Source organism: Macrococcus sp. PK (assembly GCF_022501545.1).
In the GTDB taxonomy this organism is placed as follows: Bacteria; Bacillota; Bacilli; order Staphylococcales; family Staphylococcaceae; genus Macrococcoides; species Macrococcoides epidermidis.
The window spans coordinates 57,672-173,014 of record NZ_JAEPRF010000004.1; the positions used below are offsets into that span (position 1 = coordinate 57,672).

The following is a 115,343-nucleotide window of genomic DNA, read 5'->3' on the forward strand; positions in this document are numbered from 1 at the left end:
CAATAACCGGACGACTCATTGGGAGAATAATTCTCCAGAATATTTGAAAGTCATTACAGCCATCTAACATCGCAGCTTCCTTCACACTATTCGGTATTTCTAAAAAGAATGTGCGCATAATCAATATATTCCACACACTATATAAAGATGGAATAATATAGACCCAAATTGTATTTGTTAAGTGCAATTGGTTTAACACAAGATAAAGCGGAATGATTCCGCCACTAAATAGCATTGTAAAGAATATAAAGAATGTGATTGTCTTTCTAAATGGCAATGTTCTTGAACTTAATGCAAAAGCTGCCATGGCAGTGAGCAGTACACTCAAGACGGTCCCAACAACCGTCTTGAATAGACTGATCCAAAGTGCATTTACTATCTTACCTTGTTTAAATATTTCGATATAATTATCAAGTGTGAACATTCTTGGCCAAAAATAAATACCACCCTTTTGCGCATCATTACCATTATTTAACGATAAAGCTAGTATATTAAGAAATGGTAATACTATACTTAACGTTAGTCCGATTAAAATGATCATTGTAACAATTTTAATAACAAGCCAAGACTTATCTTTGCCTACTGGCATGGTACAACCTCCTAAAAGCTAAATACTAGAAGCGAACTTTTTCACCTTTTTTTATTTCATCTTCAACTAATTTTATAAAATCTTCAATGCCCGCATCTTTAACGCGTTGAGATGCTTCATCTAAAATTTTCTTTGATTCATTATCAGATTTTGCATAATAAGCACGTTGTAGTGCTTCATCATATTCATTTAAAGCTGTCTCTAAATCTTCTGAACGCTCAAAACGTGGTAAGAATGACTTTACAGTTAATCCATCAATAACTTCTGCATTTTTCAGTTTCTCATCATATCCCCACATATCAGCTATCTTTTGACCTGTATTTTGCGTATTCTTACGTGCACTTGCACCATATTCAGCTTCACCAAAGTCTGCTTTACGATCGATATCAGTGTATCCTAAATGTTCTGCCCAATAAGCACCTGCTCCGCGGAATCCACGTTTCTTTGCTTTATCTGGATTGTTTGCAATTTCATCTAAAACTTCTTTTTTAACAACCGGGTTACCTTTTTTGTCTAATGTGTAATCGCGACCTTCAATACCGTATTGTGAGATTAACTTTCCTTCACGACTTGCTAAGAAATCAGCAAATTTAACAATTTCTTCTGGATTTTTAGTAGTCTTAGGAATTGCCCATCCTGCATACCCAGATTTATATGGTAATGACATCTTGTATGGTCTATCAATAAAGTTTAATGGTCCAACAGGGATGTATTTCATGTTTTGATTTTCTGTTACATAGTTGTGTAAATCAGAAACAATTCCGAATGAACCATTTACAATACCTTCTTTTGCTTTATTTTCAGGTAAAGTGTAAAACTCAGGATGCATTAACTTCTCATCCATTAATTTTTTAACATATTTCACACGTTCCATACTTTGTTCAGTTTGCGCTTCGTGTTTAATCTTTCCATCTTTATCTTTTAAGAATTTTTCATCAGCTGGACCAGTCCATACTAAATCATTATAAAAAGCAGTACGATCACTTCCACCCCAAGCTGTTGGTCCAATTGGTGTTATTGATTTTCCATTCTCATCTTTAAATTTTCCATCTTGAATTTTCTTTGCAAGTTCATACATATCTTTTGAAGTTTTAATAGACTTAGGATCTATTTTAAGTTTCTCTATAATATCTTTTCTTACATATGGGCCACCAATTGTCTTTACTTCAGGACTTGCTGCATTTCTCGGAATACTCATATGTACTAAGTAAGTCCCATCTAAGTCTTTACGGAACATGATGTTGTCTTTTGTATCTTTTGGTAAATAATCATCTTCAAAATATTTTTTATATACTTTTGAATCTTTTAACATGTCAGTTAAGTCTGTTAATTGACCTTGCTTAGCAGCTTTCATTAAAACTTTCATTTCTGGACGACCACTATCATTTAAATAATATGCAATAAAGTCTGGCAAATCTCCTGCTGCAAGGCCAGCTGTTAAAGCGTCAGTTGAGTCACTACCTGGAGCTGTCTGTAATTCTAATTCAATTCCTGTCTTCTTTTTTATTAATGCTTGTACTTCTTTGTTTTGTAGTGGAGAAACATCTCCTTCACTTTGAAATACTAAACCTTTAATCTTACGATCTGCTATCCATGTATCCGGTTTACCTTTTTTATCCGCCTCTTTACTCTCTTTTTCCTCTGTTTTGCCACATGCAGTTGTAAATAGTAATAAAAAAGATACCATTAATAATATAATTTTTCTCATTTCAATACTCCTTTTACCATAATGATGTTTTGAATTTTTTTGATGAAATATAATTCACAAATAATACGAGAATTAAACCTATGACACCTTGAATTAAACCTATTGCTGTAGCATAACCAAAATCACCTTGCTGAATACCTGTACGGATAACAAATGTATCGATAATTTCAGCGACTTTAGCATTACCTGGTGTTTGCAACAAATAAATTTGATCAAAGCCTGCAGATAAAATGTTACCTAGCGATAAAATAAACAATACAATGATCGTCGGAAAAATTGATGGAATAATAATGTGAATAATTTGATTTAGTCGATTTGCACCATCCATTGCTGCTGCTTCAAATAACTGAGGATTAATACCCATTATTGCAGCAAAGTATATAATGGAACTCCATCCTATATCCTTCCATAAATATGTAGAAAACATAATTGCGTGAAAATAGTCTGGATCCATCATGAAGAAATGGTCTCCCTCACCTCCTGAAAATTTTATAATTTCATTTAGCAGTCCTGTGTCGGGCGCTAATATATTCCTAGCAATCCCCACAACTACTACCCATGATAAGAAGTGAGGAATATAAGAAATACTTTGAAAAAAACCTCTTAATTTATTGTTTTGAATTTCGTTAAACATAAGTGCTAGTAGGATTGGAAAAGGTAAAGCTAAAAACAATTTCATACCACTAATAATAAGTGTGTTAATAATAATTTGAGTGCTTCTTGAATCACCAAAAAATCGCTCGAAATATTTGAAACCAATCCAACCTTCTCCCCATATACCAGAATTAAAAGTAAACTCACGAAATGCTAATATCATTCCAGTCATAGGGATATAACTAAAAACGAAAAAGAAAATTACACATGGCAATAACATTAAATATAAATATCTATGTTTCCATAAATTTTGCCATGTCGCTTTTGTACCAGATTGTGTTTTAATCATCTTTTGTTTTTTTGCCATTCATAGTGCCTCCATTAAAAATAGGATTGCCTATAGCAACTAATTTATCTTCCACATATTTTTCAATAATAATCCATTCCAAATTATCGAAATCAGTATCACTATCAAATACGAGATATCCATTTTGAACATTTACGTTTAAATATCCAAAATTAGAGTCCACTTTAACTTGTGCTTCATCAGCAACTATTTCAAATTGGTAGTGGCGGATATCTACTGCTAATCCATATGGCAGATATTTGTTAGTACTGATTTCAAAACCATATTGTAATTCTGATTGTCCTGATTTTATAGCCTGGATAATATCCTTATAGTTACTATTCTTTTTCCCAAATACTTTTAAGTGTGGAACTAGTCCGGTATAGCCTTCATTATGCCAGTCACGTCCACAGGTCATAACAACAGATGGATTTTCGTTTAATAACGCTTTATAGAACTTGAGCGCTTTATAATTTGATGTAGTATGCGGGTTATCTCCATTCCAGATTTCAATTGCATCAAATAAATTATGTGTTGCGTTATCATATTCATACCTGCAGCCTGTACATATCGGTGAACCTGTATCAAATGGATGAGCCATGATAAGCAGTGTTTCTTCTGATTTTAACTCGATTAAATATTCAAAGATATTCTCTTTTGTTATGCGAGTAAAGTCATGGTTTTTATATCTATCTGGATTTCCCAGACATAAGAAATGACCATCAAACGTTGTATATTCAATGCCTGGAATAATTAGTTGATCATGATTCATTTTTTGTGCATCATAATAACTCGTTAATGTATTATGATCTGTTATTCCAATTACATCTAACATTCGCTTGTTAGCACACTTTAATAATTCATCAACTGTAAAAGAAGCATCGCTATGATTCGTATGACTATGCAGTTCAGCTTTATACGAAACGATGTCGTTAGAACATTGCATACCACGTACTGAAATACTTAGTGTGACTTTTTCTGAAACAATTGCATGACAACTCATTATTATTTCTAGTAAGCCTGATTGAAAATTAACTGAATTAAATCCAACTGAAGAATCTTCACCTAAAATTATCTCCATTTGATCAAAACTATGATTTGCTCCAATAAACTCATTGTTGTAACGAATACTTGGAGTAATTAAATTTCTTAAACTATGTGTTGTCGTATATGGATCAATACTTCCTAAAGAAATTGCTTCATTAATTGCCACATCCACTAATTCACTACTCTCTTCTACAACTGGTCCGTAACAATAATTAATTACTATAGACTCATAATCATCTTTTAAATCTATTTGAATTGGCAGATGTGTCTTGTTATTTAACTGACTTAATTGAAATTCTGCTTCAAACAGCTTCTTCATTTGATGTCTCCTTGTCAATTCTTAATCCAGTATGTTCATTAAAGAACAATAATGCTTCATATGGGATAAAAATCGATAGTTTCTGATTTCTGTCAAACACTGACTTTGCATCAAAAACTAATTTAAATTCCATATTATCTTTATGACAAGTAACAATTTTTTCAGCACCTGTCATTTCAACTACATCCACAACAACATCTTTCAAAGTTATTCCGTCAGCTTGACCATTCCATACTTCTGCATTTTCCGGACGAAAACCCATTGTAATCTTTGACTCATTATTATTTAATTTAAAAGGTAAGTAGAATTTTTCTCCTGCAATTAGATAATCGTTATCAACTTTATCAACATCAACAAAATTCATATTTGGAGATCCTATAAAACTTGCTACAAAACGATTTGCCGGATTATTATAAATATCTTCAGGAGTGCCAATTTGTTGAATTACACCATCTTTCATAACAACTATTCTTGAAGCCATCGTCATCGCTTCCGTCTGATCATGTGTGACATATATTGTTGTAGCGCCCACACGCTCATGTAATCTGATTATTTCTGTACGCATTTGTGTACGCAGTTTAGCATCCAGATTTGATAAAGGTTCATCCATTAAAAACAATTTGGCATCTCTGACAATTGCTCGACCTAGTGCAACACGTTGACGTTGTCCTCCAGATAAGGCCATTGGTTTACGTTTCAGTAAGTGGTCAATCTCTAATATTTTGGCGATATTTACGACCTTGTCATGATATTCAGATTTTTTGATTTTTCTCATTTTTAATCCGAATGTCATATTTTGGTAAACTGTCATATGAGGATATAATGCATAGTTTTGAAATACCATGGCTATTTCTCTGTCTTTTGGGTGCAAATCATTGATAACTTTGTCATCAATTTTGATGCTGCCAGATGTGATACTCTCCAACCCTGCAATCATTCTTAGCGTTGTTGACTTCCCACATCCTGATGGACCAACGAATACGATAAATTCTTTCTCCTCAATGTTAAGATTAAAATCGTTAACTGCAATAACATCCTTATCGAATGTTTTGTTCAAATGTTCAATTTGAATCATATTTCCACCTCGTTGTATGTATTAACAATACAAAATATATCAAAGAAGTTTTAATTTATATTTAAACTAATGTAAATAAATCATTTTTGTTATACTTTTGTTTTTTACAAATCAAAAGTGTTTTAAGCTAAAACAAACGTTTTTTACGCAAAATAAAAAGCCCAGAAAAAATTCTGAGCTTTTACATATTTGTATTAACTGAATAAATTTATTGTCATAATAATGATTGGTACTGAAAATACATCAATTAAAAATGCACCTACAACAGGTACGATTAAAAATGCTCTTTGTGAAGGGCCGAATAATTTTGTAACAGAGTCCATATTGGCCATGGCGTTAGGTGTTGCACCTAATCCGTGACCTAAGAAACCAGCTACCATCACTGCACTGTCATACCATCAACTCCAGCTGCTCCTTTGTTTGCCTTAACTCTTTTTATTGCCTCATTGAGATTTTCATCATTTACAACAAGCTCCATCAGAGATAGAGAGATACTATACATTTCTTTCATTTCGTCTAGAATCAACTAAACACTTTTATCATTAACTTTATTTCACGATGAGTGTAAATTGTCATTAACTATTTTTTACAAAAAAACACCTAGATAAACTAGGTGCAAGAATACTTATTTCTTTATCGGCGTCTTATACATATACTTCAAATTACCTTTGTAGCTATCGAACACTACGTATAAATCATAACCATACTTTGATTTATCATATTTTAGAATATGTTCTACAATGTGTTTACGTGAAAGTTTAGAACTTACCGGTTTACCGTATGCGCGTTTAATTGCGTAATATGATACCCCGTCTTTAGGTGCGTAAATAAGTTTAGTCGCAACAATCTTTGAACCTTTTCTCGCTCCTTGATAAGCAGCATTATTACCAGCATCAAACTCACCAATCGTCGTATTGAACGTACGAGATACACGGTAATCATTATTTACCTTACCTAAAATATCTCCAGCTTTATGGCCACGAACTATATTTTCTTTACTGTTCACATATTCTTTTATAAATTGTTTCGATGTAAATCAATTTTTGCTGTATCTTCTTTCGGTTTAGAATATACTTCCTTGCTTGGTTTACCGCTTTGAATCCAATCTTTATAGGTCATTAACCCGTACGCATCATCTTCGATCATTCCATCTCCGCCGACTAAAGTTAGCATGATTGAAATTTCTTTTTTATCTATCCAAGGTTTATATAAGTAATCTCTTGAAATAGTATATTCTTTATAAGCGTTATAGTATTTCTTATTTTTCGCCTCGTTCAATCTTTTTACGGCCAATCCACTTAAAGATTCATTATAGTCAATTGATGTATTTGAAGGTTTAGTAATTTTAATATTTTCATCATCAACAGGCATATAATAGTTACCTTTAAGTACTAAATAGTTATAACCTCGTACTAATTTATGTTTAGTAATCGTTACTTTAGTTCCAGCTTTAATTGTTTTGATATTTTGTTTTGAATTGTACAGAGAATTTCTAATCATAACTTTTGTGTCTTTCAACATCACTGCAGAATAATCTTTATTCCCTACTTTTAATTCTGATGGTTTTGATGGTGTAACCTGGGCGTGAGCAGGTAAAGTGGGTAACAACAAACTTAAAGTTAATGCACTAATAGCAATTTTTTTCATTTCATTTTCCTCCAATGCGATTCACCTAAATCATACTATCATTTACAGAAAACAACAATCTATTTCGAATATTAATTATGCATAAGTTGACGTAGTGTTTCATACTCAGCGTCCTCCAAATGCACACCATTCACACCGACCACTTTACTCGATACTAGATTTGCAAAATCAATGGCTTCATGTAGTGTTTTCTCGGCGCTTAATGCTGCCATTACGCCACCAGTATGACTATCTCCAGCGCCTATTGTATCAACGACTGCAGCTTTATATCCTGTTACACTGTGCAGCTTACCATCATAATAAATTGCACCCTCTGCACCAGTCGTCACAATGACTGTATTATGTGTCCAGTCATACATTTTTTGTACCGCTTCTTCTATATTTTCTATCCCGGTTAATTCTTTTATTTCCTGTTCATTTAAATAAATGATTGGAGACAACGCATAAAGTGCTTCCATCTTCCTCTGTTCAATTAATTTACCTCGAGGACCCGGACAGAAGATAATCTGACCTGAAACTTCTTTCAACATTTCTATAATCTTATCGCCATCTGTTTCTTCAATCTCCAATCCACACACATAAATATAATCAAATGAAGTCATATCTAAATCCGTTACCCATTCTGGATTAAATGAATACTCCACGCCGTGATGGGACAAGAATGTTCTATCACCATTTTCTTCAACGAAACAATAACAACATCCATTCGCACCACCTAGATGTATTTCACTTTGTATACCTAGACGATTCAATTCTTTCTTCACAAAATCACCATACATACCTGTTCCTACTGGTGATATAAAAGTATAATCTACACCCATCTGATGCAATACATTCACAACGTTAAACGCACACCCACCTACTGCCATCATCTGCTTTTTAATATGTTCATCACCTTGACTCGTCGGTAATCTATCCATGTAAATCATAATATCAGCAACAGTTGATCCAATCACTAAACACTTCATAAGCACACCTACCTTTATTAAATTCATTTTATATCAGTTTCATCAATTAATCATAAAATTTTCTAGAAAAAATATACCATTTTCTTCAACTTTCCTAATTTGTGGTTTATAATAAGTATATTGAACAAAAGGGGTGGCGACATGATATCGTGGTATATTAAACACAATAAAAAATTTTATATTACGAGTATGGTTGGTCTTATCATTGTAGCTTGTGCATTTATCTTTATATACTATCCGAAGTATACTTTATTCGCGGTATATGCATTTACAATGATGCTATTGATTTGCTATGCAGATACGATTACACAAATTAAAAGATACCTGGAAACCAACAAAGCTAAAGAATGGCTCGTTGCACAGTGGTATTTAAAGGACTGCATTACATACAGCATTGTATTATCTATTATTATTGGTCTCGGCTATATTGTAATCCATCTCTCACCACCAAACATTCCAGGAAGCAATATGCACTACACGACTATAATTATGTTTATTTTGTATGTCCTATTTAAATGGCTGCGCTACTACGAGTTACGTCGTGAAATGAAAGAAGAAAAGACGATTTGAAGCAATATTTAGTAAAATATTATATTTACTTCTCTATTTTCACCGCATTTTTGTTATATCTATTTTTAACGGGTAATGGTCATCTTCATCCACTAGAAATTATTTTTATTTCATTATTAATGTTTGGTTATCTCCTATTCATTTGGCCGGAAGCAAAAATTAAATACGATGATTTTGATAATGAAAGTCAAAAATATTCATATCGATTAAAGTATCAAAAAGTCAGTTTAGTTTTCGCAGTTTGCTTGTTGTTAATAAACCTCTTTTCAAGTATCTATTTATATTTCCAGCACTATGATATATTTCTAATGATTCTTATAGGCTTTATTTGGAGTGTATTTACGATTGGGATGATTTAGAACAAATATGAAATTAAAAACAGACTACGCAGCGTTTATTGAACGACAAAACACCAGTGAAAGATAATCATTTACTTTCACTGGTGTTTTTTATTTTCATTTTATCTCATGTCTATAAGGCATGCCACCTTGTGCACCTAATCCTCCCACTGAAAGAGCAGCTGCCTGATTCGCAAATTGTACAGCATCATTCAATGACATACCTTCACTTATGCCTACAGCAAGTGCACCGTTGAATGTATCACCTGCACCTGTCGTATCTATAACTTCTGCTTTCATAGCTGGAATATTAATCAACTCACTATCGAAATACGTCGCTCCTTGTTCTCCAAGCGTCACGATCATTTGTTTTGGGTATTTTTCAATCACATCGTTAAATTCCTCACCAAACATCGCCTTTACTTCAGTTTCATTCGGTGTAAAGTACGTCACTTTCTTCAGTAATTCAGGATTGATTTCAATGAACGGAGCTGGATTATAGATTGTCGTTATCTTCTTTTTATAACTTTCTTCAATAACGTATTCAATGATGGATTTCGGAATTTCATTTTGTAGTAGTATAATACTATCTTGATCCATACTATTTAGTGCTTCATCTACTAATTCAATTGAAACTTCACTATTTGCACTAGGTACAACAATAATTGAATTATCATTATCCGCTAATGTAATATGCGCAGTGCCACTTGCACAGTCATCAATCTTCTCTATATATTCAACGTTAACTTTATTCGCTTTCATATTCGTTACAATCATCTCACCGAAATTATCATCCCCAACACAACCTACCATATAAACATTTGCACCAAGGCGTGCAGCACTGACAGCTTGATTTGCACCTTTACCACCCTCTGTCATAAAGAAAGCATCTCCTAGGATTGTTTCACCTTTCTTTGGTAACCTGTTTGCCTGCACAACTAAATCTACAGACATACTTCCGATAACATATATCATATACTCACCTCTTAAAATTATCATAACGAAATACATAGAAAATAACACGTTACATACATAATTTATTTGTTATACTATCAAAAATGAGGTGATTAAATGGATACAGTGATATTAAGAGAAGAAGATAAAGCAACGCTGAGAAAATATAATATAGATCCGGAAAAGTTTGAAGAAGATTTTGAAGATATTTTTAGAATGATCGGCTATGAATATGATGAGCTATTATTTAGTGAATTTGGCTATGAATTCGATCCTGATGAGATAGAACAAATCCCCAGAATTGCAGCAATGAAAAAAGATTTCCTACAAATTTACGACCATATTGCGAAGGATGAAGGCTATTTGAATTATAACCATCATTACGTATCATCTTATAGTGATGTATCGTGCGAAATAAAGTTAAAAGACGGGACGATCATCAAAGGCAAAAGTACAGATACGCATTGGGAGGATAAAGAAATCAATATAGAGGTAAAACATCTATTCAGAAAACAAATCGTGAAAATCAATCTAGATGAAATAGAATACATCAACATAAAAAACAGCACAATTTAAATGTGCTGTTTTTTGTGTGCTATGCTTTTTTCCAAACAGATCCTTTTAAATACATGATAGTCCATTGATCGCCACCGTATTTTTTATCGATGTTACGCCATTTCTTCAATGTTTTTAAATCATTTGCTTTGATTAAAGCAATGCGGTCAACAACGACGTTCGTTAATTTTGTATGATCTTTGTTATATCGTTCGCTTGAAATGATTTTTATATTTTTATAAAAATCTACATATCCCATTTCTGAATGGATACCGATACGGATAGAATACAGCGGTTTACCATAAACTTGATGAATCTTCTTACGAGACACTGCTTTAATATTATCTGCATTCACCTGCGTAATCGTTCGTTTCATAAATGGTACGTTCTCCTGGAAGTTTGTAAATGCTAATGCATTTGGTGAACGTACTGAATCATAACCCGGTTTGTTACCCACTAAGAAGTCTTCATAGTGAACACCTTTTTTATTCTTATAGTAACTCACCTTTTGCCCAGCTTTTAACCCATTGATTGTCAATTTACCGCTCTTTGCTTTGTTCGCAAAAGCTTCTGTTGCGATATTGATCTTCTTAGGTGTCGCTGCTTCTGCTTGTACATTTACTGATGTTAATACTAATCCAGCTGCAAGTCCTGTTACGAGTAATTTTTTCATCATCAATCACTCCTTTAGGTATTATTATTATCAACTAAATTATAACATAAGTGTTTTTTAGAGTACATTTATACGAAATCTTCTATAATTTGGCACAATTAAATTTAGAAAAAGAACCGTATCGTAGATGATACGGTTCTTGATTGCCTTGATATTCATTAGGACCAGGTTGTGAGTCTTGTACACACCAAATGATCGTCCAGACAAAAAATACGAGAGAAGTAGTAACAATAATCAAATTAATTACAAGATAGATACCCATTAAATCTGTATCGCCACCAGAGTATTTAGTAAAAGAAATAACATAATATAAAATATTCGGTACACCAATTCATAAAATAGCCCATTTACCACTCTTACCTATGTCATGCAAACGACGTACAAGCAAAAAAATGTTAGGTATTAACAAGATTAAACTAATCAAACATAGAAATACAATCATTACAGCAATTGAAATAGTAGTAAATGCAAAAGCCTCATGATTACCATCAGTTGAAGATGTGTCTATCGCAAATAACCCTGATATCATAATAAAAAGATAAATCACTACACTAATAATATAAAATAAGACTTGTGTGAATACCTGTACCCAAAATTCTTTTCTTCGTGAACGTCCACTAAAATCAAATGCTCTCGTCCAAAATAACTTCGTTGCTTCCCAAAAAGACATTGATCTATTTTGCACAAGCCCTCCGTAGTGTGTAATTTGTTACTTTAATTATAAAAAATTTTTATGCTTTGTATAACAAAAGCACAGGAGAATCATTAATAATTACTCTCCCGCGCTAAAGATTTTGTACCAATTCGATCCTTCATTTTATTTATGAATTTTTCCTTTCCCTAAGTTTAAAGCTATAGCAGGGATTCAGAAAGTTTTTATCTATTCTTTCGGCTATGGATTAAGGTAATCATCTTTATACTCAAGTGCTCTTGTATCATATTTACCAAGTCGTTGATATACCTTTTCAGCAGCTGCTTTGACATCAGGATAATCTGCAAACGCACCTGGAGCAGCCCCTCTAATCATCAAATTCCACGCAACAGTTTGTGACTCTTTGTCAGAGGGATTTTGTTCAAAATTATCTAAACATTTATTTGCTATTGCAATTGTAAGTAATCTTTCTTCTTTTTCGTTCTCTGCTACTGTTGGTCCTCCGTATTCACATGACACTTCACTATTAGTTTCCTTAGCTTCGTTTGCACTCGGAGCATCATCATCACTTACGATCAATTCTCCAGTCATTTGATATGTTTCTGGTTGTTGTTCCATTGCGATAAAATTATCATTCTTATCAAAGTGGAGAATAAGCTGGAATCCGTTTGAATGATTATTGTTATAAACTAATGAAATCACTTCTCCATCATCACTTTTCCAAACTTCAGTAGCAACACCATATTTAGCAAGAATCTCTTCACGTGTAACTGGCGTTGATGAATTGATATAAATCTGAGAAACTTTATAATCTGTATTTTCTATCGCAATATCACCAAAACGCTCATGATTACTACCGACTCTACTCTTACCATCATGAGTTGGTTTACCATACATCTTTTCAACTTCAGCGACATCCATACCTTGCGTTATACCTGCAAACTCTTCGATACGGTTTTGTCTCGTGTATGCATTGATAAACGCATCAGACAAAATATCAATATGACCATCTTTATCCATATAAGGATACTTACCACTCAAGTTTTTCTCTTCCGTAGAATCTTTTTTCTCTACTACTTTTTTTGTCTCTTTCGCTTTTTCTTCAGTGCTTACTTCTTTCTTCTCTTCAGTAGATGCAGATGTTTCAGTCTCTACTTTTGATGCACCTTTTTCTTTCGTTTCTTCTTCATCGCCACATGCCGCCATCAACATTGCTGTCATAGATAATAGTAATAACTTTTTCATAGTAAGCCCCTTTAAAATTTATTCATTACTTCTATTATCTACTAATTTTGTGTATGAATAAATATTATTTTTAATAATTTACTTATTTTTAATATAAAAAATCCGCATATGTAATTACATATACGGAGAATTATACTACATAATTATTTTAACTCGTCTTCAGTCATCCATTTATGATCTTTAACAGTCTTACCTGTTTTTGTATCTTTATAATCCACAACATAGACATCTGTCTTATGAACATCATCAATTGTTGCATCTGCACCCTTCATACCATCCATATGATTAGCAGTCATCTCAGCTTTATCGCCTTTTTTCAAGCCGGACTTCGGTGCATCTTTTAACTCTTCGTTTACCACCCATTTATGATGACTTACTTTTTTATCACCATTCTTCGGTTGATAACTCACTTCATACACATGTGTTGTATAAACCTCTTTTACAACACCCTCTGCATCCTTCATGCCCGGCATATGACCTTCAGTTAATGTGACTTTGTCACCTTTTTTATATTTCGGATTCTCTGCAACTTTCATGTTAGATGGCGTAGCTTCACTATTGTGATTCATATGTGCATGCTCGTTATGTTTCGCTTCTTCATTTGCACCACAACCACTTAACAAAATACCTGCACTCGCAACTACTGCAATTATTCTTCTCATATGTTTCACTCCTTCAAGTTTATTAATGCTACCTCATTATATACCCTATAGGGGTATAAATCAAATAAAAGAAAACTCAGTGCATCACATATATACACTGAGTTGATTGAAATATTAAAAAAATACCTGAATATCTATTTTTAGAATCTTAAGTATTGATTGCATCTATAATGCATTTATTTATATTTTTTTACGTATTTTTTATCATAACGGTTAAAATTATTCTTAGTAGTTTTTTCAATAAAATAAATTTCATTACCTCTATAGTTTACGACCTCTAAGTATTTATCTTTTTTGTTGAGGTCATAATAATATTTATTAAAATCTTGGCCATGTGATATAAATACGTAATTTGGTTTCCCCCACGCTTTAATAAACTTTGATTTACTTGTATCACGCACAATAACAGAAACAAACCACACTTTTGACTTGGAAGTAACAGGTTCGGATTGATCATTATCATAAAATACACCGACATCACCATATTCATATATTGGTTTTCGCAAAAAGTAATTAAATACTTTTTTATCTTTGCCTAATTTCTTTTCAACTTGAGTAAGAGCCATACCAGGTTTAATACCTGCATACGATATGCTACTATGGTTCGCATACGATTTAATAAAACTCTTTGAAAGTGGATTTACTTTAACTTTCTTTATCGATGCTTCACTTTCGTAATTACCAACAGAAAATACTGAAGTTCCTAAAATTGTAGTAGCTAATCCTAGTTTAATCAATTTATTCATAATAAGCCTCCTGGAATTTACTTTGAATTCAATTCATTATGGCACGATTTCTTGTGTAAATATATTTATTTCTTGTCATTTCACAAAACTCGCATTATAATCTACGTTTTTTATTTACTAATTTATATCATTTTTTATTTATTTTTAATTATTTTTTGATATAAAAAAGAGACTCTAGCCAAAGCCAGAATCTCTATGTGACACCTATTTATGTAAATAAAATATTACTTCTTAATCTCTTCTTTAATAATATACTTCACATTACCTTTAAAACTATCTAAACCGACATGCACTTTATAACCATAGTCTGATTTATCATAAGATAAGATGTGCTCTAATACCGTTTTATTTGAGAATGCTGTTTCTTTCGGTTGACCGTATTTATTGATAATCTGATCATACGTCACAGTTTTACTTGGTACATAAATTAATTTATTTACTTTACCAGTTTTCTCATCCACAGAGAAACCTGCGTTTCTTCCATACTGGAATACACCTACGTATGTTACCATGACATCACTAACTTTATAATCTTTATTAACATCAGTCGCTTTTTCTCCAACTTTATGACCACGAACAATATTATTTTTATTATTAATAAAGTCACTTATAAATTGATCCGATAAAATATCAACCTTCGCTGTATCTTTCGGCTGTGGGTTCAATTTAATTCTAGGCATTTTACGCTTAACCCATTCAGCATAAGTGATTAGGTCACGACCCTCACCGGTAATAGATACATTTTGACCGACTAAGCTTAGTACCATCATGTTTTCTTTGCCGTTCATCCAGTTTTGATAATCTTTATCTAATACTGTTAAGAAAGATTTATATTGTTTCGCATATTTTTTCTTAGCACTTTGTTTCAGTAAATATTTCGCACGGTTTGTTAAATGTGCTTTATCATAATCAATATTTGACTTTAATGCCTCATTGATTTCAATCAAACTATCGTCTGCAGGAATATAACGATTACCTTTGAGCACTAAGAAATTATAACCTTTAACTAACTTATGCTTTGTAACAACAACTTTCGTACCAGCTTTTAATTGTGTCTTCTGTTTACTTGCTGGTAAGTTATAAGTTTCACGGTTAAAAGCTACAGTATCCTTTAATATCGTTGCGTTATAATCCTGGTTACCAACCTTTAATTCAGAAACTTTCGTTGCCGCCTGAGCATTCGCTGTTGGTAATAACATTCCTAAAGCTAGTAAAGCTAATCCAGTCTTTTTCATAATTTACCTCTTTTACAGTTTTTTCTTTTAGTTTAATTGTTTTAAATAGGAAATACAATCTAATTAAAATAATATTGATTAATATTTTTTGATCTAATTTCTATTTAATATTATCTAAATCAAAAAGTCCAGAACAAATTCTGGACTTTAAGGAATATTAATCTTCAGCTAAATCATTAAAATTGTAACTATCTAAAGCATATGAAAAATAAGTTGGCTTGTTAAAGTATGATTTAATATAACTCCTAAACAACTTAAAATCATGATTATTCATCTTATAAAATGTAACAGTAGTAAGATAAGCATAACGATTACCATAATCCTTTTCATATGTAAAAATGACGTTTTTATACACATGAGCATATTCCGTTCCATTTCTTACAGTATATAAAGGCTTTCCATATATCTTCTTCATTTTGTTCATCTCATATTTTGATTTATCTTCTATACGATTATCAAAAATTCTTGTAATGCGAGGATTATCGGTTTCATCGTATCTATCTGCAATCGCTAAATCCCACTCACTATTATATAATTTTGCTTGTCCATCCTCTGCTTCTTCATACTTCGAATTGTTTAAATATGTTTCTAATCTTCCACCTAACTTGAAACCATCAAATACATATGTTCCTGCTTTGACTTTTTTCACTACCGCAGAATTATAATAATTCGGTTTAGATTTACTAGACTTTGCGCTTGCTTCTCCTGCAGTAATTCCCGATGTTAAAATAATAGATCCAGCAATGATTATTTTCGCTAATTTCTTCATAATGCATCCCCTTTTATGTAAATGTACTCTTATCTACTAATAAAAATATACCTATAAATTTTAGTATGGTAAAGGATAATTTATACAATAAATAAAATTTTTATACAATTTTCTGTTAATTATAAATTATATTTTTGTGATTTTTGTTAATAAATACTTGATTGTAAATTTCAATTTAAATCATTACAATATTATCAAGAAAGCAAGGTGATAATATGGAACCAAAATTTATTGCGTACCGCGAGAAAGATCGTGACTTTTTAAATGAGCATGATATTTATGACTTAAAAGATTTAATCGGAGAAGACTTATATTTAGCTAAAAGAACACTGGATTATAACTTTGAACATATACTCGAAGAACAATTTGGCTATGAATATGACTTAGAAGCTTTACTTAAAATAGATTGGGTGAATCATCTTTATACAAATATCAAACGTATCCAACATAATATCGATATCGATCATAGCGTAGACGAGAATCATATTTCGCTCTGGCATCATGGAGACAGTCTTGTAAAAGTCACTGTAGCACATAACAAAGAATTCATCGGTCGCATGCATAATTTTAATGAAGAAGATCCGGCATATCCATGGCTAACATTGAAATTAATAAATGGAAAATTAGAAGTGATAGATTATAACAAGATTACAAAAGTCGTGAAAACAAGTGTATCAAAAAAGATCAAAAAACCTCACATAGCAATAAAAATTATTAATGCTATACGAGGTTTTCGTAAATTATAAATTAATTAACCATAAATTAATTTTGTGCTATATTTTATTTCGCAACGTCTTTTGTACCTATTTTTAAGATTCTATGTACTGGTTCTTCTACTACCAATACATACGCTGGAGTTGTTGAGATAAGTTCTCCATCAATAAATCTTTGATTATACGCTTTTTCACGAATACCATTCTTACCTTCACGTACTACAACTTGTTTATCTCTCTCTAATGTCGGGTCATTTTGGTAGATTGTTTGGTATGCCAATGTTTCTCTTACTTTCAATAATTCTGTTTTTTCTACCGGCTTTGTACCGACTTTAACGATTTTACTGATTGGCTCTGTTATCACGCGTACATATGCTGGCGTTGTTGATATTACTTTTCCATCAACCATTCTTTGGTTATAAGCTTTTTCTCGTACACCATTCTTACCTTCACGCACTACAACCTGTTTCCCTTTTTCTAAAGTTGCATCATTTTCATATTTCGTTTCAAACGCGAGTGGCTCATTTACTTTCAATAATTCTGTTTTTTCTACAGGTTTTGTGCCGACTTTAACGATTTTACTAATCGGCTCTGTTATTACGCGTACGTAGGCTGGTGTTGTTGATACTACTTTCCCATCAACGATTCTTTGGTTATAAGCTTTTTCTCGTACACCATTCTTACCTTCACGCACTACAACCTGTTTCCCTTTTTCTAAAGTTGCATCATTTTCATATTTCGTTTCAAACGCGAGTGGCTCATTTACTTTCAATAATTCTGTTTTTTCTACAGGTTTTGTGCCGACTTTAACGATTTTACTAATCGGCTCTGTTATTACGCGTACGTAGGCTGGTGTTGTTGATACTACTTTCCCATCAACGATTCTTTGGTTATAAGCTTTTTCTCGTACACCATTCTTACCTTCACGTACTACAACTTCTTTTCCTTTTTCTAATGTTGGATCTTGTTCAGATTTTGTGTCAAATGCAAGTGGCTCAGTTACTTTTAGCAATTCTGTTTTTTCTACAGGTTTTGTGCCGACTTTAATGATTTTACTAATCGGCTCTGTTATAACGCGTACGTAGGCTGGTGTTGTTGAAACTACCTTTCCATCTACGATTCTTTGATTATAAGCTTTTTCTCGTACGCCTTCTTTTCCTTCACGTACTACAACTTCTTTCCCTTTTTCTAATGTTGGATCTTGTTCAGATTTTGTGTCAAATGCTAATGGCTCTGTCACTTTCAGCAACTCGTTTTTTTCTACCGGAGTTGTAGAAGTTGGTGGAGTAGTAGCCACATTATCTGATGCTTTTTTTGTACCTACTAATACAACTTTATTTACAGGGTTAACTTTCTTTTTAATTTTAACGAATGTAGATTTTATTACTTTACCTTTACTCAAGGTTTGTTTGTAAACAACTATTTTATAGCCTTTTTTTCCTTCTACTTTTACTTGTTTCTCTCCAGCGTTTAATGCATCAGATTTCTCTTCAATGGTTTTATAATTTAAATTAGTCTTTTTATTAACAATTTTATATGTCACCTTACTTTTTGCAGCGTAAACTGAATCATCTTGAACTACACTTTGTACACCTGACATTAATACTGTTAAAGTTAAAGCGCCTGCCATCAATTTCTTCATAATTAACCTCCAGAATGTATTTATTTCCATTTTATTATTCCATATTTTTTGTTGTAAATATATTCATTTTAGGAGAAAAAGTAAATTGATATAATATTCTTGGTTTATTTTTAATTATTTGCAGTAAATATTTGTTATGTCTACAAATTTATAAGTTAACGAACTAGATATATCATAATCAATGCTATACGTTTTAATAAAAAATTTCGATCGTATTTCATTAAAAAAGGCTGCACTTATATAAGTGCAACCCATTACCTAACTTTTAAATTTAAATGATAGTGATAAATGATGTTTATTTCAAAGTTCATTTAATGATTATGAAACTTTAATCGATTTTGCCTTTCCTTTATTACCAGCTTTATCTACTAAATATACTGTTAAAATTGTTTTTTGTTTCTGTGCTGATATTTTAACTTTATAATTACCTTTGCTATCTACCACACTATATCCAATTTTATTTTTACCATTATATACGTATACTTTTGAACTCTTCTCACCTTTACCAGTAACCACTTTAGATTTATAAGTTACTTTATTTACTATAGGATATGTAGGAGCTGTTTTGTCTGCAATAGTATAAGTTACAGTACTACTTTTTTTCTTTTTATAGTTAGTATAGAACGAAATTTTAGTACCAGCTGTTTGTTTAGCAATTTTCATAGTGAATTTTCCATTCTTAACTTTTGCACTACCTATAACTTTTTTATTTACTAAAGCATAAACTGTACTGTATGATTTTGCTTTTCCAGTAATTATTGAAGTATTGTCACCAATATATTTATTTGAAATAACAGGTTTTGAAACAACTATCGACTGAGGTTTCTCGATTGTCGGTTTTTCTGTACTTACAACTTCAGTTGTCGGAACTTCTGTAGTAGGAACTTGTACAGATGGTTTTTCTGTTGTCGGTTGCTCTGTCGTTGGACGTTCTGTCGTTGGTTTTTCCGTTGTTGGCTTTTCTGTTGTTGGTTTTTCTGTTGTTGGTTTTTCTGTACTTACAATTTCCGCAGGTTTATTAAAATCGTCGTATGATTTTACGATAATATTGATTTCATTTAAATCACCCATAAAAATATTACTCCATGTAAAACCTGAACTTACATTTACTGAATCGAAGTAATACTTTGATTTATCAACATTACTCATTGCTGATCTGATTCTTGCATCTATTGTATTCGTATCAATATATTCATCAGAGTATAATACTTTATCTTTATATGTAACTGTAATTTTATTTGAAGCACGTTTAATATTTGAATTATCATAAATAATTCCATCAGGTAAAAAGTTAGGTTTAATTTTTATCGGCGTACTACTGATTGAATCTTTTAAGTAAACAACATATTGATTTGTGGTTTTAGAAACTATATTTCCTAAGAAATTTGATGTTGCTGTAGTAGAAGATGTAATTTGTTTTTTCTCAATTTCAAAATGTGCATTATTATCTGTATTGAGTTTTTTAACAAAATCATTTAAACGACTATCAAATACATTCCCTTTGAATGTTGTCTTCGTTAGTTCTTGTCCAGATATACTATCTTTAAAAGTGATATTATTAACAACATCGTTCGAAAAATCATCGTGCACAACTTCCGCATTTATTTTCATTGATGGATTTGATACTACTAATGAAGATAAAATCACAGAACTTAATAAAACTTTACTTAATTTCTTCATCCCACTATCCCCTTAAAATTGAATTAATTATTTTACATTAATAATCATAGCACCAAAAATAATCTAGGCATACTATTATTTAGTAGGTTTAGCTGTTATTTTATATGTTATGTGTGAATGCATAACATAACCAAGAATGCTTAGTAGAATGTGGATCAAATTTTTATCACCTAATTCTTATTTAAAGCCTTTATCCATCTTATTGCCTTGTGGATCTATTTTCACTACTCCTGAATTTTCTAACTTATATGTAGCTACTTTTTCTAAATCTTGATTTCTTAAATTAAGCGTGAACTCCCCTGTATTTTCATTTACTCTTACATCATCCGATATCAGCCCTAAATCTTCAAAATACTCAACACCTTCAAATGCTAATACCTCATTAATCATATTTTGCTTAGCTGTTAACATTGCAGTTGCACTTTCATGTAAATCAAACTCTGATTTTGTTGCTTCATTTTGCATAGGATTTAAATCCGTAATTTCAATGTTTTCAGCCAATTCTTTTAGTGCAGAGTTATTCTTATACTTTTCATACAAATCTTTTGTACTGACTAAGACTCCATTTGATGAATCGTGAATATCAATAAGATTAATATCATTCTGCGTACCGGCAACAAAAATTTCTTCATCACTAACTCCTACAACAGATTTAAACATCCCCTTACTCGGATATACAGTATAAAACTTCATGTTGTTAGCATCACTTGGACCCTGTTCTTCTCTTAATAATATTCTATAAACCCGTTTAGCTTCTTCACCCTGTGGGCCTTGCTTTAGGTATTTTCCAGTGAGTAGCTCTTCAGCATTTAAACTATAATTTTCAATACCATCAGCAAAGAAAGCTAAGGCGATCTTAGTTTTTTCATCTAAATTTATATCATCTTCAGCATCTATTGCCTTATCTTCATCTTTCACTGCACTATCACTATTTTCTGTTGATTCCACTTTTTCTTCAGTTTCTGTACTGTTATCTGTAACTTCTTTCTTTTCAACACTAGACTTCTCTTCTGTTTTTTCAACTTTCGGTTTAGTATCTTCATTTTTTTTAGCTTCATCAGCTGATTCATTTGAACAACCTGCTAATAGAATAAAAGTACTCACTGCAATACTCACGATTTTCTTCATGTCTATACTCCTATAGTTTAATTTGTATTTAAATGTAATACACGTTTATATATAAAATTATATCAATTAAAGTAAAAATGTTACATATTATATTATTATTAATTAAATTTTTTTATAGAAAAAAGCCCAGATTTTTTATCTGGACTTTGAATCGCTTATTATGGTCTCAGCTTAATGATATATATAATAACTACATTCATCTTTAAAAATATATTTGAGTCTATTCAATTATTTCATCGTTGATTTTGAGCTTTCAAAATATAACCATAATAATATCAATTATCTACCCCTATAATTCTCACCAAATATCGCAATACCATTTACTAACCCTTCACCGTTGTCGTAAACTTCTACATAGAAGCCATTCGTCTTATTATTATCAAAACGCATGTGATGCTCATCTTCAAAATCAGGTGAAGAATCCCATTGTCCTGCAAGACTCACGAATTCAGGATATTGATCCGTCGGTTGCATAATATAGCTAAATACTTTGCCATCTTTAATCGATACTTCAAAGTTATCGTATACATAAGTATGGCTACCGCTTCTTCCCGATTTCTCTTCTACTGTGTCACCTAACTGTTCAATTAAATCTCCCGCATCGTCACCGACTTTATAACCTAATATTTCAAAATTATTGGTACAAAATTGATATCCAAATTTAAATGTCGTAATATCCGGAAGATTATAATGCGCTATACCATCTACCATGTCGATATTGGCATCATCTACAACATTTTCAGAACTACTTGCATCTCCTGAAGAATCACTAGAACTTTCTGAGTAGTCATCTGAATATACTCCTACTTCCTGAACGATACCGTTGCTATCACTTATCGCTTTCGTAACATATCCATCATCAGGTTGAACGTCATATATCGTTACGATTTGATCGCCGTCATTCTCTTCAGTATATTTGCTTCCCCAGAACTCACGTAATTGTTCAATATTGATTTTATCTCCACTAATATCCATAGCAACCTTCGTTACTATGTCTCCATCTTCATCAACCGAGTATTTACCAATTTCTTTACTGCCATTTCCGATTAATTCAGTAACTGCAGACGCATCGCTACCTACTTTTACATTCTCAATACTAAAGAAGTTACTGATCAATCCTTCTGCAACATTACGATGCATTACATTTAATGTTAAATCTGTATCACTAACTGTATAACTTGAACGTAATGCTTCGATATATTGTTCTTTAGTCAACTTTCGTACGCCTGAGTATTCTCCTCTGCCGATTTCAACTTCCGTATAGGTACCATCTGGATTTTCATAATACTTTAAGAATATGCCACCAACCCAAAAACCAGTATGCTTAGGTGTTCCCCATACTGGCTCTAAATCTTCCATGGGAATTAATGTACCATTTTGATTAAAGTAAATTGTTGATATTTTTTCATTATCACTTGGTACACCTTCTGAACCATCACCAAAAATAATTTCTATGTTAGGATATTCTTTAAATACGACACCATGATTTTTGTAATAAAGATTCTTAATTTCAAAATCACCCATTGCAGCTTTAACTTCTTTAAAAGTTAAACCTTTAACTAATCCTTTATATCCAATCTGGTTATTACTTTCAAACTCATTTTTAAAATCGTCTGAGAGTGTATCTATATTCTTTAATGCTTCTGTATCAATCGAACTCTTAATGTCATCTTGTTTTTCTTCAGTTGCTGTTGATGTCTTATTATCAGTTTTATTTGCAGATTTTTTATCAGTTGATTGTTCTTCTGTTTTAACCGTTTCTTCTTTTTTCTCTGTATTACACGCAGCTAATAATAAGGTTGGAATAATCATAGCACCAATTGTTAAGTTTCTTTTCATCATAATATACGCTCCCATTATATAGTAATTTATTAAATTATAGGTATTATTCTATATCTTAAGTATATCATTAGATTAATATAAATTAATTAAATATTTAATATACTTATTTAATTTATATACAAAAAAACCCTCCCAATAAAGGAAGGTCTACTCTCTTATAAACTTCGCATCACGCTCTCCTAATTCATCCGATACATAGCGCTCTACTTTCATACGTAAATCATATTTCTCTCGCAGCTCTGTTATTTCTGCCATCATTTCAGAAGCATGATGTTTATCAATTGCTTCTTGATTCTCCCAGCTATCGATTAATAAGATTGTTTCAGGATCATCAACTGGTATAAAATATTCATAACGCGTATTCCCTGGTTGTGCTTTAATTCTGTCTACTATCCCTGTACGCTTCATTTCCTCAGCAAACTTTCGTGCATTGCCGTTAATTCCTGTATAATAAATATTTACTGTAATCACATTATCACTCCTTTTATTTATCTTATCAGATATTAAACCTCATCTTAAAGATAATAGAACTGCATTTTTTCGTGAAATCATCATAATAATATATAACTATATTTGTTAGTAAAATAAATTTTTTAATATTAAGTGCTTAAGAAATTTATTACAGGTTATATATAAATTGAATATAATTTTTGGGAGGTTTCGACATGTGGACAATGAAAGATTATCCTAATAGCTGGAAGAACTTTGATGAACTCGAGCGTAAGAAAGCCATCGATATCGGTAACGCAATGTTGAAACAAGGTTACAAAGAAGAAGATTTAATCCCTATCGCCACGAAACAAGCTCAAGACTGGTATAAAGATGCGACAAAAGACGAACTGGATGAATTAAAAAATAAAAAGATCACTCAGCATAAAAAAGACGATTCAGTGAATGTTGATTTAATGGATAATGATGTTGAAGTGTATTACGAAGATGAATCATGGAAAGTGAAGACAAAAGGTTCTAAACGTGCATCTCAAACATTCGATACGAAAAAAGAGGCAGTTGCCCGTGCTAAAGAAATTGCTGAGAATAAAGGTAGTAAAGTAATTGAGCATAAGAAAAATGAATAGAAAATGGAACTGCGTTACTTACACTTTTCGTAAGTAACGCAGTTTTCATTTATAAAAATAATACCCATTCCATCTTTTCTTAACATGCACACCTTTTTCACGAAGAAACTTAATTTTCTCTTTGCCTTCAATTTCACGTTCCATTTTGAAATCATTAATGATTCTAATCATCTGGCCGTTCTCATAATCGGATAGCGCTGGATGATCGCGATGCCATTTCACATATTTTCTGCGATACGGATCTTGCTTCGTGACGGGATAGTTCAAATCAAGTAATGTATTCACAAGTAAGCGGTTATTATTAAATGGCATTTCATGTATCACTTGATTATTGTCCCCGATAAAATAAGTCGTAAAATAAGTATTACGGATATACTGAATATTTTCTTTTCTTATAAATACATCATCTTTTATGATGTATATATCTTATTTTATTATAAGCGAGTGAAAAATGTAATATTTTTTAAAAATCGTATAAAAAATAGCTCAGAATTATCTGAGCTAAAACGTATGCTTATTGAGGGATAACACCGATTTCCATAGATGTTATATATCCTTTGCTATTAAATGAAGCTAAATAATTCGCATTATTCGTTTTATATTTAACATAACCACTCTTATCCTGATTTGCATACTTACTTACAATCTTATTTGCTTCATGGGCTCTTAAAAATGCTGATTTCTTCACAAAACCTGGCTTAATTTCAAATCTCATATGTCCAACTCTATTTTTACTATCCTTTAAGAACATCACATCATACTTCTTGAACGGTGTTCCTCCTAAACCAACTTTTGCTTTTGGATTGATATTATAGCCATTCATTTTCACATTGTCGTACTTCAATGCTTTCACAAAGTATTGATCAAGTACAAACTTGCCATTATTGTAGACGTAACCATTGTAAGTATAATGTGGCTTGACGTACTTTTCAGATTTCGTTACCGCTTCAGCATCTGATGAAATTGTACCTACACCTAACAACGTTGACAGAAATATAGTTCCTATAGTCTTCCCAAACTTCTTCATCATCATCCCCCCTGATTCATTTGTATCGTTTGGCTGAGTTTTACAATGAGTAAAATTACTCTTTTGTTAATTTTAACATTTTAGTAGGTTTAATTACAGTAATAACCAAATTACGTGCATTAATAGATAGTAATCTTATGATTGACTTGAATCATTTAAATTAATATAAGAATATTTCTCTTTGACAACTGAAAATCTATCAGTGTAATTTTCTAATAATTCTTAATAATTTAATTGACGGAATATTCTTTTAATAATAAGATAATTTAAGTACTGTTTAATTTCATGCACAAAATAGGGGAGAAATGTATGGAGAAAAAATTAGAAAAGAAAGTTTTAGGGGCGAGTTTAATCGGATCTTCAATCGAATGGTTTGATTTCTTCTTATACGCCTCTGTCGCGAGTCTCATATTTAGTAAGCAGTTTTTCGTAACAGATGATCCAACCGTTTCAAATTTAATCGCATATTTCGGTTTAGCGTTATCATTCTTTATTCGACCGTTCGGTGGTATCTTCTTCGCCCATATTGGGGATAAGATGGGACGTAAGAAGACACTGGTTATGACACTTTTATTAATGGGGTTAGCAACTGTTGCTATCGGTTTCATACCGAACTACGAAACAATCGGCATCGCTGCACCGATTCTTCTATTACTTTGTCGTTTAATTCAAGGTTTAGGAATCGGTGGAGAATGGGGAGGCGCATTATTACTGGCAACAGAATATGCTCCAGCTGAAAGGCGTGGTTATTTCGGTAGTGTTCCGCAAATGGGCGTAACAATCGGAATGGTGTTAGGCTCACTAACATTCTACGTAATGACAGCAGTAACTACTGAAGAACAATTCAATTCATTTGGATGGCGTATTCCGTTTATCTTAAGTGGTGTATTAGTATTCTTCGGTTTATGGATTCGTAAAGGTTTAGATGAAACACCTGACTTTAAAGAAGTTCAGGAAAGCGGGAAAGCACCAAATGTACCTTTATTCCATACTTTGAAATATCACTGGAAAGAAGTATTGATTACAAGCGGTGCGAAATTTGTTGAAACAGAACCTTTCTATATCTTCGGAACATTTATTGTAGGATATGCTACTGAAAAACTTGGCTTAAAGTTTGAAAATATTATGCTGATCGTTATGGCATCAGCCGTATTAACGACAATTCTTATCCCACTATACGGGAAGCTGAGTGACAGAGTTGGACGTAAGAAACTTTATTTAATCTGAGCATTCGCAATGTTTCTTTACATGTTCCCATACTTCTGGCTATTAGAACATAAATCAACTGGCGCGGTATTTATCGCAACAGTAATCGGATTAAGTATTATCTGGTCTCCGATTACTGCAGTGTTAGGAACAATGTTCTCAGAAGTCTTTAATAAAGAAGTACGTTATACTGGTGTTACTTTAGGTTACCAAATTGGTGCTGCACTAGCCGGTGGAACTGCACCGATGATTGCAGAATACTTGATGGGCAAATTTAATGGTTCTTACGTACCAGTTGCCATCTACATCATGATCATTGCAGTCATATCTATTATTTCTGTATTATCAATTAAGAATAAGAAAGCTGAAGATTTAGTGCACACTTCAATCAATTAGGAGGAAGTTATGCAATTCTATAGTGATGAAACAATCGAACAAGTCTACAAAATGCGTCATGCCATCGCGGATGTGAAAGCAATACTTAATGATTTAAATGACAACAAAATAATCATGAAAGAACGAACAGTACTCGAAGTACCAGGCACACAAAATACAATGTTGTATATGCCATGTATCAATACGAAAAATAATTACTCTATTCTAAAGACGATTTCAATATTTCCGGAAAATAAATCAAAGCCGGTATCGCAAGGTGTTACATTACTTAGTGATTTAACAGACGGAACGCATATCGCAAATCTTGAAAGCAGCTACTTAACACGCCTGAGAACAGGTGCGATGAGTGCCATTGCTACGGATAAGTTAGCTAAGCAAGATGCTGAAGTGCTATGCGTTATCGGAACTGGTGGAATGGCTTTCGAACAAGTATTAGGTGTTCTTGAAGTAAGAAATATTAAGACGATTAATCTCTATAATAGAACATATGAGAAAGCGAAAGACTTTAAACAACGACTCGAAGACTTTGGTGTTACAAGTGACATTCAAGTGTTCGAGAATGTAACAGAAGCTGTTAAAAATGCCAATATTATTAACTGTGCCACACGCTCAGAAGAAAGTGTCTTTGACCATAAAGACCTTCAATCAAGCGTACACATTAATGGTGTCGGATCATACTTACCTGAAATGCGAGAAATCGATACAGCATCAATCAAGCACGCAGACACAATTGTCCTGGATGATTTACATGGTGCACAGCATGAAGCAGGAGAATTTATCCAGGCTGAACAAGACGGGCATTTCGATTTCAACCAGGCAACGTTATTAAAAGATTTAACTGATAAAAATGAAACAGAAGGCGTAACAATATTTAAATCAGTTGGCGCCGCATATTATGACCTGGCAGTAACAGCTGGGGCATATGAATTGCTCAATGCATAATAAAATCCGACAGTGCCACGCACTGTCGGATTTGTATTTAGAAAAAAATTACTCACTTTCCTCATACATCATATACAGACCCTTCATCTTGTTCTTAAAGGAATTCACATATTCAATCGGTTCTAATATCTTTACGCGTGGGAATACACGATAACAAAGAAAATAAACATCCTCTTCTGTCATATTCACAGCAACTTTATAATTCCCGTTTGGTAATCTTAAATACTCACGTTTAATCACAGGATTCTCTTCCTTAAACGTCTGAAAATATGAAGCATCAATTTCTAAAATAAGCTTCGACTTCGTATCAAAGTCTCTTTCCGCTTCTTTATTACCATATTGCTTCACCTGTATGATATCAATCACCTTTAAGGTCTTCACTTCATCTTTATAGAAATAATGTAAATAGAAATGATAATACTGGTATGAAATACGGATCGGCGTGATACCACGTTCAGTGACCTCATTACCATCCTCATCATAATAAGTCACACTCATCTTAACGTGATTATTTATCATCTCCTGAATCTCCAGCAGATGTGGCGGGAACACTTCCTGATCCATTTCAAAATCTCTCATAAAAGCATGGATATAATGCTGTTTAATATTATGTGTCTTATAAGTACTCTTAACAAATTCTATCGTTTCTTTAGACAAGTATGGCGTTAAGCTTTTAATCTGAATCAACATACTCAGAAGTGCCGCAGTGTGATCATCAACCTGAGGAGATACTAACGTATACGCACCCTTGTGTCTTAAATAATCAATCTTGCTTAACTCAGCATGCTCATCTAACTCACGTTCACTTGCATTAATAAATTGCTCTAAAGCTTTTACATAACGTAATACTGAACGTTCTCCCCTGCCATATCGTTGTTTTAAATACTCTAAAGAAACGTATTTATTATTGTTCAGCAAGAAATATAAATCTAGCATTGCTGATGACTTATTATCAAAATGCTGGCTCATCCCAGTTACCTCATAAAATGTATTTTTCTATATTATATGATATTTAATATAATTGAACATCATGACAATTTTTGTCCGATTCAGAGCAAAATAAAAACGAGTAAAATAAAATTACTCGTTTTACTAATATTTAAGCTAATGATTTTGATTTCACTTTTTCAAACTCTTCTTCTGAAATTATACCTTTTCTTTTAGTTCAAAAGCTTTTTCCAGACTCATAAAATCAGTTTGTTGATTCTCAGGTTGAATATAATTTTTAACTGAATTTAATTTAAAATACGCAAGTATCGCTAAAATTCCACCTAAGAGGCTAGTTACTAAAAATATTAAACCAAAGATTAAAATCCCGTTTGATTTTGTAGCAAATTTCTCATCAGAAAAACCTTTTGATCGTATTAGTAAAATACCGCCTATTATATCGAGCCATGACCATAGTAAACCTACCATCGTAAAACTCCAGATAATACCCGCAATAATCGCAACAACACCAGCAGCCATCGCTAAAGTTTTTGCGTTATCTATCTCTTTTCTAACTATTTGTCTATCCATTATAATTAACTCCTTAAATTATTAGTAACTTGCCCACTCTGAAGATGTTATATATTCATTCATCTTATTGCCATCTGATCCAGCATCATTTGCTGCATAATAATACCATTTTTCTAAATCAGCATTATTTTTATTATGGAAAATCACAGCACTCTCAAGTTTAGGTGACTCGTTATACCCAACTCTATATGTATAAAAGAAAGTTATATTCTTATACACATCAACAATTTTTGAGTCATCATTTTCATAAGAAGCTACAGTTGTCTGCGTACGTAATGGTTTCCCATAAACTTTTAACATCTTTGTTCTTGGTATAATCCTTTTTTTGTCAATATTTTTATCAACTATTCTTGTAATCTTTTTATTTTTTAAGCTAACTTTCTTGGAAGACTGAAAATCTGCAAAAGCCGCATCATAATTTGATTCATAATACCAAACATTATTTGCTTGCAGCCAAAATAAACGCCCATCCTCATTATAATATCTTTTATTATTATAATACTTTGCTACTTTCTCCCCAATTATAAATCCATCCATAGACAGCTTTCCAGCTTTAGCTTTCTTTGCAACACTTGGATTTGAATAATCAATATTCGCTTTTGCTGCTTCCGCTTCATTTACACCTACTAATCCACTTACTAACAAACTTGCTGCAACACTCGAAACTAATAATTTTTTCATCGTCATTCTCCTCTACAGTTAATCAATACAATTTCATCATAACAACCTAATAAGTCAGTTTCTGTCGGTTTCGAGGTATTATATGGTTCTCTTTATTATGAGAATCTCAATAATAATTCCTTGAGATTTATAACATTATTTCCATTCACTCTTAGGTAAAATTGTGGGACCACCCGAAAAGACTCCATGTCTAAGATCCACACGCTTCCAACTATTAATTTCTTTCATAGTATTGCTATCAGTGACCTGAACATTATAAAGTTTGTACTTTGATTTATACTTAGCAGTGTCTTTTCCAGTGTATCTAATATATTGAAATCTAATATTTTTATAGTAATCAACTTGTAAATTAACAGATCCATCAAAAACTTTTCTTCCGCTAATTGACGTCAAAGGTTTACCATAATACTTTCGAATAGTAGACGGAGTATATTCTTGATCCTTTTCTGTATGAATCGTTATTTGTGTTATATATCTTTTATTAATTGGATTATGCGAAGTAAAATGCGCATAGCCAGAAGCATATTTATTACTGGCAATCGTATATACATATTTTTGATCTATATAGTTACTTAATTTAAGTAAACTATAGCCCTTTTTCCCTTTATAATACCCTATAGATTTACCAATTTGGATTCCACCAATATTCAATTTACCTGCTTTAATATTATTAATCGTAGACTTACTTAATAATGGGTACGATGTATTTTCTACAGCTTGTGCTTCATTATTTGTTGTAAAACCTACTAACATCGACCCTGCAAGAATAACTGTTAACATTTTTTTCATTGCCATTCACCTCTATGTATTTTGTTTAAGTATTATGTACTTAATAAATTATATATTCATTTTCAGACAAATTTTGTCTTACTGAATTAACTTTTTACCACAAAAAAAGCCCAGATTTTCATCTGGACTTCAGTCTTTACTTCCATTCACTTTTCTTAATTGCTGGATAGTATTCTTTGGTCTTAAGTACTTTGCTGAATTTCTTAATCTCAGCAGTTGTTTTAAAGTTATTTAAATGTACACTAATCAGTTTCTTATCAAACTTCGTATATACAAACGTTGCAAACTTATAATGGTCCTGAACAATATCAATTCCACCCATATTCGATCTGCTCGTAACTGATAGAACAGGTTTCTTATAGACCTTACGGATCGCATTCATATTTGTATTGTAATAATTTGATAATACAATACGTTTCACTTTACGATTTCCAAAAGAAATATGCTCTTGTAAGTCTGAGAATCCTGTTGCACCAACTGTACTTACTTCATCTATTAATCTTGTCGGTGGATTTGGTGGTGAATAACCTCCATGAGTCGATTGCATTAATGTATATGCTTTCTTAAAACGATATTCTTTCAGTTTCTTACCTATCTTAATACCGTTTGGTGCTAACGTACTGTTTTTAATCTTATCCGCAACTGACTTTGATGTTAAATTATATTTCGTTGCTGCACTTGCTTCATTAAAAGAACAACATGACAATAATAACCCAGCAGCAAGTGTCGATACTAAAACTTTTTTCATCTGTTAACCCCCTTTGTTTATTTTGTTACTTAACTATAATGTAGTATGTAATCCATCTTTTGGCAAACACTTTTTGAAATTTATTTGGGAATATTTATATGTCTCAGACAGTGACTATCATTGCTCCTTTCCATCTTTAAAGCCTTTATATCCTTTGAAGAAGGTATGACCTTCTTCATAATAAAATGCTCCGCCCCATCCGCCGATACTAATCTTCTTACATTTAGGTTCTTTAGCCCATGTTTTTTCATCGCATGAAAAGATATATGTATTCTTGTCCGTCGCAACATTTATCTCATATATATATGAATCTTTCGGACGGTTAAAACGTGACATCATTGGTTCAATCGCATAAATTGTCTCATCACGTGCAATCTTTTTATAATCCGGGCTATTGATTGTCTTTACAACCATCTCTCCCAATCGTTTGGAATCTTCTTGAGTAGGGTTAGACCAATAGTTTCCGATTTCATTATAAATCAATATTGTAAGTAGTGGCAGTAGTACGATTACCATTAAAGCTGTATAAATCGTTTGTAGCTTTAATCTTTCTTTAATCAAAAAATGCAGTAACTTGGCGAATACTAAAATGAGCATGCTACATATTAAAATACCTACCATAATTAGAATATATCCCATATTATCCCTCCTAATCTTACGCTCATCATATCATGGAGTTATAATATTAGAATCGGCTTTCGATGATTATTAAGGTAATTTTAAGAAAAACAGAAACTCCGAACGGAATTTCTGTTTTTTTATCTACTCAATGACACATATTTTTATAATTATTTTTTGACATACTTTTTGATCACACTTGTATACTTTTGTTGCAATGCTTTATTAGTCGTCGGTTTAAACTTTACAGTTGGACCATACTGTCCATAAGTCCCTTTATCAGTCAGTTCACCAAATCCTGTTGCCGGGTGAATATATAACCCGCTCGTGTTATTTGTCGTTCCTTTAATTTCATAAACTTTACCATTATCAGCCATCATATATTTAAAAGCAGATGTATTTGGCTTATACAGTTCATGTAGTCCACCAAAACCTGTAATCTTTTCATAATGATTTCTTTCAATACCATATTGACCTGACTTTGGTGTATACATAATAAAACCACCTACATCATGTAACGGAAATCCGTAATATCCTGGGTAATTGTTATCTTGTGTCTGTACTGACCCTTGATCAGTGATTGCATACCAGTCTCCGTAACCTGCTGAACCATGAGAGAAATAGTAATCTGAAACTGCTTTCTTATGTTTCTTTGCATAAGCTGCTAAATATCTATACATTTCTTTATTGATTTTATTTTTATCTTCAGTAGTAAACTTCTTTAAACTCTTTTGCTTAACTTTTGTGTTTGTTTTAGTTACCTTAAATTTTATAACTTTACTCTTCACACCATTTTTCACTGTAAATACAGTTAAAACCTGACCTTTTTTCGGGGCACTAATTGGTATATGAAAGTATCCATATTTACTTGTTTTTGTGCTTCCTAGTTTTACATTACCTCGATAAACATATGCCGTTGCATATTCATCACCAGAACCATTAACGAAACCTGTTGCTGTTGTAATTTGATACATTAAATATGGTGCATTTGCTGTTTTGGCTTCTGTAACATGTACCGGACTTGCTAATAATCCAACAGATAATAATGCTGCAATACCTTTTTTAACCATATATGCCACCTCATTCATAATATTTATTATAAAAATTATAAATGGTAGCGCTTAATTATTCTAGAAAATTTTATAAAATAATCAAATTTAATATGTATGTGTCACATAGTAAAAAACACCCTCCAATATAATTGAAGGGTGTTCATCTATATAATCTCATAATAATCTAATTAATGTATCCTCCACTCCAGGGCGGCTACGATTACACGTAGCTTATGGTCGCAATCATACGAAGGCGGGTCACGCTTGCTGAAGAATTACGAGTGATAAAAATATTATAGCATATTTTATTACGTTAATCTTCTATAACAATCAATTAAAATGGTAGATCTTCATCCATTTCTTCCTCTAAATCACGTAAAAATTTTTGAAATAAATGATTATCAGCATATTTTTCCTGAATTAAATCATATTTAAATGACACATCAACGTATTCTTCAACTTCACCGAAAGACGTTGCAAGATTTACAAGCAACATTTCAATATTCTCTAAACGTTTTTCAATACGCTCCTGATTTTATAAAATTTGATTCAACTTTTTTTCAGTCATATGAACACTTCATTCATGTATTTATGTTAGTTTAACATAACGTTTATAAATTAATCACTTATCACTTATATCTATAAATATAAATTGTTTTCAAGAAAATAAACATAATTTTACTAGCATACTCAAATAGATAAATAATTCCATAATGTAAAAAAATGTATTATAATAAAATAGAAATAACATTATAGGGTTTAAAAAACGCCAGAAAAGAGGGATTTATAATGAAGAAAGCGATATTAAGTTTAGGGATTGCAACAACTTTACTGATGACTATGAACGGTGTGCAAACCGTTGATGCTAAGACAACAACTGCTAAATCAGTTAAGCCGTATTACAAATGGAACGGTTACACTGGAGATAGCTATCAATTTGTAACAGATAAACATTTCATTAATGCTGTGAAACAAAGTAATGTAACAATTAATGGATGGAAAGTAACAACACAGCTCGGGAAAACAAACCTAAAACCAGTAATTAAGGCGTATCATGATTTTAAGTATAAGAAAAAGTTTGATAAGAAATATTTAGTGAAAAAACACGATACTGTTGCATTTAAAAAAGACGGAAAAATTATCGGCATATATTTACCAGTTAAAAAAGGTAAAATTTCAATACAGACAATTGAGAAAGCATACCTTGGTCAGGTAGCTACAAAAACTCAATCAGACGACTCACAAATTACAGGCTTAGCTGTGCCTACAAAGTACGGCGAAATATCATTCTCTTTCGATCAAAAAGGCAAAGTGACGGATATCTTCCTCTTTGCTAGTAACAGTGATAAAGTAGATTATTAAATAGATTCAGCGAAAAACCATTAATTCTTCTCCTCCTTTTACCTGTATAATGACTTGTGTACGAGTGGATTATATTTTATAAAAAACGCTGCAAGTTCGGTTAGATATACTAACCTCGCTTGCAGCGTTTCTTGTTCATCGATACATTAAATATAAGTGGATTTCAATTATTTAATCAGACTTGCGGCATATTTCAAAGTCTAGATATATATTAAAATCCCGAAAACTTATAAATCGTTTTATATTCTTTCTCACCATCAATTAAAGGTGGATGATTTGAATTTACACTATTCGGCTCAAATTGTGTTTCTAAACACACACCAGCATGTTTGTTATAAACCGTACCATTCTTGCCACGTACATCATCCAAACCATTTCCCGTATAAAGCTGAATACATGGACTGTTCGTATAAACATCCATCTGTATACCAGTAACATCCCCAATAATCGTTGCAGCTTTCTGATGAATATAACTACTATTTAAAATAAAGTTATCATCATATTCATCCGTCTTATCTTCTGAGATCTTTCTCAATTCTGTGAAGTCCATATTCGTATCCGTCACTTCTAACTGTTTACCAGTAGGAATACTTTCATCATTTAATTCACTGTATTTATCACTATTCAGCCATAACTTGTGATGTAGTACGTCACCACTATCATGACCATTTAAATTAAAATAACTATGGTTCGTCGGATTAAATACAGTTAATCTGTCACTTTGACCTTTATAAGTCACTTCTAACGCATTATCGCCAGTAAGTGCGTATATTACTTCCATCTTTAATTCCCCAGGAAATCCTTGATCTAAGTGAGGACTAAGTAATGAAAAAGTGATGCTATGTTCATTATGAGATACAACGTCCCATATTCTAGTATGAAACCCGCTGGAACCACTATGAAGATTATTATCACCTTCATTTGATTCTAATTGATACTTGTGTCCTTCTAAAATAAACTCACTCTCTTCTATTCTGTTGGCATTACGACCAATTACAGCACCAAAATAAGTTGAATCATTTTCGAAGTAATCCTGCTCTTTATCAAATCCAAGAACAATATCTATTTCTTTTTTATTATATTGAACTAAAATTCTTTTCATAATTGCGCCGAGATTTGTTAATTCAATTGTTATTTGGTTATTTGAAATTGTGTAAGTTTTGTATCCTTGATTATTCAATGTATTCACACCTTAATTTTAATATTTTAATATGCTAATATAAGATAAATATTATTATTTTATCGTTTACCCTTTTGGGAGGCTCATAAGTAAGTTTTAACAATAAAAAGTATGCCATCAGCTATCATTTTAAGTTGTTGATAACACTATTAATTATGAATGAGGAGAAGAGAACAGTATATGCGAAAAATACTATTACCTACACTTACACTAACTATTTTGTTATCTGGATGTAGTTCTGATAAAGAAAAAGAGCATAATAAAGATTCAAAGGGAAATATTAATATATCTGAAAAGAAAATTACTAAGAAAAAAGAAACGACTGAAAAGTCTACAACAGAAAAACCAACGACTGAATCATCTACTACAGAAATTACAACGAGCGAAATTGTTACTACAGAAGCCATTAGTACTGAAGCAACATCTACAGAAATACAATCCACTCAAACTGCTAAAATAGATGTTAATAATGTTCAATCACAGCAACAATTAGAAGCAATTATTTACAGTAATAATTATAGTGAAAGAGAAAAGACTTTAGCTTACCAATCAGCTGTTGATAAAGGATTAATTCCTATGGCACCAGCGACCGAATTATATGCTGCTGAGCGTTACAGAGATTCTGTGAACATGCAAAATGGCATGTCTGAAAAGGATATTATGAGACAAAAGTATGAATCCTGGATTGAAGCTGGAATCTTCACTGAAGAACAAATGGAAGAGGAACTCGCTAAGTTTGATTATTAATACAAATAATAATAAACAAAACACCCTCCAATCTAATTGAAGGGTGTTTATCTATATTATCGCATAATTATATAATTAATGTATCCTCCACTCCAGGGCGGCTACGATTACACGTAGCTTATGGTCGCAATCATACGATTGCGGGTCACGCTTGCTGAAGAATTACGAGTGATACTTAATTATTATATCATCAATATTGATTATCTCACAATAAAAACTAATAACAAATATTAAATTCACACTTTTCATTCGGAAATAATAAACAGAATTGAATTCTATCAGAAATCAGTTTCATTGTTTCAACATTTCTTCCAAACTCTTTAACACACTTGTTGGATGAATCTAATCTCTCTCCATTGCCATACCTAAATAACAAATTATTAAATACATCTGCCACTTGTACTAAATCCGATTGCTTAGAATCCACATATTGCACCTTTACTTGACTAATATCAGTTGTTGCAATCAATTCAGTTTCTAAATAGTATTGTAAATCTTTTAATCGATCTACATTTTTGTTGCGATTATCTAATATAAGATGAATTTGTTCAAATCCTTTTACACAATTTACTTTAAGGAAGCGTCCAATTAAAAAATTAAATGTGATATGCGGCTTTTCACGTAATATTTTTCGTAAATGATGATTATCAGCTACGATATAATGAAAAGTAATATCTGTCTTCTCTACTAACTGCTCTAAAATATACCCTTTCATATCTGCATTCATTTCAGAACCTTTTATCTCTTTAGTATAATCACGATTACTATTTTTATGTTTAATGTAATGCATCTTTGACTTTCGAAATACCCGTTTAACTTTGTCTTTTTCGTTGGTTGAAATCATTCCAATATAAAAGTATTTAAGATGTGCATCATTACACAACGTAATCGTACCTGATTCATCACCATAAAAAGTAATCTGCATCGATTCACCACCCACAAAATACCAAACGTATGTTCGTATAAATTATATATCATGTCATTATTTAATGCAAGTTTAATAAATACCAATTTATTAGTTGTTAAGTATCTTTGCATTTTAGACACTTTCCAAGCTTCGTTTGCTATGTAATTGATTTTATATTCTATGTACACACTATGATATATATATGTATAAAAAAATAAGTGCTAGATTATATATAATCTAGTACTTATTTTATCAAGAATTACTTATAAACTAATATTGTTCAGAACTTCATCCTCATTGAACTTACTAGATTGATTTGTATATTCTTTTGAATCAACTTTATAGAATTTAATGCCTGATTTCATATTTTTAACGTTGATGATTAAAATATCATCTTTCACTTCATACGTAGCATCAATCTTTTCACCTTGATCTGTTTTTAGGACCATTTTCTTATCTTTCATGTCAATTTTACCATTTAATTTAAACATACTCGTATCAACCTTTGGCGCAAACAAACCACTTGATGCAATTTCAGCTGCTTTATTCATAGTTGTAAATGTCATCGTTGCTGTTTCTTCAGAAATATTAAGATCTACCTGCCCGATTTCTTTATCAAAAGCGGCATATTCTCCTGATACATCTTTAGAACATGCTGTTAATACGAATACCATCACTAATACTGTTACGATTGAGAATAATTTTTTCATTTGAATTACCATCCTTTTTAATTTTTATTTTGTATTTCATTGTTACTAAAATCCGAAATATTCGTCACCTTTTCCGCTCCACTCATACCATATATTCAACCCATAATCATCTGGTTGTTGTGGTATCGTTTTGTAGTCCCAACTTTCTTTGCCATCATACACGAGACGTTCTAACCACCAATTCTTACCGACAATTACGAGATGTTCATTTACTTCAGCGATACCATAACCATTATCATATTCACGGTCTGCCATCTTAATAAAATCATCCACAGCAATTTTTTTATTTTTATCGCCAATCCAAATCACATTATCCAAAGTTTTATTATGCCTTCTAAGCATTTCCTGAGTTTCTTGTAATAGGTTCATCATATATTTCCTCCCATAAATTAAGATTATTTATTTAATATACATCAGCAACATGTCAATAATTGTCGTTTCAATACGCTATATTGCTTCGTTTTTTATTTCTACAGTCATTTGTATATTGTTACCATCTGATGTCACATGTACCTTATCTCCCTTTACTAAAATATCATTTATCAATAACTCAGATAGTTGATCCTGAATAGACTTTGTAATGCCTCGTTTGATTGGACGGGCACCGTTTATCGGATCATAATATTTATCAGCGATAAATTGAATGGCTGCATCATCAAAGTGCACTGAATATCCTGCTTTATTAATATTTTTTGCTTCTTTTTCAATCATTAAAGCGGTAATCTCAAAGATTTCTTTCTTACTGAAAGGTTTAAATGCTATCAATTCATCAATTCGATTGATAAATTCAGGTCTGAAAAATTCCTGTACCGCTTCAATCGTTTGTTGTTTTACAAGTGCGTAATCGAGTTCAGAGTGTTGAACATTACCAAATCCCATCGGTTTTTCATTTCGAATTGAACTGGCTCCAAGATTCGATGTTAAGATAATAAGCGTATCTTTGAAGTCAATTGTATTTCCTAGGCTATCTGTTAAGCGTCCGTCATCAAATACTTGTAGTAATGTATCAAATACTTTTTGATGCGCTTTTTCTACTTCGTCAAACAAAAGAATAGCCTTAGGATTTTTCTTAACAGCATTCGTAAGCAATCCACTTTTTCCGTATCCGATAAAACCTGGTGGTGCGCCAATTAATTTAGATACTTCATGTGACATTTGATATTCAGACATATCAAAACGAATCAGTGAATCACTGTCACCATAAAGCATTTCTGCAAGTACTTTTGCTGTTTCTGTCTTACCTACACCAGTCGTACCTAAAAACATAAATACGCCAGCAGGTTTAGTGTGATCTCTAAATCCTGTCTTACTTCGAATCACCGCTTTAGCAACTGCTTCGACTGCCTCTGACTGACCAATTATTTTAGCTTTCATATTTTCGATAAGGTTTTTCAAATTGTTAAATTCTTGTTGTTGTCTCGTTTGCTTATCAAGGAGATCAATCGTATTAACGGTCGTCACAGACTTATATTCGATTGCTTTCTTCAAGTGTTCTTTTGTAACCTGAAGATTATAGTCAACTCGTGTATCATCATTACGCACCTGATTATACTTTTGTTGTAACAATTGCATACGATTTCTAATTTCATCCTCAGCTTCTTCGTTATAGTCAATTTGTTTAGCAGCGGCTAACTCATCTTTTAATGCAGAATACTGTTCATAATACGCTCTATCAATTTCAGTTTGAGTTTGGTTCTCAAGTTTACAAATTGTACTCGCATTATCAATAAGTGTGAATACACTATCGGGCATCCTTTCATGTTCTAAATATTTATGTGCTAAGTAAATACTCGTCTCAATAACATCTAACGGAATATTTAGCTTATGGAAATTTTCATAAGTAGAAATAGCATTTGCAACAATCATTTCAGTATCTTCTAAAGAAGGTTCATCAACCTGAACTTGTTCGAATCGTCTTGCAAAGGCAGTATCTTCAGCAATATAACTGCTCCATTCCTGAGGTGTCGTAGCACCGATAATTCTAAAATCACCTCGTGCCATTATAGGTTTCAGTGCATTCACTAAAGTTTTATCTCGACCGAGCATATGGATTTCGTCAATAAATAAGATCACATCTTTCTCGCGTTTCATTTCTTCAATGAATTTCAAAATCATATCAGAATGATAGGATAAACCTTGACGGCTATGAATATCATTCATACTGAGCTGCAGTATCCTCATATGTGCTAATGATGGAATTTCTTCATGCGCAATTTTTATCGCAAGTCCTTCAGCAATCGCTGATTTCCCAACACCACCTGGTCCAATAAGTGCGACATTATTTTTATTGCGGCGTGCTAGTACCAATTCAATTTGAGCAATTTCTTCGTCACGTCCTATCACTTTAGAGAGCTCATTGTTCTTTGCCTTCTTAGTGATATCTACTGCGATTTCATCCAATAAAGAAAAGTCAGGGTTGGTAAGTTTATTTCTCCAGCGATTATTATCTGTCTCATCAAACTTTTTCCTTTCAGCTTTACCACCATCATGGGTGAATCTATGAAATCCTGGAGATACTCTAATCTCATCACCGAGTCTTAAACCGTGATAAGTTCTGTCATTCTCAACTACTAATTTGTTTAATAAATGATATGCATTACAATTTGAATTTTGAACCATCCCAATTAACAACCATTCTGTATCAATACCATGATCTGGTGCGAGCTGAATTCTCATTTCTTCAGCAAACTCCATAGCTTTCATTACATCAATAGAAATAAATCGATGGATATTATTGATTTGGCAATGTGCAGATTTTTCCTTAACAAATTGTATTGGTGCATTCAAGATTTCAGTGCGATGCTTTCTTCTACTGTCAAAGTCATTCGACATATGCTCTGTAGCCTTTTCACGTTTATCAATCCAAACGGCATCATCAATCGCTTGACTTACCTTCGATTTAACAATCGAATAGCCGCCTAGTGTATGACCCGCCCCAGTGTCAGGCACAGATAAAATCACACTTAATACATCTTGGGTTTCAATTATTTCTTTGTCATCCATATCATTAAGTAATTGAAGGGCTTGGTGACATTGACGTGTAAATTTATATTTTCTTTTTTCAATCAAGTTATTTGAAATTGTCATAATTTAAAACCTCCAGATATTTTGTAATACAAGAATAATACACCCAAATATTTACATTAAACTGTAAAAATGCATAATAAAATAAGCAAGCGTTCGCTTACGTCAATTTATATCTTATTATGATGCATTATCAAACAGATGTTCTTCTAAAAATTTTTCAAAGTATAAGTTCTGAATAACAAAATGCTTTTTGGCTTCACGGTTTGTGTGGACCAGACCAGCAATTTTAGTCTGTATCTTAGATGACGGTAAATTAATCGTGATGTCTTTTATCATTTGATGCGTAATCTTTTTATCCGTGGAACCAGATAACTGATGGAAATAATCAATTTGACTTAAAGCTTCTTTTGAAAAGTTGAACCAGCCCACAAAAAAGTCTGCTTCCACTTCATCATTTAATTCTATGATAGAATAATTATACGGAAGAATCGCGCCATCACTTTGGTTTGAAGCGATTACACACTCGCCAGATGCAAGATTAATTATGATGTCTCCTTCTTTGATAATTCGAACTTTAGCGTTCTTCTTAATCGCAATGCGCTCGATATCACTTAAATTAACCGCATGCTTTCCTGCATCAAACGAAAACAGTTTGTGGTCATAAACCGGGACATCCTGAATATTGCCATAATCAATAATTCTGGAAATAATCGATCCACCATACACGTTCAGTATGTCATCTAATCTCATAACAATGCACATCCTTTTTAATATTTTATCGTCTTATCCGTTTATGTATATAATGTATCACGGACTTCCATAGAAGTAAATAGGTTGACTGAACGTTTTTTGTTTACTATATTTTTTTGTACATTATAAATAATACATGGTATATGCATATAAAAACAGGAATCAATTTTGATTCCTGCTCACTATAACTCTAAATCCTTCTTTAACTTATTGATATCCTCTAACAATTTATCAATCTTTTGATCAACTACATTTAACTCCATCTTCATGCTATCTATATTAATCACACTTTGCTCTTCTACTGGTGTAACATAATTTGAAATTTTAAGCTTATCACCTTCAAAATTTAAAACTGAACTAATATCTACCATGTTACTATAACCAGCTATTATTTCTTTATTTCTAAATACTTCAGTGATTTTATCAATATGATGTGTTTCAAGTCGGGATGAACGTTCACTAGGCGTATACTCACGAGATGTATCTATAAACATGATTTTATAATCTTCGCTTAAATTTTCTTTCTTACTTAATATAATGATATTACGATGATATCCTCTGTCAAAAAATAATTGTTTTGGTAGTTCAATCATCGCATCGATCAATTGTTCTTTTATTAGCCTATCTACCACTTCAGCATTAGAATATATTCTACCGAGCATTATCTTAGGTAAAATAACAATAGCTGTTCCATGCACTTCAAGTGATTCGATAATGTGATACAAGAACTCTTGACGTACATCATTTTTAAGATTTGAATCATTCAAACGAATAATATTATTTTGAGTTGAAAATTCATCTTCATAATCAAATTTATCAAAATCAGGCATGTAACTTACTATACCTGAAAATTTCTGCTCTTTTCTATCAATAAATTCTAAAAAGTTCGCCTTCTTCAATGAAATGTTAGGAATATTATGAACCATTGCATTAATTCTTGAAAGATTATAAAATTTTTGAAGCCATTCCTGCCCATAAATATTATCAACATTTAGACTTGTCGCCGCTTTAACCAGTAAACTACCCTCATAAACATTAGGATCATATAACTCTTTTAAGTCTGTCGTATTAATGTCTAACAAATTAGCAACTAAAGTGTGAATGTTATTTGGAACTAAACTGTTCGTATTATTAAATACATAACTTTTGTCCATCACATCAGAAATTAAATCATACATTACACCGATATCTTCAAAACTCACATCGCTAATATCAATTGAATCTAAATCCAGAAAGATCTTTTGGAACAATTCATTTCTATCTTTAAGCCTTCTACCTAAACTACGATCACTAAAATCAATATGCGAAAAAATCTTACTAAATAATTCTCTCTTATCCCAATCCCCTGCATCAAGCGTAGATTCTTCTAGTTTAATTAACGCCTTTTCAAATAACAATATTTCAAATTCGGAATTTTTAGCAGCTGCTAAGAACTGATCATATAAATCTTCAGGCTCAATAAAGTAGCCATTTGAATCATATAAGAATTTTTCCAATGCTTCATACTGACTATCATCATCCCATAACGCTTCATATGAAATATTTATTTCGTTACTTTCCTTATATTCATTCACCATTTGTATCGTTTTGTCAGATACGAATTTGTAAAAGATAATAATTTGTATATAATTTTTCAGCACATACTGATAATTATCTTTATCACCAAAAACATCCTGAAGCTTATGCCTCATCGTTTCTTTGTTCATCGTCACTATTTTTCACCTCTAAAAATACTTTTTGACCTATAATTTTACTCATTAATTCTGTCTTCTTTCTTGTTTGAGAAGATAACTCGATAAGCGATTTGTATAACAATCCAGCCTTTTTTTGATCTTCAATATCAGGCAATTCAATTTTCAATTCATTAAACATTCTTACAGTGATTCTTCTTAGATTATGTTTGCTTGAAGCATTGTTAGATTTAATTTGTTGTGCGAATTGTGGAGATTCGTTAATCCAAAATACGAGAAAATCTTTATCAATTAACTGTGTATTTAACGTTAACTTACTATAATTATATGGCAATGCATATCCAGCATGCTCTGGCATAACAATCGCCGCCTCAGATGTTGCCATGTTCAATATAATATCTTCAGACTCCGTAGTTATCAGCTTTGTCTTTTTGTTCGCCATTATAAATTTTTCAGGCTTATTTTCTGTATAAAACATTGCTTTATCGTCTAGAAATGTTTCATTGCCATATAAATGATATTTATTATCCCCGTCATCATTTCTAATCCTATTCGTTGGAATACCCGGCGTTATATTAACTAGCCCTTCCATTCTCATAAAAAAACACTTCCTTTAAATTAACTCATTCTATTAATCATTTGTATTATAACATTTATACAACTGTGCATCTTCATAATATATTATTAAATTTTGAAAATAAAAAAAAGAACCCAGAGTTGGATTCTTTTAAAAAAGCATATTTTATTTATTCTTAAACATAGAAATTGTTAGGCATCTCCTAAATCAAGTTTAGAAAATCCGAAAACTTCTTTTTCAATCTCCATCATTCTCCAGCCATTCCAATTTGTTAATACACGATAAATCCATTTATTACCGCTCATTCTCATGTATTCAAACTCTTTATAGCCTTGATCTCTTAAATATCTTTCTACTTCTACATTTGCACTCATTTCAAACACTCCTTTAATTATTTTATAATTTTTTATTAATAATCTCACAATTAAATGAACAATCTTTATTTTGTACATTCAAAAGTAGATTTTAATCAATAAGTAAAAATATAGCGCATGAACATATTTAATATGTCTTAAAATATACTTCAAAAAAATTATAATATAAAACATAAAGAATTTTGCTAGTAATATACATTTATTACATTTATAGATAGAGTAAGTATTTTACCTTGAAAGATATTTTTACATTCATTTCATGATTGAAATTATTCTTCTACTTTCATTAAATTATCAAAATCTTTTAATATACTTTCCCCTCGTTCAATAAAATCATTTTTTGTATATCTAGCTGCATAATGAGGAAAATCATAAATAATAGACTCTTTAAAAACAACCTTCAATTCTTTTTTAACCATTTCATCAAACTTACCCATCAATACAAATACAGGATCTTTTGTTATACCAATTACAGTTCTTAATTCATATGCCAAACCTTCTACATTCCTTTTAATAAAATCATAATCAATTTTTTCTTTAAATTTAACCATATTTTTGCTTGGAATTCCATAAGCATCCCAATTATCATCACCTACAGGAAACTTATATAAGTCTGTCAGGTATCCACCTTCAAAATATGTATTTTTAAAAACTGGATATAATGCTTTTTTTGCATAATTTCCACCATATTGATTGTTCATATAATTTAATTTTTTCATATATTCATGAACCAGCTCATCATTTCCATTTTCAACTAGCTCTTCAATCTCGGGTGTAGTTCCAAAATTTTTCCCTAAAAATACTACATCACAATGTAATTTCTCGCCTAATTTTTTCGTTAAAAATTCTTCTTCACTTTCAGCAATAATTTCAGTTGCACCCGTCTTACTGTTGTGTTCATTTGACCAATAAGCAAAACTGGCTACATGAGAATATTTTTCTTTAAGTCTCTTGTATTGTTCCCAACTTAAATAATCATGTTTCATATTTACTTACCCCCTATAAGATATAACTTCATTTAAAGCATATCATGACTATTAGTCAAAATTTGACGTTTTAGAATGATTTTTTGAATCATCGTTAATTTTTTCTTTGAATGAATCTATTTTTGATTCTTTCTATATTTGTTTTCTTTTCTTCAATCGTTTTAATTCATTTTCTTTCCTGCTTCATAATATTTTTTAACTATTCTTGAATCACAATTATATTGTCGACCAAGCTCAGTGTAATTTGGTTTAATACCTTTTATAATGTAGAAAAGCACTCTTTCATAAATGTCATGTCTTAATTAAATGACCTCCAATCGAAGATTGAGTTAGGACATAATTATATAATTTTGAAAAGAAAAAATGTAGAAAAATAGCATTTTCATTCACTATTTTTCTACACTTTATAACCGTCATTTACAAATGTATTGACAAAATTAATTGTCATCACATTTGTTATATAAAATTTTTTATTTTTGAAGCAACTAATTCTGTGGCTGGTTCCCCAATTGCTTTTTTATAATTGAACCCCAATAATTGCATAGTCTTTAAAGTATCTTTTTGAATTAATTCTATAAAACTTTCTAAATCAGTATTATTTTCATCATTAGATGATTGTTCATTTAGCAAATTAATAATCCTTCTGATAGTATTTTGTAAATGTTCAATATCTTCGTCACTAATGTTAATTCTTTCATACTCACTTTTGTACATATTCGCAATTGAAAGAATTTGTTGATTTTCAGAAATTAAATTATTAATTAATTCTTCATATTCATTAATTCTTTCTTGTTCATCTTCTTTGACTTTTATTGATTTTAATTTTGAATATGTGGCATGAACCAATCCAGATTCACCTAAATTTTTTAATATTATACTTGCTGAATTGATATTTTCAATGTCCATCGCTATTTCTCCTTTCTAATTCCTTTAAATGGTTTTCCATCAGACTTTACATCCATGAATTGACCTGTTTTTTTTATCTCTTTTGACATACCTCATTGTTTTTGTATTTTTTGTTTGTGATCTATTTTTTACTGCACCTTTTCTACCTTTACCTTTGGATCCATTTTTAGCCATATTTTCAACTCCTTCAACACAAGAACTTACGTTCTTATTTTAACATAAAAAATACCGATAAAAGATCTTATGTTCTATCATAAATTATATAAAAAAGACAAGCTTAATTAAACTTGACTAAGATGGTCTATAAAATTATTTTCATTTAATTTTATTTCTTCTTTATACCTTTGATATTATTCTACTTCACACGAAATCATTAATCATAATTTAATAACCTCAAATGAGATATTATGTTAATGTTGAACTGCACATCAACATTCTCGTTTTTCTACATTAATCTATTTTTATCAATAATAATTCTGCTTCATCAATCTATGGATATGAACCGCTAAATAAGTCAATTCATCATGACTTATTTCTTTGTCATATGTTTGGCTTATATAATTTTTAATAATAATTGCACCCTTCATAGCTTCTGGATACGATGTTTCAATTTGCTTATATAAAATATCATCATCTGCTTCTAGCATTTTATCTGCAAAAAACCTTTCTACAAAAAATTTAACGTGTGTAATGAATCTCGTATAATGAATACTTTCAGTCTTAGTATCTAATTTAAGTGTATATTTCACAAGATTAACAATACTGCCTACTAGTTTAGCTTGTTTCATAGCATTCTTATTATCAATATTCTGTCCATTAGCATTAATAATATGGAATGCAATGTTAGCCGCTTCTTCTAACGGTAACTCTATATTTAAAGTTTTATTAATCTTTTCTACAGCAAATTCACCAACACTAAATTCTGTACTATAGTAACTTTTAATCTCCCAAAATACTCTATTCGTTATATTGATGTTTTTGTGATATCTTTCTACCGCAAAATTGATATGATCCATTAAATTAAAGTGCAAACTATTGTTCAAATCAGCATTCAATTTTTCTTCGGCAAAACGGATAATATCTTGAGTTAAATCAACTATTTCAGGTGAAATTTCATCAAGTAATGTTATAAACTCTTTTACTCTACTGTTTTCAACAGGCATAAAGGTTTGATCTGCAATATCTTCTTCAATTAATTGTCCTGTCTTCTTTCCAAATCCGATACCTTTACCGAATAAGATATATTCTTTTTTCTCTTCGTTTTCTACAAGAACGACACTCGTGTTCAGAACTTTTTTAATTTTTATCAATTGCATCACCCAAATTTCTGTTTATTCTAAGTCAGCTCCATTTGACTCTATCACTTTTTTATACCAATAGAATGAATCTTTTTTACTTCTTTCTAATGTACCATTACCTTCATCATCCTGGTCAACATAGATGAAGCCATAACGTTTTGACATTTGTGAAGTACCTGCACTGATTAAATCAATACATCCCCAACTTGTGTATCCGAATAAATCTACACCCTCATCAATCGCTTCTTTCATCGCTTTAAAATGAGCTTTGAAATAATCAATTCTATATTGATCATGAATAGAACCGTCAGCTTCCACTTTATCTTTAGCACCCATACCATTTTCAACAATAATCATTGGAATTCCATATCGATCATACAATTCTAATAATGATATTTTAAGTCCAAGCGGGTCAATTTGCCAACCCCAATCTGTTGATTGTAAATATGGATTTTTCACTCCTATTACTGTATTACCAGCAGATTTCTCTAAACTATTATCCATTGAATCAGTTAGAGACATATAATAACTAAATGATAAATAATCCACTGTATAGTCTTTTAAAATTTGTAAATCTTGTTCTTTCATTTTTATATTAATATTTTTACGTTCAAACATATTTAGAATAAGTGGTGGATATTCACCTTTAACTTGAATGTCTGTGAAGAAGTAGTTTAATGTATTTTTCTTAAATGTTGCTTCAACATCCTCTGGCTTACATGTGTTAGGGTATGTTGTTAATTTAGTTAACATACATCCCATTTTTGCATTTGGTGAAACTCCTCTTAAGTATTGAGTTGCTAAAGACGAAGCTACAAATTGATGATGTAAAGCTTGATATACGATTTCCTCTTCTTTACCTGGAGGACATTTCTCAGGAATAATTCCTGCAGTTTTGAAAGGATGACGTTCAACACTATCAATTTCATTAAAAGATAACCAATACTTTACTAAATCTTTATAACGATTGATAACTACTTTACTAAAATGGACAATGTAGTCCATTACTTTTCTATCTTCCCATCCATTATACTTCACAGCTAAATGTAAAGGCATTTCATAATGTGACAATGTAACGATAGGCTCGATATCTAAGCGTTTCATTTCTGTTAATAAATCTTCGTAAAACTTTAACCCTTTTTCATTTGGTTCTTGTTCTTCACCAGTAGGAAATATACGTGACCAAGCAATTGATACTCTTAATGTTTTAAATCCCATTTCTTTAAACAGTGCTAAGTCTTCCTTATATCTATGGTAAAAATCAATACCACGACGTTTTGGATAATCTTTATCTGATGGATCCTCCATTGCTTTTTGGATTTTATCTAATGTTACATCAACATGTCCTTCATAATCATCTAAAGCAAGATTTGATTTGTAAGTATCAACATCAGCCACTGACATCCCTTTACCATCAATATTCCAAGCACCTTCTACTTGATTGGCAGCTGTTGCGCCACCCCACATAAAATTCTCTGGAAAAGTATTTTTAATCATTATTATTCTCCCTTTCTGATAATAGTCATAGTGTTATAATTAAGATTACTTGCGTCATTGACCTCATTTAATTGCACATTGTAAATATCTTTATTCGTAACAATATTAATAACTGTTGGATCAAAACCTGCCTGTTTAATAGCTTCTATATCAAATTGAATTAATGCATCGCCTTTTTTCACGTAATCGTCAATCTTAACTAATGGTTTAAAATGTTTACCTTGTAATTGAACTGTATCCAATCCAATATGGAATAACATTTCTGCACCATTTTCTAATTTTAATCCTAAAGCATGATGCGTATCGAAAAGCATCATTACACGTCCATCTGCTGGTGCGTAAAGCATACCTTCAGTTGGATACACACCGAAACCTTCTCCCATTACTTTTGATGAGAATACACTGTCTTTCACATTTTCAAGAGGAACATATTGACCTTTTACTGGATTAGCAACTACAACATCTAATACTTCGTTTAAATCGTTTGATTGTGTAACTGTATGTTCTTTTTCTTCTTTAATTTCTTCCACTACTTTATCTTTAAATAATACTAACGTTACGATAAATGATACTAAGAATGACACAACTAAACCAACAATTGCATAAATAATGTTCTTTGGATTGCTTTCAGATACATACATTGTCATACTTGCAACACCAGGTCCTACTAAAACGAATGCCTCAACTGCCATTAAACCAATCGCTGCACCACCAATTAAAGCCCCAACGATAACACCTGATAATACTTTTTTATTTTGTAATGTAACCCCGTATAATGCTGGTTCAGTAATACCGAATAAAGCTGAAATACCAACTGAAATTGATGTAGCTTTCATTTTTGGATCCTTTGTTCTTAATGCTACCGCGAAACAAGCACCACTTTCAGAGATATTATGTGCTAGAGAAGCTGGTAAGTATAATACTTCTTTACCCGTGTTTCCCATTGCAGCAATTGCATATGGTAACATTGCTTTGTGCATTCCAGTAGCAACCATGAATGGTAAAATCGCTGCAAGTAATGCTACTGCAATCCAACCAGCATATTTAAATACGGTTAAGATTACTGCTGCAAAACCTTGACCAAAGTTAAAACCTAATGGTCCTAATATTAATAAAGCAATTGGCACTGTAATTGCCATAGACATTAATGGTACAAAGAAAATACGAATCGGTTTCGGTGTAACTTTCGTCCAAAATCTTTCTAAGTAAGCATATAAGATAACAGTAAGAATCGCTGGGAATACTTGATATGCATAAGCAATATTTTGAATGCCAAATCCGAATAATTCTCCACCCTTAGTCAACATCTCTGTCATTGGTGGTAACAATAACGCCCCGACAATCGACATGGCAACTAAAGGATTAACTTTCAATTTAGTAGCAGTAGTATAAGCTACTAAGATTGGTAAGAAGTAAAGTGGTGCATCACCAATCATCATGAAAATTTTGTAGTTTTGACTCTCTGGATTCATCCAACCTAATACTGAAAATAACATTAATAATGACTTAAGAACCCCACCACCAGCGATAGCTGGTACTAACGGTTGGAATACACCAATTAAGAAATCCATGAAGAGACTACCAAGACTTTGCTTTTTACCTGAAGTTAAAGCAGTATTACTTGAAACATCACCTAATAATTTCTGCACCTCATCATAAACTTCAACAATCTCATTGCCAATAACAACCTGTATCTGACCTGACCACTTAACAGCCATAACGCCTTCAATAGCTTCTAAAGCAGGAACATTGGCTTTGTTCTTATCTACCAAAGAAAATCTTAAACGCGTTGAACAATGTTCGAAATGTGAAACGTTCTCTTTACCACCAATGTGTTTTACAACATCTTCTGCAACTTGCTTGTAATTCATGACTTTTCCTCCTTAAGATCATGAGACAAATAAAAAAGGACCCAAAACGACAAATTTACATTTGTACGTTCTAGATCCTGCCTGCGTTACCAGTCACATGTCTATGTGCTATTTGATTAAGTTCAGTATATCACAAATATTATGAAAGCGCAAACATTATTTTATAGGATATTTCTCACCGTTCTTTTTAATCTTCATTCTAATAATGTCTTCTATGTCAAATCCCATTTCTTCTGCTAATTGTATGCCATATATAAAAACATCCGCTAATTCTTCTGCAATGTTATCTCTATTTTTTTCTACCGCTTCTTCACTTGATAACCATTGAAAGTTTTCCAGAAGCTCTGATGCTTCCAAGCTTAACGATAGAGATAAATCTTTAGGATTATGGTATTGATTCCAATTTCTTTCTTCTCTAAACTTATTAATTAAGTCAATGATTTCCTGATTCAATCGGAAGACCCCCATTCAGTAATACTTTTCTAAGTTCCTCATTACTTGCATAAATATATAATCCTTTTACTCCACGTTTTAAAAGCACATTCATCGAATTTAATATAATCTGCTCTTTCATTTTTAATAATTCTTCTTTAGTTCTAATCTCTTCAGAAGATTGTCTGAATGCTTCAGTATCTCTATACTTTGAAACATCAATTTTTAAACAATGATTCTCTTTATCATAACCGATAGATGGACCAAGTATTACTCCAACATAATTCAAATCAAATCCTTGTATCGTATATATTGATCCAACTTCTTTAATTGTCTGTGGCTCTTCAGCCCAAGTGCTTTTATAATCAGTCCTGTTCCAGGCTAATGAAAAGTCAGGCTCATCCACAAAGTAATCATTTCCATCTTTTTTATGTACGTAATCAAATGTTGACACAACACGCGATAATTTATATTCTTCATTCTTCTTAACAATTGCTTCATGCATTCGAGCTGCGTTTTCAAAAATTTTAAATTCAAAATCATCATTATTTGAATATGGTAATTTTCTTATCTCTTTATTTACAAATGCATCTAACCAATTTATCACACCTTGATCAGCTTGCATTCTAAATTGACTATCTAATACAAACTCCTCACTATTTGTACCTTTTAATATTTTCTTTAATATATTTTCAGACCATGAAGATTTAATTTTTAAATACTGCCTTTCATCATATACGATTATAGTTACCTTGCTATGCTTGATGATTTCTTCTAACTGATTATTTTCTTTAAATGAATTAAAACTATCCGGTCGTGTTAATAACAAATGAGCTTCATCTACTAAAGTTATATCTGCTTCTATCTTCCCTGATTTACTTTTATTTATAAATGGAGTTGGTTTTAAAAAGTTGTTTTTCTTTAAATTAGGTAAACTTTCAGATATTGTTTCATATGTTTTTAACATTTCATTATGATTTACTAATAAGTAGTTTTTAGAGTTAAATAGATTGTTTTCTAATGTATCTTCTAAATAAAGAAAATCTTTATTTTTAGATAGATCCTGAAGAGTATTAAATGTCGAACTTAAAACAACGCTTTTACCAGTCCCAGCATCACCTTTAATTAAAAATACAGCTTTTTTGTCATCATTAATGTGATTATTACAAAACTCAATAATTTTAGTTTTTAAATCCATCTGAGCTTCAGACAGTTCCTTAAATGGTGAAAGCTTAAACACATCTCGATTACGAATATCCTCTATTGTATGCTTCACAATACCATCTTTTCTTAATTTATCCCATATGTCTTCAAAAATCACAGAATGATAATATGACTTTTCATAGTAGTTATGTGTCATTTGCTGAGCAGTCTGACTCTTGTTTTGTAACTTATATTTTTCATCAGCGATAAAATGATTAATAAGGTTAGTCTCTATATCATAGGTTGCAGACTGATTGAATTTATCATGTCCTATTAAAATCATTTTATCTAATTTCTTTCTATCTTTATTCGTTAAATGATTTTTCATTCTACTTTTTACTTGAACAGTCTGACCAATGTAAGCTTCAGGATTATCTGAATTATTATTTAATATGTATACAATTGGATATCCATTCAAAATAGGATCTTTAATATTTGGTAAAACATCTCTATCAAAATCGTGACAACTAATTTTCAGATTTTCCATAGCTTTTCTCCTTACTATTATTACATTAAATTAGCGACAATTAAATAAAAAGTCAACGATGCTATTGCTTCAAATATATTTATATCATATATCACAATAATAACATTCTATTTTCAATTAATTTCCGATATTTATTGTCTTAATAATAGATCATATACTAATAAAACATCATCAAACTAAATATTGTTTGATGATGCTATATTAGTATTACTAGATTCTCGACTCTAAACTATCAATCTTTACTACCTCTGTAACTTTTTCAAGTTTATCTCCATTTTCAAAGTATCCACTAACGATACATTCACCTTTATTTAAAGTTGATAATTTATTTTCCCATAAACGTTTCGTATGAATATCAGTAGATAGCATTTTACTTATGATTGGTATTTGATCTTCAGGTGCTGCAAAATGGATTTGCATTGCAGCATTATATAGTGCAGAAGTATCTCCACCAGCATTTTTAATTGAACTAATTGATTGTGTTGCTAACCATGAAGACCAACCAAACTTACGTCCTTCTCTTAAAATCTTATTCGTTGGTGATGAATCTCTATGATTTAAGTTCTGCATTTCATCAAGCAATACAGGTATTGGTTTATTTTTATTTCCTTCTCTTTGAGAATAATTGTATAAATCCCATAATAAGAATTCTGTAATTACTTTTTGTACGTCCTGTGCGAATCCTTTTAATTGTACTATGTTAACTTTTCCACCGAAATTAAATACATTCGACCAATCAAACGATTCTTCATTGTAAGTAAACGGATCTTTATTTAACAATGTATTAATTCGTCCCATTAAACTTTGTGCTTGTGTACCTTCAAGCATCGATAAGTCATTCTTTAATTTCGTAAAAGTATAATTTTCATCGTGAATTCTCAAACCTTCTATAATCGTTTCTTTTAACAAGTTATTTTGTTGAATTCCTAACGAGAATACAAAGTCGATAATTTGTACAACTCTATCAGCTACGTCATCATCCTTTTCAGGGAACAACATACCACCTAAATCTATTTGTTCTCGTTTAAATGGATTAATCGGTAACTTACTTGCAAATACGAAACGGTTATTGATCTTATCTCCAAGTTCTTCAACAAATGTTGGTTCTAATTGGTTCGGTAAGAATCCATCAGTATAGTCGATGATTAAGCTATCTAAATTTTGTTTAGCGAATTCATATAATAAGCACTGCATGAAGTATGTTTTACCTTGTCCTGATTTACCCGTAATTAATAAATGGCGGTTTGGTAATAATTTATTACCATATTCCCAATACATTTTCTTAGTCGAACCTGCAATTGTGCCAATTGGTATTCTTACGTTTGGATCGATAAATTTATTTGGATTTAGGTTTGCTTCAGTTATCGGACTATTAACTTCATCATGTTTGTCATTTAATTCATCATTTAAGTTTGGTGAGCTTGGATCATCAGTTGTTATTAAATCATTATCTGTTAACGACTCCGTACTAACGATATATTCTTTGTAAGGTTTTATTTCTTGTTCTTTTATATCATTTTTAACTTCGTCGTCATGATGCTTAGAATTATGAACTTCTGGGACTTCCACTGGATAATTGTCATTCTTATCTTCAGTATTTTTACCGCCAAACATCCTGTTTCTAGTAGCTCTTATACGAGACATGAAGTCATCATCATCTTTTGGTTCTTCTCTTGGAGTTTCTTTTAGTTCTACTTTTAATTCTTCTTCTGGTTCTACTTCTGATTCTTCCTTAGCTTCTACCACATATACTTCTTGTGTTTCTGCAACCTTATCAATATTATTTTCAACATTGTATTCAATAATTTTTTCAGTTGGCGGTGTTTGTCTATCTACTTCAATCATTTCATCTTCTATTTCTTCTTGTTCATCAGGTATTTCTTTTTCTACTGTTTTAACGATTCCTTTTGGATAATCGCTAGCTTCTATAAAGATTTTTAAATCTACACCTTTTTTATTTGTTAATATTTCATCTTTGATATTATAGTATTCTTTTTCAGCATCGACATAACCATCAAATTCTGAAAATACAACTTCTAACTGATTCGTCGCTTTATTTTTAATGACTTTTCGATATACTTGTCCCTGTCTAAAGGAGAATATTATCCCTTCAGCAAGAGAATAATTTATTTCATTTGAGAATTGAACATCTTCATTTAATATCCAAGATTTATTCTCAAACATCTGTAAATATTTATCTGATTTAAGTAAACCATTATCAATAAATTTCTTAAGATTTGCAAAATATATATTTAAGAAGAACGTTCTATAGAAATGTTGAGTGAATGAATCTTTATTATCTTGAACTAAATGTCTGTCTAACAAATTAAATAGATGTGTAATTTGTTCTGATGCTTTTTTCATTACTGAACTATCGTTAATGCCAATTTTCACTTCTACTGGTAAAAAGTGAACCTTCACATTCATTGTCTCATCTATTTCTAAACCTAAATATAATAAGTCATCAGAGATACTACCTTTATGTTCTAGTACTTTTGTTGAGAATATATCTGAACTCATATCTAAACCTTGTTGTCGACTTACACGTAATATTTCTTCTAAAGATACTGGAATCCATACTACTTTTGTTTGTTCAAGCATAACTAATAGATTTTTATATGCTGAGATAATACTTAGCTTTTCTCTCACTGTATGATCTACATTTAATGATTTATTATTTCTGCTTCCAACAATTTTTAATAACCATTCTCCATTCAGTATATTAAACGATCTAATTACATTCTCTATACTACCTACATTGTAACTTGGATGAATTTTAGATAAGAACTCAATTAATACATTTTCATAAATATCTGTATCATCAGTCACTGTTATTGATTCATAATTTTGAGAAGATGTTTGATCATTATAGTGTATAACATATAAATCATATGCACTATCATTGAAATAACTTAAATCTACAGAAGGATCAATAAAAGTTACCCAATTGGTTTTATCAAAGATATGTTTAATATTTTGCTGGTCTAAACTTGTCACATTATTAACGATAGATTCGTTATGTTGATATGGATTTAAATGATTATTTCTAGCGTTGGCTGCTAAGCTATTAAATAAAACTGAAGTTTTAATCAAACTATTTTTGTTCGAAATCCCCATTAATCCAAAACCAGTACTATATTCATTACCTATTTTTGTGTAACTCATATTTGATAATAAACCATTTTCATTGACTGAACATGTTAATTGATTCGTATCATTTATACTAAATCTTGGCTCTTGATTAAAATTATAAAAAGTAATATGGTATAACGTTTCTTCATTAGTTTTATAAACGTTAATTTTATCTTTTAACGCTGCTAAAATATCATCTAATTCGAATTTTCTTACTAATTTAGGCTTAATTTTAATATTAAACAACTCACTCAAATGCTCCATATTAATCGTATTATAAAATTCTTGAATGAGATAATCAGAAATTTGTTCATCAAAATATACATCAATCGGATTAACGTAGTTCAGATGTGCAGCTTTTTCAAACTCTTCCAATAGATGCGTGATTATTCCGTTGAATAATACTTTTGTATTCGACAGATTAATAAGTCGAACTTTTAGAGCAAATTGATAATTAACTTCAAATAAATATTTGAAGTGTTTCTTAAAATCACTTATTCTTGAAGTCACTATAAAACTCGTTAATTCAGAACTTAATTTATTTGTTTTCTTATATGGTTTATATGTTAACCATCTTGGTGCTTGCTCATCATATTCTGAGAAGTAATAATCATTTCCTATAATATAAAAAGGTAAGAGACTCGCTGCATTATACTTTTTCAAAATTCGCTCATGCAATTCTTCATTACCTATTTTTTTTGTTTTTTCAATTTCATATCTTAATAACAATGGATGTAATGGTGTCATATAAAGACCTTCTTGACTTTGAATCATACCAATACGATGAATATTTTTCACTTCATTTTCAATGATGATTTTATTATCTGGTAACCCTTCAATTTTTGATTCGACTAATTCACAATACTTTGTCGCTGCATTGATGATTTCTTTATCGAAATACATCACACTCGGTAAAGTATTCTTAGATTTTATTGTATTGCATAGATTTAAATATGCAGATTTTATTTCTTCACTTAACTCTAAATTTTCTTCTAAAAATTCATTTCCTACAATCTGTCCAGCAAAATAACAATTTTCGATCATAGTACTTTCATATTCAAGCGTTTTCTTAAAGTCAGCATGTAAATAATATTCTTCGTTACCTTGTGTAAGTGTCTTTCCGTTCAATAACATAGATTTTTGTTTTGCATATATATTTCTTAATATAAGGGTTGCACTAGCAGGAAAAGGCTTATTTGATAGTACACTTAAAGTTAATTGATGTGTTACTCCATCAATCACAAAGTACATATTAATATCATCAATGTCTTGTCTTACTAAAGTGTTAAAATCAAATAAGTGCTTTTTATCTTTTTCAATATAATAAACTGAATCTAATGCGCTGACATTTTCAATTTGCTGATTATCTCCATTACCAAATGTAATAATATTATCCTCAGAAGCCATAATCCATTCCAACATTTTCTCTTTTGCATTAAATCTAAAGATGTATGACGTTCTAAATGATTCTATTACTTTTGATTCGAAGTTTACAATAAGTACTTTAAATTTAAATGCATGTGGATTCTCATTATTATGTTTATATGTAAATTCTAAGTAATACGTATTCGTTGGTGACAATTGACTTGTCATCACTTTTAATTTATCTCTTCCAACATGTCCAAAATCTAACTGCACTTTCTCTTTACTTTCAAGATCATAGAACTTAGAACTTCTTGAAACAATGTGTTTTTCATGTATTGAATCCGTAGTATCAAACGGTATGATTATATCTTGTAAAGGCTTTCCATCATTAAATATTATGATATTTCGCTCTCTCTGCTTTGATTTTGTTTTTCCTGATGGTTTATCCCAGACTTCATTCAATTTAAATTGGTCTTGAAATTTAGTATCTAGAAATTCAATTTTTATCTTTTTCAAACCAATCATTTTATCTCTAGCTTTAATTACATTTTCAAAATCTGTATCTTGCCATTTCTTTTCGTGACTTAAACTTTTAACAGTACTATCACCAGCAAAATTATCTTCGATTCTCTCTTTTGCATTACCTCGATCATGATAACCAGAAATTTCTTCAAACATCTGTTTATTCTCTTTTAATCTATTTTTCATCTCATTGCCGCTAAACGAACTTAAACTATTATCTTTAAATAAACCTAATTGATAGTAATCTTCATCCGTAATTTCACCTTGCTCTAAAATACTAAATACAGATTCAAAGTCCATTAAAGTATAGTTAGCAAACTCATCATCAAAGTTATTTTCTACAATAAAATCTAATACACTCTTTTCTTCAAATGATAACTTTTTCATTGTATCTACTTGATGTCTATCTTCTAGAATATCTTTTAAGTTTCTCTTTAATTGATTTGTATGAAATGGTGAACCCTGTTTACTTAGACTTGAAGCACCATTTGTAATGCTATCAAGATTTTCTTTCACAACAAAGACTACAGCTGTATTTTTCCATTCTGCTTTTTGTAGAGATACTTTGTTCCTGATTGTAACTAAAAAATCATGTGTTACATCTTTTTTGGCAAATACTAAAATAGTATTGATGCCATTTACACTATAAGCAACTGTATTGTAATTAAATTCTAGACTCGTAAATTTGGAAATCTTATCATTGTTAATTTTACTTACTTCATTTTCAAGGTTCTTTATCTCTTGGTCACTATTCAGTATCAAATAGTATCTATTACCTGCTATTAATTGTGTTCTATCCAAGTATTCTAGTAACTGATTCGCTAAAAATTTATAATATTGATTTGACATATATAGCTTCCCCACTATCACTTTTCTTATCTAATATATTCATCTTATCGAATAATTCTACGATTTTTTCTTTACTATAACGGTCTAGGTAAACTCCTCTTCTTTCAAACTGGTTGAACAATTCTTTTATAATCATCTTATCTTCTTTTATACAAATCGCAGTCAAAAGAATAATAAATTCATTTTTCAAAGTTAATACTTTTCCTAGTTTCCCTCTGTTTTTCAAGAAATATTTATTCCCTATCTCTTCAATTGACTTGAAGTATCGACTCATTGTTTCTTTAGAAAGATCTTCTAATAACCATTTTTTTAATAACTTAATAAGTGATTCTGTATCTTGTGAGAGATCCTCTCTCTTATTAATATTGGTTTTGTATAATGACATAAAGATATACAATTCATTATTAAATTGAGATGCTTTTTCACCTTCAAAGTTCAACATTTCAGTAATTGAGTAGAAATTGTCATCATCAACTAATAAGTTGAGATACCCTACTAAACGTTCATCAATTAATAAATTATTGTGTATTTCTTTTACTATATTATATCCGTGCTTGTTCGTTTCACGCGTGCCGGTTATGTTTTCATTCTCTAAAGTATAATAAAGTGGAAATATTCCTTTCATTTCAGTTTTATTAATTCTGTCAGCTGAAATTGCATTTTGTATGATGTACTGGAAATAATAAAATGAAAAAAACAGATTAATATTTTTAAGAGCAAAGTCTTTATATCTTAGTAAATGATGCAAATCTTCGTTTGCATGTGGGAAAAGATTTCGTGATATTGCTTTAAATTTATTTTTAGATTGCTCTTTAGGTAAATCTCCTAAAGATTCTAATAGTATTTTTTCAATAAGATTAGACGGTTCTTTGTCTCCAATAAATTTTTTCCAGGTTTCATCTGATTGTAATTGAAACAATTCTATTAAGAATCCTCCTAAATCAACCTCACCTTTACTCTCATTACCTTCTGATAATGTTTTATAGTTTAATAAATAAGGATGTTTTAAAGAATCCAAATGACTATAATCGAAAATTGCATTAATTAATTTTTCTTTTTCTACATCATTGATAGAATCATCTTCTACTTCAACTTCATCAACTATTGAACTAATATCATAATCTGCTAAACTGTAACTTTCCTTATAACCTAAACTACCTCTTGCAATAACACCTAAAACAGGATCAAAACCATTAGTAAATTTTGCTCTTTCAGGTTCCCTTGTGTGAAATGGAAAAATTTTATATGGTGACAAACCTTTAAACATCGCTTTACCTGATGTTATTTTTAATTCTTCTGCAAGTATCGTTGCTAAGTTACTCATTATTTTACACTCCCAATTTCATATCCAAAATTTACATCTTTAATAATGTACGTTTCATTACTATTAGGTAAATGAATAATTGTAGAATCTAAAGATTGTATTTCATTTAAAATATCCTCAATAAATTTAGAGAACATGACAGCCTCTTCTTTATCTGTTTCCTTCAAAATATAACCTTTATCAATTTTTTCTAAAAGATTAAATAGGTTATAATCAATATTTAATTCATACTGTTTATTATTAATTTCAATTTTTACATCAATCGTCATATTATGTGACGGTTCAATTGATCTGATTTTTGGATTAATATTTAAACCAAGCATTAACTTCGAAGTCGGTTTGATACTATCGCTATAAATATAGTTTTCTTTTGGACTGCCATTCCATGCATTAATCGCTTTATGTACCTTGTTATAAACTTCTTTCTTCGTTTTATTACTCTGACTAATCGAGTCATATACACGAATAAAGTTAATATAATTTTCTGTACCATATTTAGAAAAATCATATAGGAAATGCAGTCTGATAATCATTTCAAACTTCCTTTTATGTTGATCTAAACCTTTTATAAGTAATATTATTGGTTCGATTTCTTGATAATATTCTTCTCCTAATATGTTCATACATTGCTTTTCAAAATCTATCGCATTATATAGGTCAATGTTCAATCTATCAAGCAATGTACTTTGTGTTAAGAGAGAATCCTGCGCTGCTATAGACTTTAACACTTGCGATCGTTCAATGTTTTCGAATAATAAAGTTGGTAAGTATGAATTATTATTCTTTGCATTATCTTCTGGAACAATAATATCGTATAAAAAGTTTAGAACAGATCGTGTCGTTAAAATCCTTTTATTTTCTATTTGAATTTTTATTAATAAGAAACGAATTGTTGCTTGTACTCTTGGATTTAATAATAATCGGTAGTTTATATAAATAGGCTCATCTCTTTTAAATCCATCATCATTGATAAAAGCTTTATAGAATGGGTTTTCATCATCTTTTGAGAACACTTTATAAAGAATATTATTATAAAATTCACTCTCTATACTGCCATCTTTAACTGCGTAAACTTTTTCTTTTAAGAATGAAATAAAGCTAATATCGTTTTGGCTATACTTTATATCATTCATGCCTTCACTACTGAATATTTTACTTTGATCAATCATAAAAATAAGCTGATTTAATATGTTATTGTTGGTAATATAAGTTAATAGATTGTGGAGCATACCAATATTTATTGCTACGATTAATTTATTATATTTCCCATTAAAATAATCAGCTAATTTATTACTTAACGTTTCCACTGCAGTTTTATGTGGGTTATCGCTTTCTGTAGCATCATTGTAAATTTCAACATCGTTAAATAATTCAGGTTTAGAATCATTTAAATAAGAAATTAAATGAGATTTACCATCACCCACTGAACCCACTAGAAATATAAGTTCTTTTTCTTTATATCGCATCGATTCTAATTCATCTTCTAATATATTTTGAATATTACGTTCAACATGCATATATTTATTAAATGCATTAAACTCTTCTGAGTTAATAATAGATTCTTTAGATGTTGAACTTAATAGTTGAATAGTATTTAGGAAATTATGATTTTGATTATCAGCTTTTCCTTTTTTATAATTACTTAAGTAGTTTGCTTTATCTATTAAATTTTCATAATCTTTTATCGCATCAAATTTTTGTATTTCACTTATTATCCCTTTGATTTCACGTAATGCTTCATATTCAGTATTACTAATCTCTTTTTTCAGTTTTAAAGTCATTAATTCACTGTTGTATTTTAATAAATTTATAAATTTTATTCCTGTAAATCGTATACTAAATCCATATGCATTTAATAAACTTCTAAGTACAATTACTGCTTCACTTCGTTTATTCAAGATACGTCACCTCTATTATCAAATTGTCTACATATTACATACAATTATACACATTAGTAATAATATTTTCTTGTAAAGAATTAAATCTCTTTAAAAATTTAAATTAAATAAACATGTCTTAGTGTTAATTACTATACTGAAATGTTAAACACACTGAGTAAAATATAATTTTATAATAGGTTATGTAGATACGAATAATATGTATATATACAACTACTAAGGGATAAATAAAACCCAAGAGATTATTAAATGATCTCTCGGGTTTTATTTTTTACCTTTAATTAAAATATTATTTCTATTTATACTGCACTTCTGTCACATGCCATGCACCTTTATAGTACTGACCTATTGCAATTAAATGACCGTAAGTATTTGTTCTTGTTTTCACTTTAATTTCTTTATTGCCAACATACGTAGTATCCATTTTACCATTCACAGTTTGATCTGCTTTTCCAACTAAGCTTTCAATCTTACTAAAAGTTAGACCACGTTTATCATAATCAAATATCATCTGATTAAGCCCTGGTGACGAAGCACAATCTTTAGATTGATATCTTAAATGCACTGATCCGAACGCATATTCCTGAAATACATCTGTTCCTTTTGGCGTCATAATCGTTCGATCTTCAAGTGCCTGTCCTATTGCTTTCGTTGCAGCAGCCGGTGTCATATTCAACTTCGCACCTTTTAACGCAAACGTTCCTTTAGCCATGTTTTTAATATCCGAATTCGTAATTGTATACTCGCCATTATGGGCTATTTTCGTCTTTTTATTATTCTTTGCCATAGTATTTTCATCAATTACAGGTTCATTTTTTGTCATTAGATCCATAGAATTGAGTAACCATGATTTACCTGATTTCTTATACTTTAAGTAGTAGTTATTGTAATTCACATCTTTATCATTTACACCAGTTGTAATATCTTCAGGTTTGCCATACTTTGCTTGCAATTGTTTTATATCAAATCTATTTTCTTTCGGAAAGTTATATGTAATGCCAATCACTTTCACTGTATTTGTCTTCGCGTAGCGGTCGTTAGAGAATAAAGAAAGTGTCAATTGATTGTATTTCAAAGTAACCATCTTCCCAAATTGATTCTGCTGTATCATTTCCATCTTTGGTTTACCTAAAGCTTTCTTCACTGCTGAATAAGTCATATCTAATTTAATACTACCAAAGCTGTATTGCCCTGACTTTATTGCATTAATCGTCTTACGCTCTAACATATTTGGTGATTTAACTTGTAGTTTGCTTGCTGTGTAACATGGCTTAACTTCTCCCTGTGCATCTGCGATATTGACCTGACCCACAAGACCTGCTAACAATACTGCTGATAATAACGCTTTCTTCATCCCAACAACCTCCTTGTATTTATTTACAATTATAGCATTATATTTATAAATAAATACAAACTTCTTATATATCTGCCCACTTCTTCTGTAGCTTTCTATTTAAGTATGTCATCGCAAACAGATTCTTTTCTTTATCAAACCATAACCACGCATGTCCATATCGATATGTGTACGTATCAAATTCTCCTTCATCATCCCAATCGAAAGAATTTTTCTTTTTCTTATCAGGTTTTCCCCATGCTTTTCTAATATCTTTCGCTTTTATATCATAAAATTGGTCTAAATGATTATAATCAATCGTGATTAACTTTAATTTATTCTTCTTCCATTTAGGTTTTCCAGCAAAGCTAAAACTTATCACTTCGGGGTATGCTTTCGCGTCATATATTTTACTACCAGGGTAATCAGAGCTTGGCTTATCATTCAGTGCATCACCTAATCTGTCCTTGATCTGTTTATACGACATCGTAAGCTTCGCACCATTATAATGAAATTTCCCTTTCTTTAATCGTTTAATTGTCTTTTTGTCTAAAATATCCGGCATCGTTATCACGGGAAACACCTCTTTATATTTATTTTTTTCTATAACTCCTCAAACACTTCTATCGTCTTATCAATCGGTTTCACATAATTGGTTGTACTAAATATCAAATTATTGCAAAAGTCCATAAGTTCCGCCCATAATAAGTCGTGGTATTAAAATGTTTCAGCTGCCATAATTTGCTGAGTTACAACACCAGTTATATTTCTCTTATGCCCTTTACCTATAAGTATTTCATTCGCATTATCCATATATCGTTCTATCTTGCCTGGCGCTATGCCACAACTCATAAGTATTTTAAAGATTCTATCACGAATTACATGATCCAGATATTTCTTGCTTTCAGCATTCACATCCTGAATTACAATTGTAAGTAATGTTAAATCATTTACAAGAATCAATATCTTCTTACGATTCACCGTATAATAATTTGCGTGCCATGAATAAATTGGGTTCTCATTGCAGTATGCTTTTGATGCTTCAATGTCTTTAACTTTCGGTATTGCACTAAATAACGGCATTGATTTCGCTGTTGGGTTGATTATCATAATATTTTCCTCCGTATATTAATTTAACAAAAATATTCATCCAAAAACGTCTCACCTTTCACACCTTTAGGTGATAAATAAAGTTTCCCAAACTCATCAAGCAATCCATGAAATTCCTGCGCATGTTCTGGTGTAAAGTCTGCTGGTAATTCAACTGCTTCCTGCAATGCTTTATAACTATCACTTCCAGCGTGACCTAATAATTTAAACAAACGACGTGTATACGTATCAGGAATAAACACGACCTTATCAAACACATAGACGAGCAATACATCTGCGGTCTCTGGTCCGATGCCTGGTAAGGCTAATAACTCACTACGTAGTCTTTCAACATACATTGCGTCAATCGCTTTAAAGTCATAATCATGTTCTTTTAGCCACTGAAAGATACTAAGCACTGCTCTTGATTTATTCTTATAGAACCCGCTTGGTTGAATACAAGTTTGTAACGTTTCCAAATCTAACGCCAATATTTTATCCGGATCAAACTGCGTCTTCTCTCGTAAATTATTTAAAGAACGCTCTACATTTCGCCAGTTTGTGTTCTGCACAAGAATCGCACCAACAATAATCTCATACGGATTATCAGCCGGCCACCATCCCTGTGGTCCGAGATTGTCATACAATTTATCATATAACTCCTGAATCGTTAATTTCATTCCGCTCACTCCCAATGTCTTCAAATATTATCTTTCTTTATTCCCCTGTACCTATTCTCCAATCCTTATTTGCTGTATACTGTAATTAAAATATATTATGAAATTTAAAGGTTTAAAATAGAAAGGATTTTATTAATGACTAAGAATAGTAAATTGCTATTTTATATTAATATTTTTGTTATTACGTTTCTATCAGTGAATATTTTTAAACATTATACTGCTGATGCGCCGCTTGAGGATTATCTCATCTACATCCTCATTGCACTGAATTTATTTGCTATTATTGTTAAAGATTTAGTAGAACTATTCTACAACGGATCTACGCGCAAGGTTTTACTGATTAGCGATTGTTTAATGATGTTCAGTTATTTATTTGTCGGTATTTTAAGTATGGTTGGTATTATGATTTCAACGTCTACATTTGGCCGTATACTTTATATTGCGTTTCTTATTATTAGTATTTTATTCATAACGATTACGTTATACAAATTAACATTATCAGACAAAAGAAAACACCGTGAAAAATAATTCACGGTGTTTCTTATTATCTATACACATCGATATAATCTACGTAATACGTCTTACCAACTTTCTCTAAGTTAACGTCAAGGTGCTTATATTCAAGTGTCTTTGTATAAATCATTTTCCCTGGCTTTTCATCATCTTCATAACTATCTGTATAGCTGTCTGACGGTTTACCTAATGCTGCACGCATTTCTTTCTCTGTAACTTTCAGTTTACTATAATCGAATGATAAGTAATCCGAGATATACTTTCCGTCGCATTTATCTGCGGTATATTCCAGCTCAATCCAGTCTTTATAGCCATAACTTTGTGTTAAAGTATGTGTATCTTCTTCATTCGTATAGTCATCTGAATTAGAATTGCCAACTGCTTTCTTAATTGTAGCCGGTGATGCACCAAACTTTAATCCTTTATAATTAAACTTACCATTATTTAATGCTTTAAGTTCTGCTGTCGTAAGTTTCTTTGGTTTCAAATTTTTAAGTTTATTTCCTACTAAGTTATCTTTACTGACTACTGAATCTGATTGATATAATGAAGGTTTCATCATATGCACCATGATAGCTAATTTACCTTTAGAAATTGGTGAATATTGTACACTCAAGTAATTGAATATATCAATCTTTTCTCCTTCTATTTCAACGTTTGATTGTTTAGCTGGTCCAACGACTGACTCAATGTCTCGTTTCAGTATACGCTGTTCTTCTTCAAGTATTATCGATATTGCACTTAACTTCAATGTATCATCACTTACAAATCGTTTCGGGCTATAGAATGTTAACGTATAGTCTCCGTACATTAAGTAACCGGTAGTTCCTGTTTTATCTTTCGTGACTATAAATGATTCTGGTTTACCTAACTTTGATTTTACATATTTCATCGTGTTACCAATTTTAACACCTTTAAATGTGTACTTCCCAGCATTGATTGCTTTTAAATCTTTTTCATTATGGATAGATATCGCGTCGTACATCTTACCTGGTATGCTACAAAGTGATTTAGATTTCGCATCTACTTGTGGTGCGTATATTAATGATGATGCAATTAATACGCCTGCTATCAGTTTCTTCATGGTGGTCTCCTCATAAATTTATTTACTTAAATGTATATTAATTGTATATCATTTACAAGATAAATTTATTAATATTTATTATAGGTTCTCTTTTATGACTTTAAATCTTTTAATTTAATTTGGTTAATCTTTAAAAACAATGCGTCCAATTCTTCAGGTTGTAAATCAATTGATTCGTGCTTCGCCCATGCAATAATTGATAGTATACTGGAACTGAACATAAAGAATACAAGACTTTCAGGTATAGATTGTTCGTATTCAATTTTATCGATGTTCTTTTCTAAGTCTTCTTTAAACAGCTTTACAAAATCATTAATAACTGTCTCTCTAAATTGTTGGTCCTCTTCCTGCTTTCGATCGATTTCTTCAAATTTCTTCAAGAACACTAAACTTAGGGATTGAAATGGTGATTTCACTCTTCGCTCAAAAGGAATTTTCTCATATTCTCCAGCTATTTGATGCACCCAGTGGCTTAGCAAATCGTATTTATCATAAAAGTGTTTATAGAATGTTGTTCGATGTACCATAGCTGTATCACATATCATATTGACTGATATTGAGGTAAAGGTATGTTTTTTTAAAAGATTACCTAACGCATCAATCAACATTTTTTTCGTTCTTCTCACTCTCAAATCATTCTCATTCATATACAATTCTCCTATTCTGTAGATTATCTATACAGTACAAATTTTTTATCTCTTTTCCTATATCGTAATCCTTAGTATTATAATTCACACAAACAACACAATATATTTAAACTATATTGTAGATTAAATAGGAGGTCAAATTATGGCAAATTTCTTAAACAAACTAGGGCGTTTTATGGCAACGCATAAATTAGCAGGTGTATTTATCTGGGTGCTCATCATCGCATCTATTCTTACACCTATCGCTATAGATTCGCCAACTTTCTCTAACGAGATTAAGATGGATGGTATCAAATCACTTGATACGAATGAAAAGATTGAAGATAAGTACGGTATAGATAGTAGTAAAGCAACGATACGTATTGTCTTAAAATCAAATGAAGATGGTGAAATTACAAACAAAAATAATGTAACTGCGGTTACAAAGATGTTGGAAGATATTAAAAAAAATGATAAACATGTCGATAAAGTTTCTAATCCTTATGAGATGAAACTTATTAACAAAGATCAATCTGCCACATATGCAGATGTCACCTATGATACTGAACCAATTAATTTAAATAAAAAGTCTATCGATAAAGTTAAAGACGAAGTAAAGGAATTAAAAGAAGATACTACCTTACAGATTGAATTAACAGGTAGTGGGATGAATGCAGAAGATGAATTGGGTGTAACTAGTGAAGTCATTGGCATTAGTGTTGCATTTATTATATTAATGATTACTTTCGCTTCTCTAATCGCTGCAGGTATGCCAATTATTAGTGCTCTCATCGGTTTAATTTCAAGTGTTGGGATTATCGGTTTACTTACGCATATCTTTGAAATTCCCAATATCACAATGACACTAGCTGTAATGATTGGTCTCGCTCTTGGTATCGATTATGCATTATTTATTTTATATCGCTATCGTGAAATCAAGAAACATGAAAGAGATCATGTCAAAGCTATCGGACTTGCATTAGGAACTGCTGGCGGTGCTGTCGTCTTCGCTGGTATTACAGTCATGATCGCTGTATGTGGTCTATCGCTTGTAGGTATTAAGTTTTTATCAGTAATGGGGCTTGCTTCAGCATTAAGTGTTTTATTTGCAGTATTAACTTCTTTAACTTTAGTACCAACGCTAATCAGTGTATTTCATAAGCAAATAGAACCAAAAGCAACTGTTAGGAAAGAGAAACATTATGATACTTTCTGGTCAAAATTTGTTTTAGGTAAACCATGGATTGCAGCACTCTTAGGCTTAGTTTTTCTAAGTGGATTAATTATTCCTGTAAATGATATGCGTTTAGGTATACCTGATGACGGAATGAAGTCTGAAGATAGTACACAAAGAAAAGCTTATCATATCATTTCAGATGAATTCGGTGAAGGTTATAACGGGGTTATTCCAATGTTAATAAAAACTACTGCCGATAAAGACAATCCTAAAGTACTTCAAAGTAATGTTAAGCAAGTTATTAATGATATTAATGATATGGATCATGTGGATGTTGTATCTCCACCACAGATGGCAAAAGATAATAACTACGCATTGATTACTATTGTTCCTGAAAAAGGACCGAATGCAAAATCAACGAATGAGCTTGCAAAAGATTTACGTGATTATAATAAAGATGCAAAAGACAAATTTGATTATCAAACAGAAATATCTGGCCAGACTGTCATTAACATTGATATGTCTAAGAAACTAAATGATGCAATCCCTTTATTTGCAGGTGTTATAATATGTTTAGCTTTCGTATTACTTATGATCGTGTTTAGATCATTATTAATCCCATTAATTGCAGTTACCGGATTTTTATTATCACTTTTAGCTACACTTGGTTTTACTACATTAGTAATGCAGCAAGGTGTCATGAGTGAATTATTTGGTATAGATGCAAATGGGCCATTACTAGCTTTCTTACCAGTTATCACGATTGGATTATTATTCGGATTAGCTATGGATTATGAAGTATTCTTAATGTCGCGTGTACACGAAGAATATTCGAAAACTAAAAATAATTTACATTCGTTAAAAGTAGGAATAAAAGAAAGTGGCCCAGTAATTGTTGCTGCTGCACTTATTATGTTCAGTGTCTTCATCAGTTTCGTATTCCAGGATGATGTCATGATTAAGTCGATGGGAATTGCTTTAGCATTCGGTGTGCTGTTTGATGCTTTTATCGTGAGATTGATGATAGTTCCAGCTCTAACTTTATTATTTGGTAAAGCATCATGGTATCTACCAAAATGGTTAGATCGTATCCTTCCTGTTGTGGATATAGAAGGTCATAATTTAATGCATGACGAAGTTAAAATGCAGCAATCTACAAGCAATGTGTCTACAATTTATACACCATCTCAAAAAGCAATGACAGCATATATTAAAGACACAGATAAACATTCTATAAATGAAACGCAACTCGAAACAACCGTCCACACAAATAAAGCGACTACTAAAGAAATAGAAGTCGATAAAATGAGTCAACCTGAATTATTAGCTTTATTAAAACAACAGAGTAATAATATAAAAGATTTAAATACTCTTATTGAAAAATATATGAATAATTAAAAATAAGGACCACATGAATCAATTTTCATGTGGTCCTTATTCGTTATCTTACATACTGAATATCTACAACATCCCACTTACCATTAATCTTTTCAGCGTTTAATGCTAAGTGACCATATTCATTCATTACTGTAGGAATTCTTTTACCCTTCACACCGTTCTCTTCTTCAACATAGCTGCCCTTTTCAGAACGATCTGGTTTACCGACTACTTTTTCAATATCAGTTAATGATTGTTTCGCAAAATCATAATCGACCATAAAGTTAGAAATTTTGTATGTCTTACCACAATCGTTAGAACGGTAATCCACACTTAAGAAATCATCCTTACCGTATGTTTGTGTCATTAAATAATCTTTACCGATACGTGTCGTTGAAGTTTCATTCGCTCCTCCAACAGCTTTCTTTGCCGCTTCTGGTGTCATCCATAACTTCAAGCCATAGAAATTATACTTCCATCTCTGATTGCAAGTAATTCTTTCGCTGTAAATTTATGTGGCTTTTGATTTTTAATGCGTGATGTATTGTTCTCTTTATATTTTGAGTTAATCTTAGACAAATCCGTCATTGCCATTTCAATGATTTCAGATCTTTTATTAATGATCTTATAAGAAATTGAGAAATCGTTATAAACTTCTAATAAACTATATTTCTCTTTCATTGTATCTGTCGGTTTACCTAACATCGCCTTAATGTCATCGCGTGTTGTACGTTGATCACCCTGGTTTATAAATTCAAGACTATAAACTTTTGCCTGATTATATCCACCCTTACCAGTTTGATTAATCGCACTAATCATAACACTTCCAAATTGCGCAGTAACTTCTTTACCCGCTTCAGATGTACTATAACTTATCGTTTCCGGTGCACCTAACTTCTTAAGTACTTCTGCATAAGTTGTACCGATGCCAACACCTTTATACTTATATGTTAAATGCTTTAATGCATCGATCGTCTTTTGATTTTTAATGTTTGGAAACTTATGGTCAACAGACTTTTCAATTTTACATGTCGGCTGTGACTTTGCTTCAGCAGCATGTCCTCCACCGATTAATGTTGATAATACTAATGCTGATGCTATAATTTTTTTCATGTTGATACCTCCAGTATTTTTCTTTCATTGTATCATGTAATATATATCTTGTATGTAAATTTATTGAAGTATTTAACAAGTTATTACTTTAGTGTATTAACTTTATATGTAGAATAATTCAATTGATTTGGGGTAATAGTAAACTAAAGGAGTGATACCATGTTAATGATGACAATGTCGTTGGCGTTAATCTTATTTCTAATGGTTATCTTCGGTATCATCGCGTGGGTAGTAATTATGCTGATTAACTCATCGAAAAATGCAGCGAAACAAAATACTTCAGCAATTGACAACAAACTTGATGCAGTTGAACGAGAGCATCATCGTAAAAATTCATAAGTCTAAAAACTAAAAAACCGTGAGCAAATGTAGTGAACCCAAAAAGTTGAACTTTTTATTAAGCTACTTTCATTAAAGCAAGATTTCTGTATTCTACAGGAGTCTTGCTTTTTAATTTTCTCTTCTTTCTGACGAAATTATAATATTCCATATAATCATTAATTTCCTCTTCTAACTCATCATACGAATCAAATGATTCACCATAAAACATTTCTTGTTTCAATATTCCAAAGAAATTCTCCATTGGAGAATTACAGACTGTAGACAAAGTCTCCTTCGGAGATGAAGTTTACAGTCTTTTTTTGATAAAATATAGATATATCATTGAACGGTGGTGTTTTACTTGATTAAGAGAAGTAAGTCTGAAGATATTAATATCATTCGCAGTCAATTTGAAATGTATTCATTAGAAGACCTTGTACCAGAAAATCATCTTCTAAGAAAAGTTGATAAAGTATTCGATTTATCCTTTGTATATGATTTAGTAGAAGAAAAGTATTCTACAGATAATGGCCGTCCAAGTATTGATCCGGTTGTATTAATAAAAATTGTATTAATACAACATCTTTTTGGTATCAAATCAATGCGTCAGACAATTAAAGAGATTGAAACTAATTTTGCGTACAAATGGTATCTCGGTTTAGGCGTTAACGATAAAGTACCTCATTTTTCTACCTTCGGTAAGAACTATTCTAGAAGATTTTATGATAATCAGATTTTCGAAGAAATCTTTTCTCGTATTCTCAAAATTGCTATAGATAATAACTTCGTAGATAATACTTCACTATTTATTGATTCAACGCATATTAAGGCCAATGCCAACAAGAAGAAATTTATTAAACAAGAAATACAGAAGACTGCTAAATATTATGAACAAGAGCTTATTGAAGATATCAATTCTATTAGAGAGTCTGAAGAAAAAAAGCCTTTAGCTTCAAGAAAGGAGGAGAATCTTAAAGTAATAAAAATAAGTAATAATGATCCCGATGCTGGTTACTATGTTAAAAGTGAAAGAGAAAAACAATTTGCCTATAGTGCGCATACATGCTGCGATAAGTATGGTTATATCGTTGATTTTCATTTAACTCCTGGTAATGTTCATGATAGTACACAGTTAGTACCTATGATTGACAGGCTGGAAAGTAAAAAACTACTACCGAGATATGTTGCTGTGGATTCTGGATATAAAACACCTCATAATGCTAAGTATTTATTAGATAAAGAAATTCTACCAGCTATGCCATATAAACGTCCCATGGGTCCGAAGGACTTAATGAATAAAAATGAATTTTTATATGACGAATACTATGATTGTTATATTTGCCCTAATAATCAAATGTTGAAATATCAAAGAACAGACAGCGATGGTTACCGTTTGTATATTTCTAATCCAAATAAATGTAAGGATTGTCCTTTACTTAATAAATGTACTAAGAGTAAAGAACAGAAAAAAATCGTTACGAGACATATATGGCAACAATATCTTGATATTGTTGATGACTTGAGATTCATAGATACTATAAAAGCTATATATAAATTGCGTAGTCAAACAATAGAAAGACGTTTTGCTGATGCTAAAGAACAGCATGGTTTGCGATGGACTAAGTACAAAGGAATTCAAAAAGTCACCATGGAGACCACGCTTATTTTCGCATGCATGAATTTAAAGAAATTAGCAAATTATCTAGCAGGTTAAGCTGGATATTTTGCTAATTTCTTTAAAATAACAATATTTTTCGAAGAAAAAAGACAAACTCACTTTTAGAATTGTGAGTTTGTCTTCAATCTGACGCAGGACAATGTCCTGCGTCTATATTTTCGTTTCACTTTCTTCAATAATCCCTAGCTTTATCCCTTTAATTACAGCACCTAACCTTGATTCCACACCAAGCTTTCTAATCAGCTTCGTAATGTGATATTCAACCGTACGCTTACTGATAAATAAAGCTTCACTGATTTCCTGATTTTTCATATCTTTAGCAATCATTCGCAAAATTTCTTTCTCTTGATCACTCAGCAAAGGTTTCGCTAAAACCATATCATGCTTTAAATTTTGATTAAAATAATACACTGCACGGATACCATCTACAAGTTTATCCGTAGATTCATCCTTTAAAATGAATCCAACCGCACCATTTTCATAAGCTTTAATCTTATACTCTTCTAAGTTGTACCCACTGAGCATAATAAACTTTATTTTCGGATATTTTTTAGAATACGTCTTTACGATGTTTAAGCCATTCACATCTTTTATTTTAATATCACACAGCACAATATTAGGCTGTAGCGTTTTAATATAATGCGTAAGCAGATTCGGATCTGTAAATACTTTTAACACTGACAAATCGTCTTCCGCCTCAATAATTTTGGCAACCCCGTGACCGAATAATTCATGGTCATCAAGTATAATAATTTTTACCATGAAACCACCTCTATTCTAACGGCAATGTAACACTTACAATAAGACCTTGTCTGTATGCATTTTCGTCAAACACCGAAAATTCTACAGCACCATCAAACAAGTTGACCTGGTTTATCAAGTACTTTAATCCATTGTTAGATCCTCTTACTAAAATATCTGATACGTTATGATACGGGATACCTTTACCATCATCCGAAACTTTAAATGATAAAGATGAGATTGATTCAACCACTTCAACTTTAATGTGTTTAGCATCGGCATGTTTTATCGCATTGTTGATCAATTCTTTAATCATACGATAACTGCTGATTTTTATGAGTTTATCAATTATAACGTTGCTTTCCTGATAATCCAGCTGAATATCAATGATTGATTCATACAGATGACGACGAATTAAACTATTTAAACTCTCATTTAATCCAAAGTCGTCTAAATCTGCAGGAAACAGATCCTCACATGCTTCACGAATCGCATAGATTGATTCATCCAGAATCTCTTCAATATGCGCACGACTTCCATCTTTGTCTAAAGTCTTCGTCTCATTCAATGCGAGAATAATATTCTGTAAAATATCATCATGTAAGAAAATCGATAAACGTTCGCGTTCTTCTTCAAGTGCAGCATGTGATAAATAAATACGATTCTTATAATCTTCATCCATTAACTTCGTAGAATAGTTTTTCATAAAGAACTCAAACTGCTCTAATAAATGAACAAATTCATGATATTTAAACTTTTCAACCTCGGAAGAATGAATAGCGATAAATGCATTATTCATTGCAGTACGATGAACATAAACGGTAATATCCTGCAGTTGATTAATCGCAATCGTTGAACGCTCATAAATCATATGCGTCTTAGAGATGATATCATCATAATTAAATGTTCCAGCTGGGAACTTATACTGTTCAGATTGGTCCTGCGTTTCAATAAATAAATAATAATTAGATAACTGAATATTGTTCTGAATTAAAGTATCATAAATATTCTCGTTGATATTGTTTGTAATATTTGCAGCACGATATTTTACAGCATAACGATTACGGAAGTAATATAATGCAACACATCCAACCAACAATAAGCTATGGATGATAATTGCAGTGATGAGCATTGGATGCTCAAGGAAAAATACATAGAATACAATCATTGAACATAGCATTAACACATTCCATATCTGAAACAATCCAAAGACAATAGATAAAAATGATTCTGAAACGATTATCTTGAATTTACAGAATGAATAAAGTAAATACAATGGGAAAATAATGAGTGTCGGTAATAAATAGTAGTAAGGAATACTGCTATTAAAAAAATGCAAAAATAAATTAAGTGTAAACATCGGTAAAATACTAAGTAATAGCGAAGCAAGAATAAAATACAATTCACGACGAATCATACCGTGAGAGTTACGAATGATTGAGAAAATCACATAAAATACACTCAGCAATAAAATGATGCACACTGTGATGAGCATAATAAACGAAAATAACACAAAGTCACTTCTCTGAAGCGTAACATTCAGTATCATTGCAATAATGAAAAGGATAAAAATTAAATAATTATTGAGTTTTAAAAATGTATTTAATTTATTTGACCTTGAGAATACTGGATAGATACTAAATAACTTCGATAACATAGCTAATACAGAAAACAGTAAAAATATTTCCATGGTTGTTCCGAATCCTTTAAACAAAGGATCATAAAATGAAAAAGATATAGTGTTAGCTAATAATATGCAAAGTATAAAAAAATGTTTTAGTACATATGAATCAAATTTATTAAATATTTGAAGTACGACAATACTTATGAAAAAGTTAAAACAAGCTGAACAACTTATTAAAATTGTCATATCATCAGTATTCTGCACAGTTAATATAGAATATTTGATAGCATAGAAAAACTTTAAATGAAATATATATGATATAACAATTAAAGATATATAGATTGTTAATGACATGCGTTTTAATCTAAAAATTGAATTCATCTTTTAATTTCCTTATTCCTTCAGTTTTATCGGGAAAAGCATCTAAAAGTATACTGTATGCTTTTTCAATGTAATAATTATACAACAATCTGCAGTAGTCTAGTGAACCCGATTGTAAAATATTTTCTCGTGAATAATACTGAAGGTTTTTATCCCCGGAAAAAAAGATATATTTAATCAATGGTAGATACATTTTTCTCTGATTAAAATCATTCTTGTGTTCAGATAAGATACTATCAATATCATTCTTAATTTGGGCAGCTATTCCCACATTTTGCATAAAATATTGTAACGGTTCATTGTCTTTATCAATGATTAAGCCAATCAAACGCATTAAGTTTCCTGACTTTTGCGTAACTAAATTGATATATTCATCTTCAGAAATATTTGGATTTTCATTAAAATCAAAAGTTACATCAAAAAATTCAGCATACCCTGCATCAACAATAAGTGCCATTACCTCATCTTGAATTTCCTGATTAAACAAACGAATAGCTTGAAGCATAGTAATATGAGACAAAAGAATTTGTTGCTCTCTAGATATCCACTCTAACAAGTAATCTCCATCAACAACATCATCGACTAAATCAAAAGCCCAAAAAACAAGCTGAATAGCAACCGAATTTCTTTGCATATCAGCTTGTGTTCCCTTATTAAATAATTTGTTGATTGTTTCGTAATAACTTCCCCAGCTATCTCGCTGGATTTTATTAGTTACATAAACTAATAATTGCTCTTCGGAATCTTTAGAAAGATTTAACTTCTTTATTAATTCCGAAATGTATTGATCGATCACTTTAGAAATCGCCAGTCCAATATTTAGAAGATTGGAACTTAAGAGGTTTTTGGGCAGCAGAGTCAATTACTGTTACTACGTCTTCGCTAAATCCTAAATTTTTGTTTTGGTTTAACAATTCTTCTAGAGATAAGTTCATTTCTTTCATCTTTAAAACAACTTGTTCTAACTCTTCTCTCATAATAATTTCCTCCATTCACTAAATGATATATTGCAAATATAATATTACACGAAATATTCAAAAAATTCGATAGAATTTTAAAAAAAATATAAAATAATTACAATATTATTTCATTGTAACCATTTTACGTTTTTCACTTTATAACCATTTAATGGGCATTAACAAAGAAAAATCAACGTTTATATGACAATATATTAAACAATATAAATTACGTTTTAACTTACTAAATCAATTGTGAATTATTGGATACTCTATAGCACTTGCAATTGAATTATGTCATAATATATTCAACAAGCAAAAAGGAGTTCCATATGAAAAAAATACTTTTATCATTTGCTATTATGGCTTCCCTCACGACAGTTTCAACAGCACATGCTGAAGCAACCCCGACAGTACTTTATTTTCATGATAAAGACGATGAACCTATTAAAGACTTTCCTTTTAGTATCAATATAAACGAAGAAGAACAATCTCTTACTGCTTTAGATGATGGTTATTCAGTGATTGCTGAAGATATCAAAGTGATTGAAATAGCCGGACAAGAATATGAAATTAATCCTGGTGAACTGAATAATATCGAAGTTGTTAACCCCGAAGAAGTTATACCTTCTTCAGAAGAGATACCGGTGACTGAAACGCCTCTTCCAGAAGATAATCTAACGATTAAAGTTCATGCAGTAGATCGTTCATTTTCAAATTTAGAAGATGGTACCACTGTATATTTAAAATATGATGGAGAGCTTGTTGATCAAGCTGACGTATCAAACGGAAGCGTAACTTTTAATACAACTGAGCCAAACAAGATCTATGAAGTAAGTTACAACAAAACTACGGAAACAGATAATGTAAAGATTGAACCTGGTGAAGAGAAATTTTTAATCTTTGAAGCACAAACAAAGCCGATTAAACGAGATCATTCTGTTGAAACGACAACTAAAAATTCACAACTAAAAGATACGATCCGCAAATCCCCTGATGATATACCACCGTTACTTGCAAGAAGTAAGAAGGAAGATAGCTCTAATGAGGTAACACATAGAGCGTCATCACGTACACGTAATTCAACTAATAATAGTAACGTAAAACCACAGCTTCCAGTAAAACAACCGACAGTAAATCCTATGAAACGTAATAATGAGGCTTCTGTCACGTCTGGTACAACAAGTAACGAAAATGGTTCATATAGCACGGAAAGTAATAATAATGTTTCATCAAATAATTATTCCAGCACGACAACTAGTCAAGAAAACACACGTCCATCATTTACATCGGATCATACATCACAACAAAACACATCAAGTGATGACTATGCATCTGATAGCAGCTATGCTTCGGACAGCAATTATAAAGACTATCATAATAGCAGCAGTACTAACGATTCTAGTGATCAATCTGATAGCGCTTCTGATAATCGTTTTGAAAAAAGTTCATATAATAATACTTCCACCAACAATGCAGCAACGAACCATAAACCAACAAATAATGAAAATCAATATTTACCACATACTGGTGAGGCAATGAGCTTATTATTACCGTTAGCTGGTCTTATGACTGTTACAGCAGGTGTTGCATTATTGTACTTCACACGTAAAAAGCGTGATGATGATACTATTTAATGAGAAACGCACATGTTTATGGCATGTGCGTTTTAATTTATGTAATTTGAATTCGTCCATCACGAACTGAAAAATAAGTACCGAGTTTTGAAGTGCCTTGCATACCTTCAAAGATAAAGACACCCCCACTATTAATCATCTGCTGAGATTCTAAAGAAGAAAATACAAATGTTCTATCTGCTTTTACATCTGTGAAACGATGCAATCTTCTCATAATTTGTTCAAAACCTTTAGTTTCTCCGATTGCTACGAAACCATCTGGTATGTGTCTAGCGATACGTTTAACATATTTATTAAATGAAGATGAGTGTGGGTTCCAGCTTACAATTGCAAGCACAGTTCCGCCTGTACCATCTAAACCTCCAAATTGTTCCCACAATAATTTAAACTGATATGCTTTTATCAAATCAAGATTATTCCTACTACACCCTATTACGATATCATGAATAACTGGTCTTTGTTTTCTCATCAATTGAATCAGCTGTGACATTTCCTGCTCTGAATGAATATCTTCTAAACCATGTAATTCTTCTTGTGAAATAGATTGTAATGGACTCAATTGAACACCCCAGATAAATTTATTTTATGCAAAATAAAAAGACTCTAAATTACAGAGTCTTAAACATTTTCTGATTCAATTTTAGCAACGATTTCTTTCGTACGACGTTCGATATCTTCAAAATCTTTCTTAAAGCTGATAACAAATAAAGCTGCACCAGCAGTAACAATAACAGATAATACTAAAAATGTAATAAATATTGCTTTGAATAGAGATTTAACAAATTCCATCGGTGTTTCACTCCTCTACTGATTCTTTAAGTTTATTTTACCACATGAATAAAATGGAATGAAATAATTAACATTATCTATTCAAGATTATGATATAGTGTAAATAAGAAAAAGAAGATAGGATGAGACAAATGCCACACGTACATTTATTAGCTGCATGGCAGAACAACAATATTGAAAAAATCAAAGAAATCGTCGATAAAAATGTTCAAACGAATATCATCTATGATGACGGTGTTGAATATGAAAAAGGATATGATGAATTCATCGCAGGTATACAGTGTTATCTCGATGAAACCGAAAGATCAAATTTGGAATGGCAATTTGATGTAATGCATAAAACTGAGCGTGGTGCAGCTAATGTAGTTATTATTAAAATATCTCGTGGTGATGAACATTATAATGTTTCAGACAAAGCAGCATTATGTATATTTACATTTGATACAGTTGGAGAAAAAGAGCGTAAATTGATCCGAGCATATGTTGAAAAAGGTGTAGCTAATAATTAGCTGCATCTTTTTTTATTTTTAAAATTAACATCTAATAAATTGTTTATTTTGTTAAATCTCTTAAAAATAAAGGATTTTGTTCAATATAAAATTTAAATATTGCTATGAAATAACCATATGATGAGTATAATATTTTCATGTTAACTTTTTTGAGTAAAAATAATTGCGGTGTATACGAGTGTATTAAAATTGATAATCCTTATAATAAAACTTGTAATTAAATTTTAGACAAATAAGGAGTGTTATCAATGAATAAAAAGTACATTTTACCTGCTATCGTATTATCATCGACTTTACTAGCAAGTTTAACTCAAGGCGAAACAGCTTTTGCTAAAACAGAAACAAGCAAATCACTTCACCACCTTCAGAAAGTACAATCTAAAATCGATGCAAAAAACTTCTTAAAATCTTTACCAGGTGACAAAGCTGCAAAGAAATTTTATAAACAATATGAAATTACAAAAGTAGAAAAAGACGACAAAGGATTCACACACTATACATTAAAGCCTCATAATAACGGTAAAAAAGCTCTAAATAAAGAAATTAAAATTCATGTTAACGATAAAAATCAAGTCGTTCATGTAAATGGTGAACTTGACCAAAAAGATGTGGACCCAACAAACACACAAAAATTATCTCAAGATCAAGCGGTTGATTTAGCATTCAAAGCTGTCGGTGCTGATAAAGATAAAGTGAAAAATCTTGATAACCGTAAAGTCGTTAAAAAAGCTGAAGTGGCAATCAATGCAGATAAAAATAAATATGTATACAATGTTCAATTAATCTACGTTTCTCCTGAAGCAGCAAACTGGCACGTACAAATTGATGCTGAAACAGGCGAAGTTATCAAAAAACAAAATATGTTATTCGATGCTGCAACAACAGGTTATGGATACGGTGTTGATAACAGATTTAAAAATTTAAATATCTTCCAGGAAGGTAGTTACTTCTATCTAGCTGATACTACACATACTGGAAATATTGAAACTTATGATGCATATAATACACAAACAAATTTTGACATTGTAAGAGATACAGATAAATACTTCACTTCTTCTCGTCAAAAAGCAGCAGTTGATGCACATTATTATGGCGATGTAGTATACGATTACTTTAAAAATACTCACAATCGTGACTCTTATGATGATAATGGGGCTCCAATCTATTCTGTAGTACACTATGGTTCAAATTACAACAATGCTTTTTGGAATGGCGAAGCTATGGTTTATGGTGATGGAGATGGTGTTACTTTCACTTCATTATCAGGTGCTAACGATATTATCGCACATGAATTAACACATGCTGTAACTGAGCACACAGCAGGACTTGTTTATGAAAATGAACCAGGTGCAATCAACGAATCAATGTCTGACGTATTTGGTTATTTTGTAGACCCAGACTTCTTAATGGGTGAAGATGTTTATACACCAGGTAGAGCTGGAGATGCATTACGTAGCTTCTCTCAACCAGAACTTTATGATCAACCATCACACATGGATGACTTCCAATACTTACCTAACACTAAGAGCGGTGACTGGGGTGGCGTACACATCAACTCAGGAATCCCTAACAAAGCATTCTACAACACTGTAACAAAAATGGATAAATCAAAAGCAGAACAAATTTATTATCGTGCATTATCTTACTACTTAACATCAACATCTAACTTTAAAGATACTAAAGAAGCATTAATCCAATCAGCTTTAGACTTATACGGTCAAACAGAAGCAAATACTATTAAAGCAGCTTGGGATGCAGTTGGTGTTTACTAGTAGTTGATTTTAGAAATTATTATGGCCCGATTCTTACTTGCAATCGGGCCATTTTGCTTGTTTTGGCACGGTTCCCTCTTGCAATCGGGCCATTTTGCTTGTTTTGGCACAGTTCTCGATTAGAACCGCCCATCAATATTCATGCTCAACTTAAATTTTTAATCACATGATAAATTTACTAAGAATTACTCTAGCTATTGATTGTATAAGGATACAAACCGCCATCGGTATGATAATATACATTTCTTTAGAAAGATGAAAAAAATTAAACGAAGCTCCAATGTATAATACAGCCCATATAATATATAAACACATTGTCATCCATCTAAAACTTTCAAGTAATACACTTTGATCCCTTTCATCATCCACTTCAGCACCAGGTTCTATTGCATTAATTAAATAACTTAATCCTACTGCCATAATCATAATTCCTCCATCCATAGTAAACCCTGAAGCGATATAAGCTATAAGAATCATCGAAGTAATTGCCGTACCAAAAATAATCAACTCTCCTCTACTAAGTTTTCTTCTACTAAACATACACATCCTCCTAATATTTTCGCCATAGCATGAAATTACTCACTGAAAAAGATAAAAACATTATAGCCAAAATTATCACAATTGCACTTTCTGCTTTTAAAGTGATTAATCCAAACGTATATAGTGTAAAAAATAGCATCCCTGTAAATAGTGTCACCATATAAGATGTTTTAAATGCTCTATTGCTTAATGCGACAACGCGTTCATCTAACAATTCATCTCGATTTTGTATTCCAATTAAAATCATATGAATGCCAAGTACTAACTGCATCGCATATAGTTCCGGTTTCTCGAACATCACTAACATAAAAAATAATGATATCAGTAACAATCCACCGCCAAGAAAATATAACATCGGTCTATTGCCTTCTAAATGATTAAACATACGCATCCTCCTCACTCATAGTCACTTTCTTCTAACATAAAAATTGCTTCAACACTTACTTTAAAAACTTCAGCTATCATCATTCCAAGTGGTAATGATGGATTATACTTCCCTTTTTCAATTGAAATAATTGTTTGTCTTGATACCTTCAGTTGTTTTGCTAACGTTTCCTGTGAGTATCCATGTAACTTTCTAAATTCAGCTAATTTATTCCTCATACACTCACCTCTTCAATATCATGATAACGTAAAGTTTCCTTTACGTAAAGGAAGCTTTACATTATCCATTCTATTTATTCTTTGTTATACTTTCTCTATAGTGTTTACGGAGGTGTATCAATGCAACAAGTTAAAAGTGTAATCACAGAGTTTCGTGGGAGTCATTTCGATTTCGGGATAGAACAGGGAAAGTGGCTTCAAACAACATTAATGATGGAGAATCGCGAGCGTGAATGGCGTATTCGTCGCCCACGTTTCGATATAGATATTCAGGAAACAAAAGCTGCATTTAAACGTTTCGCCCCTGGTATCTGGGAGGAACTGCTCGGTTTACAAGCTGAACTCAAGATGGATATGACTCAAATCATACAGAACTTCGGTCATTACCGAGTATATGCTAAACCTAGCGGATGTAGTGTATTCACCACCGAAGATTTTTTAGTTAGAAACTATGATTATCATCCTGCTACTTATGATGGCCGTTTCACTTTCTTCCAACCCACGGATTCAGGTTATGCGACTATGGCACCCGTTTCTCGCATCACAGGTCGAATGGACGGGATGAATGAACACGGTCTTACGATGGGATATAATTTCATGCATCGCAAAGTACCCGGAGATGGTTTCGTATGTTATATGATTGGTCGTATGATACTTGAATGTTGTCAGTCGGTTGATGATGCTGTGCAATTCTTAAAGGAAATTCCACACCGCTCTAGTTTCAGCTACATTCTGCTTGATAAAAAAGGTATTACGCAAATCGTCGAAGCCACACCGCGCGACATCATTGTACGTGAACATCATTACTGCACAAATCACTTCGAAGTGTTAACACATGAGAATCGACGTGTACTAACAGATTCTGAGATGCGTATGCGTAATTTAAAGGCGCAGACAAATCGTAATACGGATGCCACTAATGCATTTAAAATAATGAATGACCCTGAAGCTGGCGTATTCAGCGAACTATATTCCAGCTGGAGCGGAACGATTCATACAAGTTGTTACTTTCCTAAAGATTTAAGCATCCAATTTGCGCTCGGTGGCAACAACACACCAACAACATTAAACTTCCAGGATTGGTTAGATGGCAAACCACTACCAGTACAATCGTTTACGGGACAAATCAACAGCGATATTACTTTTGCCAGTGAATAAAATAAACCCTGAATCGACGTAGATTCAGGGTTTATTTAAATGATTGAATTATTTTATACGGATTATTCTCATACAGATCAAATTTTTGTGCTTTTTTCTCTAATGCATTAAGTATGCGGTCTTCCGAAACTTTACGTGTCACAAGCTTCGAAATATTCTTTGAATTGATAGCATAAAATCCTACATCAGTCGTCTCTTCATCGCTATTTTGCAGCGTGCCACCAATCACTTCACCTAGAAATGTAAAGTTGACTACCCCGCTCGTTTTATTATGCGAACTGTACAATAAACCTTTAATCGCAACATCTAATCCAGTTTCTTCTTTTACTTCTCGCACAGCGCCACTAATCATATCTTCGTCTTTATCTAAGCGACCGCCAGGTAATTCTAACGTATCACTACGATGTAAACTTCTAACCAGCAATACTTCATCTTCTTCATTTTGTACGAGAACATTTGTAGAAATGATATGTAAGTCCATCTTATAATCACCAGTCGGCGTTATGATCATATCTTTCTTTGAAATAATCCACTTATCATTTGCGAGCTTATCCGGTAACGAATTTTGATAATGTTTCGTCTTCTTTCGGAGTTCAAAGAAATCTCGATAATGCTTTTCGTCTAAATATCCCCAAATCTCTGTAATAATTGTCTTGTCCTCATTCACCCATCGACCGACCAATGTTACACCTAACTCTAAATAATTGTTTAGTACATGTTTATGGAAATAGCGGTTTGTAGATTCGTAGCCATCAGGAATAATTTTAATCTCTGTTTTCACTTCAAACATCTCATACACACCCTTTACCTTCACTTACTTTCATTATACGTTATTTAAAATGATATTTCATTTAACTAAAATGTAAATTTAATTAATATTTAATTAATGATACGATTCAGCTAAGTTATTCAAACAGATGTTTATCATTCTCAGGTTAGAAGTTTTATAATAAATAAAAAAACTAAAGGAGCATCATTATGAAAACTTTATTAAACACCCCTTATTCATTTAAAGGCCTGGAACTAAAAAACAGAATCGTTATGCCACCGATGTGTCAATATTCTGTAGAAAATGAGGATGGAACGCCTACTGAATGGCATTACGTACATTATGCATCACGTGCTGTTGGTCAAACGGGGCTTATTATTGTAGAAATGACAAATGTTGAACCAGAAGGTCGTATTACGAAAAACTGTCTCGGTTTATGGGATGATGCACAAATCCCAGCTTATAAACATATCGTAGAAGGTATTCATAATAATGGCGCAAAAGCTGCTATTCAAATTGCTCATGCCGGCCGAAAAGCACGCGATGTTGAAACACCGGTTTCATCATCTACAACGCCAGTTGAAGAACCTACAGATTTCGGTCCAATACGCCATCCTCGTGAACTTTCAAACGAAGAAGTTAAAGCGATGGTCGTTAAATATAAAGAAAGTGTACGTCGCGCAGTTGAAGCTGGGTTTGATGCAATTGAACTTCACGGAGCACACGGTTATTTAATTCATCAATTCCATTCCCCAGGTATCAATAAACGTGACGATGAATACGGCAAGGACCTTTCATTGTTTGGCGTTGAAGTAATTAAAGCTGCAAAATCAGTAATGCCGGAAGATATGCCTTTAATCTTTAGAATTTCTGCACGAGAATATATGGATGGTGGCTATGATATAGAACATGCTTTAGCCATATCAGAAAAATATTTAAATGCTGGTGTCGACATGTTTCATATTTCTACAGGAGGTGAAGCACCTGCTGGCATTGATAAACCAGGTAACTATCCTGGCTATCAAGTACCATTTGCAAAACGCTTCAAAGAAAAGTTTGATGTACCCGTAATTGCTGTAGGTATTTTAGACGCACCCGAAACAGCTGAAATGACACTTCGTAACGATGATGCAGATTTAATTGCAGTTGGTCGCGGAATGCTTAACGATCTATACTGGGCCATTCATGCGGTCAAACAATTAAGAGATGATATTACAGTACCGAAACAATACGAACGAGGTATCCGTTAATGTACCAACATATCTTATTTGATCTGGATGGCACATTAACAGATCCTATGCTAGGCATTACGAACTCAATAATATATTCATTACAAAAATTGAATATTGAAGCACCTGCAAATGAAGCACTCATCCCATTTATCGGTCCACCACTGCATGAAAGTTATGAAACTTTCTATCAATTATCAGGCAACAATAATGCCGAAGCAATCAAACTGTACAGAGAATACTTCAGCGATAAAGGAATGTTTGAAAATGAAGTATATCCAGGCATTCCATTACTATTACAAGCATTAAAATCGATGGATAAAAAGTTGTATATCGCAACAAGTAAACCAACGTATTTTGCTGTACCGATTTTAGAACATTTTAATCTTGCACATTACTTCGAGTCTATTACCGGTAGTGAGTTAGATGGCACACGGACTAATAAAGCAGAAGTCATCCAGCATGTCATTGATACACACGGACTCAATAGAGATGAATGCATCATGATCGGTGATCGCAAACATGATATCATCGGTGGACAAAAAAATAATATCGATACAATCGGTGTACTCTATGGTTACGGAGATGCAGATGAGATTAGACAGGCACAACCAACCTATACTATTGCAACCGTCGATTATTTATTAGATTCTATTACAAATGACACTCAATATTTTGACTATATTTGACCTTAATGTTATGATAAATATATCAAATCAATAGGAGTGATGAACATGGATAATAAATATAGTATCTTTTCTCGCGGACAAAATGTATTTGATGTTGCAAACGACATGTTAACGAAATCAGTCAGTCAATTTGCAGATAATGCTTATAATCATAGTTTTAAGTTAGATATTAAAGAAACAAATAATGATTATACTGTTCATGTAGATCTACCAGGCATTAAACAGGAAGATATTCAATTAGACTATCAAAATGACGCATTAAGTATTACAGCGAAACGCCTTGAAGAATCGGTTGTTGAGAACAATGAACACAACTACATTAAACGTGAACGTTCATTCGGTTCAATGCATCGTTCTTTATACTTACCAGATGTTCAGGTGGAAGCAATTAAAGCTACCTATAAAAAAGATGGTACGCTGGATATCGTATTACCAAAGCTATATGTTACGGAAGCACCGAAACAATCTATTAAAATAGACAGTGAAATATAAATTTATAAAATGAGTAGCAGGAAAGTAATCTTTTCCCACTACTCATTTTTTATATTCCGTTTTATATTCTAAATTTTCTGATATAATTGAGATAATTTTATCGAAAGTGGTGATATTATGCTTCAACTTAAGAAACCAAAACGCCTTAATAAAGGAGACACGATTGCGCTTGTTTCATCATCTTCAGGTTTAGCAGGCGAGCCAACGATGAAACATCGTACAACGCTTGGCATTAAACGTATTGAAGAGATGGGCTACAAAGTAAAAGTTATGCCTAACGCGTTAAAAGGTCTCGCATTTAACTATGATCATCCGAAAGCACGTGCTGAAGAGTTAATGGCAGCATTTATTGATCCGGAAGTTAAGGCGATTATCTCTACGCTTGGTGGCGATGATAGCGTACGTTTGCTACCTTATCTGGATATTGAGATTATTAGTCAACATCCTAAAATCTTTATGGGTTACTCCGATTCAACGTTTACACATTTTATTTGTTTAAAAGCTGGATTTTCAAGTTTTTATGGTTTGTCACTACTTACGGATTTTGCAGAGAATAATGCTTTTCCAGAATATTCACGAAATCATTTTAATAAGACGCTAACCCAGAATGAAATCATCGGTGACATTCCGACATCAGACTTTGTATACAAACACGGATTACGCTGGGATAAAGAAAATGAATTAATAGACCGTGAACAAATTGATAATACTGGATATGACGTAGTAAATGGAAAAGGACAGGCAAGCGGACCGTTAATTGGCGGTTGTCTGGAGTTAATGATCTCTTTACGTGGCACTGATGTCTATCCGGATGAAACAGATTTTGATGGTGCGATATTATTTTTAGAAACCTCTGAAGTATTGATGCCACAATGGTTGATGGAAGATTTTATGCGTAGTTTAGGTGCGTTAGGTACTTTAGACCGTATTAACGGTATTATATTTGGACGTCCTCAAAACGGTCATTTATATGATGAATATAAAGAAGTCGTTCAGAAGATCATGAAAGAATGGGGACATGAGGATAAACCGGTGTTGTTTAATGCATCATTTGGACATAACGAACCAAAATGTATTGTACCGTATGGACGAAATGCGGTAATTGATGCCGATAATAAAACATTTACTATTACTGAGAGTGCAGTAGAATAAAAATGAGTGGGCGGAAAACAATGTTATTCGCCCACTCATTTATTATTTTGAAATTAAAATGTGCTTGAGTGGGCAAATTATAGCTTATTTCGACCACTCACCTATTAAAAATTAAATCACCCAGTTACCATCTCTAAATACTGGTTCAACTGTCCCATCTTCTTTAATACCATCAATTGATAGATCACTGCCACCCATCATAAAGTCAACATGAATCATTGATTGATTTAACCCTTTATCCATCAATTCTTCTTTGGATAAAGATTTACCATCTTTAATCGCATTAGGGAACGAACGACCTAATGCAACGTGACAAGATGCATTCTCATCATATAACGTATTGTAATAAAGGATGCCAGAGTTAGAAATCGGAGAATCGTCTGGTACTAATGCAATTTCACCTAAACGACGTGCACCTTCATCATTGTTTAGCATATTCTTCAGAACGTCATAACCGACTCCTGCTTCAAAGTCAGTAACCACACCGTCTTTAAACGTTAATTTAAAGTCATCTATAATTGCGCCTTGATAAGCAAGCGGGCGTGTATTACCAATTACACCATTAACGCGACGATAGTCTGGTGAAGTAAATACTTCTTCAGTTGGCATATTAACCTGAATCTCTACGCCGTCAGAATTTATCGCACTCGCTCCTAACCACACATGTCCTTTCGTCAAACCAATTTCAACGTCTGTTGTAGATGATTTATAATGTAATTTATCATATGCTTTTTCATTCAACTGCTGTGCTTTTTTATTTAAGGTTTCATTATGTAATTTCCATGCAGCTACAGGATCATCCTGATCGACACGCACTGCTTTTATCATCGCTTCAAGTAACTTTAACTTTGCATCTTCTCCTTTGAATTCAGGGAATACAAGTTCACCCCATTTATCATTTGGAAATCCTACAATACACCATGAGAAGTCATAACGACCAACTGCTCTTGAGAAATCTTTATTCGCTTCACCTAATGCTTTTGCCTGTGCAGCAATCTTTTTTGGGTCTGCATCTTTCAATAACTCAGGCGTTTGTGAATAGACACGTAAATGTGCTACTTTATTCTGTACAAAATCATTCGTTTCATCAATTCTATATTGCGGAATATGTTCAAACACTTCAATTGGCGCATATTCAAATTTCAATTGAGATGATGGACCATCAGTTAGTTTCTGAATAACTTCTCTTGCACCTTTTTCGTAAGCCGCTTTTGTCACCTCACGCACAAAATCAATAGCATCAATATCAGCGGTTACTACAACCGTTTGATCTGGTTGTACATTTAAACCTACGCTTACGACAGTCTCGGCATATTTTTTTACAATTTCTTTATAGTTCAAATAATTTCCTCCTCAATCTCATTGTTGATACTATTATATCGGAAACCGAAGTAAATGAAAACAAAAAAAGATGAGGCATCAATATCGCCTCTTACTCTGCAAATATTTCTATTCTTTTTACCAAATCATTTCTTAATACAAATTTCATGCCGATATGATGTTCTTTATCCTTATAATGAAATTGTGTCTGCTGTTTCGGTAATAACGACTTTTTATAAGTATCTCCGTATGTATCGATAACATCTTGTTTCGTGCTATCGATAGTAATATCACGACTCGTTTTAACAGCAGGGTTCTTAAATAAAGAAACTGCTGTGATATGATTGTTTTTGTTATCTTTTCTTATGATCAATCCTCTATGTTTAACAGATCGATAAAATGTTCTACCTTCTAACTGAATACGCGAGTCTTTCACGAAATCTTTATGTTTTTCTTCATAATTTTCACCTATTTTAATATCTCCTAAGCGTTCTTCACTTAAATCATTGTCAGGTGTAGTACAATAGTTATATAACCATAATGCGATAATCACACTTAGTATGAGCACGATAATAATTGTTACGAATTTTTTCATACTTCACACACTTTCCTATTTTATCTCTACCAATATACCATAAAATTACAAATGATGAAAATAAAAAAAGATGGGTAGTTAAACTACCCATAGAGAAGACTTACATGTATGAAAAATTATTAGCTAAGGTAAGTGTATCACTTCACATCATGGTAAACATCCGTATATACCGTAATATTTTTGAATATTTGTTCATATAAATAGTGAAAATAATATCTTTTGTTTGATTATTCTGATATTGTTATAATACATTTATATTATTAAAGCTTACAGGAGGCACTTATGACGACTTTAATCGAATATTTTAATCAAGGCTTATCTTTAGAGCAATATATTAACCAAATGGAAGTAAATAAAGCAGAAATGCACAAAATCTATGAAACTTTTGAATTACCTGTAGATGACGCACGTTTACAAACTGTAAAAGACAAACATTTAAAAGCTATCGTCATTACTGAAGATTGGTGTGGTGACGCGATGATGAACTTACCTGTGCTGATGAAAATTGCGGAAGCGACAGATATGCCGTTAAGCATTAGTTTACGTGATTCAAACTTAGATTTAATGGATCAGTATTTAACGAATGGTGGACGTTCTATTCCAAAATTTATCTTCCTGGATGAATCGGGTAATGAATATACAAACTGGGGTCCACGCACTGAGAAAGTTCAAAATTTTGTTATGGATTTACGTAAAGATTTACCTGCTAAAGATGATAAAGATTTTGAATCTAAACAAAAAGAAGTACACCATCAAATTCATGAAAAATATAAAAATACACCTGAATTCTGGAATGAAGTTTACGCATCAATTATGGAACAGCTGACAAAATAGTCAGCTGTTTTTTATTCAAATAAATTAATTAATCCTTCATCATCACCAAATTGTTTAATCGCACTATACAGCTGAGCTCTATGATGCGTTAAATGCGTCAAAATAACGAGCAACCAGTCTAAATAAGTTTGACGTGTCTGCCAATAGGTCATTTTCATATTAAGCATTTCATCTTCTTCCAGTTGATTATAAAAATCAAGCAGAATATTCATGCTGAGTTCGAGTCTCGCTTCAAATACTTCAATTGATGTTACTTCTTTTTGCCAGTAATGATAATAATCATCCATTTCAGACTTCCCTGCACCTTTGATGATCATTACATCAGCTTCAGGTATTAATGCAATATGTGTTAGCAATTCAAAGCAAGTTCTACCCCCCGGATAGATTTCCTGTTCTAACATAAATATATCTACTTTGTTTGCAAGCATTTTGATACTTTCTACCTGAAATTCAATTTGCTTAAATATCGGTTCTATAATACTAATCATTGATATCACCTACTAAATAAAGATGACGTGTCGCTCTACTGGCGATTGTATATAACAGCAACTGGTCATGCTCCAGATCATATTGATTAAATCCGACAATAAATACATGCGAGAATTCAAATCCTTTAGCCATGTAATTCGGCATGATAACTTTTCCTTTAGTGAATGTATATTGATCGTGTGTTAATAAAGTACATCCCTTTAAAGTCTGGGCTATCTTATTAGCATGTTGAACGTCACGTGCGATAATGGCGACACTTTCAGATTGCAATGCTTCTACAGTATTAACAAACGCTTCGTAATCCAGTTCTATTACATCGTCTCCCTGAACACCTAAAGACTCTGTATCATCATTACCTATCAAACCTTTCGTAAATTCAGTAATTTGAACTGTTGAACGATAAGATTTTGTTAAATGAATAACATTGATGTCATCTGGTAATTCAAATGTCACTGCAGGATGTACAATTTGATTACTATCTCCGAGCATCGTCTTTCGTGCATTGGGATATATCGCACTAATTGCTGCTAATTGGACGACTGAATAATCCTGCACCTCATCAATAATGATGTGCTGCATCATACTTTCTCTGTGCAATCCCTTTATCTTAATTGATAAATAAAGCAAAGGCGCTATATCTTCATAATACATTTGTTTGTTTCTAAATTGATTGAGTGTTGCTTCGTATGCGTTCTGATCTATCGACTTTAATATATTGAGATAAATACGTTCAATATTGATAAACTGTATATCTTTAATATATTGTTTCAGCACTTTATATTGTTTTGTCTTTTCACGTTTAGCACGTATCTCAAGTTCTTCGTCTGTACCGATATATCGTGTTACTTTCTTTAATGCTTTCGTTCTGTCTTTTATCGCTTGTTGTAAGTGTTCCTCGTAGATCGGCTGTAATTCTACCTGAATTTTTTTAAGGCGTGCATCAATCGGAGATTCACCAAATTTATCATAAAATAAATAAGATAGATGCTCTTTCGTTACAAAAGGTGTGCCTTCAATCGTTAATATATTAAATTTAATATTTTTCACTGCAATCGATGCAATCTTTTGATCCATCTTTTGTAACAGTAACTTACTATTTTTAATTTTAAATAACGCTCGTGCGTAATCATCTGCATAACGCATGCGCTCGATATTTTGAAATAACGATTCGACATGAAAGTGACGACGATTCATTTTATCTTTTAACCTGAAAAAGCTCGTCGCATTAATCGGTGCTTCACCTAACTCCGGTAATACATCAGATATATAATCACCGAACATCTCATTTGGTGTAATAAACAGCATATTTTCTGCTGTCATTTTATTTCTATTTAAATATAGAAGGTAAGCAATACGCTGCATTGCAATCGAAGTTTTACCAGATCCCGGGGGTCCTAATACTAAAATATCGTGGTTGGAAGTCATACGAATAATTGCATTCTGATCCTGCTGAATCGTTGTAACGATAGACTTCATCTTGTCTTTTGCACTATCAACGAGTAGATGTTGCAAAGCGTCATCACCAATATATATTTCTGAATCGAAGACATCTAACAGGCGCTCATGTTCAATTACAATCTGAATGCGTGACAATACATCTACGACTTGTGTACCGACAGTCGGTACATTATAGCTTACTTCCCCAAGTTGGTTCTCATAATAAGTACTGGCAATTGGTGTTCTCCAGTCATAGATAATGAGATCTCCTGTTGAAGGGTCCTTCAGACTATTTAATCCAATATAAAACTTTTCTGTTTCATGCGCATCATCTTTTAATGTAACAGCACCAAAATAAGGACGGTCTTTCATCTTATTAATCTGCTCGGTAATCTTGTTTCGGTTAACCTGAATTTCTTCCTGTAATTTTAAAGAAGGTAGTACTTGTGAATATTCTATCTGTGCATCATCAGAAATTTCTGTACCAAGCTCTTCAAACACAAAGCGGCGTTCTTCGATGAGTTCACTCGTAGATTGTGTGAGCTCTCCGGTTAATTTATTCTGTATAATATCAATCAAAGCATGCACTGCTGTTAAATGTTTCGTTTCAATTTGTTTTAAGTTCAATCTATAACCTCCTCATGCATGATACGATTCAAGTGTGATCGTCTCAACCTTCTATGTTTAAGTAGCGCAGCAAATTCTCGCGGTGTCAAATAGGATAATCGTATATGAAAATAATTGATATATTCAACGATCGCAAAGCAAAGTAAAAAAGTACTTAACATTAAATATCGCTCACTTGTCATCAATGCATAGATAAATAGCATACTACAAATCATGATGAGTACAATAGATACACGCTTAAATAATATGAACAAATGCTGCTGTTTAATCGTCATATGCATCTTACCACGCTTCTTTACTACGTCATGCATCAATTTCCAGAAGTACGCACCAATAGCAAGAATAAAACATAACGTTATGAGCGGAAGAGCAATATGCAGGCTACGTGCCATTTCCTGATATTCATGATTGAAACAACAGTACATCCAGATAAGAAAGAACATTACACTTGAAAAGCCTTCACCCGTGTATAAACTTTTTAATTCTTTGATCAATGAATTTTGCATTGTTTCTCCTTTTTATGTCATAAATATATGCTTAAAGGGTATAAGTAACTATCAAACTGTGAGGTGAACCGAATGAATAACAATAATAATCAAATTTATACAGAAGTAAAATCTTCAAGAGATGAATTACTCAGCCAAATCCAAAAATTAAGCGCGTCACAATTTAACTATAATTTCGGATCAAAGTTTAAAAGTATCAAATATAATTTACTCCAAATCGCTTATGCATATCATGAAGGCTTAGATCAACACAAAGACCAGATTGGTGATTATGAGCTATTTAAAGAAAAAGGTCATACATTAAATTTCTTTGATGTAGCAAATTATTTCGATAACATTGATTATGCAATCGAACAAAATCCAGTACATCCTAACGATGTGATGCCACTTATCTTCAATGAATATGAGTTACGTGGTAAAATTCGTTTCTTAATGACTTTCTTTGAAGTGCTTGATAACAATCTTGATCAGGAAATTCAAAATTTAAAAGTAACTAGACTTAAATAAAAAAGCTCATGATGAGCTTTTTTATTTTGTATTAATTGATATGACGATGACTTAAGAAGAAAGTTTGTTTTTCTAAAAATGATAATGGTACTAATTTTAACGCTTTGTTTCTTGCTTTAATAAGTGTTTTATTTTCAAGTTGTGCTGATTTACCGATTTGACGTGATCTTAAAATCACCTTTTTCGTGTGATTTACACTTAATTTATCATATGCTTTTAATGCTTCATCAATCGGATACTTTTTGAGTTGGTTCGCTAGACACACTGCATCTTCCATAGCGAGTGATGCGCCTTGTCCCATGTTAGGTGTTGTTGCATGTGCTGCATCCCCTAACAATACGACGCGGCCATTATAAAATGTCTTCAATGGATTGATATCATAAATATCATGTTGAATAGGGTCTCCGACAGTCTTTTCAAGCGTTTCTAACACAGCATCAGGAAATGCTTTAAAGTATTGCAACAGTTTCTTCTTATTATAATTTCTAAATTCTGTATCTCTTTCTTCGGCATTCATACAGCAGAACCAGTACACCTGATTATCTTTCAGTGGTACGATACCAAACCTACCTGTTTCTCCCCAGTACTCAAGCGCAACTTTATGATCAACAGCTACATCTTTACTCGTTCCTCTAAAACACGTGTAACCTTGATAGATTGCTTCACTATCTTTAAACATCTGTCGTCTAATGTTAGAATGTACGCCATCAGCTGCGACAATTAAATCATACTGATATTTGGCACCATCTTGTAATATTAAAGTTGGATGATTAAAGTCTTTAATACGTACAACATCTTTTATTAAATGGATATCGGCGTCATTATGCTCCAATAAAATAGCATGGAGTTGCTCACGCTGAATCGTTATATTTTCTTCTTCTGATAATGATAATATCAGTGTATTTAATAACTCATCTTTATCTGTTCTAAACTGGCATTCAATTAACGGGTTTCCCGCTGCACGGATATCTTTGTCTATTCCATACTGTTTCAAAGCACGTATAGCATTACCGCCAACACCTAAACCGACACCGAGCTGTTTCAATACATGGCGCTTTTCTAATATGTCTACCTCATGCCCGGCAGACTTTAGAGCAATCGCAGCTGTTAAACCGCCAATACCTGCTCCGATAATACCTATGCGCATGTAACTCACCTCATCTTATAATTTCTTTTTTACAACTGCACGAATTGGACTGGCATCAGCTTCTATCTTTAGTGGCAACCCAATAAAATCATAATACCCTACTCTCACTTTATTTAATTCTAAATTTTCTATAATCAATATTTGATTTTCTAAACATGCTTTGTGTGCATCGAGGGTTTCATTATCTACTGTATCTATACTAGGCATATCCGTGCCAATCACTTCAACACCAAGGTGTCCCAGATAATGTATGGCAGCACTTTCAAAGGTCATGAAGTCTCCCAAAAATACACTTTGATCTTTACTGTATACTGATTTAAACAATACGATTGGCTTATCAATCACAAGGTCCTCTAATAATTTCTGAGTAACAATTTCCTCATCGATTAACTCGATCACCTGCGCTTCACCGATTAAGCGATTAATATCAATCTCATCAATCGTTACGCCTTCATGGTCATAGTGAAAAGGTGCATCTAAATGTGTACCAGTATGTAAGCTCATTTTAATACTGCCTACGTTGGCACCAGTTTGACCTTCTAACTGACTATCCATCTGATACACAAAAGGCTGATCCCCTGGCCATGTTGCTATACCCTGCTTTAATGTCTGAGAAATATCAATCCACATAAAAACCCCTCACCTTCAACTGTCTGTTTTACTTACATTATAACGTAGGCACGGCCTTTTTACAGTTTTATGGTGAGGGATGCATTATTTAATATCACTAAATAGTTTATTAGAAATAAATTGCTGGAAGATTAACACAATTGCGCCAACCGACCAGTAAAGCGGTAACGCTGCTGGCGAGTGGAAACTGATGAATATAATCATCAATGGACTCATTATCGCCATCGGCCACATCTGTTTGCGGCTTTCTTCAGGCATGTATTGTATAGAAATCCATGACTGGAGAAAATATAGTCCACCTGCAATGAGCATCATCAACAGATCAGGCGTACCAAGGTTAAACCAGAGAAAGCTTTGTGCTGCAATTGATTTACTGTGTATGATCGCAAAGTATAAACCCGTCAATATCGGCATCTGAACGATAATTGGTAAGCAACCCATGTTCATTGGGTTAATATTATGTTCACCGTATATTTTCATAAGTTCCTGCGATAATACGCTCTTTTCTTCCGGGTCTTTTGCTAGTTTCATCTTATCTTGTATCTCTTTTATTTTTGGACCGGCAACTTTCATATTTGCCTGCATCTTCTTTTGTTGTTTAACTGTGCTGAGCATCATCGGCATCATCATAAAGCGTACACATAACGTTACTAGTACGATCCCCATACCGTAACTGCCAGCAAAGAAACCAGCAAAGAAAGTAATTAAATCCGTAAATGGTTGGACGATGCCGTTATGAAACAAACCGTCATCTTGTGCCCCGCAACCACTTAATGTCAATGTTAATACGATAAGTACACTAAAAAATCTTTTCAAATATTTCTCCTCCTATATATTAATGTTTGATTAACATATAGGAACGGCCTCTACTTCATCGCTCATCTTAGATAAACACTTAATACGCCATCTCAGTACAGGTGAGAAAATAATAATTGTTTGTTCCAAAACATTCCCAGCACATTCAGTTAAAGACCATTTCTGACCCACTTGTAACTGAAGCTTTAAATGTAATAATACGAATAAGAAGGCGGCAATGTATGGTACCAAATACAACAAACGAAATGTAATATATTTGAGCAATAATGCTTCACTCAATAAACTGAGTAACAGTTCCAACATAGCCACCTCCTTCTATTAGTAAACTTATTATAATGATTAGTGCCGTTGTAAGCAAATGATAATCAGCTATTCTTTATGTCTTAGTAATCTTAAACTGTTTAAAGTAACGAGTAATGTTGCACCCATATCAGCAAATATCGCTATCCATAACGTTAACCAGCCTGGAATAACGAGTAATATCGCGATTAATTTAAGTCCTAACGCAAATCCGATATTCTGTTTGATAATATTTAATGTACGTTTGCTGAGGCGAATCACTTTCGGTAAATCGCTTAAATCATCTTTCATAAATGTAATATCAGCTGTCTCTATCGCAGTATCAGTTGCTGCACCACCCATAGAAAAACCTACGTCTGCCTGAGCGAGTGCCGGTGCATCATTGACACCATCTCCAACCATTGCAATGTGACTTCCCTGTTGTTGATAGTCTTTAATTAATTTCAACTTATCTTCAGGTAACAATTCTGAGTGCACGCGTGTGATAGATAAAGTATTTCCAATTGCATCGGCTACCGCTTTATTATCACCTGTGAGCATCAGTGTCTCTATTCGTTCTTTGTTCAACATGCGCACGACATCTATTGATTCATCGCGAAGTGTATCCTGAATAAAGAAGACAGCGATTATACGCTCTTGTGTACCGAACAATACTTTTGTTGCGCCACTTCTATTAGTTTCAGCAAGTTTCTGTGCATCAGTCTCATTTACATTAAAGAATTTCGGTTGTCCGATACGATATTTTTTATCTTTATAACTACCTTGTACCCCTTTAGCAGTAACAACTTCATAATCTGTTAACTCGACTGTTTCACAATTTGTCAAACTGTTCACGATTGCTTTACTTAATGGATGTCCGGCATCTTTTTCAAGGGTATAGATAACATTTTTTTCGTCTTGCGTTAGTACTGTGAAATCAACACGTTCTATAACAACAGGCTCTCCTTTAGTTAATGTGCCTGTCTTATCAAAAGCAATCGTATCGATATGACCTGCGTTCTCTAAATGAATACCACCTTTTATTAAAATACCACGACGTGCAGCACTACCAATTGCGGTAACGATCGCAACCGGTGTTGAAACAACAAGCGCACAAGGACAACCCACAACGAGTACTGATAAACCTTGGTAAAGATAATGTTTGAAGTCGCCACCAAATAATGGTGGGATTACGATTACAAGCAATGCTATGAGCATAATGAGCGGTGTATAGTATTTCGCAAACTTATCTACAAATTTCTGTGTCGGTGCTTTCTCACTTTGCGCTTCTTCCACAAGATGAATCATCTTCGCAAGCTTAGTTTCATGGCTGCGTTTAGTAACTCGCACTTCTAACTGTCCAGATTCATTCAGTGTTCCTGAATAAACTTCTTCATCTTTCCCTTTGGATACAGGAATACTTTCTCCTGTAATACTCGCCTGATTGACATTGCTCTGACCATTTATTACAACACCATCAATCGGTACTTTCTTACCAGGCAGTATGCGCACGACGTCACCAATGCTTAAATCTTCTACAGCAACTTCTGCATATTCATTACCAATTCGCTTTAATGCCACTTCAGGTGTGAGATCAATCAGACTCTGAATGCTGTCACGCGATTTCTCCATCGCGTATCCTTCAAGCGCTTCACTTATTGCAAATAACAGGACGACCATGGCACCTTCCTGTACTTCACCTATTAACATTGCACCAATAATTGCAACGGTCATTAAGACGTTCATATCAAAGTTTAATTTAAACAGTTGTTTTAAACCTTCAATAAATAATGAATAACCACCGATTGCAATCGCTGCGATAAAGATCACTTTCGTATACAGACTATCTTCACCAACATTATAACTTGTGATTAAACCCGCAAGAAACAGAATCAAAGCGATGGCAAACGGTAAATGCGCTTTATTCTTGTAAAACGGAACTTTCTTTGTGCGCTTTACATTTGCCGGACGTACTTTAATATGATCAAATTTCCCCGCTGCTTCTAACTGTTCGACAGTGACGTCACCTGTAACATTCAATTTCGCCGCCCCGAAATTTAAATCCACTGTATCTACGCCTGGAATCGCTTCAATATTTTTCACAAATTTAGCCGCACAATTTGTACAGCTTAAACCTTCCAGACGATATGTTTCTTCTTTACTCATCAGATTCACCCCCATGCGCTAAAGCTGTACGAATCAGTGTCTTAATATGATCATCCTTCAAACGATAGAATGCATTTTTTCCTTCTTTTCTAAAATCAAGCACTTTCGCCTGATTTAAATATCTGAGATGGTGACTCGTCGTAGCGACACTCGCATCGATTATATTGGCCAGATCACATACACACAATTCATCTTCGAGTAATAAACTAAAGCAAATCTTCAAGCGTTTCTCATCTGCTAAGGCTTTATAAATAACAAGCACTGGATTTAAATCAACTAAATCCTGTTGTGATTTCACACGCTTTACCTTCTCAACATCAAACAAATATAAATCACAAGTATCTTGAGCCATACATAACCCCTCTTCCAAACTTTATTTCATTCATTCAAACATTCATTTGAATATAGTATAACGCACAATATTCATTCAAACAATCATTTGAATATAGTATAACGCACAATATTCATTCAAACAATCATTTGAATGAAATGTTTATAAAATTTTACTAAGGGAATATCAATTAATGAATAAATAATAATTAAAAGGAGCTTTTAATTTAAATGGATGCAGAAAGCAATTATTTAAACATTGAAATTCAATTAGACAACGGTGAAACAGTAAACCATCAGGAGTTCTTTACTACCGATGAGAAGATCGCATTTAATAACTTCATTAAGAAACTTGATTTAAATGAGACAGGCTTTTTACCGATTAACGATGAATCGACAACATGTTCAATCAATATCGATAAAATCGTAAAAATTACACCAAAAGACGTTAAAAATATGGGCTAACCATTATAAATACTAAAAGAGAGCGGATAAAATATCCGCTCTCTTTCCTTTTAATAATCACTCTTTAATATTTTCTCAATATACGTTCTAACCAATTTACCATTCTTATTAATGACGACTGCAGCAAGCGCATCATGATTCCCCGCTCCTGCATCAATATTTAACGTATTGTATTGTTTTAAATATATCGGTTTCCCAATTTCAGTTGGTGTATGTCCAATAACCTGAAGCTTCTTCATCTTTTTTAGCTTACCGCGAAAACGTAACACACTCCACATACTCTCTGTATGAAACTTTCTAAACCCTAAAAAGTTAACGCCCGCATGAGACACGTATAGCACACCATTCTCGTAAAACAACGGTAAATCCCGCATCCAACGTGCATCACCTATATATTTATCACGTAAGTCATAATCTTCTATCGTATTCCTATAGTTCTCTTTCATGTCTGACTTTGAAGTACCTTTAAAAATATACTGCGCCATTTGATACTCATGGTTGCCCTGAATACAAATCGTATTCGGATAATCCTGCTGAAGTTTGCGTACACAACGTACAACTTCTTTCGAATGTTTACCTTTATTGATATAATCTCCAACAAAGATAAGTTGCTCTTCTTTTGGATTCCAGTGCTTTAGTATCTTCTTCAATGTATTATAACAACCATGTATATCTCCAACTAAAAAATAGTTCATTATTAACATCCTTAACGTTTGAATTTATCTTAGTTGATTATATAAGAGTTTCAAAGAATACTAAAGTTAAGATTGTGTTAAAAAATATCCCTTTAAAATTAATTAATAAATGTCTTTTTAAAATACTAAAATTTGAATTGTATTTTCTGTAACTAACATGTACGCTATTGTTACTTAATCATTCAAAAATAGAGGATGTCAAATGGAAAAAAAATAAATTAAGTACAAGAAATCCATATTTAGTTATTATCAGTGCATTTTTAGTCTTCCTTACGATCGGTACTTTATTACTTTATATGCCATTCTCTCAGAAACAGCCAACATCATTTGTTGACTGTCTGTTTTTTGCAACGAGCGCATTCACTGTTACAGGACTCGCAACAATTGATATTACACAAAACTTTAACACTTTCGGCCATATTATCATTATGATTCTCGTACAGTCCGGTGGTCTCGGGATTATTACGTTAGCGATGATCGTGTTTATCATGCTCGGACGTAAAGTGGGACTTAAAAGTCGCTCACTCGCAACAGAGGCATTGAATCAGCAGAACTTAGGCGGCATACTCAGACTCGTATTGAAGCTATTAATGATCAGTTTAATTTTTGAAAGTATCGTAGCAATACTGCTTGCCCTTGAATGGGTGCCTTTACTTGGGTGGAAGCGCGGACTATTTAACAGTTTCTTCACCGCAGTCAGTGCATTTAATAACGCAGGATTCGCACTTCATAGTGACAATCTTGTACAATTTAAAACGAATCCGGTCATCAACTTTATCATTACAACATTAATCATCATTGGTGGATTAGGATTTACAGTCATCCTTGATATATATCAGAAAAAGAAATTTACGCATTTAAGACTTCATACAAAAATTATGATATTCGGTACGGTGATCGTGAATACAATTGCGACACTGACAATTTACTTACTTGAGATGAACAATATGAAAACAATTGGTGGGCACAGTACATTTGATCAGTTTCAAATGTCTTACTTCCAGGCAATTACTACACGAACAGCAGGCTTTAATACGGTTGATATCGGAGCGATGAATACATCGACGATTCTACTTATGATGCTATTCATGTTTATCGGTGGTGGATCGACTTCTACAGCAGGTGGGATAAAGTTAACGACCGCTGTTGTAATATTCTTCGGTACGATAAGCTTTATAAAGCAACGCGAACAAATTAGTTTATTTAAGAAGGCAATAGATACGAAATATTTATTTAAGAGCTTTGCAATCGTTGTGTTAAGTTCAACGTTTATCTTCTTAATCACATTAGCGCTTGTAATCGCAGAGCCGGACTTACCATTTCTTGCAGTGATGTTTGAAGTCATTTCAGCATTCGGTACGGTAGGCCTAACGATGGGTATTACAGCAAAATTATCTGTCGTCGGAAAACTATTAATCATATTGATGATGATGATTGGTAAGATTGGGGTATTAACGATTGTGCTTACGTTCTCAAAACCACAGAAAGCACTGTATGCTTACCCGAAAGAGGACGTGTTAACAGGTTAATCAAATTAGAAAGTGTCACGCTCGTGAGTTTGAGTGTGACATTTTTAATCGTTTTGTCACAACCGGGGACTTGAGTGTGACACTTTTAATCGTTTTGTCACGACCGAGGACGTGAGTGTGACATTTTTAATCGTTTTGTCACGACCGGGGACTTGAGTGTGACAAAAAGGAAGTACTCATTCGAGTCTGTTAACAAAAAACACATTTATTAATTATCTCGTTGAACTCGCAAGTTGCTGGGCGATATTCATCGTAATTACAGGATTGTTCATGACGATTTACCAAAATATTTAAAGTCTGATTTCGCCGTGCATAACGATGTATTCAGATATCCGAAAGCCGTTGCAGCCCCTCCTGTTTCTAATAACGAAATCCCTTGGGCGACACGCAATGAGCATAATGAATCAAAGCAATCATCAAACTCAAGATTACCGATTACAAAAATTTACGACATCGCTCTGGAAGACGGATTAAAAAAACCATTCAGCATTTCAGTTCCGATGGATGATAAAGGCACATACGTATTATCAAAAGCAGCTGGGACTGGGGTTACAGGGTTAGACAACAGTCCATTTAAAGAAAAGACAGTTATCAGCACCGAAAGCACAACAATATGGACCATATACATGGGTCTTTGCAGTAATGCAGGCCGTGTTAAAATTATACGGGGTCTATTGCTATCGTCTATTGCCTTCGTACTACTACTTTCTAGTGGTGGACAAGGTTTAGGTGCATTACAATCTGCTGCAATTATATCAGCATTTCCATTCAGCTTAATTATTATATTAATGTTAATATAATTCTACAAAGATGCCGATTTAGAACGTAAGCATCTCGGATTAACAATTACACCTGATAAAGAAAAAATGGAATCTTATACAAAACAATCTAAAAATGATGAAAATTATGAATTAAAACGTGAACCTGTAGAAGATATTTATTAAAAACAGTCCCCGTAACTAATCTGTTACGGGGATATTATTATATACATGTTCTCTTTTAAATCGCTTTATCGTTTCTTCATCGATTGCCGAATTGTTACCGATACTATTTATTACATATTCAACTTTGGCCATCAGTTTATGGTCTGTTTTCCCATAATGAATAATTTGCAAGAATGCTAACTCTAGCATCGCTTCCTTACTAATTCTTTTATAAAATAAACGACCGACACCGTCTTCACCTTCAATTAGCGCATAGTTAGCATCAACTCGATAATAATCGATAACGATGATACTTAATTTATGGATACATTCAATGGCTGTATTCGGATCATTTATTCCAGGAGACAATGCACGCACTGCTATATCTACAATCTTTTCTATCGAATATTTGAAATCATATAACTCACGTTGCTGATTTGAAAATACAAAATAGCTATCTACCTCTATTTTAACATCGTCTAACTTATCCTCTTCACAAAAAATTGTCAAAACAACTGTATTATCAAAAATAAAATCACTTATCGATACATTAATCTTTATTACTAAGTCATGCTCTTGCGCATACTTCAATAAAGCTTCTCTATTGATAAACTGTATATATCCAGTGTTTCCGCTTTTAATTGATTGAACAAAATAATCTTCCGGAACGACAGGTTCACTTGCAGCACCTTTGAAATGTTCATCATCAAATTTAACTCTTTCTTCTTGAATAAGTTTATGTGTACGTTCTGCAATACTTTCAATTAAATTCTCGACTTGTATACTTTTTCCTACAAACTGAATGAAATAACCAAAAAATGCGATACAAACACATGCTAAGATTACCGCAACTGTTCCAGTAATAACATTCGAATCAGGTTCAATATTTCTCATTAATAATAACGAAACAATACTATATAAAAATCCACTGATGAATATACCTAAAATGTGCATCGTCTTACGATTATTCAGAAAGTTCCTCAATATACGTGGTGAGAATTGAGATGAGTAAGTGGTTAATACAACCATGATCGTTGAAAATGTGATTGTTGTCATCGTAAGTAATGATCCTGAGATTGTTGCAAGTACATTTTTGGCGAGTTCTGGTTTAGTCGTAAAGATAATTGTATAACGTTCATTTAAAAATTGTTTCAAGTGATTATCGATGTAGTTCGTAACGAGTGCCAGAAACAATGCTGTTATACAATACAGCGTAGGTAATAACCAAGTGTGTTCGTGAAATTTGAGCTTAATTTTATGAATCATTAAAAGTCTCCTATAATATGTTCTCTAATTATATAATATAGAATAAATTACTTGGATTGACTATCTAATTGTTGGATTTTCTTTAAATCATCATCAGAAACCTTAAACGTAACCTCCCCAGTTTCAAGATTCACTTCTGCCAGTACTTCGGCTGTTTGAGGAAACAACCCTCTCGTTAGTTTTAACTTTAGTGGAATCGAGGCATTATTGGTCATCGTCTTAAATATCTTTTTCATAAAAATACCCTCTCCTAACAATGATTTTTCTGATTAGTACTATTGGCGCAATGATAAAGGCACCCACCTGTACTAAAGAACGAATAAGTTTTACCTTGAGTGCAAATGCACTGGCATCAAAAGCGATAAAAGGATAGCTGAAGAACGCAACGATAAAGTAGAGTGTTAAGATTATCAACGGAAATCGCCATACATCGACAGAATAGAGTGTATCCATAACATAAAAGTATAGCGCTAAGAAGACAATGCTTAAAATAATAGCAAGAATATGATATACAATATTCTCTTTCAATACTAATCATTCCTTTCTCATTTATTTTAACAGATGTATAATTATAGTAAAATATAGGAAAAGGAGAGATACTATGAAAAAATCTCAAAAATCATTTATCATGCTTGTCATCATTCTGGCTATCGTGAATATCATCTTAATTCTTATAGACTATGAGATACGTGGTATAATCAGCTGGGCTTCTATGGTAATCATTCTACTTGTAGCTCTCACCTTAAATATGCGAAGATTTATGCGCAATGAACCTGACTAAGATAAAGTGGCCCTTAAAGAACCTCACTCAAAATTGAGTGAGGTTCACTTCTTATAGATCGATATCCACGCCCATCATATGCATGCCAAGAAGCTGGATAACACCACTTGATGCACTTGGAAATGCAAATATCATCTCATTTACTTCCCGACCACTCATTTTCTTACTAATAATCAGTGTTAGAATATTGATTAAATCATCTGCTGCACTGCCATAGATTACAGCACCTTTCAATCTATTACGTCCATCAAGCACGACTTTCATTTCAGCATCACGTTCATGCTTATACTGAAATTCCAGCTGTTCCCCAAATTTAATCGTCTTCACTTTATATCCCGACTTCTTACTCGCCTCTTCTATGGTCATACCAACGTGTGCAATTCGAGGAAGTGAATACACGACATTTGGAATCGCTGGATATTTAATCGGTAATAACTTTAAAGCCTTTAGCGGGAATTTCTTCTTGTCTGCATCGCTTCCTAAAATATTTAATGCAATATAGTTCGATTCGAATGTTGCCGTCGGTGTTAATTTCGGTATTTTCTTACTTACCACATCTCCACTGGCATAGATGTTTGGCACAGATGTCTGCATGAACTTGTTGACTTTAATACCTTGCTTATCGTAATCCACACCCACTTGCTCTAATCCGATACCTTCGACATTCGGTACACGCCCTGTTGCATCTACAACGTAATCTGTATATAGTTCAAAGCCTTTGTCGTCAGTGAACTTCAAACCATCCTCTGTCTGTTCAAGCTTATTGACATCAATATTCAGGTGGAATGTCACACCTTCATCTTCCAACTTCTTGACCAGTTTCTGTACATATGGCTGATGATATTGCTTCAGCACAGTATCAGAATGACCAATCACTGACACTTCACTGCCCATCTTGGCAGCAATTGAAGCGAACTCTATGCTGATATAACCACCGCCCAGGAAGGTGATGCGTTCAGGGAACGTATCCAGCTCCATAAAGTCGGTACTGTTGTGCATGAGTTCCTTACCATCAATATCTAGTAAATGACTACGCTGTCCCGTTGCAAGCACAATGAACTTCCCGTGATATTCTGTTCCATCAACGCTCACCGTGTGCGCATCTTTCAGCAGCCCTTCACCTTTGATAATATCAATGCCCTGATCTTTGAAGATTTGTTCCAATCCTTCATGCATAGGATTAATCGTCTCGCGTTTATAATCCATTAACTTCGACCATTTCACTTGAGGGAGCGTATCCACAATATCACCATAATGCTTAAGGGACTCAATCGCTTCAAATGGCCCTTCTAATAAGATTTTAGGATTACACCCATAATTCGTACACGTTCCAGCAATCTTATCTTTCTCAATTATCGCTACGCGCTTCTTCATCTGGTTCAAGATAAGTGCGCCGTGCCATGCTGCATGACCACTTCCGATATAAATCACATCATAATGTTTATTGTTCATATATTCCCCACCTCAACTTTATATTTTTCTTCTTTATCATACTAATATAATAACACTTACGATTAAGTTACAACAAAGGTTATAATTTATTATTTCGCAATAACACTACGCACCATCTCATTTTTATCAAATACTAATCCAACAAAAAGACTACACCACAAGATCGCTTATGATATAGTCTTTTATAATTTATTTACTTGAATCATCTTCCACATACTCAAACAAGTCTCCCGGCTGACAGTCCAGCGCCTTACATATCGCTTCCAGCGTAGAGAAACGCACGGCTTTCACCTTTCCCGTCTTTAAGTTTGATAAATTTGCAACACTAACGTCAACCATTTCGGAAAGCTCATTTAACTTAACTTTCCGATCAGCCATTACTCTATCTAACCTAACTATTATCATAACTTCACATCCTAAACAGTTGCATCATATTCATTCTGTAAATACGCACCATATCGGAAAGCTCTACCGATGAACCAGATTGTTATAGCAATTAAAATTATATTCCAATCTAATGATATTAAATTATAACTCACTTTTCTTATAACATCAGCTTCCGATAAATAATGAGATAAATTTAATGATTTGTCAATAAACATACTTAACATCGAAACCATCAACTTGTACGTATGTCCTGCAAATAAAAATAAAATAGCAATTGTTTCAATAAACTTTCCGTTGTTATTACTAAAGACTTCATTCTTACTGAACTTATGAATTAATTTTCTTGCATACCACATTATTAATAAGAATAAAACTGCATTCAATGTTCCGATGATTAGAACACTGATAAGCAGCCCTTTATTAACCGCCAAATGCTCACTAATAAAACTTTTCGTAAATTCATAATTTAAACCACCTATACTCATCATTACTTTCGAATGATCGGCCTGGAGAAACTTATTCAAAGTCCCTTCAGAAACAGAAGTAATAAAAATTGTTAATCCGACTAAAGCAAGCGTTCCAATCCCTGACAATACAACACCAATAAGGTATATAATATCCATTACCTTAAGCAAACCTTTAAAACGACTCACACTATTCTCATTCATCTGTGACACCTCTTCCTTGTATTATGTTCAATTACATAATAACATCTATTTTTATCAATTACAATAATTATTTATCGATAAACGATAAATAATTGTCTTTAAGGAATAAAAATATTACCTCTTATCTTATTAAACAAATAAGCGAAGTACTGATTACTTCATCAGTACTTCGCTTATTATTACTAAGTTATTTTTAAATAATTCATTTATTGATTACTCACACTTGGATTAATATACAGAACAAATTAGTTCTTTCGACATTGTAAATTATTTATTCAACGTTCTATACTTACTATATTCCACTTCATTTCATTCTACTAGCGGGTCAGATGAAAGAATTATTTGGATTTGAAATTGGATTTGGCCAATGGATGCTTGTTGGTGTACCGAGTGTAATTATTTTACTCTTAATTACATGGTTGTACTTACATAATTTTGCCTTTAAATCAGATATGACAGAGTTACCTGGAGGTAAAGAAGTAATAGAACGTGAATTAAATAAATTAGGTAAGACGACAAGAGAAGAAAAGATAATACTTGTTATATTTATACTAGCTGCAACACTTTGGATTGTTCGTGGATTCTTCTTTTCAAATATTCCTGCACTTAAACTGATTCAGGATGGCACAATCGCCATGTTCATTTCAATTCTACTGTTTATGATACCGACGAAACGTAAATCTGGTCGTTTACTTGATTGGTCCGTCGCAAAAGAAATCCCTTGGGGTGTACTCTTACTATTCGGTGGTGGCTTAGCATTAGCAAATGCCATTACGACAAGTAAACTAGATGCATGGTTAAGTGATCAGCTAATATTATTAAAAGGCATGCCAGTGTTATTGATTATTGCAGTAACTGCATTATTCGTATTATTCTTAACAGAAATTACATCAAATACTGCCACTGCAACGATGATTCTACCTATTCTAGCTGCACTTGCATTAGCAATTAATGTTCATCCATTAGCACTGATGATACCAGCAGCAATGGGTGCGAACTGTGCATTCATGTTACCAGTAGGTACGCCACCAAATGCAATTGTCTTTGGTACTGGCAAAATTAGTATTAGAGAAATGGCCACAACAGGATTCTGGCTCAACATAATCGCATGTGTGATTATCGTAATCGCTGTATATCTGATTGTACCTTATGTATTTGGTATAGATATATCACCTTTCCCAGCAGCATTGAAATAATACTACTATCCAGTTGCTTAGCAGCTGGATGTTTTATTTATAAAATTAATACAAAGCATATTTCAAATATTAATAGTTATCATTCAAATTTCAATTGTATTTCCTGTAAATATCATGTACGCTATTCTTACTTAAATCATTCATTAAAAGAGGATGTCACATGGATAAAAAAAATAAAAAAAGTGGGCGAAATCCTTATCTCGTTATCATTAGTGCTTTTTTAGCATTTCTAACTGTTGGAACAATACTACTATACATGCCATTCTCACAGAAACAACCGACATCATTTGTAGATTGCTTGTTTATTGCGACAAGCGCATTTACAGTAACTGGATTAGCAACAATTGATATTACAGCAAACTTTAATGTTATCGGCTATACCATTATCATGATACTTGTACAAGCTGGTGGTCTAGGGATTATTACTTTAGCCATTATCGTCTTTATGATGCTTGGGAGAAAGGTTGGCTTTAAAAGAAGAAGTTTAGCTACAGAAGCGTTGAATCAGCAAAATACCGGAGGAATCTTACGACTTGTACTCATACTTTTCTTCATCAGTTTAATATTTGAAAGTATAGGTGCTTTGTTGCTGTGCCTGGAATGGATTCCTCAATTAGGATTCAAAAGAGGACTGTTCCATAGTATCTTTACTGCAGTAAGCGCCTTTAATAACGCCGGATTTGCGTTGCATAGTGACAATCTCGTACAATACCGTACAAATCCAATCATTAATTTCATTATTACAAGTTTAATCATACTCGGCGGAATAGGATTTACGGTTATCCTTGACTTATATAAGACGAAAAACTTTAAGAAACTAAGAGTCCATACGAAAGTAATGCTTTTAGGGACATTTATCATCAACTTCTGTGCAACACTAATCATCTTTGTATTAGAATACGGAAATAAAGAAACGCTTGCAGGACATTCGACATTTGACCAGCTACAGATGGCTTATTTCCAGGCAATTACGACAAGAACAGCAGGATTTAATACTATAGACATCGGCGCAATGACTACGCCGACCATTCTTATTATGATGCTGCTGATGTTTATCGGGGGAGGTTCTACTTCCACTGCAGGTGGAATAAAGCTGACAACAACTGTTGTAATCCTATTTGGTACGTATAGTTTCATTAAACAAAGAGAACATTTAACACTCTTTAAACGCACCATTGACCCGAGATTTCTATTTAAAAGCCTGGCAGTCGCAGTACTCAGTTCCGGCTTCTGCTTTACCATCGTCTTCTGTCTCGTATTAGCAGAACCAGATTTACCGTTCTTACCACTTATGTTTGAAGTCATATCAGCATTCGGTACAGTTGGTCTGACGATGGGAATAACGGGTAAGCTTTCTGTCATAGGTAAACTCCTCATTATATTAATGATGATGATCGGTAAAGTTGGTGTACTGACAATCGTCCTTACATTCTCTAGACCAAATAAACAACTTTATAGCTATCCAAAAGAAGATATCTTAACAGGATAAAAAAATTCGTAGCCATTAAAGGGCTACGAATTTTTTTAATATATAGTTTGTTTCGGATCGTCTCCGTATTTGTTTGGACCATGATTTCCACGGATGAAGTTGCAAATAAATAAGAATAACCAAGGCAGTGATAAAAGAAGTGTCAACATCAGCATCGGTGCCAACCCACCCTTATCGGTGAAATCAATCGGTAAAATAGGATAAACGTGTGTGAAAATGAAGCTAAGAACTACATCAACCGTCATAATCACAATCGCGATTTTACCGTTAATATTAATATCCTGCAAGCGACGACTAGCCTGAGCCATTGCAGGAATCGTATTAATATATGGGAATAATGTCGTTACGAAAAATCGGTAATGTTCACTTAAATTCGCTTTATAGCTAGAAATTACATCGATAATCATAATTAACAATCCAATCACCAATTCAATGATGATTGTCGCTAATAAATTTAACCAGTATTCTCTACGTCGTGCACGTCCAGAAAATTGAAAACCTTTCGTCCAATAAGCAATGACCGCATCTTTCATCGACATATTATTTTGCATGACTTTCACCTCTTACCTTTACAGCGATATGCATATCTCCATCTTTTAACTGGTTCGCTATTTTCTCAAACTTATCACTCGATTGCTGGAATCTCAACGTATAATTTACATTATCCACTTGCTCTTCTGCTTTAATATCCGCAATACCATCCGTTTCATAAGTAAAACGTTCATACTTACCAGCAGTATATTTGTTGTCTTTCAAACTTACAGGGATAATTGTATATTCTTTAAAGATATCAATCTGATTTCTATAAACATAGAAGTTCATTTGTTTAGTTTGCATCACACCGATCAGTTTTCCGAAATCATCTTTTTTCACGGCATTCACCGCTTCTTTTTCAGTTGCATATGACTTCATCGCGTTTTGCATACCTATTTTACGCTTATCATTATCAAACCAAATACCATCTCTACCAACTGTGATGACACCTTCCTTCGGTGTTAAAGCTATGCTTAGACCATGTTTGCCGTCGTCATCCATCATCTGTTTATCATCATCAGAAACGTCGCCAAACTTCCCAACTTTAAAATCAAATGTCCCTGCCTTACTATTTACTTTCCAGGACTTCTGTTCGAATTTTTTATTGACTTCTATTAATTCTAGTTTGTTATCAGGATATGTTAATTCTGTTTCATTGGCATTTTTAATTTCAATCAATCCTGTATATAGATAGTCAGACTTTCTATAGAAACTTTCAAACATCTGCAGAATATAATAATGATTATTCGGCAATTTATAAATGCGAGAAGATCTGGATGCGACATCCATACCTGCTTCCGTTAAATTGTTTTCCATATCACTAATAGTATCACCATAACTTCCTAAAACACCCACATCACCGTACAGTTTAGTCTCATCAAACTTATTACCTAACACATAATTTTTCGTATCCAGTATAGCACCTAAGGCAAGTATCGCGATCAATATACCCAACAATATCTTTTTCATCATCCATCTCCTATAGGTATTTGTTATTTTTACCATTAATTCATATTAGTACTAAATTTCATAAAAAGTCAATACATGCTAATAATCCTCTCAACTTTTATTTTAATTAAATTTGATAAATACATTTCTAAAAAAATGCAACAAACTTAAAAAAAGATGAGCACAAAATGCACTCATCTATTATTATTTCTCTAAAAATGACTTTAATTTCTGTTTATCTTTACTTAAATCTTTAACATCCATATTAAACTTTTTATTTATTTCATCAATGGTGTATTCATAATCTTTACCCTCCGCATTAATATGCATACGCTTTAGGTTACCCACTAATCCCATCGTTACTGCTGCTAGTTTCTCAAGCTGGGCAGGTTCCATATCTTTAACGTTCTCATAGTTCACTTTCAAACCATACGGCTTTTTATCAGATTCAATCTCTATCTTGTAATCACCAATATCTTTAGCACCAGCTTCACTTAATATGTTAATCACCTTGCTATTATCCCCGACATATTCCGTTTTGTGCTTCCAAAGAATATCTACATTATCAACTTTCTGCTGACCACAAGCGGATAATAAGAGAATTGTAATTGCAATTAATAATTTTTTCAAGGGAGTACCTCCTCTTTTGATTGCTTTTGTTTAATCTCCTTAATTTCTTGTTTATCAGCTGATGCTTTGAGAAATGAACCAATAATCGTTCCTAAAATAGTAAATGACATTCCATTTAATCCGGGAGAATGAATATCGTTCGCATTATAATATAGATGTAGTAATAAGCAACATATCGTGACAAAACCAATCATCATATATTCATATTTTCTTTGAGACACTCTTTTTTCAAGACCAGCTAGTCGGTTCGTATTTAATAGCTGTCTCAATCTTGTTTCTCTCGGGATAGCTAATAGTGTTCCAACCATTATTAAACAAATAAAAGCTACTAAAAACGGCTCTTTATACAGGTCAGAATTGGAAAAGCCCCAAATTAATATTCCGATTAGAATAACATAAAACAGATAATTCACCCAAAGTTTACTCGACATATGGCTCCTCCTTTGTTTTTAATAGTTTTTTCAATGAAGTAACTGACAGTATTCCTGTAACTAAAACCATAGCACTCTCAAAAAATAACAAGAACCATGATGCATCATATATAATCATTGCTGTAAATAAAGCAACAGCGTATATAAATAAGAATAATTTAAATAAAAACATTCCAATTTCTTTGTTACGTGGCAGTCTACCATTTAAATCCGGCCATAAAGCAAGTGCCAACATCGGTACAGACAAACTATAAAAACCACTTAATGTATCAGCAGGATTGTCGCTACTTAAGTCTGAATAGATATTAACAATCGTTGAAATGATAAATACAGAAATAAATAAAAATAGTAATACAACTCGAATATTCATAATGACCTCCACTATTTAATTTGATCAATATCTTCAAAATCATAATCTTTATATAGTTGATCGCGATCGGTCACTTTGTTTTTAGAATTTGCAAACCACGGGATGAGGATGATACCTAGCACAGAAATCGTACTTGGGCTTTCCATGATAATATTTGCGTAATAAGAATACGCGTAGATTAATGGTATGCCAATAAATCCTGCTATCAAGTATATTGCTGGTGACTTCTTTAGAAATCTGAACCGCTTAATCTCTGTAGATAAAGTCGACAAATATATTGACAGAAAGATTAATACAATGAAGTTGAAATTTTTAAACTGTTCAATCCCTTCTAATCGTTCGATTTCTTTTAAAGGAAGATCTGTATAAACAGGATCGCTAAATATATTTTCAAAAATGTAAACCATAAATATGATTAGAAAAAAGAACGACCATATTGCAGAAACTGAAATTAACCTCTTATATAAATGGAATGGCAGTTCACCTTTAAAATTGAATATATTCTTAAAGAAATAGCGTATTGATTTTTTATATCTTTTCAAGTCCATAATGCACCTCAAATACCATATTAATACTATTGTATTACAATTACTGTAAGATGGAAAGTTACACTTCGAGTTGGTGATAATAATGGAAAAAGCCAATCAATGAATTGATTAGCTTTATGAATGAATATTATTATATGTTTTATTTTTATACATTGTCTCTTATTTCTAAATGTTTTTAACTCTAAAAGTAAGATAATTCACACCTTTGAATGAAATTAGTTTCACTTCAAATTTAAACTTTATGATATATCTAACGAAATTTCACTTGAACTTAAAACTTTTAATATATTTTTACTAGTTTTAAAATTATTATAAAGTCATCTTTTCCGGATAGTCCGAGTATCCGGAAATGTTGAGTCCTTATTTATACAAAATAAAAAAGTAGTGTTTCATACACTACTTTAACTTAACCACCATTGGTCATTATGATATGTACTTAAATATCCAACTTTTTCACATAATATTTTCCCG

At 32.3% G+C, this 115,343-nt stretch carries 120 protein-coding genes and 4 pseudogenes (2 of these 124 cut by a window edge); 27 read left to right on the forward strand and 97 right to left on the reverse strand.

The window, feature by feature from the left end; all coding sequences use genetic code 11:
* The 10 genes and pseudogenes from JJJ02_RS03585 to JJJ02_RS03625 form a co-directional block, all read right to left on the reverse strand.
* On the reverse strand, positions 1–589 hold the 5' portion of the coding sequence (locus JJJ02_RS03585) for a carbohydrate ABC transporter permease (RefSeq protein ID WP_239242451.1). 308 nt of this gene lie to the left of the window's left edge; the window shows 589 of its 897 coding nt (coding positions 1–589); the start codon lies at positions 587–589; its stop codon lies beyond the left edge, outside the window.
* A gap of 25 nt (positions 590–614) precedes the next feature.
* The gene (locus tag JJJ02_RS03590) at positions 615–2,297 is read right to left on the reverse strand and encodes an extracellular solute-binding protein (RefSeq protein WP_239242452.1); all 1,683 of its coding nucleotides are present in this window, start codon (positions 2,295–2,297) and stop codon (positions 615–617) included.
* Between the two features lie 13 nt (positions 2,298–2,310).
* Positions 2,311–3,258, reverse strand: a complete 948-nt coding sequence (locus JJJ02_RS03595; protein ID WP_239242453.1) for an ABC transporter permease — start codon at positions 3,256–3,258, stop codon at positions 2,311–2,313.
* Complete coding sequence (locus JJJ02_RS03600; protein ID WP_239242454.1) at positions 3,233–4,603, reverse strand: CehA/McbA family metallohydrolase; 1,371 nt, start codon at positions 4,601–4,603, stop codon at positions 3,233–3,235. The genes JJJ02_RS03595 and JJJ02_RS03600 overlap by 26 nt, the downstream gene beginning before the upstream one ends.
* On the reverse strand, positions 4,587–5,678 hold the full coding sequence (locus JJJ02_RS03605) for an ABC transporter ATP-binding protein (protein WP_239242455.1): 1,092 nt from the start codon (positions 5,676–5,678) through the stop codon (positions 4,587–4,589). The genes JJJ02_RS03600 and JJJ02_RS03605 overlap by 17 nt, the downstream gene beginning before the upstream one ends.
* A 194-nt stretch (positions 5,679–5,872) precedes the next feature.
* Positions 5,873–6,073: pseudogene (locus JJJ02_RS03610) on the reverse strand (sodium/glutamate symporter); the annotation flags it as partial.
* Positions 6,058–6,189 (reverse strand): hypothetical protein, encoded by a 132-nt coding sequence (locus tag JJJ02_RS13300; RefSeq protein ID WP_255724794.1) that lies wholly within the window; start codon positions 6,187–6,189, stop codon positions 6,058–6,060. The gene JJJ02_RS13300 and the pseudogene JJJ02_RS03610, both read right to left, overlap by 16 nt.
* A gap of 114 nt (positions 6,190–6,303) precedes the next feature.
* Complete coding sequence (locus JJJ02_RS03615) at positions 6,304–6,684, reverse strand: hypothetical protein (RefSeq protein ID WP_239242456.1); 381 nt, start codon at positions 6,682–6,684, stop codon at positions 6,304–6,306.
* An 8-nt stretch (positions 6,685–6,692) separates the two neighbouring features.
* The gene (locus tag JJJ02_RS03620) at positions 6,693–7,325 is read right to left on the reverse strand and encodes a hypothetical protein (protein WP_239242457.1); all 633 of its coding nucleotides are present in this window, start codon (positions 7,323–7,325) and stop codon (positions 6,693–6,695) included.
* A 71-nt stretch (positions 7,326–7,396) separates the two neighbouring features.
* Entirely contained in the window at positions 7,397–8,293 is an 897-nt protein-coding gene (locus JJJ02_RS03625) for a carbohydrate kinase family protein (protein WP_240837394.1), read from the reverse strand.
* A gap of 141 nt (positions 8,294–8,434) precedes the next feature.
* On the opposite strand from JJJ02_RS03625, the gene JJJ02_RS03630 reads away from it, so the two are divergent.
* A complete protein-coding gene (locus JJJ02_RS03630) occupies positions 8,435–8,863 on the forward strand; it encodes a hypothetical protein (RefSeq protein WP_111714138.1) in 429 nt (142 codons plus the stop codon).
* Between the two features lie 455 nt (positions 8,864–9,318).
* On the opposite strand, the gene rbsK is transcribed toward JJJ02_RS03630, so the two are convergent.
* Positions 9,319–10,176, reverse strand: a complete 858-nt coding sequence (gene rbsK / locus JJJ02_RS03635) for a ribokinase (protein WP_240837397.1) — start codon at positions 10,174–10,176, stop codon at positions 9,319–9,321.
* 96 nt (positions 10,177–10,272) lie between these two features.
* Here rbsK and JJJ02_RS03640 point away from each other — a divergent pair, with 96 nt between their 5' ends.
* Positions 10,273–10,731 carry a hypothetical protein gene (locus JJJ02_RS03640; protein ID WP_239242460.1) on the forward strand — a complete coding sequence of 153 codons (459 nt, stop codon included), beginning with the start codon at positions 10,273–10,275 and terminating at the stop codon, positions 10,729–10,731.
* Positions 10,732–10,750: 19 nt separating this feature from the next.
* Here the strand turns inward: JJJ02_RS03640 and JJJ02_RS03645 are convergent, their stop codons facing one another.
* The 7 genes from JJJ02_RS03645 to JJJ02_RS03675 all read right to left on the reverse strand — a co-directional run bounded on the left by JJJ02_RS03645 (position 10,751) and on the right by JJJ02_RS03675 (position 16,692).
* Entirely contained in the window at positions 10,751–11,383 is a 633-nt protein-coding gene (locus JJJ02_RS03645; protein WP_146608852.1) for a hypothetical protein, read from the reverse strand.
* Between the two features lie 331 nt (positions 11,384–11,714).
* Positions 11,715–12,068, reverse strand: a complete 354-nt coding sequence (locus tag JJJ02_RS03650; RefSeq protein WP_240837399.1) for a DUF805 domain-containing protein — start codon at positions 12,066–12,068, stop codon at positions 11,715–11,717.
* 207 nt (positions 12,069–12,275) lie between these two features.
* Positions 12,276–13,280 (reverse strand): hypothetical protein, encoded by a 1,005-nt coding sequence (locus tag JJJ02_RS03655; protein WP_240837401.1) that lies wholly within the window; start codon positions 13,278–13,280, stop codon positions 12,276–12,278.
* Positions 13,281–13,423: 143 nt separating this feature from the next.
* On the reverse strand, positions 13,424–13,942 hold the full coding sequence (locus JJJ02_RS03660) for a DUF1541 domain-containing protein (protein WP_240837403.1): 519 nt from the start codon (positions 13,940–13,942) through the stop codon (positions 13,424–13,426).
* 176 nt (positions 13,943–14,118) lie between these two features.
* A complete protein-coding gene (locus JJJ02_RS03665; RefSeq protein ID WP_240837404.1) occupies positions 14,119–14,688 on the reverse strand; it encodes a hypothetical protein in 570 nt (189 codons plus the stop codon).
* Positions 14,689–14,912: 224 nt separating this feature from the next.
* Entirely contained in the window at positions 14,913–15,923 is a 1,011-nt protein-coding gene (locus tag JJJ02_RS03670) for a hypothetical protein (protein WP_239243549.1), read from the reverse strand.
* Positions 15,924–16,080: 157 nt separating this feature from the next.
* Entirely contained in the window at positions 16,081–16,692 is a 612-nt protein-coding gene (locus JJJ02_RS03675) for a hypothetical protein (RefSeq protein WP_239243550.1), read from the reverse strand.
* 215 nt (positions 16,693–16,907) lie between these two features.
* Here JJJ02_RS03675 and JJJ02_RS03680 point away from each other — a divergent pair, with 215 nt between their 5' ends.
* Complete coding sequence (locus tag JJJ02_RS03680; protein ID WP_239243551.1) at positions 16,908–17,438, forward strand: hypothetical protein; 531 nt, start codon at positions 16,908–16,910, stop codon at positions 17,436–17,438.
* A gap of 34 nt (positions 17,439–17,472) precedes the next feature.
* Here JJJ02_RS03680 and JJJ02_RS03685 read toward each other — a convergent pair whose 3' ends face one another.
* From JJJ02_RS03685 to JJJ02_RS03705, 5 genes are all read right to left on the reverse strand, one after another.
* Positions 17,473–19,047 carry a G5 domain-containing protein gene (locus JJJ02_RS03685; protein WP_240837407.1) on the reverse strand — a complete coding sequence of 525 codons (1,575 nt, stop codon included), beginning with the start codon at positions 19,045–19,047 and terminating at the stop codon, positions 17,473–17,475.
* A 318-nt stretch (positions 19,048–19,365) separates the two neighbouring features.
* Entirely contained in the window at positions 19,366–20,727 is a 1,362-nt protein-coding gene (locus JJJ02_RS03690) for an Ig-like domain-containing protein (RefSeq protein WP_239243469.1), read from the reverse strand.
* Positions 20,728–20,904: 177 nt separating this feature from the next.
* A complete protein-coding gene (locus JJJ02_RS03695; protein WP_240837409.1) occupies positions 20,905–21,855 on the reverse strand; it encodes a hypothetical protein in 951 nt (316 codons plus the stop codon).
* 279 nt (positions 21,856–22,134) lie between these two features.
* The gene (locus tag JJJ02_RS03700) at positions 22,135–23,697 is read right to left on the reverse strand and encodes a hypothetical protein (protein ID WP_239243471.1); all 1,563 of its coding nucleotides are present in this window, start codon (positions 23,695–23,697) and stop codon (positions 22,135–22,137) included.
* A 147-nt stretch (positions 23,698–23,844) separates the two neighbouring features.
* Entirely contained in the window at positions 23,845–24,168 is a 324-nt protein-coding gene (locus JJJ02_RS03705) for an antibiotic biosynthesis monooxygenase family protein (protein WP_111714112.1), read from the reverse strand.
* Positions 24,169–24,362: 194 nt separating this feature from the next.
* Here JJJ02_RS03705 and JJJ02_RS03710 point away from each other — a divergent pair, with 194 nt between their 5' ends.
* The gene (locus tag JJJ02_RS03710; protein ID WP_239243472.1) at positions 24,363–24,773 is read left to right on the forward strand and encodes a DUF2188 domain-containing protein; all 411 of its coding nucleotides are present in this window, start codon (positions 24,363–24,365) and stop codon (positions 24,771–24,773) included.
* A gap of 45 nt (positions 24,774–24,818) precedes the next feature.
* Here the strand turns inward: JJJ02_RS03710 and JJJ02_RS03715 are convergent, their stop codons facing one another.
* Together JJJ02_RS03715 and isaB (JJJ02_RS03720) are read right to left on the reverse strand one after the other, a co-directional pair.
* On the reverse strand, positions 24,819–25,085 hold the full coding sequence (locus JJJ02_RS03715) for a hypothetical protein (RefSeq protein ID WP_240837411.1): 267 nt from the start codon (positions 25,083–25,085) through the stop codon (positions 24,819–24,821).
* Positions 25,086–25,287: 202 nt separating this feature from the next.
* On the reverse strand, positions 25,288–25,800 hold the full coding sequence (gene isaB / locus JJJ02_RS03720; protein ID WP_240837413.1) for an immunodominant staphylococcal antigen IsaB family protein: 513 nt from the start codon (positions 25,798–25,800) through the stop codon (positions 25,288–25,290).
* 309 nt (positions 25,801–26,109) lie between these two features.
* On the opposite strand from isaB (JJJ02_RS03720), the pseudogene JJJ02_RS03725 reads away from it, so the two are divergent.
* Positions 26,110–27,402, forward strand: a pseudogene (locus JJJ02_RS03725) (MFS transporter).
* Positions 27,403–27,411: 9 nt separating this feature from the next.
* Positions 27,412–28,344 carry an ornithine cyclodeaminase family protein gene (locus tag JJJ02_RS03730; RefSeq protein ID WP_240837414.1) on the forward strand — a complete coding sequence of 311 codons (933 nt, stop codon included), beginning with the start codon at positions 27,412–27,414 and terminating at the stop codon, positions 28,342–28,344.
* Positions 28,345–28,392: 48 nt separating this feature from the next.
* Here JJJ02_RS03730 and JJJ02_RS03735 read toward each other — a convergent pair whose 3' ends face one another.
* The 8 genes from JJJ02_RS03735 to JJJ02_RS03770 all read right to left on the reverse strand — a co-directional run bounded on the left by JJJ02_RS03735 (position 28,393) and on the right by JJJ02_RS03770 (position 34,246).
* Positions 28,393–29,313 (reverse strand): WYL domain-containing protein, encoded by a 921-nt coding sequence (locus tag JJJ02_RS03735; protein ID WP_240837416.1) that lies wholly within the window; start codon positions 29,311–29,313, stop codon positions 28,393–28,395.
* 177 nt (positions 29,314–29,490) lie between these two features.
* Positions 29,491–29,862, reverse strand: a complete 372-nt coding sequence (locus JJJ02_RS03740; protein ID WP_240837419.1) for a DUF5362 family protein — start codon at positions 29,860–29,862, stop codon at positions 29,491–29,493.
* A gap of 21 nt (positions 29,863–29,883) precedes the next feature.
* On the reverse strand, positions 29,884–30,543 hold the full coding sequence (locus JJJ02_RS03745; RefSeq protein ID WP_240837420.1) for a hypothetical protein: 660 nt from the start codon (positions 30,541–30,543) through the stop codon (positions 29,884–29,886).
* A gap of 135 nt (positions 30,544–30,678) precedes the next feature.
* Positions 30,679–31,332 carry a hypothetical protein gene (locus tag JJJ02_RS03750; protein WP_240837422.1) on the reverse strand — a complete coding sequence of 218 codons (654 nt, stop codon included), beginning with the start codon at positions 31,330–31,332 and terminating at the stop codon, positions 30,679–30,681.
* Between the two features lie 136 nt (positions 31,333–31,468).
* Positions 31,469–32,080 (reverse strand): hypothetical protein, encoded by a 612-nt coding sequence (locus JJJ02_RS03755; protein ID WP_240837424.1) that lies wholly within the window; start codon positions 32,078–32,080, stop codon positions 31,469–31,471.
* A gap of 117 nt (positions 32,081–32,197) precedes the next feature.
* Complete coding sequence (locus JJJ02_RS03760; RefSeq protein ID WP_240837426.1) at positions 32,198–32,719, reverse strand: hypothetical protein; 522 nt, start codon at positions 32,717–32,719, stop codon at positions 32,198–32,200.
* A gap of 149 nt (positions 32,720–32,868) precedes the next feature.
* Positions 32,869–33,768, reverse strand: a complete 900-nt coding sequence (locus JJJ02_RS03765; protein ID WP_240837428.1) for a hypothetical protein — start codon at positions 33,766–33,768, stop codon at positions 32,869–32,871.
* Positions 33,769–34,084: 316 nt separating this feature from the next.
* Positions 34,085–34,246 (reverse strand): hypothetical protein, encoded by a 162-nt coding sequence (locus tag JJJ02_RS03770; RefSeq protein ID WP_240837430.1) that lies wholly within the window; start codon positions 34,244–34,246, stop codon positions 34,085–34,087.
* A 293-nt stretch (positions 34,247–34,539) separates the two neighbouring features.
* On the opposite strand from JJJ02_RS03770, the gene isaB (JJJ02_RS03775) reads away from it, so the two are divergent.
* Positions 34,540–35,112 carry an immunodominant staphylococcal antigen IsaB family protein gene (isaB, locus tag JJJ02_RS03775; protein ID WP_111714091.1) on the forward strand — a complete coding sequence of 191 codons (573 nt, stop codon included), beginning with the start codon at positions 34,540–34,542 and terminating at the stop codon, positions 35,110–35,112.
* Positions 35,113–35,323: 211 nt separating this feature from the next.
* On the opposite strand, the gene JJJ02_RS03780 is transcribed toward isaB (JJJ02_RS03775), so the two are convergent.
* The gene (locus JJJ02_RS03780; protein ID WP_240837438.1) at positions 35,324–36,292 is read right to left on the reverse strand and encodes an aldose epimerase family protein; all 969 of its coding nucleotides are present in this window, start codon (positions 36,290–36,292) and stop codon (positions 35,324–35,326) included.
* A 180-nt stretch (positions 36,293–36,472) separates the two neighbouring features.
* On the opposite strand from JJJ02_RS03780, the gene JJJ02_RS03785 reads away from it, so the two are divergent.
* Positions 36,473–37,039, forward strand: coding sequence for a hypothetical protein (locus JJJ02_RS03785; protein WP_240837440.1), 567 nt, complete (start codon positions 36,473–36,475; stop codon positions 37,037–37,039).
* A 217-nt stretch (positions 37,040–37,256) separates the two neighbouring features.
* On the opposite strand, the gene JJJ02_RS03790 is transcribed toward JJJ02_RS03785, so the two are convergent.
* The 23 genes from JJJ02_RS03790 to JJJ02_RS03895 all read right to left on the reverse strand — a co-directional run bounded on the left by JJJ02_RS03790 (position 37,257) and on the right by JJJ02_RS03895 (position 65,947).
* Positions 37,257–37,964, reverse strand: a complete 708-nt coding sequence (locus JJJ02_RS03790; protein ID WP_240837442.1) for a DUF3800 domain-containing protein — start codon at positions 37,962–37,964, stop codon at positions 37,257–37,259.
* Between the two features lie 245 nt (positions 37,965–38,209).
* Complete coding sequence (locus tag JJJ02_RS03795) at positions 38,210–38,656, reverse strand: hypothetical protein (protein ID WP_240837444.1); 447 nt, start codon at positions 38,654–38,656, stop codon at positions 38,210–38,212.
* 45 nt (positions 38,657–38,701) lie between these two features.
* Positions 38,702–39,028 carry a hypothetical protein gene (locus JJJ02_RS03800; RefSeq protein ID WP_240837446.1) on the reverse strand — a complete coding sequence of 109 codons (327 nt, stop codon included), beginning with the start codon at positions 39,026–39,028 and terminating at the stop codon, positions 38,702–38,704.
* A 75-nt stretch (positions 39,029–39,103) separates the two neighbouring features.
* Positions 39,104–41,743, reverse strand: coding sequence for an AAA family ATPase (locus JJJ02_RS03805; protein ID WP_240837448.1), 2,640 nt, complete (start codon positions 41,741–41,743; stop codon positions 39,104–39,106).
* A 117-nt stretch (positions 41,744–41,860) separates the two neighbouring features.
* Positions 41,861–42,433, reverse strand: a complete 573-nt coding sequence (locus tag JJJ02_RS03810) for a restriction endonuclease subunit S (protein ID WP_240837451.1) — start codon at positions 42,431–42,433, stop codon at positions 41,861–41,863.
* Between the two features lie 182 nt (positions 42,434–42,615).
* A complete protein-coding gene (locus tag JJJ02_RS03815; protein WP_240837461.1) occupies positions 42,616–44,124 on the reverse strand; it encodes an N-6 DNA methylase in 1,509 nt (502 codons plus the stop codon).
* Positions 44,114–44,716, reverse strand: a complete 603-nt coding sequence (locus tag JJJ02_RS03820) for a restriction endonuclease subunit S domain-containing protein (protein ID WP_240837462.1) — start codon at positions 44,714–44,716, stop codon at positions 44,114–44,116. The genes JJJ02_RS03815 and JJJ02_RS03820 overlap by 11 nt, the downstream gene beginning before the upstream one ends.
* A 176-nt stretch (positions 44,717–44,892) precedes the next feature.
* On the reverse strand, positions 44,893–45,075 hold the full coding sequence (locus JJJ02_RS03825; RefSeq protein WP_240837464.1) for a hypothetical protein: 183 nt from the start codon (positions 45,073–45,075) through the stop codon (positions 44,893–44,895).
* Positions 45,076–45,344: 269 nt separating this feature from the next.
* Positions 45,345–46,061 (reverse strand): hypothetical protein, encoded by a 717-nt coding sequence (locus JJJ02_RS03830; RefSeq protein ID WP_240837466.1) that lies wholly within the window; start codon positions 46,059–46,061, stop codon positions 45,345–45,347.
* Between the two features lie 456 nt (positions 46,062–46,517).
* Positions 46,518–46,967: a hypothetical protein gene (locus JJJ02_RS03835; protein WP_240837468.1), complete on the reverse strand. Its 450-nt coding sequence runs from the start codon at positions 46,965–46,967 to the stop codon at positions 46,518–46,520.
* A 39-nt stretch (positions 46,968–47,006) separates the two neighbouring features.
* A complete protein-coding gene (locus tag JJJ02_RS13305) occupies positions 47,007–47,141 on the reverse strand; it encodes a hypothetical protein (protein WP_255724780.1) in 135 nt (44 codons plus the stop codon).
* 290 nt (positions 47,142–47,431) lie between these two features.
* On the reverse strand, positions 47,432–48,277 hold the full coding sequence (locus JJJ02_RS03840; RefSeq protein WP_240837470.1) for a PRD domain-containing protein: 846 nt from the start codon (positions 48,275–48,277) through the stop codon (positions 47,432–47,434).
* Between the two features lie 21 nt (positions 48,278–48,298).
* Positions 48,299–49,762 (reverse strand): glycoside hydrolase family 1 protein, encoded by a 1,464-nt coding sequence (locus JJJ02_RS03845; RefSeq protein WP_240837472.1) that lies wholly within the window; start codon positions 49,760–49,762, stop codon positions 48,299–48,301.
* A gap of 2 nt (positions 49,763–49,764) precedes the next feature.
* Complete coding sequence (locus JJJ02_RS03850; RefSeq protein ID WP_240837474.1) at positions 49,765–51,633, reverse strand: beta-glucoside-specific PTS transporter subunit IIABC; 1,869 nt, start codon at positions 51,631–51,633, stop codon at positions 49,765–49,767.
* Between the two features lie 156 nt (positions 51,634–51,789).
* Complete coding sequence (locus JJJ02_RS03855; protein WP_240837476.1) at positions 51,790–52,101, reverse strand: MazG-like family protein; 312 nt, start codon at positions 52,099–52,101, stop codon at positions 51,790–51,792.
* A complete protein-coding gene (locus JJJ02_RS03860; RefSeq protein ID WP_240837478.1) occupies positions 52,067–53,755 on the reverse strand; it encodes a DUF2075 domain-containing protein in 1,689 nt (562 codons plus the stop codon). The genes JJJ02_RS03855 and JJJ02_RS03860 overlap by 35 nt, the downstream gene beginning before the upstream one ends.
* 210 nt (positions 53,756–53,965) lie before the next feature.
* Positions 53,966–59,623 (reverse strand): helicase HerA domain-containing protein, encoded by a 5,658-nt coding sequence (locus JJJ02_RS03865; protein WP_240837480.1) that lies wholly within the window; start codon positions 59,621–59,623, stop codon positions 53,966–53,968.
* Positions 59,604–60,947, reverse strand: coding sequence for a DNA phosphorothioation-dependent restriction protein DptG (gene dptG, locus JJJ02_RS03870; protein ID WP_240837482.1), 1,344 nt, complete (start codon positions 60,945–60,947; stop codon positions 59,604–59,606). The genes JJJ02_RS03865 and dptG overlap by 20 nt, the downstream gene beginning before the upstream one ends.
* Entirely contained in the window at positions 60,947–62,845 is a 1,899-nt protein-coding gene (dptF, locus tag JJJ02_RS03875) for a DNA phosphorothioation-dependent restriction protein DptF (protein ID WP_240837484.1), read from the reverse strand. Before dptF ends, dptG begins: the two co-directional genes overlap by 1 nt.
* Positions 62,846–63,140: 295 nt before the next feature.
* The gene (locus tag JJJ02_RS03880) at positions 63,141–64,199 is read right to left on the reverse strand and encodes a ubiquitin family protein (RefSeq protein ID WP_240837486.1); all 1,059 of its coding nucleotides are present in this window, start codon (positions 64,197–64,199) and stop codon (positions 63,141–63,143) included.
* A 64-nt stretch (positions 64,200–64,263) separates the two neighbouring features.
* The gene (locus tag JJJ02_RS03885) at positions 64,264–64,752 is read right to left on the reverse strand and encodes a hypothetical protein (RefSeq protein WP_240837488.1); all 489 of its coding nucleotides are present in this window, start codon (positions 64,750–64,752) and stop codon (positions 64,264–64,266) included.
* 143 nt (positions 64,753–64,895) lie between these two features.
* The gene (locus tag JJJ02_RS03890; protein WP_240837490.1) at positions 64,896–65,288 is read right to left on the reverse strand and encodes a DUF6933 domain-containing protein; all 393 of its coding nucleotides are present in this window, start codon (positions 65,286–65,288) and stop codon (positions 64,896–64,898) included.
* 23 nt (positions 65,289–65,311) lie between these two features.
* Positions 65,312–65,947, reverse strand: a complete 636-nt coding sequence (locus JJJ02_RS03895) for an endonuclease III domain-containing protein (RefSeq protein ID WP_240837492.1) — start codon at positions 65,945–65,947, stop codon at positions 65,312–65,314.
* 135 nt (positions 65,948–66,082) lie between these two features.
* On the opposite strand from JJJ02_RS03895, the gene JJJ02_RS03900 reads away from it, so the two are divergent.
* Entirely contained in the window at positions 66,083–66,475 is a 393-nt protein-coding gene (locus JJJ02_RS03900; RefSeq protein WP_240837494.1) for a hypothetical protein, read from the forward strand.
* Positions 66,476–66,491: 16 nt separating this feature from the next.
* Here the strand turns inward: JJJ02_RS03900 and JJJ02_RS03905 are convergent, their stop codons facing one another.
* Both JJJ02_RS03905 and JJJ02_RS03910 read right to left on the reverse strand, forming a co-directional pair.
* The gene (locus JJJ02_RS03905; RefSeq protein ID WP_240837496.1) at positions 66,492–67,544 is read right to left on the reverse strand and encodes a hypothetical protein; all 1,053 of its coding nucleotides are present in this window, start codon (positions 67,542–67,544) and stop codon (positions 66,492–66,494) included.
* A 92-nt stretch (positions 67,545–67,636) separates the two neighbouring features.
* A complete protein-coding gene (locus JJJ02_RS03910; protein ID WP_240837498.1) occupies positions 67,637–68,191 on the reverse strand; it encodes a TetR/AcrR family transcriptional regulator in 555 nt (184 codons plus the stop codon).
* 142 nt (positions 68,192–68,333) lie between these two features.
* On the opposite strand from JJJ02_RS03910, the gene JJJ02_RS03915 reads away from it, so the two are divergent.
* Positions 68,334–70,745, forward strand: coding sequence for an MMPL family transporter (locus tag JJJ02_RS03915; RefSeq protein WP_240837499.1), 2,412 nt, complete (start codon positions 68,334–68,336; stop codon positions 70,743–70,745).
* A gap of 43 nt (positions 70,746–70,788) precedes the next feature.
* Here JJJ02_RS03915 and JJJ02_RS03920 read toward each other — a convergent pair whose 3' ends face one another.
* Together JJJ02_RS03920 and JJJ02_RS03925 are read right to left on the reverse strand one after the other, a co-directional pair.
* Positions 70,789–71,181 (reverse strand): hypothetical protein, encoded by a 393-nt coding sequence (locus JJJ02_RS03920; RefSeq protein WP_240837501.1) that lies wholly within the window; start codon positions 71,179–71,181, stop codon positions 70,789–70,791.
* Positions 71,178–71,837, reverse strand: a complete 660-nt coding sequence (locus JJJ02_RS03925; RefSeq protein WP_240837503.1) for a hypothetical protein — start codon at positions 71,835–71,837, stop codon at positions 71,178–71,180. Before JJJ02_RS03925 ends, JJJ02_RS03920 begins: the two co-directional genes overlap by 4 nt.
* A gap of 159 nt (positions 71,838–71,996) precedes the next feature.
* Between JJJ02_RS03925 and JJJ02_RS03930 the strand changes: the two genes are divergently transcribed.
* Positions 71,997–72,176 (forward strand): hypothetical protein, encoded by a 180-nt coding sequence (locus tag JJJ02_RS03930; RefSeq protein ID WP_240837504.1) that lies wholly within the window; start codon positions 71,997–71,999, stop codon positions 72,174–72,176.
* A gap of 58 nt (positions 72,177–72,234) precedes the next feature.
* On the opposite strand, the pseudogene JJJ02_RS03935 reads toward JJJ02_RS03930, so the two are convergent.
* Positions 72,235–72,429: pseudogene (locus tag JJJ02_RS03935) on the reverse strand (IS3 family transposase); the annotation flags it as partial.
* A gap of 144 nt (positions 72,430–72,573) precedes the next feature.
* Between JJJ02_RS03935 and JJJ02_RS03940 the strand changes: the two are divergent.
* On the forward strand, positions 72,574–73,872 hold the full coding sequence (locus tag JJJ02_RS03940; RefSeq protein WP_396614717.1) for an IS1182 family transposase: 1,299 nt from the start codon (positions 72,574–72,576) through the stop codon (positions 73,870–73,872).
* 114 nt (positions 73,873–73,986) lie between these two features.
* On the opposite strand, the gene JJJ02_RS03945 is transcribed toward JJJ02_RS03940, so the two are convergent.
* From JJJ02_RS03945 to JJJ02_RS03960, 4 genes are all read right to left on the reverse strand, one after another.
* Entirely contained in the window at positions 73,987–74,598 is a 612-nt protein-coding gene (locus JJJ02_RS03945) for a response regulator transcription factor (RefSeq protein ID WP_240837508.1), read from the reverse strand.
* A gap of 10 nt (positions 74,599–74,608) precedes the next feature.
* Complete coding sequence (locus JJJ02_RS03950) at positions 74,609–76,234, reverse strand: sensor histidine kinase (protein WP_240837510.1); 1,626 nt, start codon at positions 76,232–76,234, stop codon at positions 74,609–74,611.
* 331 nt (positions 76,235–76,565) lie between these two features.
* Entirely contained in the window at positions 76,566–77,378 is an 813-nt protein-coding gene (locus JJJ02_RS03955; RefSeq protein ID WP_111715767.1) for a class 1 isoprenoid biosynthesis enzyme, read from the reverse strand.
* 1 nt (position 77,379) lies between these two features.
* Complete coding sequence (locus JJJ02_RS03960) at positions 77,380–77,559, reverse strand: hypothetical protein (protein WP_096075873.1); 180 nt, start codon at positions 77,557–77,559, stop codon at positions 77,380–77,382.
* Between the two features lie 311 nt (positions 77,560–77,870).
* Here JJJ02_RS03960 and JJJ02_RS03965 point away from each other — a divergent pair, with 311 nt between their 5' ends.
* Positions 77,871–79,175, forward strand: a complete 1,305-nt coding sequence (locus JJJ02_RS03965) for an LPXTG cell wall anchor domain-containing protein (RefSeq protein WP_240837512.1) — start codon at positions 77,871–77,873, stop codon at positions 79,173–79,175.
* Between the two features lie 37 nt (positions 79,176–79,212).
* Here JJJ02_RS03965 and JJJ02_RS03970 read toward each other — a convergent pair whose 3' ends face one another.
* Both JJJ02_RS03970 and JJJ02_RS03975 read right to left on the reverse strand, forming a co-directional pair.
* Positions 79,213–79,734 carry a type 1 periplasmic-binding domain-containing protein gene (locus tag JJJ02_RS03970; protein WP_240837514.1) on the reverse strand — a complete coding sequence of 174 codons (522 nt, stop codon included), beginning with the start codon at positions 79,732–79,734 and terminating at the stop codon, positions 79,213–79,215.
* A gap of 59 nt (positions 79,735–79,793) precedes the next feature.
* Entirely contained in the window at positions 79,794–79,964 is a 171-nt protein-coding gene (locus tag JJJ02_RS03975; RefSeq protein ID WP_099580953.1) for a hypothetical protein, read from the reverse strand.
* 131 nt (positions 79,965–80,095) lie between these two features.
* On the opposite strand from JJJ02_RS03975, the gene JJJ02_RS03980 reads away from it, so the two are divergent.
* Entirely contained in the window at positions 80,096–80,473 is a 378-nt protein-coding gene (locus tag JJJ02_RS03980; protein WP_133424187.1) for a hypothetical protein, read from the forward strand.
* 248 nt (positions 80,474–80,721) lie between these two features.
* Positions 80,722–82,245, forward strand: coding sequence for a M4 family metallopeptidase (locus JJJ02_RS03985; protein WP_111715761.1), 1,524 nt, complete (start codon positions 80,722–80,724; stop codon positions 82,243–82,245).
* Positions 82,246–82,407: 162 nt separating this feature from the next.
* On the opposite strand, the gene JJJ02_RS03990 is transcribed toward JJJ02_RS03985, so the two are convergent.
* From JJJ02_RS03990 to JJJ02_RS04000, 3 genes are read right to left on the reverse strand one after another with little or no spacing between them, the layout of a single operon-like run.
* A complete protein-coding gene (locus JJJ02_RS03990; protein WP_240837516.1) occupies positions 82,408–82,785 on the reverse strand; it encodes a hypothetical protein in 378 nt (125 codons plus the stop codon).
* A gap of 10 nt (positions 82,786–82,795) precedes the next feature.
* Positions 82,796–83,170, reverse strand: coding sequence for a hypothetical protein (locus tag JJJ02_RS03995; protein ID WP_111715757.1), 375 nt, complete (start codon positions 83,168–83,170; stop codon positions 82,796–82,798).
* 11 nt (positions 83,171–83,181) lie between these two features.
* A complete protein-coding gene (locus JJJ02_RS04000; protein WP_240837518.1) occupies positions 83,182–83,388 on the reverse strand; it encodes a helix-turn-helix transcriptional regulator in 207 nt (68 codons plus the stop codon).
* Between the two features lie 120 nt (positions 83,389–83,508).
* Here JJJ02_RS04000 and JJJ02_RS04005 point away from each other — a divergent pair, with 120 nt between their 5' ends.
* Positions 83,509–84,546 (forward strand): C45 family autoproteolytic acyltransferase/hydrolase, encoded by a 1,038-nt coding sequence (locus JJJ02_RS04005; protein ID WP_239243298.1) that lies wholly within the window; start codon positions 83,509–83,511, stop codon positions 84,544–84,546.
* A gap of 31 nt (positions 84,547–84,577) precedes the next feature.
* On the opposite strand, the gene JJJ02_RS04010 is transcribed toward JJJ02_RS04005, so the two are convergent.
* The gene (locus JJJ02_RS04010) at positions 84,578–85,336 is read right to left on the reverse strand and encodes an NUDIX hydrolase (RefSeq protein ID WP_240837521.1); all 759 of its coding nucleotides are present in this window, start codon (positions 85,334–85,336) and stop codon (positions 84,578–84,580) included.
* Between the two features lie 188 nt (positions 85,337–85,524).
* Here JJJ02_RS04010 and JJJ02_RS04015 point away from each other — a divergent pair, with 188 nt between their 5' ends.
* The 4 genes from JJJ02_RS04015 to JJJ02_RS04030 all read left to right on the forward strand — a co-directional run bounded on the left by JJJ02_RS04015 (position 85,525) and on the right by JJJ02_RS04030 (position 88,877).
* Entirely contained in the window at positions 85,525–86,565 is a 1,041-nt protein-coding gene (locus tag JJJ02_RS04015; protein ID WP_240837523.1) for an oxidoreductase, read from the forward strand.
* On the forward strand, positions 86,565–87,233 hold the full coding sequence (locus JJJ02_RS04020; RefSeq protein WP_240837525.1) for an HAD family hydrolase: 669 nt from the start codon (positions 86,565–86,567) through the stop codon (positions 87,231–87,233). The genes JJJ02_RS04015 and JJJ02_RS04020 overlap by 1 nt, the downstream gene beginning before the upstream one ends.
* A 45-nt stretch (positions 87,234–87,278) precedes the next feature.
* Positions 87,279–87,725, forward strand: coding sequence for an Hsp20/alpha crystallin family protein (locus JJJ02_RS04025; RefSeq protein ID WP_239243302.1), 447 nt, complete (start codon positions 87,279–87,281; stop codon positions 87,723–87,725).
* Positions 87,726–87,842: 117 nt separating this feature from the next.
* A complete protein-coding gene (locus JJJ02_RS04030; protein ID WP_239243303.1) occupies positions 87,843–88,877 on the forward strand; it encodes a S66 family peptidase in 1,035 nt (344 codons plus the stop codon).
* Between the two features lie 111 nt (positions 88,878–88,988).
* Here JJJ02_RS04030 and JJJ02_RS04035 read toward each other — a convergent pair whose 3' ends face one another.
* The gene (locus tag JJJ02_RS04035) at positions 88,989–90,218 is read right to left on the reverse strand and encodes an aminopeptidase (RefSeq protein ID WP_111715744.1); all 1,230 of its coding nucleotides are present in this window, start codon (positions 90,216–90,218) and stop codon (positions 88,989–88,991) included.
* Positions 90,219–90,309: 91 nt separating this feature from the next.
* Positions 90,310–90,792 (reverse strand): hypothetical protein, encoded by a 483-nt coding sequence (locus JJJ02_RS04040; protein WP_239243305.1) that lies wholly within the window; start codon positions 90,790–90,792, stop codon positions 90,310–90,312.
* Positions 90,793–91,074: 282 nt separating this feature from the next.
* Here JJJ02_RS04040 and JJJ02_RS04045 point away from each other — a divergent pair, with 282 nt between their 5' ends.
* Positions 91,075–91,626, forward strand: a complete 552-nt coding sequence (locus JJJ02_RS04045) for a thioredoxin family protein (RefSeq protein WP_239243306.1) — start codon at positions 91,075–91,077, stop codon at positions 91,624–91,626.
* An 11-nt stretch (positions 91,627–91,637) separates the two neighbouring features.
* On the opposite strand, the gene JJJ02_RS04050 is transcribed toward JJJ02_RS04045, so the two are convergent.
* The 3 genes from JJJ02_RS04050 to JJJ02_RS04060 are packed head-to-tail and all read right to left on the reverse strand — an operon-like array spanning position 91,638 to position 94,685.
* Positions 91,638–92,114: a DinB family protein gene (locus JJJ02_RS04050; protein WP_239243307.1), complete on the reverse strand. Its 477-nt coding sequence runs from the start codon at positions 92,112–92,114 to the stop codon at positions 91,638–91,640.
* Positions 92,107–94,179, reverse strand: coding sequence for a HelD family protein (locus tag JJJ02_RS04055; RefSeq protein ID WP_240837527.1), 2,073 nt, complete (start codon positions 94,177–94,179; stop codon positions 92,107–92,109). Before JJJ02_RS04055 ends, JJJ02_RS04050 begins: the two co-directional genes overlap by 8 nt.
* Positions 94,176–94,685 carry a hypothetical protein gene (locus JJJ02_RS04060; RefSeq protein ID WP_240837529.1) on the reverse strand — a complete coding sequence of 170 codons (510 nt, stop codon included), beginning with the start codon at positions 94,683–94,685 and terminating at the stop codon, positions 94,176–94,178. Before JJJ02_RS04060 ends, JJJ02_RS04055 begins: the two co-directional genes overlap by 4 nt.
* Positions 94,686–94,757: 72 nt before the next feature.
* Between JJJ02_RS04060 and JJJ02_RS04065 the strand changes: the two genes are divergently transcribed.
* The gene (locus JJJ02_RS04065) at positions 94,758–95,192 is read left to right on the forward strand and encodes a DinB family protein (protein WP_133424202.1); all 435 of its coding nucleotides are present in this window, start codon (positions 94,758–94,760) and stop codon (positions 95,190–95,192) included.
* Between the two features lie 31 nt (positions 95,193–95,223).
* Here the strand turns inward: JJJ02_RS04065 and JJJ02_RS04070 are convergent, their stop codons facing one another.
* From JJJ02_RS04070 to JJJ02_RS04095, 6 genes are all read right to left on the reverse strand, one after another.
* Positions 95,224–96,339, reverse strand: coding sequence for an FAD-dependent monooxygenase (locus JJJ02_RS04070; protein WP_239243310.1), 1,116 nt, complete (start codon positions 96,337–96,339; stop codon positions 95,224–95,226).
* A gap of 15 nt (positions 96,340–96,354) precedes the next feature.
* Positions 96,355–96,969: a cyclase family protein gene (locus tag JJJ02_RS04075; RefSeq protein WP_240837531.1), complete on the reverse strand. Its 615-nt coding sequence runs from the start codon at positions 96,967–96,969 to the stop codon at positions 96,355–96,357.
* An 84-nt stretch (positions 96,970–97,053) separates the two neighbouring features.
* Complete coding sequence (yidC, locus tag JJJ02_RS04080; protein WP_240837533.1) at positions 97,054–97,785, reverse strand: membrane protein insertase YidC; 732 nt, start codon at positions 97,783–97,785, stop codon at positions 97,054–97,056.
* 30 nt (positions 97,786–97,815) lie between these two features.
* Entirely contained in the window at positions 97,816–98,088 is a 273-nt protein-coding gene (locus JJJ02_RS04085; protein WP_240837535.1) for a hypothetical protein, read from the reverse strand.
* Positions 98,089–98,154: 66 nt separating this feature from the next.
* Entirely contained in the window at positions 98,155–100,230 is a 2,076-nt protein-coding gene (locus tag JJJ02_RS04090) for a heavy metal translocating P-type ATPase (protein ID WP_304653856.1), read from the reverse strand.
* Entirely contained in the window at positions 100,223–100,582 is a 360-nt protein-coding gene (locus JJJ02_RS04095; RefSeq protein WP_111715724.1) for an ArsR/SmtB family transcription factor, read from the reverse strand. The genes JJJ02_RS04090 and JJJ02_RS04095 overlap by 8 nt, the downstream gene beginning before the upstream one ends.
* Positions 100,583–100,791: 209 nt before the next feature.
* Here JJJ02_RS04095 and JJJ02_RS04100 point away from each other — a divergent pair, with 209 nt between their 5' ends.
* A complete protein-coding gene (locus JJJ02_RS04100) occupies positions 100,792–101,025 on the forward strand; it encodes a hypothetical protein (protein ID WP_239243313.1) in 234 nt (77 codons plus the stop codon).
* Between the two features lie 50 nt (positions 101,026–101,075).
* Here JJJ02_RS04100 and JJJ02_RS04105 read toward each other — a convergent pair whose 3' ends face one another.
* Entirely contained in the window at positions 101,076–101,720 is a 645-nt protein-coding gene (locus tag JJJ02_RS04105; protein WP_239243314.1) for a metallophosphoesterase, read from the reverse strand.
* A gap of 167 nt (positions 101,721–101,887) precedes the next feature.
* On the opposite strand from JJJ02_RS04105, the gene JJJ02_RS04110 reads away from it, so the two are divergent.
* Together JJJ02_RS04110 and JJJ02_RS13415 are read left to right on the forward strand one after the other, a co-directional pair.
* Positions 101,888–103,249, forward strand: coding sequence for a TrkH family potassium uptake protein (locus JJJ02_RS04110; RefSeq protein ID WP_240837540.1), 1,362 nt, complete (start codon positions 101,888–101,890; stop codon positions 103,247–103,249).
* A gap of 233 nt (positions 103,250–103,482) precedes the next feature.
* Positions 103,483–104,049 (forward strand): BCCT family transporter, encoded by a 567-nt coding sequence (locus JJJ02_RS13415; protein WP_396614716.1) that lies wholly within the window; start codon positions 103,483–103,485, stop codon positions 104,047–104,049.
* A gap of 159 nt (positions 104,050–104,208) precedes the next feature.
* On the opposite strand, the gene JJJ02_RS04120 is transcribed toward JJJ02_RS13415, so the two are convergent.
* The 6 genes from JJJ02_RS04120 to JJJ02_RS04145 form a co-directional block, all read right to left on the reverse strand.
* A complete protein-coding gene (locus tag JJJ02_RS04120) occupies positions 104,209–105,438 on the reverse strand; it encodes a DUF2254 domain-containing protein (protein ID WP_240837542.1) in 1,230 nt (409 codons plus the stop codon).
* Between the two features lie 47 nt (positions 105,439–105,485).
* Positions 105,486–105,674, reverse strand: a complete 189-nt coding sequence (locus JJJ02_RS04125) for a hypothetical protein (RefSeq protein ID WP_240837544.1) — start codon at positions 105,672–105,674, stop codon at positions 105,486–105,488.
* Positions 105,658–105,966, reverse strand: coding sequence for a hypothetical protein (locus JJJ02_RS04130; RefSeq protein WP_240837545.1), 309 nt, complete (start codon positions 105,964–105,966; stop codon positions 105,658–105,660). Before JJJ02_RS04130 ends, JJJ02_RS04125 begins: the two co-directional genes overlap by 17 nt.
* 304 nt (positions 105,967–106,270) lie before the next feature.
* Positions 106,271–107,671 carry a dihydrolipoyl dehydrogenase family protein gene (locus JJJ02_RS04135; RefSeq protein ID WP_240837547.1) on the reverse strand — a complete coding sequence of 467 codons (1,401 nt, stop codon included), beginning with the start codon at positions 107,669–107,671 and terminating at the stop codon, positions 106,271–106,273.
* Positions 107,672–107,860: 189 nt separating this feature from the next.
* Positions 107,861–108,076 (reverse strand): helix-turn-helix domain-containing protein, encoded by a 216-nt coding sequence (locus tag JJJ02_RS04140; protein ID WP_240837549.1) that lies wholly within the window; start codon positions 108,074–108,076, stop codon positions 107,861–107,863.
* Positions 108,077–108,087: 11 nt separating this feature from the next.
* Positions 108,088–108,726: a DUF2975 domain-containing protein gene (locus tag JJJ02_RS04145; RefSeq protein WP_240837551.1), complete on the reverse strand. Its 639-nt coding sequence runs from the start codon at positions 108,724–108,726 to the stop codon at positions 108,088–108,090.
* A gap of 311 nt (positions 108,727–109,037) precedes the next feature.
* On the opposite strand from JJJ02_RS04145, the pseudogene JJJ02_RS04150 reads away from it, so the two are divergent.
* Together JJJ02_RS04150 and JJJ02_RS04155 are read left to right on the forward strand one after the other, a co-directional pair.
* Positions 109,038–109,922: pseudogene (locus tag JJJ02_RS04150) on the forward strand (SLC13 family permease); the annotation flags it as partial.
* Positions 109,923–110,082: 160 nt separating this feature from the next.
* Entirely contained in the window at positions 110,083–111,411 is a 1,329-nt protein-coding gene (locus JJJ02_RS04155; protein WP_240837553.1) for a TrkH family potassium uptake protein, read from the forward strand.
* 35 nt (positions 111,412–111,446) lie between these two features.
* Here JJJ02_RS04155 and JJJ02_RS04160 read toward each other — a convergent pair whose 3' ends face one another.
* The 7 genes from JJJ02_RS04160 to JJJ02_RS04190 form a co-directional block, all read right to left on the reverse strand.
* Positions 111,447–111,962, reverse strand: coding sequence for a DUF805 domain-containing protein (locus JJJ02_RS04160; RefSeq protein WP_240837555.1), 516 nt, complete (start codon positions 111,960–111,962; stop codon positions 111,447–111,449).
* Entirely contained in the window at positions 111,952–112,914 is a 963-nt protein-coding gene (locus JJJ02_RS04165) for a hypothetical protein (protein WP_240837557.1), read from the reverse strand. The genes JJJ02_RS04160 and JJJ02_RS04165 overlap by 11 nt, the downstream gene beginning before the upstream one ends.
* 183 nt (positions 112,915–113,097) lie before the next feature.
* Positions 113,098–113,523, reverse strand: a complete 426-nt coding sequence (locus tag JJJ02_RS04170; RefSeq protein ID WP_240837559.1) for a DUF4825 domain-containing protein — start codon at positions 113,521–113,523, stop codon at positions 113,098–113,100.
* Complete coding sequence (locus tag JJJ02_RS04175) at positions 113,520–113,954, reverse strand: hypothetical protein (protein ID WP_240837561.1); 435 nt, start codon at positions 113,952–113,954, stop codon at positions 113,520–113,522. Before JJJ02_RS04175 ends, JJJ02_RS04170 begins: the two co-directional genes overlap by 4 nt.
* The gene (locus JJJ02_RS04180) at positions 113,944–114,324 is read right to left on the reverse strand and encodes a hypothetical protein (protein WP_240837563.1); all 381 of its coding nucleotides are present in this window, start codon (positions 114,322–114,324) and stop codon (positions 113,944–113,946) included. Before JJJ02_RS04180 ends, JJJ02_RS04175 begins: the two co-directional genes overlap by 11 nt.
* An 11-nt stretch (positions 114,325–114,335) precedes the next feature.
* On the reverse strand, positions 114,336–114,731 hold the full coding sequence (locus tag JJJ02_RS04185) for a hypothetical protein (RefSeq protein WP_240837565.1): 396 nt from the start codon (positions 114,729–114,731) through the stop codon (positions 114,336–114,338).
* A gap of 542 nt (positions 114,732–115,273) precedes the next feature.
* Positions 115,274–115,343, reverse strand: partial view of a hypothetical protein gene (locus tag JJJ02_RS04190; RefSeq protein WP_240837567.1) — the final stretch only. Its footprint extends 593 nt past the window's final position; the window shows 70 of its 663 coding nt (coding positions 594–663); the start codon falls outside the window, past its right edge; the stop codon is at positions 115,274–115,276.

Coding starts and splice junctions, on each gene's coding strand:
- JJJ02_RS03645 (WP_146608852.1), bottom strand. CDS start 11,383: ATGAAAAAATTACTCGTAACAGGACTTGCAGCTGGATTAGTATTAACA.
- JJJ02_RS03900 (WP_240837494.1), top strand. CDS start 66,083: ATGACTAAGAATAGTAAATTGCTATTTTATATTAATATTTTTGTTATT.
- JJJ02_RS03890 (WP_240837490.1), bottom strand. CDS start 65,288: ATGATAATCAACCCAACAGCGAAATCAATGCCGTTATTTAGTGCAATA.
- JJJ02_RS03815 (WP_240837461.1), bottom strand. CDS start 44,124: ATGAGGCATAAGCTTCAGGATGTTTTTGGTGATAAAGATAATTATCAG.
- JJJ02_RS04065 (WP_133424202.1), top strand. CDS start 94,758: ATGAATAACAATAATAATCAAATTTATACAGAAGTAAAATCTTCAAGA.
- JJJ02_RS03590 (WP_239242452.1), bottom strand. CDS start 2,297: ATGAGAAAAATTATATTATTAATGGTATCTTTTTTATTACTATTTACA.
- JJJ02_RS04030 (WP_239243303.1), top strand. CDS start 87,843: ATGCTTCAACTTAAGAAACCAAAACGCCTTAATAAAGGAGACACGATT.
- JJJ02_RS04000 (WP_240837518.1), bottom strand. CDS start 83,388: ATGAGGAATAAATTAGCTGAATTTAGAAAGTTACATGGATACTCACAG.
- JJJ02_RS03735 (WP_240837416.1), bottom strand. CDS start 29,313: ATGAGCCAGCATTTTGATAATAAGTCATCAGCAATGCTAGATTTATAT.
- JJJ02_RS03700 (WP_239243471.1), bottom strand. CDS start 23,697: ATGATGAAAAGAAACTTAACAATTGGTGCTATGATTATTCCAACCTTA.
- JJJ02_RS04085 (WP_240837535.1), bottom strand. CDS start 98,088: ATGTTGGAACTGTTACTCAGTTTATTGAGTGAAGCATTATTGCTCAAA.
- JJJ02_RS04090 (WP_304653856.1), bottom strand. CDS start 100,230: ATGAGTAAAGAAGAAACATATCGTCTGGAAGGTTTAAGCTGTACAAAT.
- JJJ02_RS04060 (WP_240837529.1), bottom strand. CDS start 94,685: ATGCAAAATTCATTGATCAAAGAATTAAAAAGTTTATACACGGGTGAA.
- JJJ02_RS04075 (WP_240837531.1), bottom strand. CDS start 96,969: ATGTGGATTGATATTTCTCAGACATTAAAGCAGGGTATAGCAACATGG.
- JJJ02_RS03625 (WP_240837394.1), bottom strand. CDS start 8,293: ATGAAGTGTTTAGTGATTGGATCAACTGTTGCTGATATTATGATTTAC.
- JJJ02_RS04040 (WP_239243305.1), bottom strand. CDS start 90,792: ATGAAAAAATTCGTAACAATTATTATCGTGCTCATACTAAGTGTGATT.
- JJJ02_RS03800 (WP_240837446.1), bottom strand. CDS start 39,028: ATGATGAACCTATTACAAGAAACTCAGGAAATGCTTAGAAGGCATAAT.
- JJJ02_RS03745 (WP_240837420.1), bottom strand. CDS start 30,543: ATGAAAAAATTATTAGTTTCGAGTGTTGCAGCAAGTTTGTTAGTAAGT.
- JJJ02_RS03855 (WP_240837476.1), bottom strand. CDS start 52,101: ATGGGGGTCTTCCGATTGAATCAGGAAATCATTGACTTAATTAATAAG.
- JJJ02_RS03655 (WP_240837401.1), bottom strand. CDS start 13,280: ATGAAAAAGTTATTACTATTATCTATGACAGCAATGTTGATGGCGGCA.
- JJJ02_RS03980 (WP_133424187.1), top strand. CDS start 80,096: ATGCCACACGTACATTTATTAGCTGCATGGCAGAACAACAATATTGAA.
- JJJ02_RS04175 (WP_240837561.1), bottom strand. CDS start 113,954: ATGTCGAGTAAACTTTGGGTGAATTATCTGTTTTATGTTATTCTAATC.
- JJJ02_RS03905 (WP_240837496.1), bottom strand. CDS start 67,544: ATGAAGAAACTGATAGCAGGCGTATTAATTGCATCATCATTAATATAC.
- JJJ02_RS03765 (WP_240837428.1), bottom strand. CDS start 33,768: ATGGTTAAAAAAGGTATTGCAGCATTATTATCTGTTGGATTATTAGCA.
- JJJ02_RS04005 (WP_239243298.1), top strand. CDS start 83,509: ATGCAACAAGTTAAAAGTGTAATCACAGAGTTTCGTGGGAGTCATTTC.
- JJJ02_RS03640 (WP_239242460.1), top strand. CDS start 10,273: ATGGATACAGTGATATTAAGAGAAGAAGATAAAGCAACGCTGAGAAAA.
- JJJ02_RS04100 (WP_239243313.1), top strand. CDS start 100,792: ATGGATGCAGAAAGCAATTATTTAAACATTGAAATTCAATTAGACAAC.
- JJJ02_RS04105 (WP_239243314.1), bottom strand. CDS start 101,720: ATGAACTATTTTTTAGTTGGAGATATACATGGTTGTTATAATACATTG.
- JJJ02_RS03940 (WP_396614717.1), top strand. CDS start 72,574: ATGTATTCATTAGAAGACCTTGTACCAGAAAATCATCTTCTAAGAAAA.
- JJJ02_RS03665 (WP_240837404.1), bottom strand. CDS start 14,688: ATGAATAAATTGATTAAACTAGGATTAGCTACTACAATTTTAGGAACT.
- JJJ02_RS03785 (WP_240837440.1), top strand. CDS start 36,473: ATGCGAAAAATACTATTACCTACACTTACACTAACTATTTTGTTATCT.
- JJJ02_RS03965 (WP_240837512.1), top strand. CDS start 77,871: ATGAAAAAAATACTTTTATCATTTGCTATTATGGCTTCCCTCACGACA.
- JJJ02_RS13305 (WP_255724780.1), bottom strand. CDS start 47,141: ATGGCTAAAAATGGATCCAAAGGTAAAGGTAGAAAAGGTGCAGTAAAA.
- JJJ02_RS04180 (WP_240837563.1), bottom strand. CDS start 114,324: ATGAATATTCGAGTTGTATTACTATTTTTATTTATTTCTGTATTTATC.
- JJJ02_RS04050 (WP_239243307.1), bottom strand. CDS start 92,114: ATGATTAGTATTATAGAACCGATATTTAAGCAAATTGAATTTCAGGTA.
- JJJ02_RS04120 (WP_240837542.1), bottom strand. CDS start 105,438: ATGATTCATAAAATTAAGCTCAAATTTCACGAACACACTTGGTTATTA.
- JJJ02_RS04145 (WP_240837551.1), bottom strand. CDS start 108,726: ATGAATGAGAATAGTGTGAGTCGTTTTAAAGGTTTGCTTAAGGTAATG.
- JJJ02_RS03680 (WP_239243551.1), top strand. CDS start 16,908: ATGGAACCAAAATTTATTGCGTACCGCGAGAAAGATCGTGACTTTTTA.
- isaB (WP_240837413.1), bottom strand. CDS start 25,800: ATGAAGAAGTTTGGGAAGACTATAGGAACTATATTTCTGTCAACGTTG.
- JJJ02_RS03755 (WP_240837424.1), bottom strand. CDS start 32,080: ATGAAAAAAGTTTTAGTATCGACACTTGCTGCTGGGTTATTATTGTCA.
- JJJ02_RS04125 (WP_240837544.1), bottom strand. CDS start 105,674: ATGAAAAAGATATTTAAGACGATGACCAATAATGCCTCGATTCCACTA.
- JJJ02_RS03715 (WP_240837411.1), bottom strand. CDS start 25,085: ATGCCATTTAATAATAACCGCTTACTTGTGAATACATTACTTGATTTG.
- JJJ02_RS03810 (WP_240837451.1), bottom strand. CDS start 42,433: ATGAGATTAGATGACATACTGAACGTGTATGGTGGATCGATTATTTCC.
- JJJ02_RS03690 (WP_239243469.1), bottom strand. CDS start 20,727: ATGAAGAAATTAAGTAAAGTTTTATTAAGTTCTGTGATTTTATCTTCA.
- JJJ02_RS04160 (WP_240837555.1), bottom strand. CDS start 111,962: ATGCAAAATAATATGTCGATGAAAGATGCGGTCATTGCTTATTGGACG.
- JJJ02_RS03820 (WP_240837462.1), bottom strand. CDS start 44,716: ATGGAAGGGCTAGTTAATATAACGCCGGGTATTCCAACGAATAGGATT.
- JJJ02_RS03685 (WP_240837407.1), bottom strand. CDS start 19,047: ATGAAGAAATTGATGGCAGGCGCTTTAACTTTAACAGTATTAATGTCA.
- JJJ02_RS03695 (WP_240837409.1), bottom strand. CDS start 21,855: ATGAAGAAAATCGTGAGTATTGCAGTGAGTACTTTTATTCTATTAGCA.
- JJJ02_RS03835 (WP_240837468.1), bottom strand. CDS start 46,967: ATGGACATTGAAAATATCAATTCAGCAAGTATAATATTAAAAAATTTA.
- JJJ02_RS03910 (WP_240837498.1), bottom strand. CDS start 68,191: ATGAATGAGAATGATTTGAGAGTGAGAAGAACGAAAAAAATGTTGATT.
- JJJ02_RS03895 (WP_240837492.1), bottom strand. CDS start 65,947: ATGAAATTAACGATTCAGGAGTTATATGATAAATTGTATGACAATCTC.
- JJJ02_RS03670 (WP_239243549.1), bottom strand. CDS start 15,923: ATGAAAAAGACTGGATTAGCTTTACTAGCTTTAGGAATGTTATTACCA.
- JJJ02_RS03995 (WP_111715757.1), bottom strand. CDS start 83,170: ATGTTTAATCATTTAGAAGGCAATAGACCGATGTTATATTTTCTTGGC.
- JJJ02_RS03595 (WP_239242453.1), bottom strand. CDS start 3,258: ATGGCAAAAAAACAAAAGATGATTAAAACACAATCTGGTACAAAAGCG.
- JJJ02_RS04045 (WP_239243306.1), top strand. CDS start 91,075: ATGACGACTTTAATCGAATATTTTAATCAAGGCTTATCTTTAGAGCAA.
- JJJ02_RS03925 (WP_240837503.1), bottom strand. CDS start 71,837: ATGAAAAAAATTATAGCATCAGCATTAGTATTATCAACATTAATCGGT.
- JJJ02_RS03630 (WP_111714138.1), top strand. CDS start 8,435: ATGATATCGTGGTATATTAAACACAATAAAAAATTTTATATTACGAGT.
- JJJ02_RS03930 (WP_240837504.1), top strand. CDS start 71,997: ATGTTAATGATGACAATGTCGTTGGCGTTAATCTTATTTCTAATGGTT.
- JJJ02_RS03770 (WP_240837430.1), bottom strand. CDS start 34,246: ATGTTGCTTGTAAATCTTGCAACGTCTTTCGGTGAAGTTGAAGAATAC.
- JJJ02_RS03975 (WP_099580953.1), bottom strand. CDS start 79,964: ATGGAATTTGTTAAATCTCTATTCAAAGCAATATTTATTACATTTTTA.
- JJJ02_RS04135 (WP_240837547.1), bottom strand. CDS start 107,671: ATGAACAATAAACATTATGATGTGATTTATATCGGAAGTGGTCATGCA.
- JJJ02_RS04070 (WP_239243310.1), bottom strand. CDS start 96,339: ATGCGCATAGGTATTATCGGAGCAGGTATTGGCGGTTTAACAGCTGCG.
- rbsK (WP_240837397.1), bottom strand. CDS start 10,176: ATGATATATGTTATCGGAAGTATGTCTGTAGATTTAGTTGTGCAGGCA.
- JJJ02_RS03850 (WP_240837474.1), bottom strand. CDS start 51,633: ATGAATTACAAGCAAGTTGCAGAAGATGTTGTAAAACACATTGGTGGT.
- JJJ02_RS03600 (WP_239242454.1), bottom strand. CDS start 4,603: ATGAAGAAGCTGTTTGAAGCAGAATTTCAATTAAGTCAGTTAAATAAC.
- JJJ02_RS04140 (WP_240837549.1), bottom strand. CDS start 108,076: ATGATAATAGTTAGGTTAGATAGAGTAATGGCTGATCGGAAAGTTAAG.
- JJJ02_RS04020 (WP_240837525.1), top strand. CDS start 86,565: ATGTACCAACATATCTTATTTGATCTGGATGGCACATTAACAGATCCT.
- isaB (WP_111714091.1), top strand. CDS start 34,540: ATGAAGAAAGCGATATTAAGTTTAGGGATTGCAACAACTTTACTGATG.
- JJJ02_RS04025 (WP_239243302.1), top strand. CDS start 87,279: ATGGATAATAAATATAGTATCTTTTCTCGCGGACAAAATGTATTTGAT.
- JJJ02_RS03845 (WP_240837472.1), bottom strand. CDS start 49,762: ATGATTAAAAATACTTTTCCAGAGAATTTTATGTGGGGTGGCGCAACA.
- JJJ02_RS03915 (WP_240837499.1), top strand. CDS start 68,334: ATGGCAAATTTCTTAAACAAACTAGGGCGTTTTATGGCAACGCATAAA.
- JJJ02_RS03990 (WP_240837516.1), bottom strand. CDS start 82,785: ATGTTTAGTAGAAGAAAACTTAGTAGAGGAGAGTTGATTATTTTTGGT.
- JJJ02_RS04185 (WP_240837565.1), bottom strand. CDS start 114,731: ATGGTTTACATTTTTGAAAATATATTTAGCGATCCTGTTTATACAGAT.
- JJJ02_RS03960 (WP_096075873.1), bottom strand. CDS start 77,559: ATGAGAGAAGAGTTAGAACAAGTTGTTTTAAAGATGAAAGAAATGAAC.
- JJJ02_RS03805 (WP_240837448.1), bottom strand. CDS start 41,743: ATGACAATTTCAAATAACTTGATTGAAAAAAGAAAATATAAATTTACA.
- JJJ02_RS03750 (WP_240837422.1), bottom strand. CDS start 31,332: ATGAAAAAAATGTTAACAGTTATTCTTGCAGGGTCGATGTTAGTAGGT.
- JJJ02_RS04010 (WP_240837521.1), bottom strand. CDS start 85,336: ATGTTTGAAGTGAAAACAGAGATTAAAATTATTCCTGATGGCTACGAA.
- JJJ02_RS03825 (WP_240837464.1), bottom strand. CDS start 45,075: ATGAGTGCAAATGTAGAAGTAGAAAGATATTTAAGAGATCAAGGCTAT.
- JJJ02_RS03730 (WP_240837414.1), top strand. CDS start 27,412: ATGCAATTCTATAGTGATGAAACAATCGAACAAGTCTACAAAATGCGT.
- JJJ02_RS03985 (WP_111715761.1), top strand. CDS start 80,722: ATGAATAAAAAGTACATTTTACCTGCTATCGTATTATCATCGACTTTA.
- JJJ02_RS04165 (WP_240837557.1), bottom strand. CDS start 112,914: ATGAAAAAGATATTGTTGGGTATATTGATCGCGATACTTGCCTTAGGT.
- JJJ02_RS03760 (WP_240837426.1), bottom strand. CDS start 32,719: ATGGGATATATTCTAATTATGGTAGGTATTTTAATATGTAGCATGCTC.
- JJJ02_RS03605 (WP_239242455.1), bottom strand. CDS start 5,678: ATGATTCAAATTGAACATTTGAACAAAACATTCGATAAGGATGTTATT.
- JJJ02_RS04095 (WP_111715724.1), bottom strand. CDS start 100,582: ATGGCTCAAGATACTTGTGATTTATATTTGTTTGATGTTGAGAAGGTA.
- JJJ02_RS03795 (WP_240837444.1), bottom strand. CDS start 38,656: ATGAAAAAATTATTCTCAATCGTAACAGTATTAGTGATGGTATTCGTA.
- JJJ02_RS03860 (WP_240837478.1), bottom strand. CDS start 53,755: ATGGAAAATCTGAAAATTAGTTGTCACGATTTTGATAGAGATGTTTTA.
- JJJ02_RS04155 (WP_240837553.1), top strand. CDS start 110,083: ATGGATAAAAAAAATAAAAAAAGTGGGCGAAATCCTTATCTCGTTATC.
- JJJ02_RS03830 (WP_240837466.1), bottom strand. CDS start 46,061: ATGAAACATGATTATTTAAGTTGGGAACAATACAAGAGACTTAAAGAA.
- JJJ02_RS03950 (WP_240837510.1), bottom strand. CDS start 76,234: ATGTTATCGAAGTTATTTAGTATCTATCCAGTATTCTCAAGGTCAAAT.
- JJJ02_RS04015 (WP_240837523.1), top strand. CDS start 85,525: ATGAAAACTTTATTAAACACCCCTTATTCATTTAAAGGCCTGGAACTA.
- JJJ02_RS03790 (WP_240837442.1), bottom strand. CDS start 37,964: ATGCAGATTACTTTTTATGGTGATGAATCAGGTACGATTACGTTGTGT.
- JJJ02_RS03710 (WP_239243472.1), top strand. CDS start 24,363: ATGTGGACAATGAAAGATTATCCTAATAGCTGGAAGAACTTTGATGAA.
- JJJ02_RS03945 (WP_240837508.1), bottom strand. CDS start 74,598: ATGGTAAAAATTATTATACTTGATGACCATGAATTATTCGGTCACGGG.
- JJJ02_RS13300 (WP_255724794.1), bottom strand. CDS start 6,189: ATGAAAGAAATGTATAGTATCTCTCTATCTCTGATGGAGCTTGTTGTA.
- JJJ02_RS03740 (WP_240837419.1), bottom strand. CDS start 29,862: ATGGATAGACAAATAGTTAGAAAAGAGATAGATAACGCAAAAACTTTA.
- JJJ02_RS03620 (WP_239242457.1), bottom strand. CDS start 7,325: ATGAAAAAAATTGCTATTAGTGCATTAACTTTAAGTTTGTTGTTACCC.
- JJJ02_RS03865 (WP_240837480.1), bottom strand. CDS start 59,623: ATGTCAAATCAATATTATAAATTTTTAGCGAATCAGTTACTAGAATAC.
- dptG (WP_240837482.1), bottom strand. CDS start 60,947: ATGAGTAACTTAGCAACGATACTTGCAGAAGAATTAAAAATAACATCA.
- JJJ02_RS03660 (WP_240837403.1), bottom strand. CDS start 13,942: ATGAGAAGAATAATTGCAGTAGTTGCGAGTGCAGGTATTTTGTTAAGT.
- JJJ02_RS03880 (WP_240837486.1), bottom strand. CDS start 64,199: ATGAAGAAAGCGTTATTATCAGCAGTATTGTTAGCAGGTCTTGTGGGT.
- JJJ02_RS03675 (WP_239243550.1), bottom strand. CDS start 16,692: ATGAAGAAATTAGCGAAAATAATCATTGCTGGATCTATTATTTTAACA.